This is a genomic window from Cupriavidus sp. GW821-FHT07C08 (assembly GCF_059419025.1).
The window spans coordinates 56,575-167,870 of sequence record NZ_JBWKQZ010000009.1; the positions used below are offsets into that span (position 1 = coordinate 56,575).

105 protein-coding genes, 1 tRNA gene and 1 pseudogene (2 of these 107 only partly in view) are annotated in these 111,296 nt (G+C 66.4%); 57 read left to right on the forward strand and 50 right to left on the reverse strand.

Features of this window, described 5'->3' with window-relative positions:
- From AC07UK_RS13870 to AC07UK_RS13880, 3 genes are all read left to right on the forward strand, one after another.
- Positions 1-118: the end of a xanthine dehydrogenase family protein molybdopterin-binding subunit gene (locus AC07UK_RS13870; protein ID WP_494685777.1), read on the forward strand. The gene continues 2,057 nt to the left of window position 1, outside the view; the window shows 118 of its 2,175 coding nt (coding positions 2,058-2,175); the start codon falls outside the window, past its left edge; it ends in the stop codon at positions 116-118.
- Between the two features lie 133 nt (positions 119-251).
- Positions 252-848: a helix-turn-helix transcriptional regulator gene (locus AC07UK_RS13875; RefSeq protein WP_436223380.1), complete on the forward strand. Its 597-nt coding sequence runs from the start codon at positions 252-254 to the stop codon at positions 846-848.
- A 149-nt stretch (positions 849-997) separates the two neighbouring features.
- Positions 998-1,900 carry a LysR family transcriptional regulator gene (locus AC07UK_RS13880; RefSeq protein WP_494685776.1) on the forward strand — a complete coding sequence of 301 codons (903 nt, stop codon included), beginning with the start codon at positions 998-1,000 and terminating at the stop codon, positions 1,898-1,900.
- A gap of 53 nt (positions 1,901-1,953) precedes the next feature.
- Here the strand turns inward: AC07UK_RS13880 and AC07UK_RS13885 are convergent, their stop codons facing one another.
- The 6 genes from AC07UK_RS13885 to AC07UK_RS13910 all read right to left on the reverse strand — a co-directional run bounded on the left by AC07UK_RS13885 (position 1,954) and on the right by AC07UK_RS13910 (position 9,888).
- Complete coding sequence (locus AC07UK_RS13885; RefSeq protein WP_494685775.1) at positions 1,954-3,486, reverse strand: class I adenylate-forming enzyme family protein; 1,533 nt, start codon at positions 3,484-3,486, stop codon at positions 1,954-1,956.
- A gap of 143 nt (positions 3,487-3,629) precedes the next feature.
- Positions 3,630-4,928: a CaiB/BaiF CoA transferase family protein gene (locus AC07UK_RS13890; RefSeq protein ID WP_494685774.1), complete on the reverse strand. Its 1,299-nt coding sequence runs from the start codon at positions 4,926-4,928 to the stop codon at positions 3,630-3,632.
- 90 nt (positions 4,929-5,018) lie between these two features.
- Positions 5,019-6,176 (reverse strand): acyl-CoA dehydrogenase family protein, encoded by a 1,158-nt coding sequence (locus AC07UK_RS13895; protein WP_035818104.1) that lies wholly within the window; start codon positions 6,174-6,176, stop codon positions 5,019-5,021.
- Between the two features lie 52 nt (positions 6,177-6,228).
- A complete protein-coding gene (locus AC07UK_RS13900) occupies positions 6,229-7,215 on the reverse strand; it encodes a Bug family tripartite tricarboxylate transporter substrate binding protein (RefSeq protein WP_494685773.1) in 987 nt (328 codons plus the stop codon).
- 118 nt (positions 7,216-7,333) lie between these two features.
- Positions 7,334-8,542 carry an acetyl-CoA C-acetyltransferase gene (locus AC07UK_RS13905; protein ID WP_479942433.1) on the reverse strand — a complete coding sequence of 403 codons (1,209 nt, stop codon included), beginning with the start codon at positions 8,540-8,542 and terminating at the stop codon, positions 7,334-7,336.
- 41 nt (positions 8,543-8,583) lie between these two features.
- Complete coding sequence (locus AC07UK_RS13910; RefSeq protein WP_494685772.1) at positions 8,584-9,888, reverse strand: acetyl-CoA hydrolase/transferase family protein; 1,305 nt, start codon at positions 9,886-9,888, stop codon at positions 8,584-8,586.
- A gap of 217 nt (positions 9,889-10,105) precedes the next feature.
- Here AC07UK_RS13910 and AC07UK_RS13915 point away from each other — a divergent pair, with 217 nt between their 5' ends.
- Positions 10,106-11,272, forward strand: a complete 1,167-nt coding sequence (locus AC07UK_RS13915) for an acyl-CoA dehydrogenase family protein (RefSeq protein WP_013952984.1) — start codon at positions 10,106-10,108, stop codon at positions 11,270-11,272.
- A 146-nt stretch (positions 11,273-11,418) separates the two neighbouring features.
- Here the strand turns inward: AC07UK_RS13915 and AC07UK_RS13920 are convergent, their stop codons facing one another.
- A complete protein-coding gene (locus tag AC07UK_RS13920; protein WP_013952983.1) occupies positions 11,419-11,934 on the reverse strand; it encodes an Lrp/AsnC family transcriptional regulator in 516 nt (171 codons plus the stop codon).
- 192 nt (positions 11,935-12,126) lie between these two features.
- On the opposite strand from AC07UK_RS13920, the gene AC07UK_RS13925 reads away from it, so the two are divergent.
- Positions 12,127-13,143, forward strand: a complete 1,017-nt coding sequence (locus AC07UK_RS13925) for a 1-aminocyclopropane-1-carboxylate deaminase (protein ID WP_494685771.1) — start codon at positions 12,127-12,129, stop codon at positions 13,141-13,143.
- A gap of 30 nt (positions 13,144-13,173) precedes the next feature.
- Here AC07UK_RS13925 and paaX read toward each other — a convergent pair whose 3' ends face one another.
- Positions 13,174-14,115, reverse strand: a complete 942-nt coding sequence (gene paaX / locus AC07UK_RS13930) for a phenylacetic acid degradation operon negative regulatory protein PaaX (protein WP_494685770.1) — start codon at positions 14,113-14,115, stop codon at positions 13,174-13,176.
- A gap of 131 nt (positions 14,116-14,246) precedes the next feature.
- Here paaX and paaA point away from each other — a divergent pair, with 131 nt between their 5' ends.
- From paaA to AC07UK_RS13975, 9 genes are all read left to right on the forward strand, one after another.
- Positions 14,247-15,233 carry a 1,2-phenylacetyl-CoA epoxidase subunit PaaA gene (gene paaA / locus AC07UK_RS13935; RefSeq protein ID WP_013952980.1) on the forward strand — a complete coding sequence of 329 codons (987 nt, stop codon included), beginning with the start codon at positions 14,247-14,249 and terminating at the stop codon, positions 15,231-15,233.
- A gap of 54 nt (positions 15,234-15,287) precedes the next feature.
- Positions 15,288-15,569 carry a 1,2-phenylacetyl-CoA epoxidase subunit PaaB gene (gene paaB / locus AC07UK_RS13940; RefSeq protein ID WP_010809321.1) on the forward strand — a complete coding sequence of 94 codons (282 nt, stop codon included), beginning with the start codon at positions 15,288-15,290 and terminating at the stop codon, positions 15,567-15,569.
- 10 nt (positions 15,570-15,579) lie between these two features.
- Positions 15,580-16,335 (forward strand): 1,2-phenylacetyl-CoA epoxidase subunit PaaC, encoded by a 756-nt coding sequence (paaC, locus tag AC07UK_RS13945; RefSeq protein ID WP_494685769.1) that lies wholly within the window; start codon positions 15,580-15,582, stop codon positions 16,333-16,335.
- 5 nt (positions 16,336-16,340) lie between these two features.
- Positions 16,341-16,856, forward strand: coding sequence for a 1,2-phenylacetyl-CoA epoxidase subunit PaaD (gene paaD / locus AC07UK_RS13950; protein WP_494685768.1), 516 nt, complete (start codon positions 16,341-16,343; stop codon positions 16,854-16,856).
- A gap of 19 nt (positions 16,857-16,875) precedes the next feature.
- Positions 16,876-17,952 (forward strand): 1,2-phenylacetyl-CoA epoxidase subunit PaaE, encoded by a 1,077-nt coding sequence (paaE, locus tag AC07UK_RS13955; protein ID WP_494685767.1) that lies wholly within the window; start codon positions 16,876-16,878, stop codon positions 17,950-17,952.
- A 58-nt stretch (positions 17,953-18,010) separates the two neighbouring features.
- On the forward strand, positions 18,011-19,675 hold the full coding sequence (gene paaN, locus AC07UK_RS13960) for a phenylacetic acid degradation protein PaaN (protein ID WP_494685766.1): 1,665 nt from the start codon (positions 18,011-18,013) through the stop codon (positions 19,673-19,675).
- Positions 19,676-19,756: 81 nt separating this feature from the next.
- On the forward strand, positions 19,757-21,106 hold the full coding sequence (gene paaK / locus AC07UK_RS13965) for a phenylacetate--CoA ligase PaaK (protein WP_494685765.1): 1,350 nt from the start codon (positions 19,757-19,759) through the stop codon (positions 21,104-21,106).
- A gap of 234 nt (positions 21,107-21,340) precedes the next feature.
- Positions 21,341-21,649: a DUF485 domain-containing protein gene (locus AC07UK_RS13970; protein WP_114135032.1), complete on the forward strand. Its 309-nt coding sequence runs from the start codon at positions 21,341-21,343 to the stop codon at positions 21,647-21,649.
- Positions 21,646-23,310, forward strand: a complete 1,665-nt coding sequence (locus AC07UK_RS13975) for a cation acetate symporter (RefSeq protein WP_494685764.1) — start codon at positions 21,646-21,648, stop codon at positions 23,308-23,310. The genes AC07UK_RS13970 and AC07UK_RS13975 overlap by 4 nt, the downstream gene beginning before the upstream one ends.
- Positions 23,311-23,357: 47 nt before the next feature.
- On the opposite strand, the gene AC07UK_RS13980 is transcribed toward AC07UK_RS13975, so the two are convergent.
- From AC07UK_RS13980 to AC07UK_RS14010, 7 genes are all read right to left on the reverse strand, one after another.
- A complete protein-coding gene (locus AC07UK_RS13980; RefSeq protein WP_436223396.1) occupies positions 23,358-24,026 on the reverse strand; it encodes a DUF2076 domain-containing protein in 669 nt (222 codons plus the stop codon).
- 51 nt (positions 24,027-24,077) lie between these two features.
- A complete protein-coding gene (locus tag AC07UK_RS13985; protein WP_494685763.1) occupies positions 24,078-24,353 on the reverse strand; it encodes a hypothetical protein in 276 nt (91 codons plus the stop codon).
- Positions 24,354-24,374: 21 nt separating this feature from the next.
- Positions 24,375-25,736, reverse strand: a complete 1,362-nt coding sequence (locus AC07UK_RS13990) for a sensor histidine kinase (protein ID WP_494685762.1) — start codon at positions 25,734-25,736, stop codon at positions 24,375-24,377.
- Positions 25,729-26,409: a winged helix-turn-helix domain-containing protein gene (locus AC07UK_RS13995; protein ID WP_114135028.1), complete on the reverse strand. Its 681-nt coding sequence runs from the start codon at positions 26,407-26,409 to the stop codon at positions 25,729-25,731. Before AC07UK_RS13995 ends, AC07UK_RS13990 begins: the two co-directional genes overlap by 8 nt.
- Positions 26,410-26,558: 149 nt before the next feature.
- Positions 26,559-28,016: an efflux transporter outer membrane subunit gene (locus AC07UK_RS14000; protein WP_494685761.1), complete on the reverse strand. Its 1,458-nt coding sequence runs from the start codon at positions 28,014-28,016 to the stop codon at positions 26,559-26,561.
- 1 nt (position 28,017) lies between these two features.
- Positions 28,018-31,179, reverse strand: a complete 3,162-nt coding sequence (locus AC07UK_RS14005) for an efflux RND transporter permease subunit (protein ID WP_494685760.1) — start codon at positions 31,177-31,179, stop codon at positions 28,018-28,020.
- Between the two features lie 14 nt (positions 31,180-31,193).
- Positions 31,194-32,423 (reverse strand): efflux RND transporter periplasmic adaptor subunit, encoded by a 1,230-nt coding sequence (locus AC07UK_RS14010; RefSeq protein WP_494685759.1) that lies wholly within the window; start codon positions 32,421-32,423, stop codon positions 31,194-31,196.
- Between the two features lie 365 nt (positions 32,424-32,788).
- Here AC07UK_RS14010 and AC07UK_RS14015 point away from each other — a divergent pair, with 365 nt between their 5' ends.
- From AC07UK_RS14015 to AC07UK_RS14030, 4 genes are all read left to right on the forward strand, one after another.
- Entirely contained in the window at positions 32,789-33,736 is a 948-nt protein-coding gene (locus AC07UK_RS14015) for a COG4280 domain-containing protein (RefSeq protein WP_494685758.1), read from the forward strand.
- Positions 33,737-33,964: 228 nt separating this feature from the next.
- Complete coding sequence (locus AC07UK_RS14020; RefSeq protein ID WP_436223404.1) at positions 33,965-34,474, forward strand: lecithin retinol acyltransferase family protein; 510 nt, start codon at positions 33,965-33,967, stop codon at positions 34,472-34,474.
- Between the two features lie 218 nt (positions 34,475-34,692).
- Complete coding sequence (locus AC07UK_RS14025; RefSeq protein WP_494685757.1) at positions 34,693-35,367, forward strand: heavy metal response regulator transcription factor; 675 nt, start codon at positions 34,693-34,695, stop codon at positions 35,365-35,367.
- On the forward strand, positions 35,364-36,770 hold the full coding sequence (locus AC07UK_RS14030; protein ID WP_494685756.1) for a heavy metal sensor histidine kinase: 1,407 nt from the start codon (positions 35,364-35,366) through the stop codon (positions 36,768-36,770). The genes AC07UK_RS14025 and AC07UK_RS14030 overlap by 4 nt, the downstream gene beginning before the upstream one ends.
- A gap of 1 nt (position 36,771) precedes the next feature.
- On the opposite strand, the gene AC07UK_RS14035 is transcribed toward AC07UK_RS14030, so the two are convergent.
- The 6 genes from AC07UK_RS14035 to AC07UK_RS14060 form a co-directional block, all read right to left on the reverse strand.
- The gene (locus AC07UK_RS14035; protein WP_436223407.1) at positions 36,772-36,987 is read right to left on the reverse strand and encodes a hypothetical protein; all 216 of its coding nucleotides are present in this window, start codon (positions 36,985-36,987) and stop codon (positions 36,772-36,774) included.
- Between the two features lie 114 nt (positions 36,988-37,101).
- On the reverse strand, positions 37,102-38,649 hold the full coding sequence (locus AC07UK_RS14040; protein ID WP_436223408.1) for a class I adenylate-forming enzyme family protein: 1,548 nt from the start codon (positions 38,647-38,649) through the stop codon (positions 37,102-37,104).
- Between the two features lie 68 nt (positions 38,650-38,717).
- Complete coding sequence (locus AC07UK_RS14045) at positions 38,718-39,227, reverse strand: acetone carboxylase subunit gamma (protein WP_013952967.1); 510 nt, start codon at positions 39,225-39,227, stop codon at positions 38,718-38,720.
- 23 nt (positions 39,228-39,250) lie between these two features.
- Positions 39,251-41,575, reverse strand: coding sequence for a hydantoinase B/oxoprolinase family protein (locus AC07UK_RS14050; protein WP_494685755.1), 2,325 nt, complete (start codon positions 41,573-41,575; stop codon positions 39,251-39,253).
- A gap of 11 nt (positions 41,576-41,586) precedes the next feature.
- A complete protein-coding gene (locus AC07UK_RS14055; RefSeq protein WP_494685754.1) occupies positions 41,587-43,731 on the reverse strand; it encodes a hydantoinase/oxoprolinase family protein in 2,145 nt (714 codons plus the stop codon).
- A gap of 247 nt (positions 43,732-43,978) precedes the next feature.
- The gene (locus tag AC07UK_RS14060) at positions 43,979-44,179 is read right to left on the reverse strand and encodes a hypothetical protein (protein ID WP_494685753.1); all 201 of its coding nucleotides are present in this window, start codon (positions 44,177-44,179) and stop codon (positions 43,979-43,981) included.
- Here AC07UK_RS14060 and AC07UK_RS14065 point away from each other — a divergent pair.
- From AC07UK_RS14065 to AC07UK_RS14075, 3 genes are all read left to right on the forward strand, one after another.
- Positions 44,178-44,681 (forward strand): lecithin retinol acyltransferase family protein, encoded by a 504-nt coding sequence (locus AC07UK_RS14065; protein WP_494685752.1) that lies wholly within the window; start codon positions 44,178-44,180, stop codon positions 44,679-44,681. The two genes, AC07UK_RS14060 and AC07UK_RS14065, sit on opposite strands and share 2 nt — an antisense overlap.
- Positions 44,682-44,897: 216 nt before the next feature.
- Positions 44,898-46,907 (forward strand): sigma-54-dependent Fis family transcriptional regulator, encoded by a 2,010-nt coding sequence (locus tag AC07UK_RS14070; protein ID WP_494685751.1) that lies wholly within the window; start codon positions 44,898-44,900, stop codon positions 46,905-46,907.
- A 297-nt stretch (positions 46,908-47,204) separates the two neighbouring features.
- Positions 47,205-47,280, forward strand: a tRNA-Met gene (locus AC07UK_RS14075).
- Between the two features lie 81 nt (positions 47,281-47,361).
- Here AC07UK_RS14075 and AC07UK_RS14080 read toward each other — a convergent pair.
- From AC07UK_RS14080 to AC07UK_RS14090, 3 genes are all read right to left on the reverse strand, one after another.
- Entirely contained in the window at positions 47,362-47,508 is a 147-nt protein-coding gene (locus AC07UK_RS14080) for a DUF3096 domain-containing protein (RefSeq protein ID WP_078196252.1), read from the reverse strand.
- Between the two features lie 291 nt (positions 47,509-47,799).
- Positions 47,800-48,051, reverse strand: a complete 252-nt coding sequence (locus tag AC07UK_RS14085) for a hypothetical protein (protein ID WP_494685750.1) — start codon at positions 48,049-48,051, stop codon at positions 47,800-47,802.
- 441 nt (positions 48,052-48,492) lie between these two features.
- A complete protein-coding gene (locus AC07UK_RS14090; RefSeq protein ID WP_436223416.1) occupies positions 48,493-48,750 on the reverse strand; it encodes a hypothetical protein in 258 nt (85 codons plus the stop codon).
- Positions 48,751-49,087: 337 nt separating this feature from the next.
- On the opposite strand from AC07UK_RS14090, the gene AC07UK_RS14095 reads away from it, so the two are divergent.
- From AC07UK_RS14095 to AC07UK_RS14105, 3 genes are all read left to right on the forward strand, one after another.
- Positions 49,088-52,360 (forward strand): AfsR/SARP family transcriptional regulator, encoded by a 3,273-nt coding sequence (locus AC07UK_RS14095; protein WP_494693875.1) that lies wholly within the window; start codon positions 49,088-49,090, stop codon positions 52,358-52,360.
- A gap of 121 nt (positions 52,361-52,481) precedes the next feature.
- Complete coding sequence (locus AC07UK_RS14100) at positions 52,482-53,867, forward strand: FAD-binding oxidoreductase (RefSeq protein WP_436223418.1); 1,386 nt, start codon at positions 52,482-52,484, stop codon at positions 53,865-53,867.
- Positions 53,868-54,076: 209 nt separating this feature from the next.
- Positions 54,077-54,430: a hypothetical protein gene (locus AC07UK_RS14105; protein ID WP_436223419.1), complete on the forward strand. Its 354-nt coding sequence runs from the start codon at positions 54,077-54,079 to the stop codon at positions 54,428-54,430.
- Here the strand turns inward: AC07UK_RS14105 and AC07UK_RS14110 are convergent.
- Positions 54,378-54,749 (reverse strand): hypothetical protein, encoded by a 372-nt coding sequence (locus AC07UK_RS14110; RefSeq protein WP_494685748.1) that lies wholly within the window; start codon positions 54,747-54,749, stop codon positions 54,378-54,380. The genes AC07UK_RS14105 and AC07UK_RS14110 overlap by 53 nt on opposite strands.
- Positions 54,750-55,068: 319 nt before the next feature.
- Between AC07UK_RS14110 and AC07UK_RS14115 the strand changes: the two genes are divergently transcribed.
- A complete protein-coding gene (locus AC07UK_RS14115; protein ID WP_494685747.1) occupies positions 55,069-56,595 on the forward strand; it encodes an ISNCY family transposase in 1,527 nt (508 codons plus the stop codon).
- 218 nt (positions 56,596-56,813) lie between these two features.
- Here the strand turns inward: AC07UK_RS14115 and AC07UK_RS14120 are convergent, their stop codons facing one another.
- Positions 56,814-57,836 carry an IS110 family RNA-guided transposase gene (locus tag AC07UK_RS14120; protein ID WP_494685746.1) on the reverse strand — a complete coding sequence of 341 codons (1,023 nt, stop codon included), beginning with the start codon at positions 57,834-57,836 and terminating at the stop codon, positions 56,814-56,816.
- A complete protein-coding gene (locus tag AC07UK_RS14125; RefSeq protein ID WP_494685745.1) occupies positions 57,829-58,011 on the reverse strand; it encodes a hypothetical protein in 183 nt (60 codons plus the stop codon). The genes AC07UK_RS14120 and AC07UK_RS14125 overlap by 8 nt, the downstream gene beginning before the upstream one ends.
- Positions 58,012-58,194: 183 nt before the next feature.
- Between AC07UK_RS14125 and AC07UK_RS14130 the strand changes: the two genes are divergently transcribed.
- Together AC07UK_RS14130 and AC07UK_RS14135 are read left to right on the forward strand one after the other, a co-directional pair.
- The gene (locus tag AC07UK_RS14130) at positions 58,195-59,424 is read left to right on the forward strand and encodes a molybdopterin-dependent oxidoreductase (protein ID WP_494685744.1); all 1,230 of its coding nucleotides are present in this window, start codon (positions 58,195-58,197) and stop codon (positions 59,422-59,424) included.
- A 10-nt stretch (positions 59,425-59,434) separates the two neighbouring features.
- Positions 59,435-59,713, forward strand: coding sequence for a c-type cytochrome (locus AC07UK_RS14135; protein WP_436223421.1), 279 nt, complete (start codon positions 59,435-59,437; stop codon positions 59,711-59,713).
- A gap of 96 nt (positions 59,714-59,809) precedes the next feature.
- Here AC07UK_RS14135 and AC07UK_RS14140 read toward each other — a convergent pair.
- Positions 59,810-59,968 (reverse strand): annotated as a pseudogene (locus tag AC07UK_RS14140) (Txe/YoeB family addiction module toxin); the annotation flags it as partial.
- A 106-nt stretch (positions 59,969-60,074) separates the two neighbouring features.
- Here AC07UK_RS14140 and chrA point away from each other — a divergent pair.
- Entirely contained in the window at positions 60,075-61,304 is a 1,230-nt protein-coding gene (chrA, locus tag AC07UK_RS14145; protein WP_494685743.1) for a chromate efflux transporter, read from the forward strand.
- Between the two features lie 35 nt (positions 61,305-61,339).
- Here the strand turns inward: chrA and AC07UK_RS14150 are convergent, their stop codons facing one another.
- The 7 genes from AC07UK_RS14150 to AC07UK_RS14180 form a co-directional block, all read right to left on the reverse strand.
- Positions 61,340-62,719 (reverse strand): YncE family protein, encoded by a 1,380-nt coding sequence (locus tag AC07UK_RS14150; protein WP_494685742.1) that lies wholly within the window; start codon positions 62,717-62,719, stop codon positions 61,340-61,342.
- A gap of 36 nt (positions 62,720-62,755) precedes the next feature.
- On the reverse strand, positions 62,756-63,202 hold the full coding sequence (gene copM, locus AC07UK_RS14155) for a CopM family metallochaperone (protein ID WP_494685741.1): 447 nt from the start codon (positions 63,200-63,202) through the stop codon (positions 62,756-62,758).
- A gap of 109 nt (positions 63,203-63,311) precedes the next feature.
- Positions 63,312-64,130 (reverse strand): hypothetical protein, encoded by an 819-nt coding sequence (locus AC07UK_RS14160; RefSeq protein ID WP_494685740.1) that lies wholly within the window; start codon positions 64,128-64,130, stop codon positions 63,312-63,314.
- A gap of 118 nt (positions 64,131-64,248) precedes the next feature.
- A complete protein-coding gene (gene ampC / locus AC07UK_RS14165; protein WP_494685739.1) occupies positions 64,249-65,439 on the reverse strand; it encodes a class C beta-lactamase in 1,191 nt (396 codons plus the stop codon).
- 163 nt (positions 65,440-65,602) lie between these two features.
- On the reverse strand, positions 65,603-68,299 hold the full coding sequence (mdeB, locus tag AC07UK_RS14170) for an alpha-ketoglutarate dehydrogenase (protein ID WP_494685738.1): 2,697 nt from the start codon (positions 68,297-68,299) through the stop codon (positions 65,603-65,605).
- A 180-nt stretch (positions 68,300-68,479) separates the two neighbouring features.
- Positions 68,480-68,959 (reverse strand): Lrp/AsnC family transcriptional regulator, encoded by a 480-nt coding sequence (locus AC07UK_RS14175; RefSeq protein ID WP_010809356.1) that lies wholly within the window; start codon positions 68,957-68,959, stop codon positions 68,480-68,482.
- A gap of 168 nt (positions 68,960-69,127) precedes the next feature.
- The gene (locus AC07UK_RS14180) at positions 69,128-70,060 is read right to left on the reverse strand and encodes a LysR family transcriptional regulator (protein WP_494685737.1); all 933 of its coding nucleotides are present in this window, start codon (positions 70,058-70,060) and stop codon (positions 69,128-69,130) included.
- Positions 70,061-70,226: 166 nt separating this feature from the next.
- Here AC07UK_RS14180 and AC07UK_RS14185 point away from each other — a divergent pair, with 166 nt between their 5' ends.
- The 6 genes from AC07UK_RS14185 to AC07UK_RS14210 all read left to right on the forward strand — a co-directional run bounded on the left by AC07UK_RS14185 (position 70,227) and on the right by AC07UK_RS14210 (position 74,911).
- Positions 70,227-70,991: an SDR family oxidoreductase gene (locus AC07UK_RS14185; protein WP_494685736.1), complete on the forward strand. Its 765-nt coding sequence runs from the start codon at positions 70,227-70,229 to the stop codon at positions 70,989-70,991.
- Positions 70,992-71,113: 122 nt separating this feature from the next.
- Positions 71,114-71,968, forward strand: coding sequence for a phosphonate ABC transporter ATP-binding protein (gene phnC, locus AC07UK_RS14190; RefSeq protein ID WP_436223429.1), 855 nt, complete (start codon positions 71,114-71,116; stop codon positions 71,966-71,968).
- 54 nt (positions 71,969-72,022) lie between these two features.
- Positions 72,023-73,015 (forward strand): phosphonate ABC transporter substrate-binding protein, encoded by a 993-nt coding sequence (gene phnD, locus AC07UK_RS14195; RefSeq protein ID WP_494685735.1) that lies wholly within the window; start codon positions 72,023-72,025, stop codon positions 73,013-73,015.
- A gap of 81 nt (positions 73,016-73,096) precedes the next feature.
- Positions 73,097-73,909, forward strand: coding sequence for a phosphonate ABC transporter, permease protein PhnE (phnE, locus tag AC07UK_RS14200; RefSeq protein WP_436223431.1), 813 nt, complete (start codon positions 73,097-73,099; stop codon positions 73,907-73,909).
- A 4-nt stretch (positions 73,910-73,913) separates the two neighbouring features.
- Complete coding sequence (locus AC07UK_RS14205) at positions 73,914-74,450, forward strand: phosphonate degradation HD-domain oxygenase (protein WP_436223432.1); 537 nt, start codon at positions 73,914-73,916, stop codon at positions 74,448-74,450.
- Positions 74,447-74,911: a GNAT family N-acetyltransferase gene (locus AC07UK_RS14210; RefSeq protein ID WP_226798008.1), complete on the forward strand. Its 465-nt coding sequence runs from the start codon at positions 74,447-74,449 to the stop codon at positions 74,909-74,911. Before AC07UK_RS14205 ends, AC07UK_RS14210 begins: the two co-directional genes overlap by 4 nt.
- A gap of 41 nt (positions 74,912-74,952) precedes the next feature.
- Here AC07UK_RS14210 and phnN read toward each other — a convergent pair whose 3' ends face one another.
- The 3 genes from phnN to phnF form a co-directional block, all read right to left on the reverse strand.
- Positions 74,953-75,543, reverse strand: coding sequence for a phosphonate metabolism protein/1,5-bisphosphokinase (PRPP-forming) PhnN (phnN, locus tag AC07UK_RS14215; protein WP_436223433.1), 591 nt, complete (start codon positions 75,541-75,543; stop codon positions 74,953-74,955).
- Positions 75,540-76,265, reverse strand: coding sequence for a DUF1045 domain-containing protein (locus AC07UK_RS14220; RefSeq protein WP_436223434.1), 726 nt, complete (start codon positions 76,263-76,265; stop codon positions 75,540-75,542). Before AC07UK_RS14220 ends, phnN begins: the two co-directional genes overlap by 4 nt.
- Positions 76,266-76,394: 129 nt before the next feature.
- Positions 76,395-77,129, reverse strand: coding sequence for a phosphonate metabolism transcriptional regulator PhnF (gene phnF, locus AC07UK_RS14225; protein ID WP_114136090.1), 735 nt, complete (start codon positions 77,127-77,129; stop codon positions 76,395-76,397).
- Positions 77,130-77,307: 178 nt separating this feature from the next.
- On the opposite strand from phnF, the gene phnG reads away from it, so the two are divergent.
- The 7 genes from phnG to AC07UK_RS14260 are packed head-to-tail and all read left to right on the forward strand — an operon-like array spanning position 77,308 to position 83,196.
- Entirely contained in the window at positions 77,308-77,793 is a 486-nt protein-coding gene (gene phnG / locus AC07UK_RS14230; RefSeq protein WP_494685734.1) for a phosphonate C-P lyase system protein PhnG, read from the forward strand.
- A 1-nt stretch (position 77,794) separates the two neighbouring features.
- Positions 77,795-78,412 (forward strand): phosphonate C-P lyase system protein PhnH, encoded by a 618-nt coding sequence (gene phnH, locus AC07UK_RS14235; protein WP_494685733.1) that lies wholly within the window; start codon positions 77,795-77,797, stop codon positions 78,410-78,412.
- 1 nt (position 78,413) lies between these two features.
- Complete coding sequence (locus AC07UK_RS14240) at positions 78,414-79,538, forward strand: carbon-phosphorus lyase complex subunit (RefSeq protein ID WP_436223437.1); 1,125 nt, start codon at positions 78,414-78,416, stop codon at positions 79,536-79,538.
- Positions 79,535-80,437, forward strand: a complete 903-nt coding sequence (locus AC07UK_RS14245; protein WP_436223438.1) for an alpha-D-ribose 1-methylphosphonate 5-phosphate C-P-lyase PhnJ — start codon at positions 79,535-79,537, stop codon at positions 80,435-80,437. The genes AC07UK_RS14240 and AC07UK_RS14245 overlap by 4 nt, the downstream gene beginning before the upstream one ends.
- The gene (gene phnK, locus AC07UK_RS14250) at positions 80,434-81,210 is read left to right on the forward strand and encodes a phosphonate C-P lyase system protein PhnK (RefSeq protein WP_436223439.1); all 777 of its coding nucleotides are present in this window, start codon (positions 80,434-80,436) and stop codon (positions 81,208-81,210) included. The genes AC07UK_RS14245 and phnK overlap by 4 nt, the downstream gene beginning before the upstream one ends.
- 5 nt (positions 81,211-81,215) lie before the next feature.
- Complete coding sequence (phnL, locus tag AC07UK_RS14255; protein ID WP_436223440.1) at positions 81,216-81,941, forward strand: phosphonate C-P lyase system protein PhnL; 726 nt, start codon at positions 81,216-81,218, stop codon at positions 81,939-81,941.
- 37 nt (positions 81,942-81,978) lie between these two features.
- The gene (locus AC07UK_RS14260; RefSeq protein ID WP_436223441.1) at positions 81,979-83,196 is read left to right on the forward strand and encodes an alpha-D-ribose 1-methylphosphonate 5-triphosphate diphosphatase; all 1,218 of its coding nucleotides are present in this window, start codon (positions 81,979-81,981) and stop codon (positions 83,194-83,196) included.
- 55 nt (positions 83,197-83,251) lie between these two features.
- On the opposite strand, the gene AC07UK_RS14265 is transcribed toward AC07UK_RS14260, so the two are convergent.
- The 3 genes from AC07UK_RS14265 to AC07UK_RS14275 form a co-directional block, all read right to left on the reverse strand.
- Positions 83,252-83,869: a 2-hydroxychromene-2-carboxylate isomerase gene (locus tag AC07UK_RS14265; protein WP_436223442.1), complete on the reverse strand. Its 618-nt coding sequence runs from the start codon at positions 83,867-83,869 to the stop codon at positions 83,252-83,254.
- A 74-nt stretch (positions 83,870-83,943) separates the two neighbouring features.
- Complete coding sequence (locus tag AC07UK_RS14270) at positions 83,944-84,930, reverse strand: tripartite tricarboxylate transporter substrate binding protein (protein ID WP_494685732.1); 987 nt, start codon at positions 84,928-84,930, stop codon at positions 83,944-83,946.
- Between the two features lie 183 nt (positions 84,931-85,113).
- Complete coding sequence (locus tag AC07UK_RS14275; RefSeq protein WP_436223443.1) at positions 85,114-85,842, reverse strand: SDR family oxidoreductase; 729 nt, start codon at positions 85,840-85,842, stop codon at positions 85,114-85,116.
- Between the two features lie 66 nt (positions 85,843-85,908).
- Between AC07UK_RS14275 and AC07UK_RS14280 the strand changes: the two genes are divergently transcribed.
- Both AC07UK_RS14280 and AC07UK_RS14285 read left to right on the forward strand, forming a co-directional pair.
- Positions 85,909-87,588 carry a class I adenylate-forming enzyme family protein gene (locus AC07UK_RS14280; protein WP_494685731.1) on the forward strand — a complete coding sequence of 560 codons (1,680 nt, stop codon included), beginning with the start codon at positions 85,909-85,911 and terminating at the stop codon, positions 87,586-87,588.
- Positions 87,589-87,748: 160 nt separating this feature from the next.
- A complete protein-coding gene (locus tag AC07UK_RS14285) occupies positions 87,749-88,636 on the forward strand; it encodes an IclR family transcriptional regulator (RefSeq protein ID WP_436223445.1) in 888 nt (295 codons plus the stop codon).
- 56 nt (positions 88,637-88,692) lie between these two features.
- On the opposite strand, the gene AC07UK_RS14290 is transcribed toward AC07UK_RS14285, so the two are convergent.
- On the reverse strand, positions 88,693-89,529 hold the full coding sequence (locus tag AC07UK_RS14290) for an IclR family transcriptional regulator (protein ID WP_494685730.1): 837 nt from the start codon (positions 89,527-89,529) through the stop codon (positions 88,693-88,695).
- A 181-nt stretch (positions 89,530-89,710) separates the two neighbouring features.
- Between AC07UK_RS14290 and AC07UK_RS14295 the strand changes: the two genes are divergently transcribed.
- Both AC07UK_RS14295 and AC07UK_RS14300 read left to right on the forward strand, forming a co-directional pair.
- Positions 89,711-90,697 carry a Bug family tripartite tricarboxylate transporter substrate binding protein gene (locus AC07UK_RS14295; protein WP_494685729.1) on the forward strand — a complete coding sequence of 329 codons (987 nt, stop codon included), beginning with the start codon at positions 89,711-89,713 and terminating at the stop codon, positions 90,695-90,697.
- A gap of 71 nt (positions 90,698-90,768) precedes the next feature.
- Positions 90,769-93,111 carry a cytochrome P450/oxidoreductase gene (locus AC07UK_RS14300; RefSeq protein ID WP_436223448.1) on the forward strand — a complete coding sequence of 781 codons (2,343 nt, stop codon included), beginning with the start codon at positions 90,769-90,771 and terminating at the stop codon, positions 93,109-93,111.
- An 11-nt stretch (positions 93,112-93,122) separates the two neighbouring features.
- Here AC07UK_RS14300 and AC07UK_RS14305 read toward each other — a convergent pair whose 3' ends face one another.
- On the reverse strand, positions 93,123-93,629 hold the full coding sequence (locus tag AC07UK_RS14305) for a GNAT family N-acetyltransferase (RefSeq protein ID WP_494685728.1): 507 nt from the start codon (positions 93,627-93,629) through the stop codon (positions 93,123-93,125).
- A 183-nt stretch (positions 93,630-93,812) separates the two neighbouring features.
- Here AC07UK_RS14305 and AC07UK_RS14310 point away from each other — a divergent pair, with 183 nt between their 5' ends.
- The gene (locus tag AC07UK_RS14310; protein WP_494685727.1) at positions 93,813-94,367 is read left to right on the forward strand and encodes a hypothetical protein; all 555 of its coding nucleotides are present in this window, start codon (positions 93,813-93,815) and stop codon (positions 94,365-94,367) included.
- A gap of 21 nt (positions 94,368-94,388) precedes the next feature.
- Here AC07UK_RS14310 and AC07UK_RS14315 read toward each other — a convergent pair whose 3' ends face one another.
- Positions 94,389-95,285 carry a LysR family transcriptional regulator gene (locus AC07UK_RS14315; RefSeq protein ID WP_436223451.1) on the reverse strand — a complete coding sequence of 299 codons (897 nt, stop codon included), beginning with the start codon at positions 95,283-95,285 and terminating at the stop codon, positions 94,389-94,391.
- 213 nt (positions 95,286-95,498) lie between these two features.
- Here AC07UK_RS14315 and AC07UK_RS14320 point away from each other — a divergent pair, with 213 nt between their 5' ends.
- The 7 genes from AC07UK_RS14320 (at position 95,499) to AC07UK_RS14350 (ending at position 101,384) form a co-directional block, all read left to right on the forward strand.
- Complete coding sequence (locus AC07UK_RS14320) at positions 95,499-97,499, forward strand: FUSC family protein (protein WP_494685726.1); 2,001 nt, start codon at positions 95,499-95,501, stop codon at positions 97,497-97,499.
- A 26-nt stretch (positions 97,500-97,525) separates the two neighbouring features.
- Positions 97,526-97,744: a DUF1656 domain-containing protein gene (locus tag AC07UK_RS14325; protein ID WP_494685725.1), complete on the forward strand. Its 219-nt coding sequence runs from the start codon at positions 97,526-97,528 to the stop codon at positions 97,742-97,744.
- A complete protein-coding gene (locus AC07UK_RS14330; RefSeq protein ID WP_494685724.1) occupies positions 97,741-98,649 on the forward strand; it encodes an efflux RND transporter periplasmic adaptor subunit in 909 nt (302 codons plus the stop codon). The genes AC07UK_RS14325 and AC07UK_RS14330 overlap by 4 nt, the downstream gene beginning before the upstream one ends.
- Positions 98,646-100,109 carry an efflux transporter outer membrane subunit gene (locus AC07UK_RS14335; RefSeq protein ID WP_494685723.1) on the forward strand — a complete coding sequence of 488 codons (1,464 nt, stop codon included), beginning with the start codon at positions 98,646-98,648 and terminating at the stop codon, positions 100,107-100,109. The genes AC07UK_RS14330 and AC07UK_RS14335 overlap by 4 nt, the downstream gene beginning before the upstream one ends.
- A gap of 181 nt (positions 100,110-100,290) precedes the next feature.
- A complete protein-coding gene (locus tag AC07UK_RS14340) occupies positions 100,291-100,644 on the forward strand; it encodes a hypothetical protein (RefSeq protein WP_436223456.1) in 354 nt (117 codons plus the stop codon).
- Positions 100,645-100,736: 92 nt separating this feature from the next.
- Positions 100,737-100,943 (forward strand): hypothetical protein, encoded by a 207-nt coding sequence (locus AC07UK_RS14345; RefSeq protein ID WP_436223457.1) that lies wholly within the window; start codon positions 100,737-100,739, stop codon positions 100,941-100,943.
- Between the two features lie 105 nt (positions 100,944-101,048).
- The gene (locus AC07UK_RS14350) at positions 101,049-101,384 is read left to right on the forward strand and encodes a cupin domain-containing protein (RefSeq protein WP_436223458.1); all 336 of its coding nucleotides are present in this window, start codon (positions 101,049-101,051) and stop codon (positions 101,382-101,384) included.
- A gap of 10 nt (positions 101,385-101,394) precedes the next feature.
- Here AC07UK_RS14350 and AC07UK_RS14355 read toward each other — a convergent pair whose 3' ends face one another.
- The gene (locus AC07UK_RS14355) at positions 101,395-102,279 is read right to left on the reverse strand and encodes a LysR family transcriptional regulator (protein WP_436223459.1); all 885 of its coding nucleotides are present in this window, start codon (positions 102,277-102,279) and stop codon (positions 101,395-101,397) included.
- A gap of 122 nt (positions 102,280-102,401) precedes the next feature.
- Here AC07UK_RS14355 and AC07UK_RS14360 point away from each other — a divergent pair, with 122 nt between their 5' ends.
- Complete coding sequence (locus AC07UK_RS14360) at positions 102,402-102,833, forward strand: VOC family protein (protein ID WP_026200683.1); 432 nt, start codon at positions 102,402-102,404, stop codon at positions 102,831-102,833.
- Between the two features lie 17 nt (positions 102,834-102,850).
- Here the strand turns inward: AC07UK_RS14360 and AC07UK_RS14365 are convergent, their stop codons facing one another.
- A complete protein-coding gene (locus AC07UK_RS14365; protein ID WP_013952898.1) occupies positions 102,851-103,174 on the reverse strand; it encodes a thioredoxin family protein in 324 nt (107 codons plus the stop codon).
- 124 nt (positions 103,175-103,298) lie between these two features.
- On the reverse strand, positions 103,299-105,608 hold the full coding sequence (locus AC07UK_RS14370; protein WP_494685722.1) for an ATP-dependent DNA helicase: 2,310 nt from the start codon (positions 105,606-105,608) through the stop codon (positions 103,299-103,301).
- Positions 105,609-105,804: 196 nt separating this feature from the next.
- On the opposite strand from AC07UK_RS14370, the gene AC07UK_RS14375 reads away from it, so the two are divergent.
- Positions 105,805-107,382, forward strand: coding sequence for a fatty acid--CoA ligase (locus AC07UK_RS14375; protein WP_494685721.1), 1,578 nt, complete (start codon positions 105,805-105,807; stop codon positions 107,380-107,382).
- Between the two features lie 3 nt (positions 107,383-107,385).
- On the opposite strand, the gene AC07UK_RS14380 is transcribed toward AC07UK_RS14375, so the two are convergent.
- From AC07UK_RS14380 to AC07UK_RS14390, 3 genes are all read right to left on the reverse strand, one after another.
- A complete protein-coding gene (locus AC07UK_RS14380) occupies positions 107,386-107,859 on the reverse strand; it encodes an RES family NAD+ phosphorylase (RefSeq protein WP_494685720.1) in 474 nt (157 codons plus the stop codon).
- A complete protein-coding gene (locus AC07UK_RS14385) occupies positions 107,856-108,371 on the reverse strand; it encodes an Xre family toxin-antitoxin system antitoxin (RefSeq protein WP_035823930.1) in 516 nt (171 codons plus the stop codon). The genes AC07UK_RS14380 and AC07UK_RS14385 overlap by 4 nt, the downstream gene beginning before the upstream one ends.
- Positions 108,372-108,468: 97 nt before the next feature.
- Positions 108,469-109,440, reverse strand: a complete 972-nt coding sequence (locus tag AC07UK_RS14390) for a DNA-binding protein (RefSeq protein ID WP_494685719.1) — start codon at positions 109,438-109,440, stop codon at positions 108,469-108,471.
- A gap of 113 nt (positions 109,441-109,553) precedes the next feature.
- Here AC07UK_RS14390 and AC07UK_RS14395 point away from each other — a divergent pair, with 113 nt between their 5' ends.
- Both AC07UK_RS14395 and AC07UK_RS14400 read left to right on the forward strand, forming a co-directional pair.
- On the forward strand, positions 109,554-110,681 hold the full coding sequence (locus tag AC07UK_RS14395; protein ID WP_436223465.1) for a site-specific integrase: 1,128 nt from the start codon (positions 109,554-109,556) through the stop codon (positions 110,679-110,681).
- 249 nt (positions 110,682-110,930) lie between these two features.
- Positions 110,931-111,296, forward strand: partial view of a hypothetical protein gene (locus AC07UK_RS14400; protein ID WP_035823937.1) — the 5' portion only. Its footprint extends 60 nt past the window's final position; only the first 366 of its 426 coding nucleotides appear in the window; it begins with the start codon at positions 110,931-110,933; the stop codon falls past the right edge of the window.

The following is a 111,296-nucleotide window of genomic DNA, read 5'->3' on the forward strand; positions in this document are numbered from 1 at the left end:
GGCTGACCCGCCGACCGGCATTGGCGAGACCGCGGTGCCGCCGATCGCGCCGGCACTGGCTAATGCCGTCGCGGCGCTCACCGGCAAGCGGCATCGCAGTCTGCCGTTCACCGCGTGAGCTTCGCTCGTCGGAGTTACGTGATGGAGCCCGCCATGGGGCGGCGGTGAACGGTGCATTCGGAAATGGCAGAGGCGGGCAATCCGATTAGCGGCGATCATGCAGTCTGATCCTGTCCGCATCCCGAGCCACCATGCACGTCCATCTGCAGTCCCACATGCACGTCAGCCTGCAGCAGCTGTTGCTGGCCTTCCCGCTGTCGGTCTCTGCGGCCCACGGCAGGCTGGTGCTCAGGCGCCGCGGCTATGAGCGTCTGCTGCTGCCGGGCCAGCAGCTCACCATCGAACCGTTTGAAACCTTTGCGCTGCACCTGGATGGCGGCAGCACTCAGCCGGCCGCGTGCACCCTCGAAATCCAGCGCATGATCCCCGCGGCGCAGCAGGAATGCCTGCACCACCGCATCTGCAAGCGGGTCTTCCTGCAACCGCATTACGCCTGGAATGCTGCGTTTATCGCGGAACGGCTGGGCATGTCCACGGCACAGCTGCGCCGCCTGCTGTTTTCGCAGGGCACGGCGCTGACCGAGCTGTGCCGCACGCAACGGCTGATGCGGTTGCTGTTCGAGGTCATGGCCGGTGATGCCGGCATTGGCGATGCCCGGCGGCGCGTCGGCTGGCCAGCCAGCAGTGATCTGGACTGCGCTTTCTACGACCGCTTCGGCTTATCGATGGAGGCTGCCAGCCGGTTGGCGGTGGCGCGCGCAGCGCAGCGGCAGCGCTCGGTCGCCTGACTCGTTCCCAAAAATCTACCTGACGTTCGTAAGCTCCCCGGATCAGGTCCCGGATGCGAGGGTGCCGGCCACTGCAAATTGCGCCCGCCAGAGTGTACTGCGCGCCGCGCTTTGCGAGATAATCCGGCCCTACGCTGCGGAATGATGTCATGCGCTTTGATCTGGTCGACCTGAAACTGTTCACGCATATTGCGGAGGCCCAGAGCCTGACCGGCGGTGCGCAACGCTCGCACCTGTCGCTGGCCGCGGCCAGCACGCGCATCAAGAACCTCGAGGAACACGTCGGCGTCAAGCTGCTGAGCCGCAGCAGCCAGGGCGTGAAGGTGACCGGGGCGGGGGAGACCCTGCTCGCCCATGCGCGCCGCGTGCTGCGCCAGCTGGAGCAGCTGAGCGGCGATCTGCAGGAATACGCGGCGGGCGTGAAAGGCCATGTGCGCGTGTTCGCCAACACCACCGCGATGAGCGAGTTCCTGCCGGCGGTGCTGCGCACTTATCTCGTCAGCCATCCGGACGTGACCATCGACATGCACGAGCGCCTGAGCCCGGATATCGTGCGCGCGGTGCAGGAGGGCATGGTGGATATCGGCATCATTGCCGGCAACGTGCGCACGGAAGGGCTGGAGGTGATGCCTTACCGGCGCGACCGCCTGGTGCTGGCCACCGCGCTGAGCCATCCGCTGGCCGAGCGCGGCAGCGTGGATTTCATCGATACGCTGGACTACGACTTCATCGGCCTGCCCGAGGCCAGCGCAATCCACAATTTCCTGATGCGGGCCGCGGCCGACCTGCAGCGCTCGCTGCGCTGGCGCGTGCAGGTCAGCAACTTCGAGACCGCCTGCCGGATGATCGAGGCCAATGTCGGTGTCGGCGTGTTGCCGGAGACTACCGCCAGCCGCCATGCGAAGACGATGGCGCTGCGCATCGTCCAGCTCAACGATGAATGGGCCGAGCGCAAGCTGCAGGTATGCGTGGCCGACCTCGGCGCCTTGCCGCTGTTTGCGCGCAAGCTGGTGGACCTGCTGGTCGAGGACGGCCTCGGGCGCCAGGACTAGTCCACTGAATCATTGACATGGCAGGCACCGACCAATTTCAGTGATTCAGTGGACTAGGGCTTGTCCGCAAGCATCTGCCGCAGCTGGTGTTTCAGCAGCTTGCCGCTGGCCGTGGTGGGGATCGAGGCCACGCGCAGGATCCGCTCCGGGCGCTTGTACGGCGACAGGCGGTCGACCAGGTAGTCGTGCAGCGCCGGCGCGTCGAATTTCTCGCCATCCCTGATCTCGACGAAGGCGATCACTTCCTCGTTGCCGTCCGCGGTGGGCTGCCCGATGACGGCTGACACGCGCACGGACGGATGCGTGTTGATGACCGATTCGACTTCGATCGGGAAGACATTGAAGCCCGAGCGGATGATCAGGTCCTTGGTGCGGCCGACGATGAACAGCGCGCCGTCAGGATCCAGCCGGCCGATGTCGCCGGTGTTGAGCCAGCCGTCGGGCCGCAGGGCCTCGGCGCTGAGGTCCGGTGCGTGGTAGTAGCCGCGCATCACGCCGGGCCCCCTGATCCATAGCTCGCCGGGTTCCCCCTGCGGCACCGGCTTGCCCTCCGGCCCGACTACCCGCAGTTCTGCGCCTTCGACGATCTCGCCCGCCGAGCAATCGGTGCGCGGCCGGTCCATGCGGGTCACGAACAGCGACCCCGCATATTCGGTCATGCCATAGCCATGGTGCAGCGGCTGGCCGAACATCGCCTCGACGTCGTGCTTGAGCGTCGGATCAAGCGGCCCGCCGCCGGTGTAGAGATAGCGCAGCCGCGGCGAAGGCTGCAGGGGCGTGCCCGTTGCCCGCACATGGGCGAGGATGCGGTTGAACATCGTCGGCACGCCCTGCAGCAGCGTGATCGCGCCCTGCCGGATCGCGGCGGTGACGTCAGCGGCATTGAAGCGGGCGCTCAGGTACAGGCTGGCGCCGGCCTGCAGGGTCGAGACCAGCAGCGTCCCCAGGCCGAAGATATGCGACATGGGCATGACCGCATAGGCGCAGTCGTCTGCCTGCATGCGGCGCGACGCCACCGTGACCCGCGCAAAGTGCAGCAAGCCCCGGTGGGTGACCATCACGCCCTTGGGCTGTCCGGTGGTGCCCGAGGTGTAGATCAACGCGGCGACGTCACGCGCCAGCGCTTCAGGCTCGCGCTCGCCGGCTTCGTCGACAGCGCCTGCCATCAGCGGGCCGAGGCCGGCCGGGGCAATCTCCCTGGCCCGGTAGCGCACGCCGTGCCGCAGGGCATCGGGCGACACCGCGTGGGTGAACAGCATCAGGCGCGGCTGGCAGTGGGCGCGGATCACCTCGATTTCGCGCTCCGACAGACGGGCGTTGACGACGACCGGCCACGCGCCCAGTTCTGACAAGGCGAACACCAGCGTGATCACCGCCAGGCAGTTCTCGGCCGTGATCAGCACCCGATCGCCGGTGCCGACGCCCTGCGCTTGCAGGTAGCGCTGCGCATCCTCGATGCCCGCCCACAGCTGCGCATAGGTGGTGGTCCGGCCTTCCTCGAAGACGGCCACATGGCCGGGGGTCTCGGCGGCCCAGTGGCGTGGGATGTCGCTGATCCGTGGTGGGGTGTCTCGGTCCGGTGGCATCTCGCGGGAATCCTTGTGCTGGAAGAACCGTTCGGCAAGGCGGCGTGCCAGCCGAACGGCGCCAGTGTATGTGTGCCCGTTGCACGGTGCAATCGCAAATCGGCAAAGGCGGATTTCTTGCCCGCCGAAAGCCGCCTGGCCGCTTACACCACGCGCCTGGCGCGCAATGCTTCAAGTTGCTCCGGGCCGAGCTTCAGGTACTCGCGCAGCACCTCGTCGGTGTGCTGGCCCAGCGCGGGCGGGGCATAGCGCAGCGTCGGGGGCGTCTCCGACAGGCGCAACGGGCTGGCCGCGGTGACCACCTGGTTCACGGACTCGCCGGCGGGCGGCTGGGCTCCCGGATAGCGCTCTTGCTCGACGCGCAGGCCACGGTGCAGCACATGGGGGTCGGCGTGGGCCTGGGCGATGTTGTTGATGGGGCCGCAAGGCACGGAATTGGCTTCCAGCAGCGTGACCCATTGCGCCGTGGAGCGGGTGCGCGTGAGCTCCATCATCATCGCGATCAGCGTCTTGCGGTTGTTGACGCGGCCGGTGTTGGTGGCATAGCGCTCGTCGCGCGCCCAGTCCACGCCCGCGGCGTCGCAGAAGCGTGCGAACTGCCCGTCGTTGCCGATGGCCAGCAGCATATTGCCGTCGGCGGTCGGGAAGTCCTGGTAGGGCACCACGCTGGGGTGGATATTCCCCTGGCGCCGGGGCACGTCGCCGGCGTTCAGGAAGCCCGCACCCTGGTTGGCCAGCACCGCCATCGCCACATCCAGCAGCGCGATGTCGATATGCTGGCCGCGGCCGGTGAAGTGGCGCGCTTCCAGCGCGCTCAGGATCGCGGTGGTGGCGTACATGCCGGTGAACAGGTCGATCACGGCCACGCCCACCTTCATCGGGCCGCCGCCGGGCTCGCCGTCGGCGTGGCCGGTGATGCTCATCAGGCCGCTCATGGCCTGGATCAGCAGGTCGTAGCCGGGCCGCGCCGCGTAGGGACCGGTGTGGCCAAACCCCGTGACCGAGCAGTAGATCAGGCGCGGGTTGAGCGCACTCAGGCTGTCATAGTCCAGCCCGTAGCGCTTGAGGCCGCCGGTCTTGAAATTCTCCACCACCACATCGCTCTGCCGGGCCAGTTCGCGGATCAGCTCCTGTCCCTCCGGCGTGGCCATGTCGACCGTGACCGAGCGCTTGTTGCGGTTGGCGGCGGTGAAATAGCAAGCCTGCCGGGTCGGGGCGCCGGCCTCGTCAGCGAGGAACGGGGGCCCCCAGTGGCGCGTATCGTCGCCTTCGCCGGGCTTTTCGATCTTGATCACGTCGGCGCCCATGTCCGCCAGGTTCTGGGTGGACCACGGCCCGGCCAGCACGCGCGAGAGGTCGAGCACGCGCAGGTGGCTCAGGGCGCCGGTGCGGGGGGAGGGGGGAGGAAGGCCAGTGGCCGGCGTAGCGGTGGAATCTGTCATGTCGGGTCAGGCGGTCTCATGGCAGGCTGCCCCTCCTGGGGACGGGCAGCGTTGCGCGTGGGCATGGGTCAGGCGTCCTGGAACGGGTTCCTAGGCGCCGCGGGCTTCACGGATCATGTTGCGCGCGATGATGACCTGCTGGATCTGCGTGGTGCCCTCATACAGGCGGAACAGGCGCACATCGCGGTAGAAGCGCTCGATGCCGAACTCGGAAATATAGCCGGAACCGCCGAGAATCTGCACCGCGCGGTCCGCCACGCGGCCCACCATCTCGGTGGCGAACATCTTGCAGCACGAGGCCTCGGTGGAGACGTTCCTGCCTTCGTCGCGGCGGCGCGCGGCGTCGATCACCATGCATTCGGCGGCATAGAGCTCGGCCTGGCTGTCGGCCAGCATGGCCTGGATCAGCTGGAACTCGCAGATCGGCTGGCCGAACTGCTGGCGCTCCAGCGCGTAGTTCAGCGCGTCGCGCAGCACGCGCCTGGCCACCCCGACGCTGACCGCCGCAATGTGCAGCCGGCCCTTGTCGAGCACCTTCATCGCCGTCTTGAAGCCCTGGCCTTCCTTCAGGCCGATCAGGTTCTCGGCCGGGACGCGCACGTTGTCGAAGATCACGTCACAGGTGTGCGCGCCTTTCTGTCCCATCTTCACGTCGCGCTTGCCGAAGCTGATGCCTGGTGTCCTGGCATCGACGATAAATGCCGAGACGCCGGCCGAGCCCTTGATTTCAGGATTGGTACGCGCCATCAGCGTGAACATGCCGGCCTGCGGCGCGTTGGTGATAAAGCGCTTGGTGCCGTTGACCACGTAGTGGTCGCCATCCCTGACCGCGGTGGTGCGCAGCGAACCGGCGTCCGAGCCGGCTTCCGGTTCGGTCAGGGCAAACGAGGCCAGGATCTCGCCGGTGGCCAGGCGGGGCAGCCACGCTGCCTGCTGCTCCGGCGTGCCATCCATCAGGATGCCCTGCGAGCCGATGCCCACGGTGGTGCCCAGCAGCGAGCGGAAGGCCGGCGAAGTCTGGCACAGCTCCATGACCACGCGCACTTCCTCTTCCATGGTCAGCTCCAGGCCGCCAAAGCGCTCGGGGATGGTCATGCCGAACAGGCCCATCTCGCGCATATCCTGCACGATGTCCTGCGGGATTTCGTCGGTCTCGGCGACCAGCGCCTCGGCGGGAACCAGGCGTTCGCGCACAAAGCGGCGCACGCTGTCGAGCAGGGCTTCGAGGATGTCGTTATCGCGGATCATGTCAGTTCTTCCTGGATGTCGGGTCGGTGTCGGTTCGAGGGTGGCGGGGCAGTCAGTCCAGCGTCACGCCCTTGAGCACGCTGGCCCACTGCGTGCGCTCGCGCGCGGCGGTGTTCACGACGTCCTGCGTGGTGCCGCTCCACTGTTCGTAGCCCAGCTCGGCATAGCGCTTCCTGAGCTCCGCGTCTTCCACGGCCTGCCGCACTGCCGCGGCCAGCTTCTGGGTGTGCTCGGGGGTTACGCCCTTGGGGGCGTAGACGGCGTACCAGCCGCCGGCTTCGTAGTCCCTGAGGCCGGCAATCCCGGATTCGCGGAAGGTGGGCACGCCGGGCAGCGATGCGCTGCGCTTGGGCGAGCCCACCGCGATGGGCTTGACCTTGCCGCTCTGCACATAGCCGCTGGCGGTGCTGATGATGTCGAACATCACGTCGATCTGGCCGCCGATGGTATCGGTCATGGCCGGGGCATTGCCCTTGTAGGGAATATGGTTCAGCTCGACCTGCGCCTGCCGGGCGAACAGGGCCATGGCGACGTGGTTGGAGCTGCCGACGCCCGAGGAGCCGTAGCTGAGCTTGCCGGGATGCGCCTTGGCGTAGGCAACCAGGTCCTGGGTGCCCTTGAACGGCTCCTTGACGTTGGCCACCAGCATGTTGTAGTAGCGCGCCACCGGTGCCACCGGGGCAAGGTCCTTCGCCGGGTCGTACGGCAGGCTCTTCATGATATTGGGCGCGACCGTCAGCGCCGCGCTGGCGGCGAACCACAGCGTGGCGCAGTCGGGCTTGGCGCGGACCACTTCATAGCCGGCCAGCGTGGCATTGGCGCCGGGCTTGTTGTCGACGATGACGTTGGCGTTGAGCGCCTTGCCCAACGCCACGGCGAACAGGCGCGCGGCCTGGTCGGCGGGGCCGCCGGCCGCGTAGCCGACCACGAGGCGCACCGGCTGGCCGTTGGGCTGCGCCGAGGCAGGGGGAGTGGCCAGGGTTGCGCCGCACAGGGCCAGGGCGGCCAGCATGGCGTGGCGGCGTGAGGTGGAAATCAAGATACTTCTCCTACGTAAAGCAAAGAGCCGAAGGCAAAAGCCGAAAAGCAAAAGGCAAAAGGCGGGCGAGCCCCCGCCGTCGCGCACGGGGGCTGTACGGTGAATGCAGTGGGTTTTCTCAGTAGCGTTCGAAGACCGCGGCAATTCCCTGGCCGCCGCCGATGCACATGGTTTCCAGGCCATAGCGGCCGCCGCGGCGCTGCAGTTCGTGCAGCAGCGTGGCCAGGATGCGCACGCCGGTGGCGCCGATCGGATGGCCCAGCGAGATGCCCGAGCCGTTCACGTTGAGCTTCTGCTCGATCGCGTCCTGGTCATGCCATTCCCAGCCCTTGAGCACGGCCAGCACCTGGCAGGCGAAGGCTTCGTTCAGCTCGACCAGGTCCATCTGGTCCAGCGTCAGGTTCAGGCGCGCCAGCAGCTTCTTCACCGCGGGCACCGGGCCGATGCCCATGTGCGAGGGCTCGCAGCCAGCCGCCGCCCAGCCCACCAGCGAGGCCATGGGGGTGAGGCCCAGTTCGGCCAGCTTGTCTTCGGCCACGATCAGGCACGCGGCCGAGGCGTCGTTCTGCTGGCTGGCGTTGCCGGCGGTGACGGTACCGTTCGGCATCAGGGTGCGCAGCTTGCCCAGGCTTTCACGGGTGGTTTCCGGGCGGAAACCTTCGTCGCGCGCGAACCGCACCGGATCGCCCTTGCGCTGGGGCACCTGCACGGGCACGACCTCGGCATCGAAGCGGCCGGCCTCCCAGGCTGCCGCGGCCCGTGCGTGGCTGCGGGCGGCGAAGACATCGGCCTGTTCGCGGCTGATGCCGTAGTCGCGCGCCAGGTTCTCGGCGGTCTCGATCATTCCGGAGATCTTGCCGAAGCGCTCGACCGGCTGGGAGCGTTCACGGCCGCGGTCGAGGCGGTCGAAGAAGCGCACATTGCCCGAGCGCGCGCCCCAGCGCATGTCGGTGGTGTAGTACTCGATATTGCTCATGCTCTCGACGCCGCCCGCGATCACCACGTCGGCGGCGCCGCTTTGCACCATCATCGAGGCCGTGACGATGGCCTGCAGGCCGCCGCCGCAGCGGCGGTCCAGTTGCATGCCCGGCACCTCGACCGGCAGGCCAGCCTGCAGCGCGGCCCAGCGGCCAACGCAGGGCACTTCGCTGTTGGCGTAGGACTGGGCAAAGACCACGTCGTCGATACGCGCGGGATCGATGCCGCTGCGTTCCACCACGGCGCGCACGGCGGTGGCGGCCAGTTCCTCCACGGGCACCGGGCGCAGGCTGCCGCCGAAGGTGCCGACGGGCGTGCGGAGGGGAGTGACGATTGCAGCTCTGCGCATGGAAGTCTCCTTGGAACTCTGTGTTGGGGTGAGCAAATAAGTCAGTTGGTCAGCGTGTGCCCGGGAAGGGCCACGAAGACCGCGCCGCACTGGCGCAGCAGGGCGTGGGCCTGGCGCTCCAGGTCCTCGCGGTGTTCGGGGGCGGCAATGTCCAGCATGCGGCGCACGCGCTGCGACAGCGTCTGGCCGCGCAGGTCGGCCACGCCGTGTTCGGTGACGATCAGGCCCGCGTCCGAGCGGGGCGTGCTGACCGGGCCGGACAACTGCGCCACGATGCGGCTCGCGCCCTTGGCGGTCGCCGGCAGCGCGACGATGGGCAGGCCGCCGCGGCTGCGCGCGGCGCCGCGCAGGAAGTCCACGGCACCGCCGACGGCGCCGACATAGACGCCGGCGGCGACTTCGGCGTTCACCTGGCCGGTGAGGTCGACCTCGATGGCGGAGTTGATGGCGGTCAGCTTGTCGACGCTGGCCAGGACCTCGGGGTGATGGGTATAGGCGGTCTCGCGCAGCTGCAGCTGCGGATTGCGGTGCGCCCAGCGCCGCAGCCGTTCGCTGCCCATCAGGATGCCGGCGATGCCCACGCCGGTATCGATGCTCTTGCGTGCGTTGGTCAGCACCCCGGCTTCGGCCAGCGCCGCAATGCCGTCGCCGATCGCACCACTGTGCAGGCCCAGGTCACGGTGGCCATGCAGCGCCGCGATCACGGCCTCGGGCAGGTTGCCGATGCCCATCTGCAGGGTGGCGCCATCCTCCACCCAGCCGGCGATGTGGCGTGCAATCGCCTGTTCGGCCGGGCCGGGCGCGCTGCGGTCAAGGCTGATCGGCGGGTGCAGCGCTTCGACCTGCAGGTCGATATCGTCCGCGCTCAGGTAGCGGCTGCCGTGGGTCCACGGCACCTCCGGGTTCACCTCGGCGATGATGACGCGGGCGCGGTCGAGCGCCGCGGGGAGGTATTCATGCACCAGCCCCAGGCTGTGGCGCCCCTGCTCGTCGGCGGGCGAGACCTGCACCAGCGCCACGTCCGCCCGCAGCGTGCCCTGGCGGATCAGCCCGGGCAGGTGCGAATAGTGGCTGGGCACGATGTCCAGCACGCCGGCCCTGGCCAGATGCCGGTGCGGGCCGCTGGCGGCGTAGCCGAAGAAGTCGAGCACGTCGGCCTGAGCCGGCTGCAGGGTGTCTGACTGCCCGATGCCGACAAAGACACTGAGCCGTCCGCCCTGGGCGATGGCGTGGCGGTGTTCTACCAGCGCGCGCGTCAGCGTCAGCGGCTCGGCGGTGGCCTGCCCCCACCAGATATGGTCTCCGGGGCGGATCAGGGCTTGCAGGCGGGAGGCGAGGTTGTGCATGGCCCGGAGCATGTCCCCAAAGCGTGGTTTGCGCTATTTGACAATGCCAATGGTGGACTTTGGCGAAAGCGAAAGGCCTTGACCGTCGCCGGGACTTAACCCCGATGGAAGGCGCGCTTTCGGAAAGGCTGATTGTCCAACTGGCCGAACGCCGCGACTATTGCGGCTATCAAAAGGAGGCGGCCGTCCGCCAGAGACCGAACGCAAGCCAAGCGCCATGATCGAACAGACCCAATCGAACAACTTCCAAGAAATCCGCGACGCCATCCGTGCGCTTTGCGCCGAGTTTCCCGATGAGTACTTCCGCAAGGTTGACGAGCAGCGCGCCTATCCCGAGGCCTTTGTCAATGCGCTGACCGCGGCGGGCTGGCTTGCGGCCCTGATCCCGCAGGAGTACGGCGGTTCCGGCCTGGGCCTGACCGAAGCCTCGGTCATCATGGAAGAGATCAACCGCTGTGGCGGCAACTCCGGCGCCTGCCACGGCCAGATGTACAACATGGGCACGCTGCTGCGGCACGGCTCCAAGGCACAGAAGGACAAGTACCTGCCGAAGATTGCCTCGGGCGAATGGCGCCTGCAGTCCATGGGCGTGACCGAGCCGACCACTGGCACGGACACCACCAAGATCAAGACGTCAGCGGTCAAGAAGGACGGCCGCTACGTCATCAACGGCCAGAAGGTCTGGATCAGCCGCGTCCAGCACAGCGACTTCATGATCCTGCTGGCGCGCACCACGCCGCTGGCCGAGGTGAAGAAGAAGAGCGAGGGGATGTCGATCTTCATGGTGGACCTGCACGAGGCGCAGAAGAAGGGCCTGACCGTGCGCCCCATCCCCAACATGGTCAACCACGAGACCAATGAACTGTTCTTCGAGGACCTGGAAATCCCCGAGGAAAACCTGATCGGTGAAGAGGGCAAGGGCTTCAAGTACATCCTCGACGGCCTGAACGCCGAGCGCACGCTGATCGCGGCCGAGTGCATCGGCGACGGTTATTGGTTCATTGACCGCGTGACCAAGTACGTCAAGGAACGCGAGGTCTTCGGCCGCCCCATCGGCCAGAACCAGGGCGTGCAGTTCCCGATTGCCGAGTCCTTCATCGAACTGGAAGCGGCGAACCTGATGCGCTGGAAAGCCTGTGAGCTGTTTGACAAGCACGAACCCATGGGGGCCCAGGCCAACATGGCCAAGTACCTGGCGGCCAAGGCCAGCTGGGAGGCCGGCAACGCCTGCCTGCAGTTCCACGGCGGCTTCGGCTTTGCCTGCGAATACGACGTGGAGCGCAAGTTCCGGGAAACGCGGCTGTACCAGGTGGCACCGATCTCCACCAACCTGATCTACTCCTTCGTCGCCGAACACGTACTGGGCCTGCCGCGCTCATTCTGAGCGATGGACGGCGCCAGCCCCAATGCTCAAGGGGCTGGCCGGATGGAGCCCAGGCAGCAACGGCCGCGGGGTTCCTGCGGCCCAGGCCCCTGAATTCCCCTCTCTGTCTCCTCTCTTCGTCCGCGCAGCCGGATCCAGTCCGATCCTCAAATCGGAAACTGCGTCGTCGACAGCACCTGCTTGAGCACCATGAACGAGCGAATCTGCCGCACGCCCGGCAGGTAGAGCAACTGCTCCGCGTGGAGGCGGTTGAAGCTCTCGCTGTCCTTCGTCCTGAGCATCATGATGTAGTCGAACTCCCCGGTGACTTCATGGCATTCCATGCAGCCTGATACCTTCTGCGCCGCTTTCTCAAAGGCGGCGAAGGACTCGGGCGTGGACCTGTCCAGCACGACCCCGATGATGACCAGCATCCCCGCGTCCAGGGGAGCCGGGTTCAGCAGCGCCACGACGCCGCGGATCAGGCCATCCGCTTTCAGGCGTTCCACGCGGCGCAGGCATGCGGGCGGGCTGAGGCTGACCTTGGCCGCCAGGGCCAGGTTGGAGATGGACGCATCGCGCTGCAATGCGCGGAGGATGGCCTTGTCCGTGCGATCCAGCACCGGCGCGGGCTGCGGGGAGGTCTCGGATTTCGTACGAAATTTTATTCTGGATGTGGCCATTTCTACGGAATAAAGAGAATTTCATGGTGCTTCGGGGCTTTTTATCGTGCAAGAAGTCGCAGATCTTTGCAAGCACCTTTCGTCTCAGCCTTCTTATGATGATTCCAGATGCGGCGTCGCGCAGCTTCCGTGCGAATGCCGGGCTTTGCGGCTGCCCCGCGCCCGCATGCCAACCACAACCTGGAGCTAGTCATGAACCTGAAGCAATTTCCGCGTCATTCCCTGACCTTCGGCCCGACGCCGATCCATCCGCTATCGCGGCTGAGCGAGAGCCTGGGTGGCAAGGTCGAGCTCTATGCCAAGCGCGAGGACTGCAACAGCGGGCTTGCCTTTGGCGGCAACAAGACGCGCAAGCTCGAATACGTCATTCCGGACGTACTGGCGCAGGGCGCCGATACGCTGGTCTCGATCGGCGGGATCCAGTCGAACCACACGCGCCAGGTTGCCGCCATCGCGGCCCACCTGGGGCTGAAGTGCGTGCTGGTGCAGGAGAACTGGGTCAACTACTCGGACGCGGTCTATGACCGCGTGGGCAACATCCAGATGTCGCGCATCATGGGGGCCGACGTGCGCCTGGTCAGCGAAGGGTTTGACATCGGCATTCGCCCAAGCTGGGAAGATGCCATGGAGAGCGTGCGCAAGGCGGGCGGAAAGCCTTACCCGATTCCGGCAGGCTGCTCGGAGCACCCGCTCGGCGGTCTCGGCTACGTAGGGTTCGCCGAGGAAGTCCGGGAGCAGGAAGCCGAGCTCGGCTTCAGGTTTGACTACATCGTCGTCTGCTCGGTCACCGGCAGCACCCAGGCGGGCATGGTGGTGGGATTCGCTGCCGACGGCCGCGCGGACCGGGTCATCGGCATTGATGCATCGGCGAAGCCGGAACCGACGCGCGCGCAGATCCTGCGCATCGCACGCCATACCGCGGAACTGGTCGGCCTCGGCCGCGACATCACTGAAGCGGACGTGGTGCTGGACACCCGCTATGGCGGCCCCGAATACGGCCTGCCGTCGGCGGGCACCCTGGAAGCCATCCGCCTCAGCGCCAGGCTGGAAGGCATGATGACCGACCCGGTCTATGAGGGCAAGTCCATGCAGGGCATGATCGACATGGTCCGTCGCGGCGAGTTTCCGCAAGGATCGAAAGTCCTCTTTGCTCACCTGGGCGGGGTGCCGGCACTGAACGCCTACAGCTTCCTCTTCAAGGACGGGTGAGTCCGTGCGCGGGATTCCCCCGATGCCCGGCTAATTGCCATCGGCAGCCTGCGCGCCGGCCCCAAAGCGCAGGCGCAGGCTCCGGTTGGCATCCTGCAGCGAACCGTCCGCCGCTTCCACCACGCGGTGCAGGTAGTCTTCGCTGGCGTCGAGCAACGCCCCATACAGGGTGTGGCACAAGCCGCGCGCGGTGCGGCCGGGCCAGTCTTGCGGCAGCATCGCTTCAGGCAGGTTGGGGTCGCGCAGCAGCACGCGCCGGTATTCGTGCACCAGCAGCGTCCGCACGAAGAAGGCATCGGCCGGAGCAAGCCCGGCGGCCTCTTCGGCCAGCGGCGTAAAGCGGCGCAGCAGTGCCTGCCAGGCAGCGGCCACGTCGCCGAGCTTGAAGGTCTGGTGCATCAGCGCCTGCAGCGGCCGGATGGAAAACGCCTCGAGGCTGCTTGCCTCCATCACCGCCACATCGTCCTGCGCGCGTGCAGCCTCGATGATTTCGCGCAGCGAGGCGAGGTCCGCATTGGGGTGGGCCATCACCCCTGGCGCAATGGCGCCGAAGCCCTCCCACAGCAATTCCCGCTTCAGCTTCTGCCGGACCGTGGCGCGCACGTCACCGCGCACCATCACCAGGGTCCAGCGGCCATCCCATTCGGATGCCTCACCGGCGTAGATGCGCTTGCCGGCGTGCAGTACACGCTGCAAACCGGCTTCTGACAGCCCGTAGTAGCTGCGCCGCCCGATCCGGGTCGCGGCCAGCCATTCGTCAGCGGTCAGGCGGAAGGTGGCGGTTCGCACCAGCCGGTCATTGATGCCGAACGGCGCCGCCAGCTGGATCAGGCTGCCCAGCCAGATTGCCTGGGGCCGCGGCGCCACCACATCGCCGAACAAGGTCACCAGCATGGAATTGGCGCCCAGCTTCAGCCCGCGTGCCAGCCGCGCCACGCGCGGGGAAACCGGATCGGTGCCTGACGTCGCCATTGGCCTGCCCCTTGAAGTGATACACAAACGCCGATTGATTGAATCAAATTGTATCACTACCATCCGTTGCAGCTAACGATGTTGATGCAGGTCAAGACCCCGATTCAGAGCAACCAAGAGCGGAGCAAAGGATGTACGCACAGCTGGTGGAGACAGGAGCGACGAGGCTTCGCGCCATGGAAGAAATGGAGCCGCAGGAACGCGAGTTCCAGGCGCGCGTGGATGCCGGGATCAAGATCGAGGCCAAGGACTGGATGCCCGAGGCCTATCGCAAGACCCTGGTCCGCCAGATCTCGCAGCATGCGCATTCGGAGATCGTGGGCCAGCTGCCGGAAGGCAACTGGGTCACCCGCGCGCCGACGCTGGAGCGCAAGGCAGTCTTGCTGGCGAAGATCCAGGATGAGGCCGGCCATGGCCTGTATCTCTACAGCGCGGCCGAGACGCTGGGCGTCTCGCGCGACCAGATGCTGGGCGACCTGCACACCGGCAAGGCCAAGTATTCCAGCATCTTCAACTACCCGACGCTGAGCTGGGCCGATATCGGCATGATCGGCTGGCTGGTAGACGGCTCGGCCATCATCAACCAGGTGCCGCTGTGCCGCTGCTCGTTCGGCCCGTATGCGCGCGCCATGGTGCGCGTGTGCAAGGAAGAGTCGTTTCACCAGCGTCAGGGCTACGACATCCTGCTGTCGTTGTGCAACGGCACGCCCGAGCAGAAACAGATGGCGCAGGACGCGCTCAACCGCTGGTGGTGGCCTGCGCTGATGATGTTCGGCCCGTCCGACGGCGATTCGCCCAACAGCGCGCAATCCATGCAATGGCGCATCAAGCTGTTCTCCAACGACGAACTGCGCCAGAAGATGGTCGACCAGACCGTGCCGCAGGCCGAGTACCTGGGTTTGGTCATTCCCGATCCCGAGCTGAAGTGGAACGAGGAGCGTGGCCACTATGACTTCGGCGAGATCGACTGGTCCGAGTTCTACAACGTCATCCAGGGCAACGGCCCCTGCAACCGCGACCGCCTGCGCACCCGCGTCAAGGCCTGGGAAGAGGGCGCGTGGTTCCGCGACGCCCTGGTGACCCATGCCGACAAGCAGGCGCAGCGGGCCGCCGCCTGACCCCGCGGCGCGCGGCGCCGCCATCCATCCAACGCAATGACACAGGAGGTTGCCATGAAAGAGTGGCCGCTTTGGGAGATCTTTATCCGCAGCCAGCACGGCCTGGCCCACAAGCACGTGGGCAGCCTGCACGCGCCCGACGGCGAAATGGCGATCAACAACGCGCGTGATGTCTATACGCGCCGCAACGAGGGCGTCAGCGTCTGGGTGGTGAAGGCCGGCGACGTGGTCGCCAGCAGCCCCGGCGACAAGGGCCCGCTGTTCGAGCCGGCCAACAGCAAGGTCTACCGCCACCCGACGTTCTTCCCGATGCCGGAAGCCGTCAAGCACATCTGATACGGCCCGCATGATGGACAACCACAAGCTTGAATACCTGCTGCGCCTCGGCGACTCCACGCTGGTCCTCGGCCAGCGCCTGTCGGAATGGTGCGGCCGCGGCCCGGCGCTGGAAGAGGACATCGCGCTGACCAATGTCGCGCTCGACATGATCGGCCAGACCCGGCTGTGGCTGGGCTACGCCGCGGAAGTGGAGGGCGCCGGCCGCACCGCCGACCAGCTGGCCTACCTGCGCGACGCGCACCAGTTCCGCAACCTGCTGCTCGCGGAGCAGCCCAACGGCAGCTATGCCGATACGCTGGCGCGGCAGTTCCTGTTCGACACCTGGCACTACTTCCTGCTCGACGGCCTGCAGCGCTCGACCGATGCCCGCATCGCCGAGATCGCCGCCAAGTCGCTCAAGGAAGTGACCTACCACGTGCGCCGCAGCGCCGACCTGGTGGTGCGCCTGGGCGACGGCAGCGAAGAGAGCCACCGCCGCATGCAGGATGCCTTCGACGACCTGTGGATGTTCAGCGGTGAGCTGTTCGAGTCCGACGCGGGCGACGCCGCGCTGGTGCAGGACGGCGTGGTGCCCGATCCCGCATCACTGGCCGCACCGTGGCAGCGCCATGTGGCCGCGGTGCTGGAAGAAGCCACGCTGCGGCTGCCTGCCGGAACGTGGTCGCAGAGCGGCGGCCGCCACGGCCGCCATACCGAACACCTCGGCTACCTGCTGGCCGAAATGCAATTCCTGCAGCGCGCCTATCCGGGCGCGAGCTGGTGAACGCCATGACTGCGCAAGCCATCGCACGCCCGGCGGTCGGGCAGGTCTGGACCTGGCTCGATACGGTGCCCGATCCCGAGATTCCGGTGATTTCCGTGGTGGATCTCGGCATCGTGCGCGAAGTGGCATGGGAGGACGACGCCTGCGTCATCACCATCACCCCGACGTACTCCGGCTGCCCGGCCATGGCGGTGATCCGGGAGGAGATCGAGCGCACGCTGGCCGCGCAGGGCATCGCCAGCGTGCGCGTGCGGACGCAGCTGGCGCCGGCCTGGACCACCGACTGGATGACGCCGCGCGGCAAGGCCAGCCTGGGCAGCTACGGCATTGCGCCGCCGGCCCAGCAGGTGATCGACATCAGCGGCATCAGCCGCAAGGCGGCGCCCGCGCTGGTGGTGGCCTGCCCGCACTGCGGCTCGCGGCACACGCGGCTGGTGAGCCAGTTCGGCTCGACCGCCTGCAAGGCCCTGTACCGCTGCGGCGACTGCAGGGAACCGTTCGATTACTTCAAGGCGCACTGAGCCTGACCGGGGTAGTGAGATGAGCAAATTCCATGAACTGACCGTGGCCTCGGTCACCCGCGAAACCCGCGATGCCGTGGCCGTGACCTTTGCCGTGCCGGATGAACTGGCCGACACCTACCGCTACATCCAGGGCCAGCACCTGACGCTGCGCACCGGCATCGGCGGCGAGGACGTGCGCCGCTCGTACTCGATCTGCTCGGCGGTGCAGGACGAGCAGCTGCGCGTGGCGATCAAGCGCGTCGACGGCGGCCTGTTCTCGAACTGGGCCAACGAACAGCTGCAGCCCGGCATGAAGCTGGAGGTGATGCCGCCGTCCGGCCACTTCCACGTGCCGCTGTCTGCCGCGCAAGCGAGGCACTACGTGGCATTCGCCGCCGGCAGCGGCATCACGCCGATGCTGTCGATCATCAAGACCACGATGCAAGCCGAGCCCGAGAGCCGCTTCACGCTGTTCTACGGCAACCGCGCCTCGTCGTCGGTGCTGTTCAAGGAAGAGCTGGAAGACCTGAAGGACACCTACCTGCAGCGCTTCAACCTGGTGTTCGTGCTCAGCCGCGAGCAGCTGGATATCGACCTCTTCAACGGCCGCATCGATGGCGAGAAGGTCCATGCCTTGCTGAAGCACTGGGTCAAGCCGCAGGACATCGACATCGCCTTTATCTGCGGCCCGCATTCGATGATGGAAGAGGTGTCGCAGGCGCTGCTCGACAACGGCGTGGACAAGGCGCGCATCAAGCGCGAGCTGTTTGCCACCAGCATCCCCTCGGCACGCCCGCCCGCGCATGCGCACAAGCAGGTGGGTCAGCAGCAGTGCGAGGTGACGGTGATCCAGGACGGCCGCACGCGTTCCTTCACGCTGGAGAAGAACAAGGAGACCGTGCTGGATGCCGCGCTGGCGCAAGGCATCGAGCTGCCTTACTCATGCAAGGGCGGCGTCTGCTCGACCTGCCGCTGCAAGCGCATCGAAGGCGAGGTCGACATGGACGTCAACTTTGCGCTGGAGGACTACGAAGTCGCGCGCGGCTTCATCCTCAGCTGCCAGAGCTACGTCGTCAGCGACAAGCTGGTGATCGACTTCGACCAGGAAACCTGAGGCGTCTCCTGCTGCCGTCCCGACCCATACACAAACCATTCTGCCCCCGGAGCAAGCCGTGTCCCATCTGTTTTTTGAACGCCACCAGGCGCTGCTGGAACAAGCCACCCAAGCCATTGCCGAGCGCGGCTACTGGAGCCCGTTCACCGAAATGCCGAGCCCCAGGGTCTACGGCGAAACCGCCAGCGCCGATGGCAAGGCCGCCTTTGAGGCCCGCCTGAACCGCCCGTTCGCGCTGTCGCAGCCGGGCACCGTCGGCCAGGCCGGCAAGGAAGTCTCGCCCTACGGCGCGGAACTGGGCATCACCTATCCGAAGCCCGACCTCGACCAGCTCTTTGCCGGCGTGGCCGAAGGCATGCCGGCCTGGCGCAAGGCCGGGCCGGAAACCTGGGTCGGCGTGTCGCTGGAAATCCTGCAGCGCCTGAACCGCCGCAGCTTCGAGATTGCCTACGCGGTGATGCACACCACCGGCCAGGCCTTCATGATGGCCTTCCAGGCCGGCGGCCCGCACGCGCAGGACCGCGGGCTGGAGGCAGTGGCCTACGCCTGGGACGAAATGCGCCGCATCCCGAAGCAGGCCATCTGGGAGAAGCCGCAGGGCAAGAATGAGCCGCTGCGCATGGAGAAGCGCTACAGCGTGGTGCCGCGCGGCGTGGGCCTGGTGATCGGCTGCTGCACCTTCCCGACCTGGAACGGCTATCCCGGCCTGTTCGCCAGCCTGGCGACCGGCAACGCGGTGGTGGTCAAGCCGCACCCCGGCGCGATCCTGCCGCTGGCGATCACCGTCGAGGTGGCGCGCGAGGTGCTGCAGGAAGCCGGCTTCGACCCCAACCTGGTCACGCTGGTGGCCAACGACCCGAGCGAGCGCATGGCGTCCACGCTGGCGCGGCGCCCGGAAGTGCGCCTGATCGACTTCACCGGCAGCAGCGCGAACGGCGACTGGCTGGAGCGCAATGCGCACCAGGCCCAGGTCTATACCGAGAAGGCCGGCGTCAACCAGATCGTGATCGACTCCACCGGCGACTTCAAGGGCATGGTGCGCAATATCGCGTTCTCGCTGGCGCTGTACTCGGGCCAGATGTGCACGGCACCGCAGAACATCTATGTGCCGAAGGACGGCATCGACACGCCGGAAGGGCACCTCAGCTTCGACCAGGTGGCCGCGGCGATCGGGGAGGGCGTGGTCAGGTTCACCAGCGATGCGGCCAAGGCGGTGGAGTTGCTGGGCGCGATCCAGAACGACGGGGTGGTGCAGCGCATCGAATCGTCGCGCGCACTGGGCGAGATCGTCGCCGACAGCCGCGTGCTGGAGCACCCGGAGTTCCCCGGCGCGCGCATCCGCACGCCGCTGGTGCTGAAGGTGGACGCCAGCGACGAGGGCAAGATCATGCAGGAGCTGTTCGGCCCGATCTCGTTCATCGTCGCGACCGACAACACCGCGCACAGCATCGCGCTGGCACACCGCGGCGCGAAGGAGCATGGCGCACTGACGTTGTCGGCCTACACCACCGATGCCGGCGTGACCGAGTCCATCCGCGATGCCGCCGAGGATGCGGGCGTGGCCCTGTCGCTGAACCTGACCGGTGGCGTGTTCGTCAACCAGTCGGCCGCGTTCAGCGACTTCCATGCCACCGGCGCCAACCCGGCAGCCAATGCCTCGCTGTCGGATGCGGCCTTCGTCGCCAACCGCTTCCGCGTGGTGCAGAGCCGTTCCCATATCTGATGTACTAGCTAGCAGTCGCAGTACCCGGCGCCGGCCCCCAAATACATATGCGGCGCAATCATAACGATGATGGAGTAGACAATGGTTCAACGCATCCCCAACCCCAACGAGCTGGAGCCGATCGAGCGCGCCAGCCGCGACGAACTGCAGGCGCTGCAGCTGGAACGGCTGAAATGGAGCGTGCGCCATGCCTACGACAACGTGCCGCATTACCGCAAGGCCTTCCATGCGGCCGGCGTGCATCCGGACCAGCTGCAGTCGCTGTCGGACCTGTCGAAGTTTCCGTTCCTGACCAAGCAGGACCTGCGCGACAACTATCCCTTCGGCATGTTCGCGGTGCCGCGCGAGAAGGTGGCGCGTGTGCATGCGTCGAGCGGCACCACGGGCAAGCCGACCGTGGTCGGCTATACCGCCAAGGATATCGATACCTGGGCCAGCGTGGTGGCGCGTTCCATCCGCGCCGCCGGCGGCCGCGCCGGCGACCTGGTCCATGTCAGCTATGGCTATGGCCTGTTCACGGGCGGCCTGGGCGCCCACTATGGCGCCGAGAAGGCCGGCTGCACGGTGATCCCCATGTCCGGCGGACAGACCGAGAAACAGGTACAGCTGATCCGCGAGTTCGAGCCCAATATCATCATGGTGACGCCGTCGTACATGCTGAACCTGATAGAGGAGATGGAGCGCCAGGGCATGGATCCGTCGGAAAGCTCGCTCAAGGTCGGCATCTTCGGCGCCGAGCCGTGGACGGATGCGATGCGCGCCGAGATCGAGGCCCGCGCCGGCATCGACGCAGTGGACATCTACGGCCTGTCTGAAGTCATGGGGCCGGGGGTCGCATGCGAATGCATCGAGAGCAAGGACGGCCCGGTGATCTGGGAAGACCACTTCTACGCCGAGATCATCGACCCGGTGACCGGCGAGGTGCTGCCGGATGGCGAAGAGGGCGAACTGGTGTTCACGTCGCTCACCAAGGAGGCGCTGCCGGTGATCCGCTACCGCACGCGCGACCTGACGCGCCTGCTGCCGCCCACGTCGCGTTCGATGCGCCGCATCGGCAAGATCACCGGCCGCTCGGACGACATGCTGATCATCCGCGGCGTCAATGTGTTCCCGTCGCAGATCGAGGAGCTGATCCTGAAGACGCCGGCCCTGGCGCCGCAGTACCAGCTGGTGGTGACGCGCGACGGCCACCTGGACAAGCTGGAAGTTCGGGTCGAAGCGCGGCCCGGACGTCCGGCACCCCTCTGCGCCGACGACCGCGCGACGCTGGAGCGCGAGCTGAAGGACCAGATCAAGACCTACGTGGGCGTGACCACGCGCGTGCAGGTGGTGGATGCGGACGGCATCGAGCGCACCACGGTCGGCAAGGCGCGGCGGGTGCTCGATATGCGGCCGAAGGTCACGCACGAGCAGCCGGTCGGGGCGATCTGACGCCCTGTAACGCACCCCTCTCCCGCCTGCGGGAGAGGGGTGGGGGAGAGGGCAGGAGTATCCACGGAGTGTGGCGGCAACGTGCTTGCCACACGCCTGCCCTCTCCCCCGGCCCCTCTCCCGCGTGCGGGAGAGGGGAGCAAACCGCCGACAGATTCAACTCCGCAGCAATTCATCCACCGATGGCGCCCACCCAGAGGCGCCACGCCCACCCCTGCGCCAAAGGAGACCACCATGGACGCGAGACAACTGGAAACCATCCAGAACCACCCCGATTTCATCCGGCTGACCAACGGGCGGACCCGCCTGGGCTGGTCGCTGACGCTGGTCATGCTGGCGATCTACTTCGGCTTTATCCTGCTGCTGGCGTTCTCGCCGGCCACGCTCGGCACACCGCTCGGCGCGGGTGTGATGACCGTGGGCATTCCCGTCGGCGTGGCGGTGATCGTCTCGGCCGTGCTGCTGACCGGGATCTACGTGTACCGGGCCAACCGCGACCTGGATCCGCTCAACGAACGCGTGCGCAAGGAGTGCCAGGCATGAAGCCCACCAACCGTTTCCTGTGCACGGCCCTGCTCGGGCTTGCCAGCATGGCCGCCGCGGCGGCACCCGCAATCCAGGGCGATGCCGCGCCGCGGCCGCTGAACTGGAGCGCCATCGTGATGTTCATGCTGTTCGTGCTGTTCACGCTCGGCATTACCCGCTGGGCGGCGCGCCGCACGCGCTCGGCATCCGACTTCTATGCCGCCGGGGGTGGGCTGAGCGGCTTCCAGAACGGCCTGGCAATTGCCGGCGACATGGTCTCCGCCGCCTCTTTCCTCGGCATCTCCGCGATGATGTTCGACAAGGGCTATGACGGGCTGATCTACGCGCTGGGCGTGGTGGCCGGCTGGCCGATCATCCTGTTCATCGTCGCCGAACGGCTGCGCAACCTTGGCCGCTATACCTTTGCCGACGTGGTGTCATACCGGCTGGCGCAGAAGCCTGTGCGGATCACCGCCGCCTGCGGCACGCTGACAGTGGTGATCATGTACCTGGTGGCGCAAATGGTTGGCGCCGGCAAGCTGATCGAACTGCTGTTCGGCACCAGCTATGAGTCCGCCGTGGTGATCGTCGGCCTGCTGATGGTGCTCTATGTGATGTTCGGCGGCATGCTGGCCACCACCTGGGTGCAGATCATCAAGGCCGCGCTGCTGCTGGGCGGCGTGACCTTCATGGCCGTGATGGTGCTGGCGTACTTCGGCTTCAGCCCGGAAGCGATGTTCGCCGGTGCGGCGAAGGTGCATGACAAGGGGCTGGCGATCCTGTCGCCGGGCGGGCTGGTGTCCAATCCCGTTGATGCGATCTCGCTGGGGGTGGGCATGATGTTCGGCACCGCGGGCCTGCCACACATCCTGATGCGCTTCTTCACCGTGGCCGACGCCCGCGAGGCGCGCAAGTCCGTGCTCTACGCCACCGGCTTCATCGGCTACTTCTACGTGCTGATCCTGGTGGTGGGCTTCGGTGCGATCGTGATGGTGGGCGCGGACCCGGCCTACCGCGACGCCGCCGGCAAGATCATCGGCGGCAGCAATATGGTGGCCGTGCACCTGTCGCATGCGATCGGCGGCGATCTTTTCCTCGGCTTTATCTCGGCGGTGGCGTTCGCGACCATCCTCGCGGTGGTGGCGGGCCTGGCCCTGTCGGGCGCTTCGGCGGTCTCGCATGACCTGTACGCCAACGTGTTCCGCCGCGGGCAGGCCAACGAGAAGGACGAGATCCGGGTGTCCAAGGCGGCCACCCTGGTGATCGGCGTGCTGGCCATGGTGCTCGGCGTGATGTTCGAGAAGCAGAACATCGCCTTCCTGTCCGGCCTGGTGCTGGCGATCGCGGCCTCCGTCAACTTCCCGGTGCTGTTCCTGTCGATGTTCTGGAAAGGCCTGACCACGCGCGGCGCCGTGGCCGGCAGCCTGGCCGGTCTGGTGTCGGCGGTGGCGCTGCTGGTGCTGGGCCCGACGGTCTGGGTGGGCATCCTGCATCATGACAAGGCGATCTTCCCGTATGCCAACCCGGCGCTGTTCTCGATGACGCTGGCCTTCGCCAGCGCCTGGCTCGCGTCGGTGCTGGACCGCTCCACCCAGGCCAGCACCGAGCGCCAGCGCTATGGTGCGCAGTTCGTGCGTGCGATGACCGGGATTGGCGCTGCCGGCGCGAGTCAGCATTGATCCTGGGGGGCAGGGCAGCCGCGTGCCACGCGGGCAGCGCGATGAGGCTAGATCACGGTCGAATCGTCGTCCAGGAAACCGTCGTCGCTCAGGCCTGCATCGAGATTGCCACTGTCCGAGCCCCCATCGCGCGCAGCGACCGATGCCCGGTCATCGTTCCCGTAGTAGTTGTTGACGACGTTCGTTTCCGTTCCTGGCGTGTTCATCCCGGACGGCTCCAGGAACGCGTTCTTGCTGCTGTGGCCGAACAGGTTCTCGATACCCTGGAACAGGAAGGCACCGCCGGCCACGCCGGCAGCCGTGGTTGCGATGCTGCCCAGCGTGCCGCCGAGCCCGCCGCTCAGGAAGCCCGGCCGGGGCGGCTGCGCCGGGGGGATCTGCAACGCGGGTGACACGGCCTGAGCGGGCGCAGGCACGGGCGTCGCGGCAGCAGGATTCGCACTGGCGCCCCACGCAATCTGCTGATCGATGAAGCTGCGGGAGCCGTTGGCCTGCGCAGCCTGCAACTGGTCCTGCAATGCAGCGATCTGCGCCTTTGCCGTCGACAAGGCATGATCGAGCAGCATGGCCCGCTGGACCAGCAAATAGGCGGCGTCCGGTTGTATCGCGACCGCCTGGGCGATGAGCGCCTGCGCCTGCGGATCCTTCGCGCCGGCGCGGGCCTGGGTCAATTGAGTCAGGAAGACTTCGAGTGCTTGCGAATCTTGGGGGGTCATGGCGTCTGTATCCGGTTGTTGGTGGTACAACCTCACTCTATGAGGAAAGACTTAAGGGAGACTTAAAGGGGAGGGGACATCGAAGGTGATGCTCGCTGCAAACGGCTTTGGGCCGCAGTCTGCGTGGATCTTGTCGAGCTGGTCAGCTATCACGTCGATGTCGACAAGCAGCTCCAGGTGTTCCGCGAAATCAAGGACCGCTACATCCGGGAAGACGTCTCCCGTCTGGACCATCCTTGGCGTGGCCGCATTGGCCCGGCCGTCGCTCTTCGTCGGAATCAGGGCAGTGGCCGCGACACGCGCTGCGTGATCGGCAGGGGAGATCACGACCCTCCCCAAGTACGATCTCTAAGAAAGGAGGACCAGCGTTGCCCGCAACCCCGGGTCATTGTCGGTCAGTTCAAGGGCGCCGCCATGCAGCTTTGCAACGGCGGCCACGAGGCTAAGCCCCAATCCCACACCCGGTGTACTGCGACTTGCGTCGCCGCGGTAGAAGCGTTCGAGGACTTTGTGCTTCTCGTCATCGGGGATGCCCGGCCCATCGTCTGATACAGAGATGACGACCGCCCCGTCAGCGCGGCGTGACGCCTCGACTGTGATTGTCCCGCGCTGCTGGGCATACTTGAGCGCGTTGTCGATAAGATTCCCGAGCGCCTGCGCCAGCAACAAGGGATCGCCAGCCAGCGGGAGCGGCCCGGACGACGCGAAAGACAGGGCCACCCCCTGGAGTTCCGCCACGGGTTGATAGAATTCGGCGGCTTCGCCTGCCACGGCGGCGGCATCGACTTCGATGAATCCGGAGCGGCGCGTGCCGGAATCAATCTCCGCCAGGCGCAGCAGTGCGTTGAAAATGCCCATGACGCGGTCTACGTCGGCGATGGCGCTGTCGATCTCGGCAAAGGTCTGTTCCGGGCGAGGCCGGGTGACCGACAACTCTTCCAGGCGGGAGCGCAGTTCCGCCAGCGGTGTGCGCAGGTCGTGCGCGATTGCATTGGACACGTTCCGGATGCCCTCGACCAGGTGCTCGATCTGGTCGAGCATGCGGTTCTGGGTCTCTACGAGCGTATTGAGCTCGCTTTCACCGCCGTAAGCCGGCAACCGGTGTGCGAGATTTCCCTGCATGATGGCAGCGGCTGCCTGGTTGATGTCGTGCACCTTCGCGAGCAGCGTGCGGCGGACCAGTAGCCCACCCGCTACGCCGAGCAGCAAGACCATGCAGGCTGCGCCCGCCAGCGCGGACATGAACAGCGCTTCGAGCTTTTCAAAGCGGCTGACGTCCCGCCCCAATATCAGGTGATAGCCCCCGGGAAGTACCTTGTGGATCAGCACGGCCCTTACCACCCGCTCGCGTACATCGATTGACGCGGCGTGCATGCCAGTCGATGCGGGAACCTCGCGGGGCCATGCCGGCAAATTGCCGGCAAGCTTCGCCAGTGCCGGATCAGTGAACAGGATGATGGTGGTTTCGACATCCTCAAGTTGCCCGCCGACCCGGGTTTCAATGGCCGTGACCAGGGCATCGGCTCCGTGCCTGGCAAAGAGATTTGCCATATTCCGCGCATCGGCCTGTAGCATTTCGGTGCGACTTTGCTCGATGGTGTTGTGCCAGGCGTACAAGAGCGGTGTGGCGAACAGGGTAAGCACGACCAGGCTCACGGCTACATAGCCGAGCCCGACGTTCAGCGCTGAAAAGCGCAAGCGCTTAATCATCTGCTGTCAGCATATAGCCGGCGTTGCGAATGGTCCGCAGCAATTGCCGCCCGCTGCCGTCATCGATCTTCTGCCGCAGCTTGCTGACATGGACGTCGATGACATTGGTCTGTGGGTCGAAATGATAGTCCCACACGTTTTCCAGCAGCATGGTTCGCGTCACGACCTGGTTGGCGTGGCGCATCAGGTATTCGAGCAGCTTGAATTCACGCGGTTGGAGCGCGACGGCCTTGCCCGCCCGCGTTACCTTATGCGCAAGCAGGTCCATGGAGAGGTCACCCAGCGTGAGCGTGGTCTCGGCCCGGCCCTCCTGCGAACGCCGCAGCAGTGCGTCGAGGCGTGCCAGCAGCTCGCCAAAGGCAAAGGGCTTGACGAGGTAGTCGTCACCGCCGCTCTTGAGACCCCGGATGCGATCGTCCACATCCGAAAGGGCGCTCAGGATCAGGATAGGGACCTTGCTTCCGGTCCTGCGCAACGCCTCGATGATCGCCAGGCCGTCAATGCCGCCGGGCAACATCCGATCCATGATGATCGCATCGTAAGGCTCGCTTGCGGCGAGGAACATGCCGTCGCGTCCGTTGTCGGCGTGATCCGCGGTGTGGCCCGCCTCGCTCAATCCCTTTTTGAGGAATTGGGCGACGCGCTCGTTGTCCTCGACGATCAGTAGTTTCATGATGAATCCGGTCTCGCCATTTTGATTGCGTCGGACCTCGCCCGCGCAATACCTGGTCTCCAGGCACGGCCTGATGAAATATTAGGCACAGCGTGTTCTGGTTGCCAGCCTCGCGGTGATCCGACCGCCCATCCTCACGATTCCGGGAATTATGAGGCACTTGCCGCCTGCCGCGGCGCATCGCCGGTGCGCTGGATCCAGCCGCCGCCGAGCGAGCGGTACAGGTCGACCAGACTGGTCAGGCGGTTCAGGCGGGTCGTGACCAGTGCCTGCTGGGCGTTGTACAAGTCGGTCTGTGCGGTCAGCACGCTCAGATAGCTGTCGGTGCCGCTCGTGTAGAGCATGTTGGCCAGCTCCAGCCGGCGCTGCTGGGTATCGGTGTAGCGCTGCTGTGCCGCAAGCTGGTTGTCATAGGTGCCGCGCGCCGCCAGCCCGTCGGCAACCTCCCGGAACGCGGTCTGGACGGCCTTTTCGTATTGCGCGATGCCGATGTCCTTCTGCACCGTCGCCACATCCAGGTTGGCCTGGTTTGCGCCAGCGGTAAAGATCGGCATGACCAGGGAGGGGATGAAAGACCATGCGCTGGATCCGCCTGCAAACAAGCCACCGAGTGCCGCGCTGGCCGTGCCGAGGGTGCCTGTCAGCGAAATGCGCGGAAAGAAGGCCGCGCGCGCGGCGCCGATGTTCGCATTCTCCGAGCGCAGGGCCGCTTCGGCCTGCAGGATGTCAGGACGACGCTGCAGCAGATCCGAGGGCAGGCCGGCCGGAAGGTCGGTCAGGATCGGCTGGTCGCCGAGCCTGACCGGGGGAGGCAGGTCGGGCGGCAGCGGCTGGCCGACCAGCAGTACCAGCGCATTCTCGGCCTGCGCGCGCAAGCGGACCTGGGCGGCGTAATTTGCCTGTGCCTGCTCGACCGTGGTCTCCGACAGGCGCAGGTCCAGTTCGGACGCGGTGCCTGTGTCGAACTGCAGCTTCACGATCTTGTAGGCTGCCTGCGCGGTCTCCAGGGTGCTCTGCGTCACCGCGAGTTGCTCGTCGTAAGCGAGCGTGGTGAGGTACTGGTCAGCGATCTCGGACACCAGCAGGATCTCGGCCGCCTGGCGCGCGTAGGCACTTGCCAGGTACTGCTCGAATGCCGCATCCGAGAGGCTTTGCAGGCGGCCAAAGAAGTCAATCTCCCAGGACGCCGAAAGGCCCGCCGAATAGCTGTGGGAGGCGCCCACGCCGGTGGTGGAACCGCCGGGCGACGTGCTCTTGGCCGAAGCGCTCGCGTCAGCGTTCACCTGCGGATACAGTGCCGCATTCTGGATGCGGTACTGCGCCTGGACTTTCCTGACATTCAGCGCAGCGACGCGCAAGTCGCGGTTGTTCTGCAATGCAAGTTCGACCAGCCGCTGTAGGCGAGGATCGGCAAGGAAATCGCGCCAGCCGATCCCGGCGGCCGGCAGCGTGGCGCTGCCTGTCCCGACAGAAGCGGTTTTGTAGGCCTCGCCCGCCGGAAACGCGGCCGACACCGGGGCTGCCGGTCGCTGGTACACGGGCTGCAGCGAGCAGCCGGCGGCAAGGGTCACGAGCAGTGCGCTGGCTGCGTATCGGTATCGCTTCATCTCAGTGTCCTCCGGCGCTTTGGTCAGCCGCGGCCATCGCGGATGCTGCCGGCTCGGCCGGCTTCTTCTTGCCAAGCTTGTTGCTGACCACGACATAGAACATCGGGATCAGGAACGTGGCAACAAAGGTGGCGGTCAACATCCCGCCTATCACCCCGGTGCCGATGGCGTTCTGGCTGGCGGAGCCCGCGCCATTTGCCAGCGCCAGCGGCAGCACCCCAAGCATGAAGGCCATGGAGGTCATCACGATCGGCCGCATGCGCATATGTGCCGCTTCAATGGCCGCCTGCAGCGCGGTGAGGCCCTGGGCGTGACGCTCGCGCGCAAATTCGACGACAAGGATGGCGTTCTTTGCCGACAGGCCGATGGTGGTGAGCAGCCCGACCTGGAAGTAAACATCGTTGGACAGGCCCATCAATGACGTGGCACCGAGCGCGCCCAGGATGCCGAGCGGCACCACCATGATGACGGAGACCGGGATCGACCAGCTCTCATACAAGGCGGCCAGGCTCAGGAATACCACCAGGATCGACAAGCCGTACAGCAGGGGGGCCTGCGAGCTCGATTGCTGCTGCTCCAGTGAAGTACCCGTCCACTCGAAGCCGATACCCGGGGGCAGCTTCTTGGCCAGCCGCTCCATCGCCAGCATTGCCTGTCCGGAGCTCTTGCCCGGTGCGGACTGGCCCAGGATTTCCATGGCTTCGACGCCGTTATAGCGCTGCAGGACGGGCGGACCGTAGGTCCATGCGGACGTCGCGAAAGCGGAGAAGGGCACCATGCTGCCGCCGCTGTTGCGCACATAGAGCAGATTGATGTCGTCGGGATTCATGCGATAAGGCGCATCGGCCTGCACGTATACCTTCTTGATGCGTCCGTCGGTATCGAGGAAATTATTGACATAGCGCGAGCCCCAGGCAGTCGAGAAGGTCTGGTCGACATCGCTCAGGCTGACGCCGAGCGCGGCGGCCTTCTCGCGATCGATATTGACCTTGAAGGTCGGATTGTCCTGTTGCCCGTTGAAGCGCACCTGCGCAAGCTCCGGATCCTGTCTGGCCAACGCGAGAAGCTGGTCGCGCGCCTTGGCCAGCGCCTCATGACCGAGCCCGCCGCGGTCCTCGAGCTCGAAGTCAAAGCCGGCGGCAACGCCCAGGCCGCGGATCGGCGGCGGGCTGACCGGGAAAATGACAGCATCCTTGTAGGCGGCATAGCGCTTGATGATGCGCTCGGACAGGGCCTTGGCGGTCAGGTCGGGACGGTTCCGCTGGCTCCAGTCCTTGAGGCGGACGAACAACTGGCCCTGGCTCTGGCCGCGGCCGGCATTGTTGAAGCCATTGACCATGAAGGTGGCGTCGACCATCGCCGCTTCATCCTTCAGCAGGTAATGGCTGACCTCGTCGAGTACCGCGCCGGTGCGCGCCTGCGTGGCACCCGCCGGTGTCTGGACCTGCACGAACATAAAGCCCTGGTCCTCGTTCGGCAGGAACGACGTCGGCAGCTTGACAAACATGATGCCCACGGCAGCCACGATCGCCGCGTAGATGATCAGCCAGCGTCCGGAGCGGGCCGCGACGTGCCGGACCCCATGCACATACCTGTCCCGGCCTTTGTCGAAGGTGCGGTTGAACCAGCCAAAGAATCCCTTCTTCTCGCCATGGCCCTCGCGCGGCGGCTTCAGCAGCATGGCGCACAAGGCCGGTGTGAGCGAGAGCGCGACGAACACCGACAGCAGCATCGACGAAACGATCGTGAGCGAGAACTGGCGGTAGATCCCGCCGACCGTGCCACTGGAGAACGCCACCGGCACGAATACAGCGCACAGCACCATCGCCACCCCGATCAGCGCACTGCTGATCTGTCCCATCGCCTTGCGGGTGGCCTCAAGCGGGGACAGTCCTTCCTCGTGCATCACGCGCTCGACGTTCTCGACCACCACGATGGCGTCGTCCACCAGCAGGCCGATGGCCAGCACCAGGCCGAACATCGACAGCGTGTTGATGGTGAAGCCAAGCGCCGACATCACGCCGAAGGTGCCGAGCAAGACCACCGGCACCGTGATCGAGGGGATCAGCGTGGCGCGGAAGTTTTGCAGGAACAGGTACATCACCAGGAACACCAGGACGATGCCTTCCATTAGGGTCTTGATCACTTCTTCGATCGAGATCTTGACGAAGGGCGTGACGTCGTTCGGGTAGACCACCTTCAGCCCATGCGGGAAATACGGTTCCAGCTCCTTGATGCGGGCGCGTATCGCGGCGGCGGTGACTAGCGCGTTGCCGCCCGGCGCGAGCTGGATGCCGATGCCGGAGGCGGGCTGGCCGCTGTACTTGTTGTCGACGTTGAAGCTCTCCGCACCGAGATTGATGCGCGCGACGTCACGCAACCTGACCTGCGAACCGTCGGGCAGCACCTTGAGCAATACCTTGCCGAAATCCTCGCTCGTGCGCAGCAGCGTCGCTTCAGTGATGGTTGCGCTCAGCTGCTGGCCCTGCACGGCCGGCGTTCCGCCGAGCTGGCCGCCGGAGATCTGCACGTTCTGGCTTTGCAGCGCCGCAGTGACGTCAGTCGGGGTGAGGGCGTAGCTGTTGAGCTTGTTCGGGTCAAGCCAGATCCGCATCGCGTACTGCGTACCGAACACGTTCATGTTGCCGACGCCATTGATCCGGCTGATCGGATCCTGGACATTGGAGACAACGTAGTTGGCGATGTCGAACTTGTTCATGCTGTTGTCAGCCGACACGAAGCCGATCACCATCAGGAACGCGTTGGTGGATTTGGTGACGCGCACGCCCGACTGCTGCACCTGTGCCGGCAGCAATGGCACGGCGAGCTGCAGCTTGTTCTGCACCTGCACCTGGGCGATGTTCGGGTCGGTGCCGCTGGCGAACGTGAGCGTCGTGGTCGACTGGCCGGTATCGTCGCTGGTCGAGGGCATATAGAGCAGGTTGTCGATCCCGCTCATCTGCTGTTCGATCACCTGGACCACGGTGTTTTGCACGGTGGTCGCCGAAGCCCCGGGATACGTGGTGCTGATCTGGACCGAGGGCGGCGCCACTGGCGGAAACTGCTCGATTGGCAGGGACTGGATCGCCAGTCCTCCAGCCAGCATGATGAGCAGGGAGAGGACGATCGCGAAGATGGGGCGGTCGATGAAGAATCGTGCCATGTCAGGGTCCGCCCTTATCTTGCCTGCGCAAGCACAGGAGCCTGGCGCGTTGCAGACGCGCCGCCGGTATTCGCTTTGGCCGCGGCCTGCGCGGTCCGGGCTTGCGCGTCGACAGCCTGCACCAGCATCCCGGGTTGCACTTTCTGGCCGCCGGCCACGATGACCCGGTCGCCATCGCTCAGGCCGCCGGTGACAATCCACTTGTCGCCGGACGTGCTTTGTGCCTGGATCGTGCGTTGGACGACCTTGTTGTCAGGGCCGACAACCAGCGCGGTTGCCTGTCCCTGCGGGTTATGACCGACGGCCGGGACCGGCACCAGGAATGCGTTGTCATTCACCCCTTGCTCGAGGCGGGCGCGCACGAACATGCCGGGAAGCAGGACATGCTCCGGATTCGGGAAGACGGCGCGCACTGTCACCGAGCCGGTGGCCGGATCGACCGTAATGCCGCTGAACTCGAGCTTGCCGGCCAGCGGATACTGCGTGCCGTCCTCCAGCATGAGCGTCACCCTGGCCTGGTCCAGGCCGTGCAGCTTTACCTGTCCGCTGGCGACATCGCGCCGAAGCTGCAAGCCGGCGACGCTTGCCTGGTTGAGGTCCACGTAGATCGGATCGATCTGCTGGATCGTGGTCAGCAGCGTTGCCGCGCTGCCTTGCACATAGGCGCCCTGGGTGACCTGCGAAATGCCGCTGCGGCCGGCAATCGGCGCCACGACGTCGGTATATCCCAGGTTGAGCCTTGCCATCTCGACGGCAGCCTTGGCGGCGGCAACATCGGCGGCGGCCTGCTTGCGGGCCGCGACCGCGTTGTCATAAGCCTGCTTGCTGATGGCGTTGCCGGCAACAAGGGTCTGGTAACGCTCGGCCTGCGCGGTCGTGGTGGCGAGATTTGCTTCAGCCTTCTGCAGTGCTGCCAACGCGCTGCTCAGGGCGGCGCGATACTGTGCCGGATCGATCTGGTACAGCGGCTGGTTGGCCTTGACGTCGGCGCCTTCCTGGAAGCTGCGCTTTTGCACGATGCCGTCGACACGGGCCCGGACCTGTGCAATGAGGTAGGCGGAAGTGCGGCCGGGGAGTTCCACAGAGACCGGAACGCTGGTGCGCCTGGCCGTGACTACCGTGACTTCCGGCGTCGCTGACTTTGGACTCGCAGGCTTTGCGGGACCGCAGCCCGCGAGCGCGAGGACTGGCAGCGTGAGAGCCGCCAGGCAGGCACTGCGCCGATGTGTGTTGTGTGAAGGCATCGAGGCTCCATCCCAGGAGTTTGTGAAGAGCGGGTGGTTGCACTCTGCGCGATCGCGAATGAAGGCTGGGTTGGCAATTCATTAACGATTGTTAATGTCCCGGGGGGAGCAAGAATGACAAATCCGTAATCGAATTGACAGCTTTGCACGCACCCGCACTGAATAGAATCCACGCCGTCGCACGCGCAGGACGCCGGCCGGAGCGCGCCCCGGCGCAGCACCGCCGCAAAAAGCGGCCTCCTTGTCTGGAATTGCTTCGCTGGAGCGCACCGCACGCGCCAGCGGGCGAACCCTGTCACCCTGAAGAACTGGAGCGGGACATGCCTGAGTGGACTTCGGCAGGACCTTCGATACTTGCAGCATTCATGGCCTCGCTGGTCGAGTTCGTGGAGGCACTCAGCATCGTGCTGGCAGCGGTTGGCGCCGTGCGCGGCTGGCGCTCGGCGCTGCTGGGGACGGCAGCCTCGCTGGCCGCCCTGATGCTATTGGTGGCAGTCGCCGGCCCCGCGCTCGCCAGGATTCCGCTGCCGGTGGCCCAAGTGGTCGTTGGCACGCTGTTGCTGCTGTTCGGCCTGCGCTGGTTGCGCAAGGCGGTGCTGCGGGCGGCGGGCATCTTGCCGCTGCACGATGAAGCTCAGGCGTTCACCGCGCAAACCGAAGCCTTGCGCCGGCAAGCCGCAACATCCGGCCGGGCGATCGATGCGGTGGCATTCGCGACCGCCTTCAAGATCGTGATGCTCGAAGGGATCGAGGTGGTGTTCATCGTCATTGCGATTGGCGCGGGCGGCCGGATGATCATCCCCGCGTCCATTGGTGCCGGCCTGGCTTTGCTTGCGGTGGTGGCGCTCGGCGTGTGGCTGCATCGGCCGCTGGCCAATGTTCCGGAGAATGCGCTCAAGTTCGGCGTCGGTGTCATGCTCGCGGCTTTCGGCACCTTCTGGGCAGGCGAGGGCATCGGCCTGTCATGGCCGGGTGAAGACTGGGCAATCCTGGCACTGATCGGCGTTTTCGCCGTGATTGCGCTGGCAATGGTTCATCTCTGCAAACGGCTGCGCAAGCCGGCCACGGCACTGTCAAGTGCAGCCGCCGGCGCGCGTCCGCCCGCTCGGGGCCGTTTGGCGATGGTGGCCGAGGAAGTGATGGGGCTTTTCGTGGATGACGGCTGGCTGGCCATCGGCGTGGTGGCCTGGGTGATGGCTTCGTGGGAGATGGGGACAGTGCATGCCGTTGCTGCGGCCAGGGCGGGGCCGCTGTTCGCGGTCGGACTGACGGTGTTGCTGGCGGCCAGCGCGGTCCGGCGTGCGCGCGCCTGAGGAGCCGTCCCCGGCATCGCAAGCGCCCGAACCGCACAGTGAAGTCGACTGACGATGGTCCGATTCAGCGCGCAACCAGGGCGCCGTTGATACTCCCTGGCCGATCCAGTAGCAAAACGCATGGCATAAACAAAGACTTATGGACTGTAGAAGAATGTTTAATTGTTATTAATGTGTTGCCGGACATAGGCTTTTCTCAAGTTCACCTGATCGCTTGGGCATTCGAACATGGGCCAGCCAACCTCCAACCAACGTCGCACCGCCAGCGCAGCCGTGGCACAGCGACCCCTCGATGCCGGCGCTGAACCGCCGCTCGGTGCCCATCTCGTCACGCCGCGGCGCGGCTACAGCCACCATGGCATCTATGTAGGCGACGGCAAAGTGGTGCATTACGCCGGACTTGCCGGGTCGCTGCGTCGCGGCCCCGTCGAAGAAATCAGCATCACGCATTTCGCTGGCGGATTCGAAGTCCTGATCGAACCAAGTGCTGATCCCGTGTACGTCAGGCATGAAGCCGTGCGGCGTGCGCGCTCGCGGTTAGGCGAGAATCGCTACAGGCTGCTGACCAACAACTGCGAGCATTTCTGCGCCTGGTGCCTGTATGGGGAAAGCCGTAGCGAACAGGTGCTCGCGTGCCTCATCGACCCGCGCGCAGCCCTTCGGACCGCGTTATGCCTGTTCGCGGCATGCCTTGCGGCGGCATGGCCGATGCGGCGCACCGGAGCCTACGTGACCTGACCGGCCCCGGTTCTTCCCCTGCCGTACAGCGCGGTCGCGGTAAACCCGATGAATGATGCTCTGTATTTGACGGCGTTGTCGGCGCGCCCCGGCGACGATGCCATCACTGGGCATCAGACGGGGTCCTAACGATTACAGCCTTGTCATTCCGCACACGGTGCGCCGGGAATATGATCGCGGCATGTAATACAGACGGCGGCGACAGGGAGCGCAAGACAATGAAGATCCTGGTGGTGGAAGACGAGCCCAAGACGGCGGCATACCTGCGCAAAGGCCTGACGGAATCGGCCTTCGTGGTGGATGTCGCGGTGACGGGTGCCGATGGGCTGCATCAGGCCATGGAGCATGCTTATGACCTGATCATCCTAGACGTCATGCTCCCCGGGATGAACGGCTGGGACCTGCTCAGGCAACTGCGCGAGCACAAGGACACGCCGGTGTTGTTTCTCACCGCCCGCGACGACCTGGAGGACCGGGTGCGCGGCCTGGAGCTGGGTGGCGACGACTACCTGGCCAAGCCGTTCGCGTTCGTGGAGCTGCTGGCGCGCGTGCGCACATTGCTGCGGCGCGGGCCCCTGCGCGAAGCCGACCGGATCGAGATCACGGACCTGGAGATCGACCTGATTCGCCACCGCGTTACCCGTGGCGGCCAGCGCATCGACCTGACGCCGCGTGAATTCGCGCTGCTGCACTTTCTTTCGCGGCGGCATGGCGAGGTACTGAGCCGCACCCAGATTGCGTCGCACGTGTGGGACATGAACTTCGACAGCGACACCAACGTGGTCGATGTTGCCGTGCGGCGGCTGCGCGCCAAGATGGATGACCATTTCGCGCCGAAGCTGATCCACAGCGTGCGCGGCATCGGCTACGTCCTTGAAGCGCGCCAGTCGTGAAGTCAGCCGGCTCGCTCACCGCGCGGCTCGCGCTGGCCTTTGCGCTGATTGCGGGGGGCGCCTTTGCCGGGGTCGGGCTATATCTCTATCACGCGCTGGCCATGCAGATCATCGAGCGGGACGACGCGGAGCTTCTGCGCAAGGCCGCCCGCGCCCGGGCCGAACTGGCCGAGACGGAAGGGAGCAACGCCGAGCGATGGCGCGAACTCGGCGGCGTGGTCGCTGGCAACGCCGAGTACGGCTTGCTCGCCAGCGCGTCCGACGGCACGCCGCTGGTGGCAGCGGGAGCGGAGCCGGGCGTGCCGCCTGAAGCCCCGGTGCTGCCGCCGGGCGCGCCGATCGGGCCGGCATCGATTCGCGCATGGAGCGGCGCCGACGGACTGCCTGTGCGCGGCATCTCGATGTTCGCGCACGCCGGCGCGCAGCCGCTGCCTGTGCAAGTCACGGTCTACCAGGTCGCTGTGTCGCGCATGGCACTGTTGCGTGCCTACCGTTGGAAGCTGGTTCTCGCGACGTGCCTCGGTGCCCTGGCGGCGGGCGGGCTTGGCTATGCCGCCCTGCGCACCGGCATGGCGCCATTGCGTCGCATCGCCGCCGGCACCCGGGCCGTGACGTTCACCAGCGGAGCGCTACCGGTCGATCCGTCGCTGTTGCCCGCGGAACTCAATGAGCTGGCGCTGGCGTTGCAGCACATGATCGAGCGGCTGCGCGAGCGCTACGAGCGCTTGTCGCAGTTCTCCGCGGACCTGGCGCACGACTTCCGCACGCCTATCAACAACCTGCTCGGACAGACGCAAGTGGCGCTTGCCAGCGACCGGTCGGTGGAGGAATACCAGGCGCTGCTGGTGTCAAACGTGGAAGAATACGAACGCCTTGGGCGGATGATCGAGAACATGCTGTTCCTGGCCCGGGCCGACAACGCGCGCGTGGCGGTGCACTACGCGGAGCTGGACCTCGCCACCGAGCTGGAGCGGCAGGCGGACTACTTCGAGCTGCTGGCGGACGCCCGGGGGATCACCATTCTCGTCGATGCGCTGGGCCAGGTTTATGCGGATCCCGTGCTGCTGCGGCGCGCGGTTGGCAACCTGATCTCCAATGCGGTCCGGTACGCGCCCACCGGCACACAGGTGCGCCTGTGGGCGCGCGAGATGGGCGCGCAGGTGCGGATCGAGGTGTCGAACCCGGGCCCGGGCATTGCAGCGGAGCATTTACCGAAGCTGTTCGACCGGTTTTTCCGTGCGGACCCGGCCCGGGCAAACTCCGGCGAGTCATCAGGCATCGGGCTCGCCATCGTCAAGACCATCATGGACCTGCACCATGGCACCGCGCAGGCGGAATCGACACCGGGGCAGGTGACCTGCTTCCGGCTGGTCTTTCCGGGCCGCGCGGAGCCGGGCCAATGACTCAGGCATGCGCAGGCAGATGGGCGCCATCGAGGTAGGGATCGCGCGCGCTGTTGTTGGCGCCGTCCGTGAAGGGGTCGCGCTGGCGGTGGACCTGGTCGGCGGTGGTCCCGTTGGCATCGTTGGCGGGATCGACAGCCGCTGAGGCAAAGGGCGCTGCGGAGCCCAGTACCGTGAGCAACACGGCGGCAATGAGGATTCGGCGGGTAGGCATCATGACACTCTCCTGTTGACTTGCGCGGCGCGCGGATCGTCGCGCCGTGCACAGCAGTCTATGTATCCGATGCCAACCGATGCATTGCTGCTTGATGACAGAGTTGTAAGTCTCGGCCTACGCAAGCTGCCAGCGCCACGTCCTGGCATTCGCCTGTTCGCCATCTTGGGCCAACAGCTCGCGTAGCGCGGTCTTGAGTACCTTGCCGTTGCTGTTCTTCGGCAACGCATTGACGAACAGATAGGCTTTCGGCCGCTTGAATCTGGCGATCCGGTGCAGGCACCACTGATCCAGTTCGGACTGGGTCATCCGCATCCCGGCCTTGAGTACGACGACGGCCACCACTTCCTCTCCCCAGACGGGATGCCTGCGGCCGAGCACGGAGACTTCAGCCACCGCGGCATGGGCGAGCAGGGCGTCCTCCACCTCGCGCGGGTAGATGTTGGAGCCACCGCTGATAATCGTGTCCTTGCTGCGGTCCTTCAGCGTGAGCTGCCCCTGCTCGTCCACGCACCCGACATCGCCGGTATGCAGCCAGCCATTGCGCAGCGTCGCCACACTGGCCTCCGGGTTGTTCCAATAGCCTTGCATCACGGTGGGCCCGCGCACCAGGACTTCACCGACTTCCCCCACCGGGAGCGCACGGTCCCCGGCATCGGCGATGCGAATCTCCACGCCGGGCAGGGCATGCCCGACCGAAGCCAGCGCCTTGAGGTCGCCGACGGCGTAGGCGCGGCCGATTTCGTCGGACGACTGGGCGGTGATGGTCATCGGACTTTCGCCCTGGCCGTAGATCTGCGCGATGCGGGGGCCCAGGCATTCGATTGCGGCGATCTCGTCCTCCACATAGAGGGGCGCACCGCCACAGACTACGACCTTGAGATTGGAGAGGTCGGCCCGGCTCCGGCGTGCGTATTCGACCAGGCGGTTGAGCATGGTGGGCGCAGCGAAGAAGCTCGGGCGCTGGTGTGCGGCGACGAGGCCCGCCAGTTCGGCGGCGTCGAAGCCGCCTGAAGGTGGAATCACCTGACTCGCACCTTCGGCCATGTGGGGGACCACGTAGAGTCCCGACCCATGGGACATTGGCGCCGCGTGAATCAGGCTGTCGCCTGGAAGAATGCGGGTGACCGCGCTGGCATAGGCGCTGGACATGGCGGTCAGATTGCGGTGCGAGAGCATGACCCCTTTGGGCTTGCCGGTCGTGCCGCTGGTGTAGAACAGCCAGGCGAGGGCGTCTTCGGACACATCGGTGACCGGAATGCCGTGTGCCGCAAACAGGGCATGGTAGTCGGTGGAACCGACCACAATGGTCCGGGCGCCAGACACTGCCTGGGCGTCGGCGGCGAAGCTGAGGCGGGCGCCGCTGTCCTGCAGGATGCCCTGGATTTCGCGCGGATGCAGCCTGGCGTTGATCGGCACGGCGCACAGGCCCGCGTGCCAGATGCCGTACAAAAGCTCGACGTACTGCGGGCAGTTCTTCATGACCAACGCGACCCGGTCCCCGGCCTGCAGGCCGAGCCAGTCACGCAGGCCGCAGGCGCAGCGTGCCACGCGGTCGGCGAGTTGCCCGAAGGTACATAGCGGCTCGGTGCCGAGATAGAGCGCTGCCTGATCGGGATAGGCGCGGGCCGTGCGGACGAGCATTTGCGCAAGGTTGGGGTTCATGCTGCCTCTCGTTTTAACCGGTGTCTGCAGGGGACAGGCACTGCCTGCCCCCGCTCTTCACGCTGCGATCAGTCCGGGGCGCGCTCTGGCACCGGCAGGTGCACCCATTCCTTATAGAAAGCCTCGATGTCCGGCTCGAAGTCATGGATCACCGGATACCACGGGGTGGGCGCCTCGACGTCGTGCATGGTGCCGCACGCGGGGCAGTAGTACTCGCGATATACCTGCCACTGGGTGTCGGGGGCCATGAGCCTCGGATAGACCTCGGTCATCGCCTCCTCCGTGTCGCGCACGTAGATCGAGGCATGCAGTTTCCAGTTCTCGCGGTAGTCGCAGAACTCGTGGCCGCAATCGCACTTGACCAGCCACTTCTTATTGCTGGCCGATTGCACGATGTGCATATGCGGGCCGAGCGGAAGCACGATGCGGTCCGGAAAGCTCACCTTGGCCTGCAGGGCCGCCAGGTACTGCTCGAACCGGCTGTCATCCTTGGGCATCGAGAGCATGCGGAAGGTGGTTTCCCAGTCCAGGGAGCCTTCGACGAGGTGGGCAACCTGTTCATTGGTGTAGGCAGACATTGTTCAACTCCTTGATTCGGTGATTACTCTTCGACCTGGACGACGGTGGTGACGTCGGGCAGCAGGGAGAGGTCCATGCGGTGCTTGGCGCCGTAAGAGGGCACGCCCAGTTCCTCCTCCAGAACCCGCCAGTCCGCGGGGAGGTTCCAGAATGCCTTGAACTCCCGCGTGAACTTCTCCGACAGGGCGAAGCTGGTGGCGAACATGTGTTGCACCTGGACGGACGCGTGCTTGTTGAGGATGCGTTCGCGCTCTTCCTTCATCCATTCGCGGGTTGGCAGGGACCGGGCCAGGCGTTCCTTGCGGATCTCGGCACGGCGGGCCTGGGTCTTGCCTGCATCTACCGTGAACACGCCCTTGGCGTCCTGGGTGAAGACGGCGCCATAGACCTTCTGCGCATATTCCGGCAGCAGGAACTTCTGGTTGAGGTCCGCTTCGATGGCCTTCGGATCCCGGTCGATCGGGTCACCAAAGCCCGGGCCCCCGCGCAGATAGTTGAGGTACAGGTCGTGGTTGGCGTAGCAGTCCTCGGTGGTGATGCACTGCTTGTCACGCTTGACCACGGCAGTGGCATCGATGTGGCGCTCGTAGTCCGGGTCGCCCGGATCGATGTCGCCGCCCAGAGGCAAGGAGTCGCCGATGGCGATACGCTTGTCCAGCCCAGTCTTGTGTGCCTCGAAGCGATAGCCGGTGGCTGAGGGATAGCCGCCCATCATGCCCCAATCGCTGTTCATGAACCCGTTGCCCATGAAGAACATGGTCCAGTCCTGGGCGTTCCACACCATGCGCAGTGTCTCGAAGCCGCAACCGCCACGGTACTTGCCATACCCGCCGGAGTTGGCCTTGACGTTCCGGCCGAGGTAGAGCAGCGGCTCGGCCATCTCCCAGATCTCGATGTCGCCCATGTCGCCTTCCGGGTTCCAGATCGCGGCGGCATGGTTGAGGCCATCCTTGACCGCGCAGGCACCAGTGCCGCAGGAGCTGGCCTCGAAGCTGTTGACCGCGTGAATCTCGCCATCCTGATTGATGCCGCCGCCCTGCAGCCAGTTCGAGGTGTTGGCGTTACCGGCGTTGACCTCTTCCAGATAGCCGCGGCTGAAATAGGACTGGGAAAGACCGCGCCACAGCGCCGCCCAGCCGGAGACCAGGAAGTGCCAGGCGTAGGCGTGGCCGGTGCGGCGGTCGTCCGGGTTGCACCACGTGCCCTTTGGCAGGCGGAACTCGGTGGCGAAGTAGGCGCCGTCGTTGATGCGCTGGGTGGGCACCAGGGTCTGGCACATCATCACCCAGATTCCGGAAGTAAATGCCACCTGGTGGGCATTGAAGGTATGCCAGCCCCAGCGGCTCGCGCCTTCGAAGTCGAGGCGCCACTTGCCGTCCGGCCTGATGGTCATTTCCACCGGCGAATGCATGATGGAGTCGAGCTTGGCGAAGGCGTTGGAGACCTGCACGTCGTCATGCTTGTAGGGCACATCGACAAAGGAGACCTTGCGGTACTTGCCCGGCAGGGTCATGGCCTTGATACGGCTCTGCAGTCCGCGGCGGCCTTCTTCGATGACCTCGTAGGTGAATTTCTCGTAAGCCTCGATGCCGTCGGCACGAATCACTTCCTCGACGAGGTCGCGAATCATGTGGCAGCCTGCGATGCGGGTTTTTTCGTCGAGGATCCAGTACTTGGGCGTGCGCACTGAGCGCTGGGACTCGTGCAGCCAGTCGCGCAGCGGCTCGTCGTTCACCCCGGTCTTGCGGCAGGTGATCATGTAGCCGTCGCCGAAGCGCTGGGTCTGGCCGGTGGACATCGAGCCCGGCGTCACCGAGCCGGTGTCGATCACGTGCGTGACGCCGCCCACCCAGCCGATCAGCCGCCCCTTCCAGAAGATCGGCACGATGGTGGCGATATCGCAGGGGTGGACGTTGCCGATGGCGCAGTCATTGGTCGTGAACATGTCGCCGGGGTTGATGCAGGGGTTGGCTTCCCAGTTGTTCTCGATCATGTACTTGATCGCCGCGCCCATGGTGCCGACGTGGATGATGATCCCGGTCGAAGTCAGGACGCAGTCCCCGGCGGCGTTGTAGAGCGTGAAGCAGAGTTCGCCTTCCTGCTCGACGATGGGGCTGGCGGCGATCTTCTTGGCAGTCTCGCGGGCATGCACCAGGCCGCCGCGCAGCTTGGAGAACAGCTTCTCGTAGCCGATCGGGTCGCTGTCACGGAATTCCAGCTTCTCGAGGCCGTTGTAGTGGCCGGTGGCCTTGGTGCGCTCGATGATGCCGTCGCGGTGCTGCTTGAGCGTCTGGCCGTTCTGCAGCAGGTCGGCGAAGCCGACTTCTTTATTGCTCATCATGTTCATGGCGGGTCTCCTTACTTCACTTCCTTGAGATGGAACAGGCGGTGCTTGTCGATCGTGGTTTCGAAGCCGTCGGGCACGACGAAGGTCGTGGCGTCGGATTCGATGATGGCTGGACCCACGATATGGTTGCCGGCCTTGAGGGCTTCCATCTTCCAGAGCGCGGCATCCACCCACTTCTTGTGGCGGTAGAAAGGACGGGTGCCAAGATAGGCTTTTTGGGGCGGCGTCGGGCCGGCATCCGCGTCTTCCGGCAGCACCGGCTTCTGGGTCACGACGGTGCCGCGCAGGATGGCGCCGGTGATCGAGAAGCCCAGTTCCGGCGAGCGGGCAGAGCTCGCGTAGACGCGGCCGTAGGTGTTCTCGAAGGCCTCGACGATCTGGTCCCAGTCGGCGGCGGTGGCCGCGCTGGTCACGGGCGAGACGATTTCGAGGTCATTCAGCTGGCCCATGTACTGCATCTTGTAGCCGGGGATCAGCAGCACGTCCTCGGGCTTGTAGCCGTTGAGGACGAATTCGTCGATAACCTTGACTGCGAGTTCAGACCAGGCTTCTTGCAGGCTCTTGCAGGCGGCTTCCTTGTCGGCGTCGGGGGCGTGCTGGGCGACACCAAGGTCCACCGACTTGTCGTAGCGGTACTCGAAGTCAGCGCAGGCGCAGCCGAAGGCCGAGAAGCCGGCCGCCCAGGCCGGCACGACGACGTCCTTGAAGCCGACGCCCCCGGTGTAGCCGTAGGTGTGCACCGGGCCAGCGCCGCCGTATGAGAAGCAGGTGAATTCCGCCGGGTTGTAGCCCTTGGCACTGATGTTGGCGCGCAGGTACTCGGAGAGCGTGAGATCGAGCAGCTCGATGACGCCGGCGGCGGCATCCTCGACCGACAGGCCGAGCGGGTCGGCGATCTGCGCCTTGATGTGGTCGCGGGCGCGCTGCACGTCAAGCTTGATGGCACCGCCCAGGAAGTTCTCCGGGTTCAGGTAGCCGAGCACGACGTGGCAGTCGGAGACCGACACCGTGTCGAGCCCGCTTTCCGGCCAGCAGGTGCCGACGCGGTAGCCGGCGCTGTCCGGGCCGAGCTTGATCGACTTGCTGTAGGGGTCCAGGCGCACGAAGCTGCCGGCGCCGGCACCGACCGAGTCCATCGCCACCAGGGGCAGCGATAGGACCAGGCGGGCCATGTCGGGATCGGACTTGATGGCGAAATTGCCCTTGGTGATCAAGGCCACGTCGAAGCTGGTGCCGCCGATGTCGGAGCAGGCAATGTTCTCGTCGCCCAGGTACTCACCCAACAGCTTGGAGCCGATGACGCCGCCAATGGGGCCGGAGACAATCGTGCGTGCGAGTTCCTTGGCCTTCCAGCTGATGGTGCCACCGTGCGTGGCCATCACCCGCAGGTCGAATTTGGCGCCGTGCTTCTTGAAGCGATCGCTGACCTTCTTCAGGGTCTGCCGCGAAGGCTCCGCGCCGTAAGCCTCGAGGATGGTGGTATTCATCCTGTGGCTCTCCTTGCGCGATGGGTAATAGTCCACCGAGGCGAAGACCGGGATATCCGCCTTCAGCTTTTTGAGCTCTTCGCGCACGATGTCACGGGCGCGTTGCTCGCTGGATTCGTTCTTGTGGGATTGCAGCAGGCAAATGACGATGGCTTGCGAGCCGGCCTCCACCAGATCCCGGGTTGCCTGGCGGACTTCGTCTTCACGCAGCGGGATGACCACCTTCCCCTGCACGTCGGTACGCTCGGTGACGCCGCGCGTGCGCGAGACGGGCACCAGCGGCTCGTCGTAGCGGTGGGTGTTCAGGTGAATGCGGTCCTCCAGGGCATAGCCCAGGTAGCTCTGCAGCGCACGGCCCATCGAATGGATCTGCTCGAAGCCGCGGTTGCAGATCAGGCCGACGGCAAGGCCTTTGCGCATGAGAATGCGGTTGAGCATTGCCGTCCCGGAGTAAACACAAGTCACCAGCTCCGGATAGACGTCATCCACGGTCCGCTCCCAGTGGGCGAGGGCGTCTTCGGAAGAGTTGTAGATGGCAAGGGATTCGTCGCCGGGATTGCTCTGCGCCTTGCCGACCACGAAGCGGCCATCGGAGCGCACGAAGAATGTGTCGGTCATCGTGCCGCCAGCATCGATGCCCATCACCTGTACGGTGGACTGCGGTTGCATGTTGCCTCCTGTCATTGGTGTAGTCATGGTGGGAGATCCCACGAACCATCCATGGCAAGGCGCGTGCCAAGCCTGACGGGAACCGGTGAGCAGCCTCGTACGCGATGGAAATCAACGGGTTGCCCGCATTTCCTGGCCACGCCGCTGGTAGCGGGGGGCTGCTGTCACTGTCCGGATTCCCGACACCCTGCACGGCAGGTGTCCGGGAATCGGACGCCCTCTGGCCAGTAATTCAATGCGGTTGTCCTCAGGCAAGCACCGGCTTCAGCCGTGGCCGCATTGACGATTGCCCGGCGCGGATCGCGCCGGGCCTGGGGAAGGGCGCTTGCCTGTCGCTGCTGCGATGCACTTTGGTTTTCCTGTTCTCCACCACGCAGGCCGCTTGCTGCGCTGGCACGCCTTGTGCGCTGGTTCCATGCGAATGGCAGCGAAACGTGGTGAAGCTCATGAAAGATTCAACGAAGACAAGTCGCCTGATTGTCGAAGGGATTGCCGACACGGACCCGGCGATCGGAGCCCATCTCGTCACCGATCGCCTTGGCTACACGCATCATGGCGTCTATGCGGGGAGCGGCAAGGTCGTGCACTACGCGGGTCTGTCGCGGTCACTGCGTCGCGGCCCGGTGCACGAGGTCACGCTTGCGGAATTCGCGCAAGGGCGTCCGGTCTGGGTCCGGCAAAGCCCCGGAGCCAGGTTCGCTGGGGTTGAGGCCGTCCAGCGCGCCTACTCCCGCCTCGGCGAAGATCGCTATCGCCTGATTTCCAATAACTGCGAGCACTTCTGTATGTGGTGCATATATGGCGAGAGCTGCAGCGATCAGATCGAGGTCTGGAAATCCTGGGCAAACGATGTGCTGGCTGCGTGCCGCAACGCTATCAGGCCGCTCGCGCTCAGAGCCTCGCGAAGCGTGCCGGTGGTGCGAGCGGCTTCCCGATTCGGATTCGAGTGAGGGACGTTCGGGAATTCACCGCAAGCCGCTGCCTGAACCCGTGCCCTGGCGCGCCGGAAAAGACCAATGTCGCTGTCCGGTTTCCGGACACCTGAAGCCACGATGACCGGAAACCGGACACCTTCTGGTTGCTTTGCTGCAGGGCACAAATCATTCTGAAAAGAGCTTGTTGACTTGGGGATAGCAAGGGCTTACGGTTACTGCAGTCAACGGATAGTGATCGCCCCGATGCCATCTTCACATTTCGGCGCCCTGATCCCCCGCATCGGCGACGAACTGGTTGTGGCGTCGGCTTGGGAGCGTTTTCTGCAGGACCAGCCCCTGGAAGCGAAGGGGGTGCGAAGCGTTGTCCTCGCATCCTGGCAGCGATGCCGGTCCGAGGCCGTTGATCCTGCCAAGCATTCCGCACCGGGCGCAGCCGCCGAACATGTCCGCCAGTTGCAGCGGCAGAGCCGGGACCTGTGCGATGCCGCGCGTCCGGCGCTCGAGGGCCTGCGCGAGATCCTGCGCGAATGCGGTACCCTCATCATGCTCTGCGACCCGGGTGGCACCATTCTGCAGCTCAATGGCGAGACCCGGGCGCGCAGCGTCGGTGAGAGGATCAACCTGGCCACTGGCGGCTGCTGGAATGAGGACGTCATCGGTACCAATGCCATCGGCACCGCGATCGCCACCGCCGCTCCGGTTCAGATCCATGCCAACGAGCATTTCTGCCTGGACGTCAAACGCTGGACCTGCGCCGCGGCCCCCATTTTTGACCCCTTTGGGCGCACCCTGCTGGGCGTGGTGGATATATCCGGCGTCAAGGAGACTTTCCATGGCCACACCCTGGGCCTGGTGGTGGCTGCCGCCAGCCAGATCGAATGCGAACTGGCCCGCCGCAACGTTGCCCTGCACGAGCGTCTGCTGACCAGATCGATCGATCATTTCATCCGTTACGCCAGCGACTACGTTGTGCTCGTCGACAGCCGCGGGCGCATTGTCCGTACCAACGGCAATGCGCCGGCGGCGCGGGAGAGCTATGACGTGCGGCTGCCCTGCGAACTTGGCGGGCAGGTGCCAGGACTCGACCTGACACTGCCCGATATCGACCGGTGCTGCCAACGCCCGCAATGGCTGCGACCGGAATGGCTGCACCCCATCAAGGACCATGACGGCATGCTGGGTACGATGCTGGTGATCCCGCTCGGGGCGCGCCAGCATCGACCCGCCGTATCGCTGCCCATGGCCACGGCACCGATGGCAGCCAACGATGCATTTGGCGAGATCATCGGGACCAGCGAGGTGCTGGAGGCAACCAAGGCGCGCGCGCGCCGTATCGCCCCTCTCGACCTGCCGGTACTGCTGCTGGGCGAGACCGGAGCCGGGAAGGAACTCTTTGCCCGGGCGCTGCATCGCGCGGGAAATCGCCCCGAGGGTCCGTTCATTGCCGTCAACTGCGGCGCTTTCACCCGTGAGCTACTGGCCAGCGAACTCTTCGGCTATACCGATGGCGCCTTTACAGGCGCCCGCCGTGGCGGCCTGGCGGGCAAGTTTGAGCAGGCCGACGGCGGTACGCTGTTTCTGGACGAAGTCGGCGAGATGCCGCTTGAAATGCAGCCCCACCTGCTGCGCGTGCTGCAGGATGGCGTTGTGGTCCGCCTGGGCGATACCCGCGAGCGGCGCGTTTCGGTGCGCATCGTCGCTGCCACTAACCGCGATCTGCAGAAGGAGATCGCCGCCGGGCGCTTCCGCGAAGACCTGTACCACCGCCTCTGCGTCGTCAGCCTGCTACTGCCGCCGCTGCGCGACCGGCCTGGCGATATCGAGGCAATCATTGCGCATCTCAACAGCAAACTGGCGCGCAAGTATGGCTGTGCGCCCAAGCAGCCTGAACCCGCCGTGTGGCAGGCGCTTCTGCGCTACCGCTGGCCGGGCAACATACGTGAGCTGCAGAATGTCTTCGAGGTGATGTTCGCGCTCAGCGAAGGCCACATCATCGATATGTCTCTATTACCCCCGAGCATCGCGCAGACGCCAAAGGACTCGGATTCCACCTCGCCTTCAATGGCTGCCCCGCCCGGTCGTCTTGAGGAAATGGAAAGACAAGCGATACTCGATGCGATCGCGAATTCCCACGGCAATATGTCCATGGCCGCCAGGACGCTGGGAATTTCGCGGAGCACCTTGTATGTCAAACTGGCCGCAATCCAGTCCGACCTTGGCAGCTCAGGCGCCGGCATGTAGCGGTTCGATTGAGCCGCGGCGTGACATCCTTGCGCTGCTTCGGCCAGTGGATTCTGCGGCACTGCATGCCACCAGGCCAGGTTACGCCGAACTTGCAACCTGGATCGAGGGCGTGGCAACGCGCCAGGACACGCCTTGGCAAAGGTGGATTTCCCTTGTAGCGAGATTCCAGCAAGAGCGAGCTTCCGGGGAACCTATGCCAAAAGCGGTCGGCCCGAAAAGACCTGCCCGGCAATCTGCACAGTTTTTTTGGAGGAAGGGGTATCCAGGTGCCGCCAATCAGCGTATATTTTGCCCCGCGGGGTGGAGCAGTTGGCAGCTCGTCGGGCTCATAACCCGAAGGTCGCAGGTTCAAGTCCTGCCCCCGCAACCAGATTCGCCCAAGCCCCGCCGGAGCCATCCGCGCGGGGCTTTTGCTTTCGTGCCGGAAGGTGGTGAGCGGCCCCGCCGCCGCTCAGCGCAGGTGCCCGCCAAACAGTCCGAGCAGGCCGATGACAATGAGGTAAATGGCGACGATATAGTTAAGCAGCCGCGGAATGACAAGAATAAGGATGCCGGCAATCAACGAGATTAGCGGGCCGGCGCTGGTAATGAAGTTCATGATGGGCCTGTGTGACTGGCGTTGATCTGGCGGCGGTTCTTTCGCTCCGGTGCTCGATGTACGAATTCAGCCTAGCTCAAAGCGGATGGGCTCGCGGTGCGACAGCGTACAGAGGCAGCGCAAGGCGAGCGTCGCGAATCGCTGAGCATCGTTGCGCGGCACCCATAGAGCCGCGCCTGTTGCCGCTACTTGCCGACCTGACGGCCTGTGCGGAAGCAATGTTGTCCCCATAGGCGCAAGAAGTCGGTGCGCTTGCGTACCGGGCGCAACGGTGGCGCAGAGACGCAAGGCTCAGCCGAACACGCGCGATCTCAGGTCGTCCTCGAAATCGACAGTCCATTGCGCACCCAGGTTTCCGTTGTATTGGCGGATTTCCCTCCCGAAGCCTACCGAGACGGTGCGCCCGCGTGCCGGCACAGTGCCTGCAGCGTCTTCAACCGCTGTTACGGTAAATCCGTCGGGTGCGACCCCGTTACGCAGACAGGTCTCGCGGAAAGCTTCCTGCTCCGGCGGAGGGAACTGATTCAGCGTCGTCTCCAGCATGGGTGTCTCCTGATTCCTGTTGCTCAGCCTCTTGATATCCGCCTTGACGTCGCCGTACGCCGCCTGGCCAAGGTCCTAAGAGTCCAATTGACATGATGCGCTCCTGGTTCTGAGAAAACATGCCTTCCGCTGATTCAGCCGGGCAGAGGATAGCCGTTCTAGCGAATCGCGTTTTCGATGGCCATGCCATGGAGAGAGTGATTCCGGGTATTGCTTCAGGTACATAGGTCACTGGGCTAGCGGGGGAGGGCGAAATCCGAGAGCGCGCATCCGAAGTGGGCGTGACTTGCGGAGTACTCTTGTCAGGTATTTGCCTCCTCCATTCACCGATCTATGTTCAGAAGGCTAAGTGATCCTTTACCGTCCCGTGGTCCAGGCGCCGAGCCCTGGGCAAAGATTCCTGATCCGAAGCGGGGTTTTGATCACTGCGCGAGGTAGCCGCTAAAACGTCGCAATGTCGTTACGTGCCTTTGCCTCGCCGTAATCCAGCGCACTTTCTATGGTTGGAAAGTGTTCCGTACCGTCTATCAGTTCATAGGACTGTACGCTCAGGAGGCCATTCCTGACCGGCCGCCCGTCGGTACGCGCAATCGAATAGCGCACCGTATACCCGATGGCAACCGCAGGCGCGTCAGGATCGTACTTTTGCTCCACTTCGATCGAAACCTGATGGTCACCGACAGTGACACGTCGTTGCATGACCGTCCCCTTTCCTGATGGGCTCTAGTTATTCGATCCTAGTACACGAAGAGAGTTACGCGCAGGAACGTGGCGGCCCAAGAGAAGTCTCCACCATGCTATTTCTCCTTACCCCAGCCGATCCGATGCCGCTGCTGCCTTCTCACCAAACTTGGCGCCATATCTCTCACGTGAGAGAACTGCCCGTCCCCGATGCTGGCCGGATGGGACGCGCCAACGCGAGTATAGTCACGAATGGCGCTCACACGGGCTTGGGTGTTGGAGAGTTCCTGCGCGAGCGCTACCGCAGTGGGCACCGCACGCTGCCTACAGGAGCTACCCACCGCTTTGTGCCGCATTGCGCTCCAGCATGACTTCCCAGGCCCGCTACTCTGTCCGTCTGTTTGGCGACTTCCAGCTCGACGGCACTGACGCGCCCCTGTTTAACGCAAACTCCCCCCGCTTGCAGGCGCTGCTCGCCTGCCTTGTCCTGCATCGCGATGCACCGCAGACGCGGCAGCAGCTCGCAGTACTATTCTGGCCTGATTCCTCCCAAACGCAGGCGCGCAATGCCCTGCGTCAACTGCTGTTTCAACTGCGCAAGACCTGGCCGGAGGCTGATCAGTTTGTCCATGCCGATGCGCAAACGGTGCGATGGCTGCCCGATTCGGCGCCCGACCTCGATGTTGCGCAGTTCCAGTCTGCGCTTGCGGCTGCGGCCAGGGCCTCGAGGCACGGCGACGCAGGCGCTGAAGAAGAGCAGCTGACGCATGCCGCGGATCTCTATCGCGGTGACCTGCTGGCCAACTGCCATGACGAGTGGATCCACCCCGAGCGCGAAAGATTGCGCGAACAGTGCATCGCGGCGCTCGCGCGCCTCGGTCAACTGAGCGAGGACCGGCGCGACTATGCAAAGGCGTTGAAGTACACGCAGCAGTTGCAGCGGCTCGACCCCTGCCGCGAACCCACCTGCATGGCGCTGATGCGCCTGCATGCGCTGAACCACGATCACGCATCGGCCATGCGCGCCTATCGTAGCTGTGTGGAAACGCTCGCTCGCGAATTGGGCGTCCTGCCCGGCGAACCCATGCGCGAGGCCTATGCGCGGCTGGCCGGGCAGGCCGCGTCAATGCAGCGCCAACGCCCGCGGGATGCGATGCTGCCAATGATTGGCCGGCATGGCGAATGGCGCCGGCTTGTTGAAGTCTGGCAGCGTACCCAGCTGGGCGACAAGCAGTTTGTCCTGATCCTGGGCGAAGCCGGCATCGGCAAATCGCGCCTGGCGGAGGAACTGCTCGTCCATCTGGCCGAGCAAGGCATCACCGTGGCGCATTCGCGCGCCTATGCGGCCGAGGGACAGCTCGCATTTGCGCCGGTGACCGGTTGGCTGCGCAGCCCTGGCCTGAGTGGCGCGATCGGCAAGCTCGACAGACTGTGGCTGACCGAGGTCACGCGCCTGTTGCCCGAACTCCTCACGCAGCAATCCGGACTGTCGCCGCCGTCGCCGCTTACCGAATACTGGCAACGCCAACGGTTCTTCGAGGCGCTTGCGCGAGCGGTGCTTGCACAAGGCGGGCCGCTCCTGTTGCTGCTCGACGACCTGCAATGGTGCGACGGCGAGACGCTCGAATGGCTGCGCTTCCTGATGCGTTTCGACGTGGCGGCAAGGCTGATGGTGGTCGCAACGGCGCGCCCCGAGGAAATCATGCCGCTACACGCGGCTAGCCGGCTGCTGGACGCACTGCGCCGCGACGACCAGTTCATCGAGATCTCGTTGGGGACACTCGATGCCGCCGAAACGGCAAAGATAGCGGCCCAGATCCTTGACCGGCCGCTGGCCGACGCGGAGGCAACCCGGCTGTTCGAGGAGAGCGAGGGTAACCCGCTGTTTGCGGTCGAAATGATGCGGGCCCGCTCCGACACCATGCCGGTCGGGGATGCACAGGGCGGCATGGCGTCGAAGTTGCCGCCCAAGGTGTACACCATCATCTCGAACCGGCTGGCGCAGCTTCCTCCGGGCGCCCGCGATATCGTCGGGGTTGCTGCAATCATCGGACGGGCGTTCACGACCGACATCCTCGCCCAGGCAAGCGACCTCGGCGAGGATGCCCTGGCAGGCGCGCTGGACGAGCTGTGGCAACGGCGCATCGTGCGCCAGACCGACGATAGCGGCCTGGCCTTTGACTTCAGCCATGACAAGATCCGCGACGTGGCATACGCCGACGTGAATCCGCTGCAGCGCCGCCGCCTGCATTTGCGCGTGGCGCGAGCGCTCGAGCAGGCGCCAGGCGATGCGCCCGACGCGGAAAGCGCGCAGATCGCCTCGCACTATGAGCGGGCGGGCCTGCCAGCCCAGGCGGCGGTATTCTATCGGCGCGCGGCCGGCGTGGCGCAACGTGTGTACGCCTATGACGATGCCATTGCATGGCTGACGCGCGGGCTGGTGCAAGCGGAGCGGATTGCCGATCCGCAGGAGTGCGCCAGTCAATCGCTGGCGCTGCAACTCGACCTGGCGCCACCGATTCGCATCGCCCGAGGCTGGGCCGCCCCCGAACTGGAGGCGCCGCTGCGACGCGCGCTGGAACTGAGCCGGCTGGCGGGTGACGCCAACCAGCAAGCACTCGCCCAGGTCAGCCTTTCATTCTTCCTGGTGGTGAGGGCGGAACTTGCACAGGCACGTAGCCTGAGCGAGGAACTGATTGCGGGATTGGGGCCGCTGGGCTCCGGTACTTACTCGGTGATGGCATGGACCAGCGTCATGGGCAGTCTGGTCCAGCAAGGCGACTGGATGGCTGCCGAGCCCGCGTACCAACGCGCCCACGGCGCTTATGACGAAGCCCAGCATGCCGAGCATGCGTCCCTGATGGGCGGTAACTTCGGCGTGCTGGCCGCCGCGTGGTCGGCGCATGCATTGTGGTTCAGGGGGCTTGCCGATCAGGCCCTTCAGCGTGGACGCGAAGCGCTAGAGGTGGCGAACCGGGTAGCACACCCGTTCTCCCAGGCGCTCGCGCTGTCATATCTAGCAACGCAGCACGCGCTACGACATGAGCACGGTCACACGCTGCACTATGCCCGCCAGGCACACGAGATCGCCGAGCAGTACCACGTAGGCTACTACCTCGCCTGGGCAGGCATCCTGCTCGCCTGGGCGAACGCCAAGCAGTCGCCCAGCGCCGACGCCGTGGTGGCGATGCAGGCGGCGATCGAGGGCTTTCACGCGACGGGCGCACGCCTGCGTCTGCCGCTCTATCTGGGCATGCTGGCTGAATGCCTGGGCGACGTAGGAGAGACCGAGGCTGCGTTGGCGGCTTTGGACCAGGCGTTCGAATGCGCCGGGCGCACTGGCGAGCACTGGGTGGACGCCGAGCTGTACCGTCTGCGCGGTGAATTGCTGCTGCGCAGCAGGGCAAACCTTGCCGAAGCCGAGTCATCGCTGATCAAGGCGATCGAGATCGCCACGGCCCAACGCGCGCTCCCGCTTGAACTGCGTGCCACTTTGTCATGGACAACGCTGCGAACGTCGCAGGGACGCGCCAATCCGCATGAGGTGGTCGAGGCGCCGCTTGCGCGATTCACCGAGGGCTTCGATCAGCCCGACATCGTCAAGGCGCGGGCGCTACTCGCGCGTTAGTTTCGGCTCGACCACCGTGCGCCGGTCGGGAGGCGGAATCCCCCATGTAACGGCTTGCCTAACGCTTTCGAAACGCCGAGGTTGCTAAAACTCCTGCATACCAACCGGACAGGAGACAACCATGGAAGCTTCGTTGAGCGAACCCGTTGCAACCGCACTCAAGGCGATTTTTCGGGGACAACTGATTCAGCCGGGCGACGCGGCTTACGACCAGGCGCGTGCCGTGTACAACGGCATGATCGACAAGCGTCCTGCGATCATCGCGCGCTGCGTCGATGTTGCGGACGTCATCGCGGCGGTGAACGCCGCGCGCGACGGCGGGATGCTGCTGGCCGTGCGTGGCGGTGCACACAATGGTGCCGGGCTCGGCACATGCGATGGCGGACTGGTGATCGACCTGTCGCCCATGAAGGGCGTGTTTGTCGATGCCGGACGCAAGACACTGCGGGTTGGCGGTGGCTGCACCTGGGGCGATGTGGATCACGCCGCCAGTGCCTACGGCCTGGCGACGCCGAGTGGCTTCATCTCGACCACTGGCGTGGGCGGACTGACGCTTGGCGGCGGCATCGGCTACCTCAGCCGCGCCTACGGCCTGACGATCGACAACCTGATCAGCGCCGAGGTCGTTCTGGCCGACGGGCGCGTCGTTACCGCAAGCGACGACGAAAACGCCGACCTGTTCTGGGCGTTGCGCGGCGGCGGTGGCAACTTCGGCGTGGTGACGTCGTTCGAGTTCAAGGCTCATCCCGTTGCCACGGTCTATGGCGGCCCGATGCTGTGGCCGATGGAGCAGGCACGCGAGCTGATGACATGGTGGCGCGACTTCATCCTGAGCGCGCCGCAGGACATCAATGGCTGGTTCGGTTTCGTCACTGTGCCGCCCGCGGCGCCGTTCCCGGAGGAAGTTCACCTGCAGAAGATGTGCGCCGTGGTGTGGTGCTACACCGGCCCGCTCGACCAGGCCGAAGCGCACTTCCGTCCGATTCGCGAGGCCATGCCGCCGGCGGTGGACTTTGCCGGGCCCATCCCCTGGCCTGTCCTGCAGAGCCTGTTCGACGGACTGTATCCGGCGGGCTTGCAGTGGTACTGGAAAGCCGACTTCGTCAGCGACCTGAGCGACAAGGCCATCGATCTGCATATCAAGTACGGGCAGCAGTTGCCGTCGATGCACTCGACCATGCACCTGTATCCGGTCAATGGTGCAGCGCATCGCGCCAGTTGCGACGACACCGCCTTCAGCTACCGCGATGCCAACTTTGCCAGCGTGATTGTCGGCGTGGATCCCGACCCGGCCAACAACGATCGCATCATGCAGTGGGCGAAGGACTACTGGCTGGCCCTGCATCCGCACTCGGCTGGCGGCGGCTACATCAACATGATGATGGACGAGGGCAATGACAACGTGAAGGCGTCGTACCGCGATAACTATGCGCGACTGGCGGAGATCAAGCGCAAATACGACGCGGCCAACCTGTTCCGCGTGAATCAGAACATCAGGCCCGGCTGACGCAACACGATCGCGACATGGGGCGCAGGTACCCCTTATCCCGGAGTCCGGCGCGAAGCCGCTGCCACGATCGGATGGCAGCCGGCCCGCGCCAGGCAACGGCTTGCACGGCAGAGGCGATCCCGTGCGGGCCGTACCGTTCCGTAGCTGATCGCCTGCACGAGGAGTGCCGTCGCGCAACGCCGCCGCCACCCCTGTTGGAGATAGCAATGCATAAGACTCTTGCCAAGACCCTGCTTGCCGCTGCCGCACTTGCCGCCGGGCTCAGCCAGACCGCCAACGCCGGTGCATATGCTGATGCGCTGATCGTTGCCGCGCCGGGACACAGCGGCCAGCGCGACGCCTTTACCGATGGCGCGCACCGTCCGGCCACCGAGGCAACCATGCTGCCCGTGGTCGCGCATCAGGGCAGGTCAGTGTGTGCGGTCCGTGGCTTTGATCCGTACCGGGACGGCATGCGCAAGCCTGACCCCTACACCGATGGCGCCCGCATCAGCTCGCGCGATGGCTTCACTGACGGCGCTCGCACCGAAGCGCGCGACAGCGGGGAATGCCTGTCCTGAGCAGGGCGGGGCAACGGGGCGGTTTGTCCGGGCCGGCTCCGTTGTCAGGGCGCGGGAATATGGGCCTTCGCTCGGCGGGGCCCGGTCGAGACGGCTCGCGCGCGACGGCGCGCCGGGTTCCGGCCAGTGCACCCTGATGGCTTCGCCGTCGATGCGGTGGGTGTGGCAGCTGTTGACCAGCGTCGGCATTGGCATCGGGCCTTGCTCGTCGGCCGACGGGCGGCTGCCGCGCTCGGTGCGCAGCAGGGCAAAGATGGCCTGCATGGCAGGTGGTTGCCAGCACGCCGATCAGTTCCGTCAGGTGCGTGCAGCCATGCACGCCGCCCAGCCGTGCCTTGACCTCGCTAGCGGTCGAAAAAAAAAAAGCCTGCAGGAAACAGGCGTTTCGAAGCGGGAGGTGTTGGATTTGCTGGCTTGCTGCCGGTCAGCTCGGTGCGGGTCCCGGGCTTGTCTGGACGGTTCGCAGCGCTTGCTGTAGCAGGCGCCAGAAACGTACTATGATTTGACATAACACTTATTATGCGATGTTTGTCAGGGCTAATTAGTAATGTCGTACTTGAGCCAAATAGAAATGTCGTACCCCCTTGCCAAGGCTGGCATGCTGGCGGCTTTCCGTCTGTCCAAGACCGGAGGCCGCGATGCGCATGCCCGAGACCATCACGATGACGATGCGCGAACTCGATCGGCTCAAGGTGATTCAGGCCGTAGTCGACCATGGCTTGGCGGTCTGGCGCGCGGCCGAGAAACTCGGCTTGTCGCGGCGTCAGGTGGAACGTCTGGTGCTGCGCTACCGCGAGGATGGTCCCAGTGGCTTGGGCTCGCGCAAGCGTGGCCGTGACAGCAACCGCCAGCTCCCGCCCGGCCTCGAATCCCGCGTGCGCGGGCTGATCCGCGATACCTACGCCGACTTCGGCCCGACCCTGGCCGCCGAGAAGCTGCGCGAGCGCCATGGCATCGATCTGGCCAAGGAAACGGTGCGCCGGATCATGATCGACGCCGGTTTCTGGATCCCCAGGAAGCAGCGCCCGCCCAAGGTACACCAGCCGCGCAATCGCCGCGCGTGCCTGGGCGAGCTGGTGCAGATCGATGGCAGCGACCATGCCTGGTTCGAGGAGCGGGCGCCGGCCTGCACCCTGCTGGTGTTTGTCGACGATGCCACCGGGCGGCTGATGCAGCTGCTGTTCGTGCCGAGCGAATCGACGCCGGCCTATTTCACCGCCACGCGCGCCTATGTCGAGCGCCACGGCAAGCCGATGGCGTTCTATTCGGACAAGGCTGGCATCTTCCGCGTCAACCGGCGAGACGCAGCCGAAGGCCGCGGCTACACACAGTTCGGGCGCGCGCTGTTCGAGCTCAACATCGACATCCTGTGCGCCAATTCGAGCCCGGCCAAGGGCCGGGTCGAGCGGATGAACGGCACGTTGCAGGACCGGCTGGTCAAGGAGCTGCGGCTGCGCGGGATCAGCGCCATGGCCGCCGCCAACGCCTTTGCCCCGCATTTCATGGCCGACTTCAACGCGCGCTTTGCCAAGGTGCCCAAGCGCGATTTCGACGCGCACCGGCCGCTGCGTGGCGACGAGGACCTGGCGCGCATCTTCTGCTGGCGCGAGTGGCGCAAGGTGTCGGCCAGCCTCACGCTGCAGTACGACAAGGTGATGTATCTGCTCGAGGACCGGCCCGAGCACCGGCGCCTGATCCACCGCTACCTCGAGGTGGCCGAGTATCCGGATGGCCGGATCGAGCTGTGGGCCGATGGCGCTGCCCTGCCCTACACCACCTATGACCGGCTGGGCGCGATCGACCAGGGCGCGATCGTCGAGAACAAGCGGCTCGGGCACGTGCTGGCGATCGCGGCCCAGGTGCAGGCGCGGCGCGACAGCCGCCAGCAGGCCGGGCCGTCGCGCACGCTGGCCGGCGCGCCGCCGCGCCCGCCGCATCCGTCGCTGAGCACCAAGCGGCAGCGGCTGATCAACCGGCTCGATCTGGAGCGCGCGATCACTGCGGCGCCGCTCCATCAGCAGGCGGACATTTTAACTTTGCCCACCGCGCTGTCACCGCCCCACCCTGAGCCAGACTCGGTCGTCTCAGGCCAGCACCACTGCCCCACCGCAACCCCGCAAAAGACGCCAACCCCGCACAAAAAGCACGCTCGCACCGACATTTGAATTTAGCTGGCCGCCCGACAAGTCAAAACCGGCTGGACACTTGTTTGTAGGGGCTAAACACCATGATGAAAATCGCGCCCGGTAGTCCTAAAAATGTCCGCAGCTTGTGACAGCTATCGAATTTACCAGGGTGTCCGCCGGGCCACTGGGCCGTTAGGTCATCAAAGTCAACGTCGCAAAACCAGAACTAACACACAAATCAGCGCGGTCGGTGACCTTCAGCTCACCGCCGCTACCGGGATTCGGTAATCACTGCGACGGTACAGCACCGCCCACGCTATTCTTGCAAGCTTATTGGCCAAGGCACACGCGACCACGTTTGAATGGCGCCGTACCAGCATCTTCCGAATCCAGTCTCCGAGCGCATCGGTGCGTCGGTGCAGGCGCGTCATCACGGCTCGGGCGCATTGAATCAGCAGACACCGCATGGTCTTGTCGCCCCGCTTGCTGATACCCAGCAAAACCGGGCGTCCACCGGTGCTGTACTGCCTGGGTACCAGTCCGATCGATGCGGAGAAATCTCGGCCGGAGCGAAAATGCTTGGCATCACCAAGTTCTGCGGCCAACAAGCTGGCGGTGACGGCTCCGATGCCCGGGATGGCTAGCAGACGCTGAGCGTTGTCGTCTTCCTTGAGTTGCTGCGAGAGTTCAGACTCCACTTGCTTGACCTGGTCGTCAAGGTACTTGAAATGGGAGTGCAAGCGGTCCAGTACCTGCACGAGCCTGGGAGGCAGCGTGTGCTCCGCCATCGTGGCGGGCAGCCGCTCAATGACACGCATGCCGACGCGTAAGCTGATGCCAAACTCGAGCAGAATGCCGTGAATGCGATTGACAGTTGCCGTGCGTTCCCGCACCAACCCTTCCCTGACGCGATGCAGCGCGGCCAGCGTTTGCTGGGCTTCTGTCTTGGGCGTAACGAAACGCATGGCGGGTCGGGCAGCCGCCTCGCAAATGGCCTCCGCGTCCACGAAATCGTTCTTGTTGCCCTTCACAAACGGCTTGACGTACTGTGGCGCGATTAGCTTGGCTTCGTGACCGAGTGCCTGCAGTTCTCGCGCAAGGCAATGTGCGCCTGCGCAGGCCTCCATGACCAGCTTGCAGCGCGGGAAGTTGCTCATCAGAAAGAGCAACTGCTTGCGCGTTACCTTTTTGCGCCAGACTTCATGCCCACCGCAATCCTGGGCATGCAAGTGAAAGACATGTTTGCCGAGATCAATGCCGATCAACGCGACTTCACTCATGGCAGTCTCCTCCGAGAAGTAACGCCTCCAGCCTAGGCGATGCATCGGGGGATCGGGCTGACCATTTCATTATGTCCGAGTCTGGCAGGCGCTTGAGATAGCCATCTGCCAGCGCTTGAACGACCTTGAGCCGGTCGATCTGCCGCACCGTCATGGTAATGGCTCCTGCTGACATGACGGGCTCCGGTCTCGGACGGACGGAAAGCCGTCAAGCTTCCCGACTTCGGCCCGACGCTGGCCTGCGAGTGAGCCGCTCTTCCGCGGCCCAGGATGAGCTTTGGTGCCAGACCGCCGCTTGCTGGGCCAATGGCGCGGCATGCACTAGAGTGATGTCATGTGGACCTCGGACGGGGGCGACATGACCACACGCAGAGCGTTTCTCAAGCGCGGAGCCGGACTGCTGGCCGCCGGCACTGGGCCAGTGCTGCCTGCACCGCTTTTCGCGGCGATCGCAGACATGACGCCCGAACTGCCTGAAGGCGCGCGGGAATCAGCGGTGCTGGACGCGCTGCCGGGCAAGCTGCCACTCATCAAGCGGACTTACCGGCCACCGAACTACGAAACGCCACTGGCATATTTCGGTGAGGCCTTCACCCCCAACAATGCATTCTTCGTGCGCTATCACCTCGCTTCCATTCCCGAGGTGAACGAGGCCGACTGGCGGCTGCGAATTGGCGGAGAGGCGGCCACAAGTCCGTTCGAGCTGACGCTTTCCCAACTGAAGAAGGACTTCGAGCCGTTCGAGGTGGCGGCGGTTTGCCAGTGCTCAGGCAACCGGCGGGGCCTGTTCCAGCCTCACGTGCCGGGCGTGGAATGGGGGCCAGGCGCGATGGGCAATGCAAAATGGCGCGGCGCAAGGCTCAGGGACGTACTAGCCAGGGCCGGGATCGGCAAGGACGCCGTGGAGATTGCCTTCGACGGCGCGGACAGACCCGTGATCGCGCAGACGCCGGACTTCGTCAAGAGCATACCGACATGGAAGGCGATGGAGGAAAGCGCCCTGATCGCCTGGGAAATGAATGGCGCCCCGCTGCCGCACTGGAACGGCTACCCTGCGCGCATCGTCGTGCCCGGGTGGACCGCGACGTACTGGGTCAAACATATCGTCTCGATCAGTGCGCTGGCCAAGCCGTTGTCCGGCTTCTGGATGAACCCCGCCTATCGCATCCCCAAGGGCAAGTTTCCGCAGGTCGACCGCTTTGTCAGCCAGGAAACCGACGTCAACATGCCGATCACCGAGATGGTGGTGAACTCGCTGCTGACGAATCCGCTGCCAGGCCAGCGCATACGGCGCGGCACGTTGCTGGAGGTGAAGGGGATCGCCTGGGACGGCGGTTACGGCATCTATCGCGTGGAAGTTTCGACCGACGGCGGGCGAAGCTGGCAAGCAAGCGAGCTTGGGCCGGACCACGGGCGCTACGCCTTCCGGCTCTTCAGCCTGCGGTTCACGCCCGGCAAGAGCGGCAAGCTTGCCGTCATGGCCAGGGCCATCAACCGCGCGGGCGCCACCCAGACGTTCGAGCTGATCCACAATCCCGCGGGCTATCACCACAATGTGGTCCAGCGGGTCGAAGTCGAAATCGTGTGAGGGAGATGCCATGAAAGCCATGCTGCTCAGCCTCATCCTGTTGACGGGCAGTGCGCTGGCCGATGAGGCGAGCATCAGGATCAAGGACGGTGCCGGCAAGGACAAGGTCATGGCCAACTGCATCAGCTGCCATAGCATCGACTACATCCCGATGAACTCGGTCTTCCTCGATCGCAACGGCTGGACCGCCACGGTGAACAAGATGGTCAAGGCGTTCGGCGCCCCCATCAAGGACGAAGACATCCCTCAGATCGTGGACTACCTCAGCCGGTACTATGGCAAGGGATGAGGCGGGCGAAAGCGGTCAGGAGGCGAGACGCGGCCCCCATTGCTGTGGTGGCACTCAGGGCCTTCTGGCTTCCCGCCTGACACCCAAGTGGTCAGCTTACTTGTCGCCGTCGTGGTAGCGGCAGCTGACAATGCGCAGCGCTTCATCATCCGCCGCATAGACCAGGCGGTTCGTGTCGTCGATGCGGCGCGACCAGAAGCCCGACAGGTTGCCCTTCAAGCCTTCCGGCTTGCCGATGCCACCCCGAGGTAGTCTCGATACAATATCGAAGTTCGTTATACAAGGGCCGGCAGGCACTGGGGGGCGTTGCGCCCACGGCTCGCGGAACTGGTCGATGAAACCTTAACCGAGAACACCGCCGATGCCCCCCAGCCCCGCTCAGGACACAAACCGCGCCGCTGACGCAGCAACACGTGGCACGGTTCCAGAGGTTCTTCGGGCGTTCCTGAAACTTGGCCTGACTTCGTTCGGCGGCCCGATCGCGCACCTCGGTTACTTCCGCGCCGAATTCGTGGAGCGCCGCCGCTGGCTGGACGACAAGAGCTACTCGGACCTGGTCGCGCTATGTCAATTCCTGCCGGGGCCTGCCAGCAGCCAGGTTGGCATGGCGCTGGGGCTGCAGCGGGCGGGCTGGCTTGGCGCACTGGCCGCCTGGGCGGGCTTTACCCTGCCCTCTGCGATGGCACTTGTCCTGTTTGCCTTTGGCGTTGCGCGCTGGTCCGGCGTTGCGGATTCCGGGGCAGTCCACGGCCTGAAGGTGGCCGCCGTGGCGGTTGTCGCACAGGCGGTATGGGGCATGGCCAGGTCGCTGTGCCCGGACCGGCTGCGCGCGGGCATCGCGGTCGTGGCCGCGCTTCTGGTCCTCGCGGTGCCAGGTGCGGTGGGCCAGGTTGCTGCCATTGTGCTGGGTGGCCTGGTTGCGCGCTGGACCTTGCAGCTGAACCATCTGCCTCCTGCCCAGCATCTCAACTACGGTGTGAGTCGCCGGGTCGGCGTTCTGCTTCTCGCGCTGTTCGGCGTGCTGCTGGTGCTGCTCCCTGCCCTTGCCGCTGTGACCGGTTCCATGGCGGTGTCGGCCGTTTCTGTCTTCTATCAGGCCGGAGCGCTGGTTTTCGGGGGTGGGCATGTCGTGCTGCCGCTGCTGCAGGCTGGCGTGGTGCCCCCGGGCTGGGTCGGCAATGATGCATTCCTGGCGGGCTACGGCGCAGCACAAGCCGTTCCGGGCCCCCTGTTCACCTTTGCCGCGTACCTCGGGGCGCTCTCCCCCGCGCCATTGGGTGGATGGGTGGGCGCGCTGGTACTGCTTCTCGCGATCTTTGCGCCGGCGTTTCTGCTGGTGGCCGGCGCATTGCCATTCTGGGAAAGCCTGCGCCAGCGCGATGGGGTACAGAGCGCGATGGGTGGCATCAATGCCTCCGTGGTTGGCGTATTGGCCGCCGCGCTGTACGACCCCGTATGGACCAGCGCGATTCACTCGAAGGCGGATTTCGGCCTGGCGCTGGCGGCCTTCGGCCTGCTTGTCTACGGCCGCGTGTCCCCCGTGCTGGCGGTGGCCGGCGCGGCGCTGGGCGGATGGATCCTGGCGCTTTAGCCGGGGATCCGCCAACCCAGGTCACCAGGCTCAGCTCACGGCACGCTCACCAACACCGCCGTAGCCGGATCCGCCGCCGCGTCGCCCTCCATGACGATCAGTTTCGCCGGGGTGGCGCTCTTTGGCGAAAGCGTCGTCACGACTTCGCGCAGCGGACCAATGGCGGTGCCGTTGGCCATGCCGGCGGCATTGGTGCGGAAGCTTGCCACGGGCGTGGCCTGTCCTGCGACATAGACGCTGTAGGTGGTTTGCGGCTTCAGCTTGAACAGGGATACCTCCAACGCGTCGACAACACCGAGATTGCGCGCAACCACAAAGCCCTTGGCATCGCCATTGACCGGCCTGAGGGCGATGTTGACCGGATCGCTGTTTGCTCTCTGCACAAGGTTCGCGGTCCCGTCGCCGCCTGGCACGGCGTTGGAGACATAGACCAGTGCCTGCGGCGCCTGGCCCACCGGCACGCGGGTCATGACCTGGTTCGTTGCGGTGTCGATCACGTCGACGGCGTCGCCGTTTTCCAGGCCGACATAGATGCGTGAACTGTCGTCGGCAGCCCAGATTCCGTGCGGCAGCGCGCCGACCGGAATGGTCGCGGCCAGCCGCGGTTCGGCCTCGGTGGTGAATACCTTGACCACGTTTTCCCCGCCCACCGTCACATAGGCGAACGTGCCGCGCGCAGTCCTGGCAAAGGCAAGGTGATTGGTGATGAAGCCGGTGTCGAAGACGCCCTTCACTTCCAGTTTCTCGGTGTCGATGCGGGTGACCTTGCCCACGTCCTTGTGCGTCATCCACACCTCGCGGAAGTCCGGCGTGAATTGCAGGAACGGTGAAAACGGGCTGGTGACATTGAGCCGCTTGACCACCTTGTGTGTCCTGACATCGATGACATCCACCACGGGATTGAAGCTGGATACCACGAAGGCGAGCTTGCCGGCAGGATGGAACAGCACCATGCCCGGCCCTGCAGTGGTCGGGATGCGGCGGGTTTCCCGGAACGTCACCGGGTTGATGACGGAGATATAGTCTTCGCCGCGCACGACGACCCACACCTCTTTTCCATCCGCGGTAAAGAAGCCCTCATGCGGTGAGCGGCCGATATAGGCAATGCCCTTGACCTTGTTGGTCGCGGTATCGATGAACGCGACGGAATTCGAGCCGTTCGAGATCGCGATCAGGGTCCGATGGTCTGGCGAGAAGCCAAGGCCGTGGACATTGAGCTCGCCCTTGTATAGCGGCGACAGCACGTCCGGCCGCGCGTTGCCAAGGCGGATCTGCCCAAGCAAGGTGTTGCTCACCGGATTGATCACTGAAACGGTGTTGCTGTTCTGGTCAGCGGTATAAACGCGATCCTGTGGCTGCGGCGCGGCGACTGCGAGAGGCGCGGCCACGGCAAGGATAAGGGCATGTCTTTTCATGACTCGGTCCCGATGCGGGCGGTGGATGTCCACCGGTTAGCGAGGATTGGCGGCGCCAGGTGCCCTGGCCTGGCTGCGCTCGAGCCAGGCTTGCATGAGGCGGATCTCGTTTTGCTGCTCGGTGATGATGGCCTGGGCAAGATTGCGCAGCTCCGGGTCCTTACCATACAGCAACAGCGCCTTGGCCATGTCGATCGCGCCCTGGTGGTGCGGAATCATCATGGTGACAAAGTCATGGTCGGGGATGCCGTTCATGGCCGCCTGCGCCATGCCATGATCCATCACGGCCATGGCGTCACCCATCAGGCCGGAAAACGGTTTTGCGGTGCTGGCGACAAAGGGCGGCGGTGCCTGCCCCGGGATGGTTTGGTGATGCCGGTGGGCATCCTGGGCTGGCGCGGCAAAGCTTGCTGCCCATAGGAACAGCGCCGGCACGATGCGTGCCGCAGTGCCGACGCCATTGAGTGGGGTTCTCCGTTGCATTGCAGGGTCTCCTTTCTTCCGAGCCTGGCGTTCGCCGGCGGCCGGGGGTACCTGCGTATACACATGGGGGCCGTGGACTATTCCATGGAGAACCGGATATTTTTGTGCGCTAGCCGTTGGGGTACGCCGCCGCGATAGCCATGGCGCGCAGCCTCTGCACCTGGGCGGACATATCGTGCAGCAGGTAGAGGTCGCGCCGACGCGTCCAGGACTGGCCCGATTGTGCGTCGTATTCGCCAGGCATTTCCACACCTTCCGGGGCAAAGGCATTCATGCCGCGGTCGCGCGAGGTCAGCACGCAGCGCTTGACGTGGTCACGGAAGCCAATGACCCCCACTACCCCCATGGCGGCGGCATTGTTCTGTTCGAGTTCCACCACCTTTGCGGCAACGCCATCGGTGCTCAGGTAGGTGATGCTGCCATCCGGATTGGTCACCGGCTCGATCGATACCATATCGGTCAGGCCGTACTTGGACTTCAGGAAGCGCGCAATCTCCCACTGCGCGTAGACCTTTACCGGGTGCTGCTGATAGATGGCATGGACGGTGTCGGCGAGCTTTTCATTGACGGGGCCCGGGTCCGGCAGTGCGGCCTGGTTGCCGCCATTGGTCGGCGTGTTGCCGCTTTGCGCGTTCGGCCGGTTGCCGAACCCATACGCCACGATGCGGTTCAGCCTGGATACCGCGATGGTCGGAGGCTGCCAGGTGAGCGCAAAGTCCAGCACCTGGGGCGAGATCTGCTCAGCAGCTGCGGTGTCTTTAAGCTGAACCGCCAGGCGCGCGTTCATCTGGTGCTGCAGTTCCGCATCGGAGATCGCGGCAGGTGCGTCGGCGGCATTGCCGTCCCCGCAGGCACTCAGGATGGTGGTGGCGATCGGGGCCGCAATGGCCGCGGAGGTTGATGCAAGGAAACGGCGGCGTTCAAGCATGAGTGGACTTCATCGGATAGGAATCAGGGCGACGATGCCTTGCCGGATCAACCGGCAAGCGCGGACCAGGCAGCTTGCCTGGGTATCGTGTCGCCTTGATGAAAGGCATGCCCTCCCCTTACCGGCTGCCGGCCCCTGCCGGCACACCATCCAGTACCGCCAGTATCCGAAACGCTGCCTTTACCCGCTCCGGCACCGGGAAGTTCTTGTTCGCCAGCATCACGATGCCAATCCGCTTCGCCGGCACAAAAACCACGTAGGCGCCAAAGCCATTGGTCGAGCCGGTCTTGTTGACCAGCACATCGGCGGGCGATGCCAGCGGCGGCTCCAGCCGGCTCACCGGGTTCGCCTCGAGCACGACCTGCGGTGAACTGCCGGCCAGCACGCTGTCGACCCGGGTGGGCCAGGCGTACATTTCCCAGCCCAGCCCCTGCACCATGTCTCCGACCTTGAAGTATCCGGTGTGCGTCCCGGCAATGGCACGCCGCAGCTTGTCGTCCAGGCCGGCGCTGTCGATGTTGGCTTCGACGAAGCGGATCATGTCGGCCGCCGTGGTCTTCACGCCGTAGGCTTCGGCATCCAGCACGCCGGGCGCCACGCGGACCGGCTTGCCGTCTTTCGAATAGCCATAGGCGTAGTCGCCCATGCGCGCTTTCGGCACCCTGATGTAGGTGTGGGCCAGGCCAAGCGCCGGGAACAGCGTCTTCTCCATCAGCTCATCGAAGGGCTGGCCCATGCTGCTGGCAGCCAGGTAGCCGAACAAGCCGATGCTGGGATTCGAATACTGGCGATGGGTGCCGGCCGCATATCTGGGGCGCCAGCCCCGGAAATAGTCGACCATCGTCCTGGTATCGGTGACCGCATCCGGAAACTGCAGCGGCAGGCCGCCGGCGGCATAGGTGCCAAGGTCGAGCAGGCTGGTCGCGCCCAGGCTGCTTCCCGCAAGCGCCGGCAGGTATTTCCCGGCAGGGTCGGCCAGAGACAGGGCGCCGCGGGCCTGTCCATAGGACGCGAGCGTCGCGGTAAAGGTCTTGCTGACCGAGCCGATCTCGAAGAGCGTGTCGCCGTCGACCTTGCGCCCGCCCTCCTTCGCCGCGACGCCGTAGTTGAAGACATAGCGCTTGCCGCCGGCCGTGACGGCAACGGCCATGCCGGGGACGCCGTGCGCCGCCATCAGGGGGCGGATGGCATCGTTCACAGCGCGTTCGACCTGGCGCTGGCTGACACTGTCAACGGCACTGGCATTGGCCGCGAAGAGGCTGCAAGCCATGACGATGGTGGCGATGCGGGCAACAGGAATCCGTTTCATATCTGACGCTTTGCGATCATGCTGGGGCGCGGCGCCGGTCCATGGCGGCACGGGCGCGCACCTGGAACGGCTGCAGAGGGATGAAGCTTAACAGCCGCAGCCGGAGCATGTGGAGTCCCGCAGCGGTTCGCCCCGCCAGGCCGGCAGGGCGAACCGGGCGTTATCAGAGCGAGGACGGCGCAGGCTTGTCCGTGTCGATGCCGTAGCGCGCGATCGCCTCGGCCACCACCGACGCCGGCACCGTGCCCTGCGCCGCAAGCGCGCGCAGCGCCGCCACGCAGACATAGGCGCGATCGACCTCGAAGAAGCGGCGCAGCGACGGCCGGTTGTCGCTGCGGCCATAGCCGTCGGTGCCCAGCACCGTGAAGGGAGCCGGCACATAGGGCGCAATCAGCTGCGGATAGGCGCGCACATAGTCGGTGGCCGCCACCACTGGGGTGTCACCGGCCAGCAGGGCTTCCACATGGCTGGGGGCGATGTGGTCCTGCGGGTGGTGCAGGCGCTGGCGCGCGGTCTCGCGTGCGTCGCGCTCCAGCTCGGAGAAGCTGGTGACGCTGAACACCTCGCTGTCGACCTGCCAGTCCTCGGCCAGCATCCGCGCCGCGGCCTCCACCTCGCGCAGGATGGTGCCGCTGCCGAGCAGCCGCACCCTGGCGCGCCCGCCCCCTGCCACCTGCGCAAGCCGGTACATGCCGCGCACAATGTCGCGCTCCACGCCGGCCGGCATCGACGGCTGGGCGTAGTTCTCGTTCATCACGGTCAGGTAATAAAACACGTCCTCCTGGCGCTCCATCATCGCGCGCATGCCCTCGTCGACGATGACTGCCAGCTCATAGGCGTAGGCCGGGTCATAGGCGCGGCAGTTCGGGATGGTGGCGGCGATGATGTGGCTGGTGCCGTCCTGGTGCTGCAGCCCTTCGCCGGAGAGCGTGGTGCGGCCGGCCGTGGCGCCCACCAGGAAGCCGCGCGCACGCTGGTCGCCGGCGGCCCAGATCAGGTCGCCGATGCGCTGGAAGCCGAACATCGAGTAGTAGATATAGAGCGGCAGCATGGCCGTGCCATGGGTGCTGTAGGCAGTGCCCGCGGCAATCCACGACGACATCGCACCGGCCTCAGTGATGCCCTCTTCCAGGATCTGGCCGCGGATGTCCTCGCGGTAGTACAGCATCGAGCCGGCGTCCTCGGGCTCGTACAACTGGCCCTGCGACGAATAGATGCCGACCTGGCGGAACAGGCTGGCCATGCCAAAGGTGCGCGCCTCGTCGGCGACGATGGGCACCACGCGCGGGCCGAGTGTCTTGTCCTTGAGCAGGCCGGTCAGCATGCGTACCATCGCCATGGTGGTCGACATTTCCTTCTGGCCGGCGTCCACGGCGAACTGGCCGTATTGCGCCAGCGGCGGCACCGGCACGGCGTCGGCCTGGCGCCGGCGCGCCGGCAGGTAGCCGCCCAGGGCCTGGCGGCGCTCGCGCAGGTAGCGCAGCTCAGCGCTGTCCTCCGCAGGGCGATAGAAACGCATCGATTCCAGGTCCTCGTCGGACAGCTCCAGGCCGAAGCGGCTGCGGAACGCCTTCAGCGCCTCGATGTCCAGCTTCTTCTGCTGGTGCGTGGTGTTCTGTGCCTGGCCGGCATTGCCCATGCCATAGCCCTTGATGGTCTTGGCCAGGATCACGGTGGGCTGGCCCTTGTGCGCGCGTGCCGCGGCAAAGGCCGCATGGAGCTTGCGCAGGTCGTGGCCGCCGCGGTTCAGCGCGGCCACCTCATCCGGCGTCATATGGGCGACCAGCGCCTTCAGCGCTTCGTTCTGGCCGAAGAAATGCTCGCGCCCGTAGTGGCCGTCCTTGGCCTTGTAGGTCTGGAACTGGCCGTCCATGGTCGAGGCGAAGGCGCGCAGCAGCGCGCCGGAGTGATCGCGCGCGAAGATCGGGTCCCAGGCGCTGCCCCACAGCACCTTGATCACGTTCCAGCCTGCGCCGCGGAACAGCGCCTCCAGCTCCTGCACGATCTGGCCGTTGCCGCGCACCGGCCCGTCCAGGCGCTGCAGGTTGCAGTTGATGACAAAGGTCAGGTTGTCGAGCTTCTCGCGCGCCGCCAGCGGCAGCGCGGCGATCGATTCGGGCTCGTCCATCTCGCCGTCGCCGAACACGCCCCACACGTGCCGGCCCGAAGTGGCCTGCAGCCCCCGGTGTTCCAGGTAGCGCATGAAGCGCGCCTGGTAGACCGACTGGATCGGGCCCAGCCCCATAGAACCGGTAGGGAATTGCCAGAAGTCCGGCATCAGCCAGGGGTGCGGATACGAGCACAGGCCCTGCCCGCCCGCCTCGCGGCGGAAGTTGTCGAGCTGGGCTTCGGACAGGCGCCCTTCCAGGTAGGCGCGCGCGTACACGCCCGGGGCCGAGTGCGGCTGGAAGTAGACCAGGTCGCCGCCGTTGCCGGCATCGGCGCCCTGGAAGAAGTGGTTGAAGCCGACCTCGAAGAGGTCCGCCGCCGAGGCATAGCTGGAGATATGCCCGCCCAGCTCACCGTAGGCCTGGTTGGCGCGCACCACCATGGCAAGGGCATTCCAGCGCACGATGCCGGTGATACGCTCTTCCATCGCCAGATCGCCGGGATAAGGCGGCTGGCGCTCGACCGGGATGGTGTTCAGGTAAGGCGTATTGCTCTGCGCCGTGGTCGACACGCCCAGCGCGGGCGCGGCATCGAGCAGCCGGCTGAGCAGGAAGCGCGCGCGCTCCTGCCCGCATTGCGCCACCACCGCCTCCAGCGCGTCCAGCCATTCGCGCGTCTCTTGCGGATCGTCGTCGCTCTCGGGCATGGCCTGGGCGAGCAGCCGGGCGTGTGGGGAGGCAAGGTCGGTCATGGGGAAGTCTCCAATGGGTCTTGCCCCATTCTATGGAGAGCCCTCCCGCATGAGGTGCTGAAGTCGACTGCTCATCCGGCAGATAGCAGCATAATCCACTGCTATTCGCCGCTAAAACTACGCAAGAATGCTGAGCCTGCGGCATATCCCACGCCAAGCGCCGGGCGGCGCCTTGCCCGGCTAGCGCGGATTGCGCAGCGGCAACGCTGTGTCGTACATCACTTGCTTGAGCGCGAAGCTGCTGCGGATGTTGGCGACGCCGGGGATGCGCGTGATCTCGTCGACGATCAGCCGCTCCACGGCCTGGACGTCGGCCACCACGGCGCGGATCAGGTAGTCGGCGTCGCCCGTCATCAGGTAACACTCCATCACGTTCGGCAGCGCGCGCACGGCGCGTTCGAAGGCATCCAGCCCCTCGCGCGCCTGCCGCTCCAGCGACACGTGGATAAAGACGTTGACGTTGAGGCCAAGCTTTTGCGGATCGAGCAGCGTCACGCGCTGCCGGATGATCCCGCGCTGCTCCAGCGCGCGCACGCGCGCCAGGCAGGGCGACGGCGAGAGGTTGACACGCGCGGCCAGCTCGACGTTGGTCAGGCTGGCGTCGCGCTGCAACGCCTCGAGGATCCGGATATTGATTTCATCCAGTTCGGGTTCCTGCATGGGGTTCCTGTATGGCCGGCTCGATGTAAAGCGCATGGCGCCCTGCCTCCTTGCGGAAACGGGGCGCCGGGCAGAGCACTAGAATACAGGCCGCGCGACGCGGGCGGCAATCTTCCGGGCTTGCGGGGTCGCTACATGGCGCTCATGGAACCCGGCCAGCAGCCGGCATCAGGTTCCCGCGCCCTGCCCGCGTGCCTGCACCCATGCGTCCCAGTACGGCGGACTCCCGATGGCCGCGCGCACGCACTCCGCAAACGCGCGCAGCCGCGCCGACACCCGCCGGCCTTCCGGGTGGGCGATATAGATGGATTCCGGCTCGGCCCGCAGGCCGACCTCGATCACGGCCAGCGCACCCTGCCGGATGGCATCGCCGGCAATAAAGGTCGGCAACAACGCGATGCCGACTCCCGCGATGGCGGCATCGCGCATCATGTCGCCGTTGTTGACGCGCAGCGCAACGGCGGCACGGGCGATCTCGGTGCCGTCCGGGCCTTGCAGGCGCCAGTCAGCCGCGCCGCGGTTGGCGTAGAAGATGCCACGGTGCTGCTGCAGCTCCGCCAGCGTTGCCGGCGTGCCCATCTGCGTGAGGTAATCCGGGGATGCGACCAGGAGGCGGTGGCTGGGGGCAAGCTGCCATGCCACCAGGCGCGAGCTCTCCAGCGGGCCGTGCCGCACCACGGCGTCATAACTGTCCGTGGCCGCGTCCACGCGCCGGTCGTCCAGGTCCAGGCTCAGCTCCAGTTCCGGATGCCGGGCCAGGAACGGATAGATGGCAGGACCCAGGTGCATCCGGCCAAATGTGACCGGCGCGGAAATCCGCAACGACCCGGCCAGGGTGCCGCGCCGCTCGGCAACATCGGTTGCCGCCGCCTCCACTTCATGCAGGATGCGCGCGGCCCGCTCCAGGAAGGCGGCGCCGTCCTCGGTCAGCGACAGCCGCCGCGTGGTCCGGCGCAGCAGGTTGGCACCCATCGCCTTTTCAAGCTCGGCCAGGCGTTCGCTGACCACGGACTTGGACAAGTTGAGCCGCCTCGCGGCCTCGCTGATGGAGCCCGCCTCCACCACGGCGACAAAGCTGGCGACACCTTCTAGCTTGAACATTGTTCGGCATATCCGGAAAGTTGTTCCGCGATCTTCAGTCTAGTGCGAACTGCGCGCGGTGCCCATACTGGTTTCACGAGGCAACGGGACGGTTCCTGCTGCCCTACCCGAAAAACCGGCGCCGTGGACCGGCAAATTGCCCCGCGCGCCAGACCGGAGATCGATCGTGGGACGTTTGTCTGGAAAAGTTGCCATCATTACCGGCGCCAGTGCCGGCATTGGCCGCGCCACTGCCTTGCTGTTTGCCGCCGAAGGCGCCAGGGTGGTAGTCGGTGCCCGCCGCCAGTCCGAACTGGACAGCCTGGTGGCGCAGATCCGTGAGGCCGGCGGCGACGCGGTGGCGCTCGCCGGCGATGTGCGGCGCGAGGAATACGCCAGCGCGCTGGTGGCGCTGGCGGTCGAGCGCTATGGCCGCCTGGATATCGCCTTCAACAACGCCGGCACGCTCGGCGAGGGCGGGCCCAGCATCGGGGTTTCGGCGGAGGGCTGGAACGACACCCTTGCCATCAATCTCACCGGCGCCTTCCTCGGCGCCAAGCACCAGCTTGCACAGATGCTGAAGGATGGCGGCGGTTCGGTGATCTTCACATCGACCTTCGTTGGCTACACCGTCGCCTTTCCCGGCGTGGCCGCGTATGCGGCAAGCAAGTCCGGCCTGATCGGCCTGACGCAGGCGCTGGCGGCCGAGTATGGGCCGCAGGGCATCCGCGTCAATGCGATCCTGCCGGGCGCCGTGGACACGGACATGTATCGCACCATGAACGACACCGCGGAATCGCAGGCGTTCATCACCAACCTGCATGCGCTCAAGCGCGTGGCAACGCCGGAAGAACTGGCGCGCTCGGTGTTGTATCTGGCATCGGACGATTCGGCTTTCGTCACCGGCACGGCGTCGCTGGTGGATGGCGGCGTCTCGATCACGCGCACCTGACCCACCGGCGGCCAGCACGGCTGCCGGCGCTGCCGACTGGTTTCAGCCCCCTTCCGCTCAAGTCATCGTTCTGTCATCCGCCCCGGCCAGAATGCGCAGGTCATTCAAGTCAGGGAGTGGACATGACGCACGCAATTGAAGTCCGCGGGCTTTCCAAATCGTTCCGCGCGGACCGCAAGGCGCTTGACGATGTCACGCTGCACATCGCGCCAGGCGAGATGGTCGCCCTGCTGGGTGCATCGGGATCGGGCAAGTCCACGCTGTTGCGCCACGTTGCCGGATTCATCACGGGCGATGCCGGCGCCGGCGAAATCCTCGTCAACGGCCGCCATGTGCAGCGCAACGGCCGCCTGGCCCGCAACGTGCGCAAGGTGCGTGGCGAGATCGGGTTTGTGTTCCAGCAGTTCAACCTGGTGGGCCGTCTTCCGGTCATCACCAACGTGCTGGTCGGCATGCTGGCCCGCGTGCCCAAGTGGCGCAGCCTGCTGCGCATCTTCACGGCCGATGAAGTCCAGGGCGGGCTCAATGCGCTTGCACAGGTTGGTATAGACGACTATGCGTTTCAACGGGCCTCGACGCTGTCGGGCGGCCAGCAGCAGCGCGCCGCCATCGCCCGCACGCTGGTGCAGAACGCCAGCGTGATCCTGGCCGACGAGCCGATCGCCTCGCTCGACCCGGAATCGTCGCGCCGGGTGATGTCGCTGCTCAGGCAGATCAACCGCACGCGCAAGGTCGCGGTGCTGGTGTCGCTGCACCAGGTGGATGTGGCGATGCGCTACTGCCCCCGCGTGGTGGCGCTGCGCCACGGCAAGGTGGTCTATGACGGCCCCTCTGCCGCGCTCACGCCGGGCATGCTGCGCGATCTCTACGGTACCGAAGCCGACGAGCTGCTGCACGATTCCGTGCCCGACGAAGACGTATCCACTGCGGCCATGCCGGCACCGGCGATGGTCACGATGAACCTGGCTGCCGCCTGAACGGCCGCCTGTCCAATCCGCTTTCCCCCAAACCGCTTCCCACCGGAGTTGTCCATGCTTCGCAGAACCTTTCTCGCCGTCGTGGCCTCGGGCGTGGTCGCCCTGCCCGCGTTTGCGCAGGATGCCAAGAGCCTGAACATCGGCTTTATCTCGACTGAATCGTCATCGAATCTGAAGTCTGCCTGGCAGCCGCTGATCGACGATCTCAGCAAGACGCTGGGTGTACCCGTCAAGCCCTTCTTTGCGTCCGACTATGCCGGCATTATCGAAGGCATGCGCTTCAACAAGGTGCAGATCGCCTGGTTCGGCAACAAGTCGGCCATGGAGGCCGTGGACCGTGCCAGCGGCGAAGTCTTTGCCTCGGTGATCGACAAGGACGGCAATCCGGGCTACTGGTCGGTGCTGATCGTCAACAAGGACAGCGACCTGAAGAGCGTCGAAGACGTGATCAAGCGTGGCAAGGATCTCAGCTACGGCGCCGGCGACCCGAATTCCACCTCGGGCACGGCCGTGCCGGGCTTCTACCTGTGGACCGCCAACAAGGTCGATCCGAAGACGCTGTTCAAGGCCGTGCGCATCGGCAACCACGAGACCAACCTGCTGTCGGTGCTGAATAAGCAGGTGGATGTGGCGGTGAACAACACCGAGAACATGGAGCGCTATCGCATCAACACCGGCAAGAACGCTTATGAACAGGTGCGGGTGTTGTGGAAGTCGCCGCTGATCCCGGCCGATCCGATGGTCTATCGCAAGGACCTGCCGCCGGAGGTGAAGAAGAAGATCCAGGCCTTCTTCGTCAACTACGGCAAGGGCACCGACGCCGCGCGTGAAAAGCAGGTGCTGGCCACCCTGACCTACCAGGGCTTCCGTACCGCCAGCGATGCGCAGCTGGTGCCGATCCGTCAGATCGAGCTGGCCCGCGAGAAGGCGAAGATTGAATCGGACACCACCCTGGCCGCTGCCGACAAGGAAAAGCGGCTGGCCGAGGTGAGCCGCCGTCTGGCAGAGCTGGATAAGGCCGCCGGCAACGCCACCAGCACGCAATAAGCCCCACCCCGAGAGGCCGGCGGCACGCCGCCGCCGGCCCCGCATCGCTTTCGTTTTTTCCGCTTGATTCCGGATTGCCCCATGACTGTCACCGCCAGGCCCGGCCTGCCTCCCACGCCCCGAAGCAACGTGCGCCCGCCGCGCGCTTCCCTTGCCGTGATGCTGACCTGGGCAGTCCTGCTGGCCATGCTCGCCCTGTCCTGGCAAGGCGCCGACATGCGCCCGTTGGACCTGCTGCGCGACTCGGACAATATGGCAACATTTGCCGCCGATTTCTTCCCGCCCGACTTCCGCGACTGGCGGCACTACCTGGACGAGATGCTCGTCACCGTGCAGATCGCGCTGTGGGGCACCGCCCTGGCCGTGGTGATGGCCGTGCCGCTGGGCCTGCTGTGCTCGGCCAATATCGTCCCGGCGTGGGCCTACCAGCCCGCACGCCGCATCATGGACGCCTGCCGCGCCATCAATGAGATGGTGTTCGCCATGCTGTTCATCGTGGCCGTAGGCCTGGGACCATTTGCCGGCGTGCTGGCGATCTGGATCCACACCACCGGCGTGCTGGCCAAGCTGTTCGCCGAAGCCGTCGAGGCCATCGACCCGCGCCCGGTGGAAGGCGTGCGCGCCACCGGCGCCGGCCCGATCGAGGAGATCGTCTACGGCGTGATTCCGCAGGTGCTGCCGCTGTGGCTGTCGTTCGCGCTGTACCGCTTCGAGTCCAACGTGCGCTCGGCCTCGGTGGTGGGCATCGTCGGCGCCGGCGGCATCGGCACCGTGCTGTGGGAGATCATCCGCAGCTTCCAGTACGGGCAGACCTGCGCCGTGATGATCATCATCATCCTGTTCGTCTCGGCCATCGACATCATCTCCGCACAAATCCGCAAGGTACTGGTCTGACATCATGCTGAACCTGTCCCGCATCGAAACGCTGTTTGCCGACCATGGCAATGCCTGGTACGGCGGCGAAGCCATCAGCCAGACCGCGCACGCGCTGCAGTGCGCGCAACTGGCCGAGCAGGCCGGCGAGCCCGAGTCGCTGATCGTCGCGGCCCTGCTCCATGACGTTGGTCACCTGCTGCTGGCTGAAAGCACCACCACCGACATGCGCCACCAGGAGGCCGCCGCCGATGCCCTGGCCGGGCTGTTCGGCGACGAAGTGACCGAGCCAGTGCGCCTGCACGTGGCGGCCAAGCGCTACCTGTGCGCCGTCGATCCCGCGTATTCCGGCACGCTGTCGCCCGCTTCCGTGCAAAGCCTGGCGCTGCAAGGCGGCCCGTACAGCGCCGCACAGGCCGATGCGTTCGCCGCGAGCCGCCACGCCGCCGCCGCGGTGCGCCTGCGCCGCTACGACGACCTGGCCAAGGTGGTCGACCTGGCCACGCCGCCGCTGGCGCACTATCTGGACATGGCCGCGCGTTGCGCGCGGACTGGCGCATGAACACCATGGCTGAAGCTGTGCTTACCCTGCGTGAAGTGCGCGGTTCCGACGCGGAACTGCGGCACCTGTCCGCGCTGCTGGCCGCGATGGACGACGAAGCGCCGCTGCCGCTGGCCACCATGCGCGAGCGCTACGCAACCATGCGCCGCTATCCGGACTACCGCTGCTACATGATGGTGGACGAGGACGAGGTGCCGCTGGGCACCTTCAGCCTGCTGGTATTCCCCGTGATGGTCCACGACGGGCGTCCCGAGGCAATTGTCGAGGCAGTGGTGGTGGCGCCGTCCGCGCGCGGCATGGGCGTCGGCAAGGCGATGATGCGCGAAGCGATGCGCCTGGCCCGTGAGGCCGGTGCGGCCAAGCTGGCGCTGTCGTCCAACGCGCGGCGCCTGCAGGCCCACCAGTTCTATCGCCGGCTCGGGTTCACCGAGCACGGCATCAGTTTCAGCATCGAACTCTGATGGCAAGGCCGTGCCGGAGGTTTCGCTTCGGCACGGGTGTATCAGCTTAATGTTGCGCTATCGGAAGTAGCCCCAACCAGCCGCGCGAACGCTTCCGCCGCGGTTTCCAGGGCGCCGCTATTGTCGAACTCGACCAGGCGGCACCCTGCCGGCACGGTGAATGGCTGCGCCGCGCGCGCCAGGCGCCGGGCAATCGCTTCTTCCGACTCGCGGCCACGCTGGCGCAGCCGGGTTACCAGCACCTCCGGCCGCACGCGCACGTGCACGGCGCACAGCTTCGGGTAGCGCGCCACGGCTTGCGGCAGGTACTCGCGCGAGCCATTGACGATCACGGTCAGGCCCCTGGCCAGCCACTGCTCGATCTCGATGCCGATGCCGTAATGCAGCCCGTGGCTGTGCCAGTCCAGCGCCAGGCAGCCGAGCGCCTGGCGGCGCCGGAATTCTTCGGGGGTCAGCGCAACGGAGGCCTCGTTGGCATCAGCGTCGCGGGTGATATAGCGATGCGCGATGACGATGCGGTCGTCCGGCCCTAGGCGCTCGCGCAGCGCGCGCAGCAGCGAGTCCTTGCCGCTGCCGGACGGCCCCATCAGGTAGAACAGGCCGTGTCCATCGGCCGCGCCATGTGCGTTCATGCGTCCAGGTACGCCGCGCCGGCGCCATCGATGGTGTTGCCGTTGAAACCGTAGTGGCGCGCAACGATAAAGTCGTCGCCCGGCGCCGGCTGCACGAATACGCTGATTCCGTCCACATGAAGCGGCGCCTGCAGCAACTTGCCGCTCGCGGCCCCCAGGTGCTCGATGGCGGCGCGCTGGGCGGCAGTATCAAGCATGCCAGTCAGCGTGATATGGAAGACGAAGGTACCAAACACGTACGGGTAGCCCCATGCGTCGAGCATGCGGCGCTCTTCATCGCTCAACTGGTCCGGTTTGCGCCGGCCGAGTTCTTCGGCCGTGGGCGGAGCGCGGAAGCGCTCGAATGCCAGTACGCACGCATCGGCCAGCGCCTGCATCGGGGAGGATCCGCCATCGGCCAGGCACCACGCCACAAAACCCCGCAGCGCACGCAGCGCCAGCGGCGCGTCGAATGCCTCGCAGCCACGCACGAAGTCCCGTGCAGCGGCGTCGAGCATCGGGCCGTTGGTGCCCTGCGCAAGCCGGAATGGCGGCTTCAGCGTGGCATGCAGGCCGTAGTGAGCCGGGATCTGGACCCATTCCGCGGGCGGCGGCGCCATGCCCGCCGGGGCGGGCAGCGCGGTGCCGGTATCGGCGTCGCGGCCCAGCCACTGGCTGCCAAATGTGCGGAAGGGATCGGAGGGCGCCAGGTAGATGGCGTAACGGTGCGCTGGCAAGGTCATGCGGCAAGGTTACCAGCGGCGCCAAACGCCCGGCGGCGGCGACTGCCCTGGTTTGTGGTCTGGACCGCAGACACGTTAGCACAGGCAGATGACAGCCGGATGTCTAGACCAATGCCACGGCGCTCCGCCTCAATCACTGTCGGAAACCGTCAGCTGCACCCAGTCCCCGGCAAAGCGCACCACGCTGTACTGCACCGGCGCCCCGTCGATATCGACGTTCAGCGCCTCCACCTGCAGCACCGGCCGCGTCTTCGGCTGGTTCAGCAGCCGCGCCACCGGGGCGCTGGGCATGGCCGCCGTGATGCGAGACCACTTGCGCGTGTAGTCGGCAATGCCGAAATGCGCCAGCGCGCGCGACACCGATTGCCTGGCGCGCAGCACCTCGTCGATACCCGGGAAGCGCTTGAGGTCGAAGTAATGCTCGGCAACGTCGATGGTGCGCTCTTCGGCCTTGCCGATCATCTGCACGTGCAGGATCTCTGCCGTGCGCGCCAGGCCCAGTTGCTTTGCCACTTCCGGCGCGCGCACCACCTGGCTGTCGATGATCTCGGTATGCCCGCGCATGCCCTGCGCGGCCAGGTTTTGCGAGAAGCGCGTGCGGCGCCCGATCGCGTAGTCGATCGCGTGCTCCTGCACGAAGGTGCCGCGGCCCTGCTCGATCCGCACCAGCCCGCTCAGCTCCAGCTCGCCCATGGCGCGGCGGATGGTGTGGCGGTTGACCGCGAAGCGCGTGGCCAGTTCAGGCTCAGGGGGCAGCTGTTCGCCGGGCAGGTACAGCTTCTTGCGGATGTCGTCCGCCAGCGCCTCGCCAATCTGGCGCCATACCGCCACGCCGGAACCCCGTTCCACTTCTCGATCAGACATCTCGCGCTGCCCTCTTGTCATCAAGCGTTCACCATTGCCATGCGATTGTGCCTCAACCGCGCCGCGATGACGGGGTGCCCGAGCAATGCCCCGCCCCGTCATGAAACGTTCATCTGCCTGTGGTCTAGTAGCTGCGTGCTCAAGCAGCGACATCTAAACGTATAGACGTATAGGGGTGATGATGAAAACCGAAACCGCGCAGGCCCATGCCGCCCGCGCCGCCTGGCTCCGGATCCTGGCGACGGCGCCCACCGACGCGCTCGACGGCGCCTACCAGCGGCTTGGCCAGGCGCAGGCCCTGCCGGCCTACAGGCTGCTGCGCAAGCCGGAGTCCGGCATGGCCATGGTCCGGGCCCGTGCGGGCGGCACCGGCGCCCAGTTCAACCTGGGGGAAATCACAGTCACGCGCTGCGCGGTCGTGCTGGAAGACGGCGCTGCAGGGGCCGCTGCAGGCGTGGCCTATATCCAGGGCCGCAGCGCCCGCCACGCCGAACAGGCCGCGGTGCTGGACGCGCTGCTGCAGCGCCCGGCCTGGCACCAGCGCGTGCAGGACCTCGTGCTGGCGCCGTTGGCAAGCACGCAGGCGGAGCGCGCCGCACACGCAGCGGCCACTGCCGCCCAGACCCGCGTCGAGTTCTTCACCATGGTCCGGGGAGAGGACTGAGATGACTGTCACCCAACCGATCCTGTCCACCCCGGCCGCCGCGCTGCTGCCGGGTTTCAACAACCCGGTCGACGACGCCCAGCAGGTCTTCCGCGCCGCGCTGCAGGCGTTTGCCCATCCGGGCCGGCTGCAAACGCTGCCCGTGGCCAGCGGCCTGCCCGACGGCCTGTCGGCCGCGCTGGCCGCGCTGCTGCTGACGCTGGCCGATCCCGATACCCCGGTCTGGCTGCCTGCCGGCGTGCCGGCCGCGGCGCGCGCGTTCCTGCGCTTCCATTGCGGCTGCCCGCTGACCGACGATGCCGGCGCCGCCGCCTTCGTGTGCGTGCCCGCCGGATATGCCATGCCGGCACTGGCGGACTGCGCGCAAGGCGACCCGGCCTTCCCCGACCGCTCGGCGACGCTGCTGGTGGAGGTTGGCTCGCTTGCCGATGGCGACACCCTGACGCTGCGCGGCCCCGGCATCGAAACCACGCAGGTGCTGCGCGTGGCCGGCCTGCCCGCGGACTTCCGCGCCGGCTGGCGCGCCAACAACGCCGGCTTCCCGCTCGGCGTGGACCTGCTGCTGGCCTGCGGCGACCGATTCTGCGCCCTGACGCGCACCACGCTGGTGGAGGACTGACATGTACGTAGCCGTCAAAGGTGGTGAACGCGCCATCCTCAATTCCTACCGCATGCTCGATGCCTATCGCCGCGGCGATACCGCGGTGCCGGAACTTACGCTGGCGCAGATCCGCGAACAGATGCCGCTGGCGGTGTCGCGCGTGATGGCCGAGGGCTCGCTGTACGACCCGCACCTGGCCGCGCTGGCCCTGAAACAGGCCGCCGGCGACCAGATCGAGGCGATCTTCCTGCTGCGCGCCTATCGCACCACGCTGGCGCGCTTTGGCTATACCCAGCCGCTGGATACGGGCGCGATGCGCCTGCAGCGCCGGATCTCGTCCACGTTCAAGGACGTGCCGGGCGGCCAGGTGCTGGGGCCGACCTACGACTACACCCAGCGCCTGCTGGATTTCACGCTCGAAGCCGGCCGCGACCCCGAGCCGCTGCCGTCCTCGCCCGAACCCCTCGCCGCCAGCATGCCGCGCGTGACCGGCCTGCTGGAAGCGGATGAACTGGTCGAAGCCGACCAGATCCCCGCGGGCGACCCCCCGCCGCCCGACCTGACGCGCGAGCCGCTGGCCTTCCCCGCCAACCGCGCCGCGCGCCTGCAGAACCTGGCGCGCGCCGATGAAGGTTTCCTGCTGTCGATGGGCTATTCCACCCAGCGCGGCTACGGCAACTCGCACCCGTTCGCAGCCGAGATCCGCTACGGCACGGCCGAGGTCGAACTGTTCGTGGAAGAACTGGGCTTCGCCGTCACCATCGGCGAGATCGAACTGACCGAATGCCAGATGGTGAGCCAGTTCGCCGGCAATGCCGACGAAGCCCCGCGCTTCACGCGCGGCTACGGGCTGGTGTTCGGCTACAACGAGCGCAAGGCCATGTCGATGGCGCTGGCCGACCGCGCCATGCGCGCCGAAGAGCTGGGCGAGGCCGCCGACGCCCCGGCCAACGATATCGAATTCATGCTGTACCACAGCGACAACGTCGAGGCCTCCGGCTTCGTGCAGCACCTGAAGCTGCCCCACTACGTGGATTTCCAGGCCAACCTGGAACTGCTGCGCCGGCTGCGCGCGGAACAGGATGGCGCCGTGACCGCTACCGTCCAGGCGCAACCGCAGCCGCAAGAGGAGACGCTGGCATGACCACCGCCGACACCACCATGGCCACGGGCATGGCCCGCGACGACCACTACAACTTCGGCTACCTGGACGAGTCGACCAAGCGCATGCTGCGCCGCGCGCTGCTCAAGGCCGTGGCGATTCCCGGCTACCAGGTGCCCTTCGGCAGCCGCGAGATGCCGCTGCCCTACGGCTGGGGCACGGGCGGCATCCAGGTGACGGCCGCCATCATCGGCAAGGATGACGTGCTCAAGGTGATCGACCAGGGCTCGGACGACACCACCAACGCTATCAACATCCGCCGCTTCTTCGGCCGCGTCACCGGCGTGCAGACCACCGAGCGCACCGCCGAGGCCAGCATCATCCAGACCCGTCACCGCATTCCGGAAACGCCGCTGCGCGCGGGCCAGACCATGGTGTTCCAGGTGCCCATCCCCGAGCCGCTGCGCTGGCTGGAACCAAGCGAGGGCGAGACCCGCACCATGCACGCACTGGCCGAATACGGTGCGATGCACGTCAAGCTGTATGAGGACATCGCCCATCACGGCCATATCGCCACCACCTACGACTACCCCGTGATCGTCAATCAGCGCTACATGATGCGGCCGTCGCCGATCCCCAAGTTCGACAATCCCAAGCTCGACCGCAGCCCCGCGCTGATGCTGTTCGGCGCCGGGCGCGAGAAGCGCGTCTATGCCGTGCCGCCGTACACCGCGGTCAAGAGCCTGGATTTCGCCGACCATCCCTTCACGGTGGAAAAGTGGTCCAGTAGCTGCGCCCAGTGCGGCGCCACCGACAGCTACCTGGACGAGATCATCACCGACGACGCCGGCACGCGCCTGTTCGTGTGTTCGGACACCGAGTACTGCGCCGACCGCCAGGCGGCCCAGGCCGTCAAGACCGCTGCCGGAGGTGCCCGATGAGCTCCACCCCGCTGCTATCGGTGCGCAGCCTGACGCGCACCTGGGACGGCGTGCATGGTTGCCATGACGTCAGCTTCGACCTGTACCCGGGCGAGGTGCTGTGCGTGGTGGGCGAATCGGGCTCCGGCAAGAGCACGCTGCTGCAGGCCTTGTCGATGCAGGCACCGGCGCAGCGCGGCAGCGTCAGCTACGACATGCGCGAGTCCGGCCTGACCGACCTCGCCACGCTGTCCAGCGCGCGCCTGCGGCTGCTGGCCCGCACCGACTGGGGCTTTGTGCGCCAGCACGCGCGCGACGGCCTGCGCATGCAGGTCAGCGCCGGCGCCAATATCGCCGAGCGCCTGATGGCCGTGGGCGAGCGCCACTACGGCAACCTGCGCGAGGTCGCCGGCAACTGGCTGGAAAAGATGGAGATCGACCTGGCCCGGCTGGACGACGTGCCCGGCACCTTCTCCGGCGGCATGCAGCAGCGTTTGCAGATCGCCCGCAACCTGGTCACGCACCCGCGCCTGGTGTTCATGGACGAGCCCACCGCGTCGCTGGACGTGTCGGTGCAGGCCCGCCTGCTAGACCTGCTGCGCCGCCTGGTGGCGGACCTGGGCCTCGCCGCCGTGCTGGTCACGCACGACCTGGCCGTGGCGCGCCTGCTCGCGCACCGCACGCTGGTCATGCAAGGCGGCCGCGTGGTGGAGCAAGGCCTGACCGACCAGATCCTCGACGACCCGCAGCACCCGTACACGCAGTTGCTGGTCTCTTCCATCCTGCAGGGCTGACGACGATGCACGCAGAACACCCCCAGAAGCTGGTCGAGGTTCGCGGCCTCGGCAAGATGTTTACGCTGCACAACCAGGGCGGTATCCGCCTGCCGGTGCTGCGCGCGATGGATTTCGATGCCGCCCGCGGCGAATGCCTGGTGCTGTCCGGGCCCTCCGGCACCGGCAAGAGCACCCTCCTGCGCTGCCTGTACGGCAACTACCTGGCCACCGAAGGCAGCATCCGCCTGCGCGATACCAGCGCCGAGGGCGAGCCGTGGGTCGAGCTGACCCATGCCCCCGAGCAACGCGTGCTGAAGCTGCGCCGCGACGTGATCGGCTATGTCAGCCAGTTCCTGCGCGCGATTCCCCGCGTCGGCGCGCTCGATGTGGTGGCCGATCCGCTGCAGCAGCGCGGCGCCAGCCATGAAGAAGCCCGCACCCGCGCGGCAGAGCTGCTGGCACGGCTGAACCTGCCGCGCCGGCTGTGGGACCTGCCGCCGGCCACTTTCTCCGGTGGCGAGCAGCAGCGCGTGAACATCGCGCGCGGCCTGATCGGCGGCCACCCGATCCTGCTGCTGGACGAGCCCACCGCCTCGCTGGACGCCGACAACCGCGCCGTGGTGGTCGAGCTGATCCGCGAGGCGCTGGCCGAAGGCCGCGCGCTGATCGGCATCTTCCATGACGAAGCCGTGCGCGATGCCGTGGCCACGCGCCTGCTGCCGCTGCAACCCGCTACCGCCCTTGCCTGATTTGATCCCAGAACGGATTCCCAGAACGGAGCCGGACATGTCTGCTACCTACCTGACCCACGCCACCCTGGTGCTGCCGGACCGCGTGCTGCACGACAGCGCGCTGCTGATCGAAGACGGCCGCATCGCCGCCATCGAACCGGCACCCGCCGCGGTGCCCGCCCACGCCGCCGTGATCGACCTGCATGGCCACACGGTGATGCCGGGCCTGGTCGACGTGCATTGCGACGCCATCGAGAAGGAAGTCGAACCGCGCGCCAGCGTCCTGTTCCCGCTGGACTTTGCCGTGGCCCAGGTCGACCGCCGCAATGCCGCGGCCGGCATCACCACGCCGTACCACGCGCTGTCGTTCGCCGGCAACCAGTTCGGCGTGCGCAATGTCGATACCGCTGCCACGCTGGTGCGCACCCTGGCCGAGTATCGCCGCCACAGCCTGGTCGACAACCGTATCCATTGCCGCTACGAAGTCACCGATTCCAGCGCCGTGCCGGTGCTCGAAGCGCTGATGGCCGAGGGCGTGGTCGACCTGTTGTCCGTGATGGACCACTCGCCGGGCCAGGGCCAGTTCAAGACCATGGATGCCTACCTGGCCTACATGATGGGCAACCACGGCATGAGCCGCGAGGAAGCCGCCGACGCGGCCCACAAGAAGGCCGCCGCGCTGGAAGGCGCGCATGAGCGTGTCAACCGGCTGGTGGCCAGGGCGCATGCGCTGGGCATCCCTACCGCCAGCCATGACGACGATTCGCCGCAGCGCATCGCCGCTATGCAGGCGCTGGGCGTGCGCATGAGCGAGTTCCCGATCAACCTGGAAACCGCGCAAGCCGCGTGCGCCCAGGCGCTGCCGACCATCCTGGGCGCGCCCAACGTGCTGCGCGGCAAGAGCCAGAGCGGCTCGATGCGCGCCATCGACGCCATCCACGCCGGCGTGGGCACCATCCTGTGCTCGGACTACCAGCCGTCCACGCTGATCGCCGCCGCGTATGCCGCCGCGCGCCTGGCCGACCTGCCGCTGAACCAGGCGCTGGCGCTGATCACCGCCAATCCGGCCGACGCCTGCCTGCTGGACGACCGCGGGCGCCTGGTGCCGGGGCTGCGCGCGGACGTCATCGCCGTGTCCGGCGTGGCAGGCCAGCCGATGGTTACGCATACCTGGTCTGGCGGGCGGCTGGTGTTTGCGGCGGGGTATCCGTCGGTGCGGCACGTCGGCGATGCCGCCATGCCGCGCGAAACCGCACTGCGCGAGGTGGCATAAGGAGGCCCGCTATGCGGCTGAACAGGAAGTCGATCGCTTGTATTGTGGCGGCCGGTCAGGAGGCCTTGACGCGCTCGATCTCTTCCTCGACCTCGCGCAGGCGGTCCTTCCCAAAGTAGATTTCGTCATTGACGAAGAAGGTCGGCGAGCCGAAGGCGCCACGCTCGAATGATTCCTGGGTGTTCTTCAACAGCGTTTCCTTGACCACGGGGTCATTCATTCGCGAAAGGAGGCGCTCGGCGTCCAGTCCCGCCTCACGCAGCACAAGCCCGATCGTTGCCGCATCGTCCATCTTCTTTTCCTGTTCCCACATCGCGGCGAACACCACATCAACGTAACGCGGGAAGCAGCCTTCGAAACCTGCCGCAACCGCGCCGCGCATGATCTGCAGAGTGTTGACCGGAAAATGCGGGTTGTACCGGTAAGCGGTCAACCCGTGCTTTTCGACAAAACGCCTGATCTCCAGCCGGCCGTACTCCTGCTTGTTCTTGATGCCGGCAAAGGCTTCAGCCGGTGACCGGTTCCCCGTGAAACGGAATAGCCCTCCCAGCAGGACCGGCACATACTCGAATCTCACCCCGGTGCGGTGCTCGATGGACGGGATGACCTTGTGCGCGAGGTATGAATTAGGGCTACCGAAATCGAAGTGAAATTGCACGACAGGCGTGTTCATTGGGCGTCTCTCCAAGGTAGGTCAGCGTAGACGGCTGGTTGTGGATCAAGGTACGGGCCGGCAGCGGGAACCGTTCAACCGTTCTTCTTGTAGTGAATCTGTTCGAGTACCGCCTTCTCCCGAGCCATCGTGGTGTTTGCGAAGCGTCGGTACTGGTCCGGGCTCATGTACATGGGTTCCATGTCATAGTGAGCCAGTGCCTCCCGGAAATTGCCTTGCTCCATCGCCTGCTTGAAGGCCGCATGCAGTTTGGCCACGATGGCCGCCGGTGTTCCGGCTGGTGCCGCGAGGCCCCAGGGCGAAGACTGCGCCAGGTTGATGCCCGATTCCCTGAGGGTCGGCACATTGGGAAAGCGCGGCATACGCTTTTCTCCCCAGACCGCCAGCAGCCGCATCTTGCCGCTCTCGACGTAAGGCACCCAGCGCGAGGTTTCGGCCGCGGACTGGACGTGACCGGCAAGCAAGGCCTGCAGGGATTCACTGGTGCCTTCGTAAGGAACGTGATTGAGCTGAATGTCCGCCATGCGGGAGATCTGCTCCATCGTCAGATGGTTGGTCGTCAGGGCGCCGGGCGTGCTGTAGGTCAGCTCACCCGGGTGCTTCCTGGCGTAGGCGATGTAGTCTGCAAGGGAGTGGATCGGCGACGATGCAGGCACGACGATGCCGAACACATATCCGGTCAGGCCCAGGATGTAGGCAAGGTCCGCCGGATTCCAGTTGATGTCGGTCGTGTACGGCAGGCGGAAGACGCCCTGGGGAATCACAGCCAGCGTATAGCCGTCAGGCCTGGTCGACTGCAGCATCTGTGCCGGCAGCACGCCTGCCGCCCCTGGCTTGTTCTCGATGACGATCGATTGCCCAAGCATCTTCGAGGCATTGGCTGCCAGGGTTCGCATTGGAATGTCGGTGGACCCTCCAGGCGGAAAACCCAGCAGGATCCGGATCGGGCGATTGGGGAATTTGCTGGCATCCGCCTTCGCGAAAGCAGGCCTTGCCGCTAGCGGCAAACCGCTTCCCGCGATCCCCAGTGCCGTGAGATGGAAGAACTGTCGCCTATGCATCGCTGTCTCCTGAACATTTGAGATGTCACCTGGGTTGCTTGCGCGGGGGCGGCAATCAGCAGCGCGCAGACGCCGACACGCCAATGGCAAGGCGCCGTCATTGCGTGGCGCAGTTGCCAGGCGTTTGTTCGATCGCAGTCAGTCGCTGGAGGGGCGCAGGCGGCTGCAATCAGCCGCAATGCATTACCAGGCCTCGATCCAGGGGCGCAGGTCGAGTTCGTGCGTCCACGCGTCGCGCGGTTGCTGATGCAGCATCCAGTACGTGTCGGCAATGTGCTCGGGATTGAGAATGCCGTCGCGATCCTTCAGGGCGTAGCGCTCGGGGAAGTTTTCGCGAATGAACGCTGTGTCGATGGCGCCATCGACGATAGGGTGCGCCACATGAATGCCCTTCGGGCCAAGTTCCTTTGCCATGGATTGCGCCAGCGCGCGCAGGCCATGCTTGGCCCCTGCAAAGGCGGAAAAGCCGGCCCTGCCCCGCAGGCTGGCGGTTGCGCCAGTGAAGAATATCGAGCCGCGGGCGCGGGGAACCATCACCCTGGCAGTCTCCCGTCCCATCAGGAAGCCGGCAAAGCAAGCCATCTCCCATACCTTGTAGTAGACGCGCGCGGTCGTATCCAGCAGGTCATAGCGGACGTTTGCGCCAATGTTGAAGACTGCGACCTCGATTGGCGCGATGTTCGACTCGATGTCTTGGATCAGTGCTGTGACGTCCTCCTCCTTGCGGGCGTCCGAACCGAAAGCATGGGCGACGCCGCCTTCTGCTTCGATCTGGGCAACCAGGGGAGCGAGCTTGTCCGCGTTACGCCGTGTGACACACGCGATATAGCCCTCGCGTGCAAAGCGGCGGGCAATGGCACCGCCGGTCGCGTCGCCGGCGCCCAAGACGAGTATGGCTTTCTTGTCACTCATTTTGTCTCCTTCGTATTTCTATTTGCAGAACATTGGACTGCATTGCGGTTTAGTATGAGCACTGCCATGTGGAGCGTCAATGCGAATTGGCTTATTTTTCGACAGAAATCACCACCTTGTAGACCGCAATGCGGCACTATAGACTGCAATGCAGTTCAACCAGGTGATTTGGAGACAACGATGAGTGAGCTGCATTCCGTTCCGCCGACCGGGTTTCGTCGCATTCATGAGGTGATCGATCCCTGGGTCGACAGTCAGCCGCAGGGAACGGCGCTGGTGGACAAGCGCTTCCGCCTTGGCTATGCGGAGCTCGCCACGGCGGTCCGCAGGGCTGCGCTGCAGTTGCGGGAACTCGGCGTGCGCCCCGGCGACCGCGTCATGCTGGTGGCCGAGAACTGCGCCGCGCTGGCGGTGCTTGTGCTGGCCGCCAGCCGGTGCGACGCATGGGCGGTGGTGGTCAATGCGCGCCTCTCGCCGCGAGAGATTGACAGTTTCATCGAGCATTCGGACGCGCGCCGCGTCCTTTACGCATCAGATGTCTCCAAGGAGGCCGCCAGCCATGCCGACCGTGCGGGCGCAGTCCCCTATGCCTGGCCGTTGGTGGGTGAGCTGGCCGTTGGCCCGCTAAATGAAACTGCGAGCCCGGAACCCGTCAAGGCTGAGCCAGCGGACCAGGTTGCCGTGATGCTCTACACCTCGGGCACCTCTGGCGAGCCCAAGGGGGTGATGCTTACGCATGCAAACCTGCTTTATGTGGCCACACTGTCGCGGCAACTGCGGCAGTTGAGTCCCGCCGATAGTGTTTACGGTGTACTGCCGATGGCACACGTGGTCGGACTGTCGTCACAGCTGATCGGATCTCTCTCATGTGGCTGCGTCCTGCACCTGGAGGAGCGCTTCTCGCCGCAAGCCCTGGTGAACGCGTTGCGCGAGGCTGGCATCACCGTTCTGATCGGCGTTCCGGCGATGTATGCAAGGTTGCTTGAATGGTGTGGGCGAACCGGTACGGTGCTGGACGGCCACGGCTTGCGCATTATCGGCACCGCCGGCGCGCCGCTGACGCGTGAGCTGAAGTCGGCCGTGGAGCTGGCCTTCGGCATGCCGCTGCAGAACGGATACGGTCTCACTGAGATGTCTCCCACGATTGCACAGACGCTGCTTGAGTATCCGCGCCAGGATTGCTCCGTGGGGCCGCCCGTGCCCGGCGTGGAAGTCCGGATCATCGACGCATCAGGCAACGACGTGGCGCCAGGCGATGCGGGCGAGCTGTGGGTGCGTGGCCCCAACCTGATGAAGGGCTACTACAAGGATGCGGTGCAGACCCGTGCCGCGGTCAATGCCGACGGCTGGCTCAATACCGGCGACATGGCCACGCAGGGCGAAGATGGGGCGCTTTTCATCGTCGGGCGAACCAGGGAGTTGATCATTCGTTCCGGATTCAACGTCTACCCGGTCGAGGTTGAGCAGGTGTTGAACAGCCATCCCGCCATCGTGCAGTCGGCTGTGGTCGGGCGCCAGGTCGAGGGGAACGAGGAGGTGGTCGCCTTCGTCGAGCTTGCCGAGGGGGTGCCCGTGGCGCGCGACGAACTGGAGGCCTTCCTGCGCGAACGCCTCTCACCTTACAAGGTGCCGGCCGAGATCCGGTCAATGATGCAGCTGCCGGCAGCGCCGACGGGGAAACTGCTCAAGCACGAGATAAAGAAGCTGGCGGCAAGCGAGGCCGACGCGAGCCAGACCGTGCTGTAGCCGCCCTCCCGCGCGCGAAGTCATGCGGTGACGAGGCCAGGAATTGTGCTAACTTGTGCGGCTCTGAAAGGCATCGCCAGGCCGCGGCACAAGGCATGGACACGGCCCCGGATCTGCCGGCGCGAGGGGCATGCGCTGCAATCGCGCAAGGAAAATCAAGATGGCAACAGGATCGAAGCAAGAAGCGCTGCATAACACGTTGGCCACGGACGGCAGCGAGGCTGACGAGGAGCCCCGGGGCGACGAAAGCCAGGATCGCCATTTCGTCACCGCGCTGGCGCGGGGGCTGGAGGTACTGAGTTGTTTTCGCAGTGGTGACAGCTTCCTTGCCAACCACGAGATTGCCGTGCGCTGTGGACTGCCGAAGTCGACCGTTACCCGGCTGACTTACACGCTGACCAAGCTGGGCTACCTGCATCTGGTTCCGGACAGCGGCAAGTACCGGCTTGGCACGGCAACGGCGGCGCTCGGCAGCTCCATGCTGGTGAACCTCGACGTGCGCCAGGTGGCACGGCCGTTCTTGCAGCGGTTGGCCGCCGAAACCGGGGCGGTGGTCGCGCTGACAACGCGGGACCGGCTTTCCATGCTGTATCTCGAATGCTGCCGCAGCACCTCGATCGTCACGCTCAGCCTGGATGTCGGCTCTCGTATCCCGCTTGGAACCAGTGCGGCGGGGTTCGCCTTGCTCGCAGCCCTGCCAGCCAGCGAGCGGGCCGATTTGATGGAGCGGATCCGCGCCTTGGACGAAGGCACTTGGCCGAAGGTCGAGCGGGGCATCCTGCAAGCGGTCGATGAATACCAGGCTACCGGCTGCGCGACTTCGGCTGGCAACTGGATCAAGGAGGTCCATGGCATCGCCACGCCGCTGTGGCCGGGGCGCGGGCTGCCTTTGATGGCGGTGAGCGTAGCCGGGGCAGCCGGCTATTTTCCCGTCGCACGACTGCACGAGGAAATCCGGCCGAAGCTGCTGGACACCGTGAGGGAAATCGAGCGCAACCTCGGTCAGCGCCTGGACGAGCCGGCGCCGGTCAGGCCGGCAACACTGTAGCGCTGGCTACGGCGCTCCCTGTTGGCCGGCGCGGCTTCACCGGCTGAGGGATCGGATCAGGCCCCGGGGTTGAACCCCAGCGCCGTGCTGACCGCGCGCGCCTCGCGCCGCACGGCGCTGCCAATGGGCCCGTCGATGGCGGGATCAAAGCCGCCGGTGGCGCCCAGCGCCGTCAGCACCGCGCAGACGCGCCCGGTGTAGTCGCGCACCGGCGCCGCCACGGCGCTGATGCCGGTCAGGTTGGTGTCGCGCACCCAGGCGCAGTCGTCGGCCTGCACCGCGCGCCGCAGCGCGCCGATGGGATCCCTGGCATCGAGCAACGCCAGCCGCGCCGGGCTGGCCGTGGCCAGTTCTTCTTCGGCCTGGGCATGCACGCGCTTTTCATCGAGCAGGCCCAGGAACACGCGCCCGGTGGCCGACCACAGCAGCGGCATCACCGAGCCCGCGCGCACGTTCACCGTCACCGGCAAACCCGGTTCTTCAAAGCGCATGATGGTCGGCCCCTTGTTGCCCATCACCGCGACAAAGCAGGTCACCTCCAGCGCTTCACGCAGGCGCACCAGCGAGGCTTCGGCCAGCCGGATCGGGTCGGCCTGGCGCATCGCCGCCATGCCGATCTGCAGCGCCTCGAAGCCCAGGTGGTATTGCTGCGTGCCCGCCTCCTGTGCCACCAGCCCCTCTTCCACCAGGCTGACCAGGTAGCGGTGCACCTTGGCCGGGCTTTCGTCGATATGCGCGGCCAGCGCGGTCAGGCTGGCGCGCCCGCCCAGCCTGGCCAGTCCCTTTAGCACCGCCATGCCGGTGACCGCCGATTGCACGCGCTGGCGGCGCTCGCGCGTGCGGGGCGCGTCGGCGGGTTCGATGGGAGGTTGGGCAGCTTTCGTTCGGGGCATGGCGGGAAGATCCGGCAAACGGTGAGCGGTCATCACATGGAAGGCGGATCAAGCCATGCGGCCGCTGCAGGCCAGTTCAAGGTTAACCCGCATTCAATCATTACGCAATGCGTATATGATTTACGCAAAATAGAAACACCGGTGCCATACACCGGGCTGACCAACAAGGAGACACGCCCCCATGCCCCGCCCCCACTTCAAGCGCCTGGCCATTGGCGCCCTGGCCCTGCCGATGCTGGCCGCCGTCCCCGCGCACGCCGCCGACGCCTACCCTGCCAAGCCGATCCGCTGGATCGTCCCCTACGCCGCCGGCGGCGGCTCGGACTTCCTGGCGCGCACCATCAGCCAGGGGCTGTCGGCCAAGGTCGGCCAGCCGGTGGTGGTGGAAAACAAGCCGGGCGGCAATACGGCGATCGGCGCGGCCGAGACGGCGCGCTCGGCCGCCGACGGCTATACCGTGCTGTCGGCCGATAACGGCACGCTGGTGTTCAACCCGGTGCTGTACAAATCGCTCTCCTACAACCCTGGCAAGGACCTGGCTCCGGTGACGCTGCTGGGCCGCTTCCCGATGATCCTGGTGGTGGGCGCGACCAGCCCGGTCAAGAGCGCCAAGGAATTCATCGCCCAGACCAAGGCCACTCAGGGCGGCATCAACTACGGCTCGGCCGGCGCGGGCAGCCCGCACCACCTGGCGATGGAGCTGCTGAAGGTGGAAGCCGGCCTGTCGATGACGCATGCCCCGTACCGCGGCGCCGCGCCGGCGCTGTCGGACGTGGCCGCCGGGCAGGTGGTGGCGATGATGGTGGACTACGCCGCCGGCGCCGGCTTTATCAAGGGCGGCAAGGTCCGGCCGCTGGCGGTGGCCAATGCCACCCGGCTGCCACAGCTGCCTGACGTGCCGACCTTTGCCGAGCTGGGCTACCCGCGCGTGGAAGCTGCCGCGCTGGTGGGCATGGTGGTGCCGGCCGGCACGCCGCCGGAGGTGGTCAACACGCTGAACAAGGACGTGGTCGCGGCAATCCGTGAGCCCGCTGTCAACAAGCGGCTGGTGGACTTCGGCGTGGAGCCGGTCGGCAACTCGCCGGCGCAGTTCAGCGAGCTGCTGCGCAGCGAGTCCACGCGCTGGACCAAACTGATCCGCGACCTGAAGATCACGCTGGACAACTGAGTCCGGCGGCAACACCGAATGGCCGTCCGGCCCTGACCGGACGGCCCTGTTTTTCGCCAGGAGTACGCAGTATGGCCAACCCCTCCTCCAGCGCCGCGCGCAGCGGCTGCCCGATCGACCACAGCGCCCTGACCGCGCCCAACGGCTGCCCGGTCAGCCACAACGCGGCGCAATTCGATCCCTTCGGCGACGGCTACCAGCAGGACCCGCCTGAATACGTGCGCTGGTCGCGCGAGCAGGAGCCGGTGTTCTACAGCCCCAGGCTGGGCTACTGGGTGGTCACGCGCTATGAAGACATCAAGGCGATCTTCCGCGACAACCTGACCTTCAGCCCGTCGATCGCGCTGGAGAAGATCACGCCCACTGGCGACGAGGCCAATGCCGTGCTGGCCTCCTATGGCTACGCCATGAACCGCACGCTGGTCAACGAGGACGAGCCCGCCCACATGCCGCGCCGGCGCGCGCTGATGGCACCGTTCACGCCCGCGGAACTGGCGCACCATGAGCCGCTGGTGCGCCGCCTGGCGCGCGAGTATGTCGACCGCTTTATCGACGATGGCCGCGCCGACCTGGTCGACCAGATGCTGTGGGAGGTGCCGCTGACCGTGGCCCTGCATTTCCTGGGCGTGCCCGAAGAGGACATGGACCTGCTGCGCCAGTACTCCATCGCCCATACCGTCAACACCTGGGGCCGGCCAAAGCCGGAGGAACAGGTGGCGGTGGCGCATGCCGTGGGCAACTTCTGGCAGCTGGCGGGCCGCATCCTCGACAAGATGCGCGAGGACCCGTCCGGCCCGGGCTGGATGCAGTACGGCCTGCGCAAGCAGAAAGACCTGCCCGAGGTGGTCACCGATTCCTACCTGCATTCGATGATGATGGCCGGCATCGTCGCCGCGCACGAGACCACCGCCAATGCCTCGGCCAATGCCATCAAGCTGCTGCTGCAGCATCCGGATGCGTGGCGCGAGATCTGCGACGATCCATCGCTGATCCCCAATGCGGTGGAAGAATGCCTGCGCCACAACGGCTCCGTCGCCGCATGGCGGCGGCTGGTGACGCGCGACGCCGAGATCGGCGGCATCCGCCTGCCGGCGGGCAGCAAGCTGCTGATCGTCACGTCTTCGGCCAACCATGACGAGCGCCATTTTGCCGATGCCGACCTGTTCGACATCCGCCGCGACAACGCCAGCGAGCAGCTGACCTTTGGCTACGGCTCGCACCAGTGCATGGGCAAGAACCTGGCGCGCATGGAGATGCAAGTCTTCCTGGAGGAACTGACACGCCGGCTGCCGCATATGCGCCTGGCCGAGCAGACCTTCACCTACGTGCCCAACACCTCGTTCCGCGGCCCTGAGCACCTGCTGGTGGAATGGGACCCCGCGCAGAACCCCGAGCGCCGCGACCCGGCCCTGCTCGAGGTGCACCAGCCGGTGCGCATCGGCGAGCCGTCCGCGCACACCATCGCCCGCACGGTGGTGGTCGAGCGCGTCACGCCCGCCGCCGACGGCGTGGTCCGGCTGCGGCTGGCGGCACCTGACGGCAAGCCGCTGCCGCGCTGGGCGCCGGGCTCGCATATCGACGTGGAATGCGGCGATACCGGGCTGTCGCGCCAGTATTCGCTGTGCGGCGACCCGGACGACGCCGCGGCGCTGGAGATTGCTGTGCTGCGCGACCCCGACAGCCGAGGCGGCTCGGCCTGGGTGCATGGCAGTGTCCAGGCCGGCGACCGCCTGCGCATCCGCGGGCCGCGCAATCACTTCCGCTTCGATGAAAGCTGCAAGCGTGCCGTCTTTATCGCCGGCGGCATCGGCATCACGCCGGTCAGCGCGATGGCGCGGCGCGCCCATGCGCTTGGCATCGATTACGAATTCCACTACTGCGGCCGTTCGCGCCCGGCGATGGCGATGCTGGATGAACTGCAGGCCCTGCACGGTGCGCGGCTGCACGTCCACGCCAGCGATGAGGGCCAGCGCGCCGACTTCGCCAAGCTGCTGGCGCAGCCGGACCCGCGCACCCAGATCTACGCCTGCGGCCCGCAGCGCATGCTGGATGCGCTGGCCGAGTGCTGCGCGGCATGGCCGGAAGATGCGCTGCGCGTGGAGCACTTCGTATCGAAGCTGGGCACGCTGGATGCGTCGAAGGAACAGCCCTTTACCGTCGAGCTGAAGGACTCCGGCCTGGTCATGGAAGTCCCGGCCGGCCAGACCCTGCTGAGCGCGCTGCGCGGCGCCAATATCGACGTGCAGAGCGACTGCGAGGAAGGCCTGTGCGGGTCGTGCGAGGTGCGCGTGCTGGCCGGCCAGGTCGACCATCGCGACGTGGTGCTCACCCGCAGCGAGCGCGAGGCCAACCAGCGCATGATGGCGTGCTGCTCGCGCGCCTGTGGCGGCGGCCGGCTGGTGCTGGAGCTCTGAACGCCCGCCCGTCAGGCGGTGGCGCTGAAGGCGTCGTGGTATTGCACGCTGCCCGCCGGATAGCCGCCGTCGAACGCCAGTGCCTGGAAGTACTCGGGCGGCACGCCGTCCAGCACCAGCCCGGGCCGCGCGGCAAAGCCGAAGCGGCCGTAGTAGGCGGGATCGCCCAGCAGCACGCAGCCGGCGGCGCCAAGACGGCGCAGGTCAGCCAGCGCCGCGTGCATCAGCTGTGAGCCGATGCCCTGCCCCTGCAGGTCCGGCGCCACCGAGATCGGGCCCAGTCCGTACCAGCCGGTCGCGCCGGATGACACCGTCACCGGCGATATCGCCACGTGTCCCACCAGCCTGTCGCCGGCCTGTGCGACCAGCGACACCGTCAGCTGGCCGGCGCGGCGCAGCGCATTGATGACGAACGCCTCGGTGTGGCTGGTGTGCGGCGCCGTCAGGAAGGCGGCGGTGGTCAGCTGCGCGATGGCGTCGGCGTCGGACGGCGACTCTGGGCGGATCTGCACGGACATGGCGGGACTCGGGACTTCGATCAGGTCCTAGGAACCCGGATTCTACGCTCCCCGTGCGCACGCATGCCGCGGCCGCCAGGGCAAGCCACCGTTGCGCCGTAGGACAACGCCTGACAACGGCGGCAACGCGCCAAGGCTAAAGTAGCAGCGCGAGCCCCAAGGCAATCCTGTCCCCGTTGCGTCATGCGCCCTGCCCCTGCTGCCCCCGCCGTCCCCGATCGCCATTCTTTGCGCCATGCCGCTGTGTGCCTGGGCCTGTCCCTGCTGGCCGCGCCACTTGCCGTTTCCGCCACCGTTGCGGCCCCGCCTGCGCCGTCCCCGCAACTGTCAGGGCTGGCCACGCTGCTGCTGGGCACGGTGCGCGGCAAGCCCACAGGCATGAACGGCGTGACCCGCCTGACAGCGGGCGATGTCGACCGTGAGCTGCGCATGGCCTGCCAGGAGCTGATGCGCGCTGGCCCGCTCGAACTGGACGACACCACCCGCTTCGACGGCTGCGTGACGCGGCCAGGCAAGATCGTCGAGTTCCAGCTGAAGGTTTCGGGGGTGGATGCCGCGCGTGACGATACCCGCGCGTTCATGGCGACGGCCAAGCCGATCCTGGAGCGCGGCATCTGCCGCAACCCGGATGTGCCGGTGCTCGGCAAGCTGGGGGTCAGGTTACGCTACCACTACGTGGCCGGGCAGAAATCGCTGGTCTTGCTGGATATCCCGCCGGACCAGTGCCTGAAGAAGTGAGGCCGCCGCACGCGCGCCGGTTCAAGAGCCCCCCAGCACCTCATCGCAGACCGCCAGCCACGCCCGCGCCGCATGCGACAGGTAGCGTCCCGGCGACCAGATATGCGCCATGGTCCAGTCCATTGCCGGCTCGGTCAGCCGCGCCATGGCCAGCGTGCCCTGGCCCTGCAGGCGCTCTGCCAGCGGCTGCGGCAGGAAGGTAGTGCCGAGCCCCGCCGCCGCCATCGACGCCAGGAAATCCCAGTGCCCGCTGCGCGCCACCACGCGCGGCTCGATGCGTGCTTCCAGAAATGCCTGCCGCAGCTTGCGCGTCAGCGAGAAGTCATCGGTCAGCATCACCAGCGGCTCATCGCGCAGCGCCGCCAGCGTGACGGTGCGCCCGCGCGCCCAGGCGGCCTTGCGCGGCCCTACGGCCCAGATCGGGTAGCGGCCGAACTGGCGCGTTTCCAGCGCCAGGCCGCTGTCGCCCGGCAGCACCGTGGCGCCGACTTCGAGCTCGCCACTGGCCACCAGTTGCTCCACCACCTGCCCGCCGTGTTCGTCCAGGGTCAGCAACAGGTTGGGATAGCGCTGCCGGAAGGCGCTGACCGCCGGTGAAAAGAACAGGTTGACCATCGGCGGGATCCCCACCGTCAGCTGCCCCCGGCCCAGCGAGGACAGGTCGGACACCTCCAGCGTCAGCCGGTGCACCACGCCCAGCGCCTCCTGCCCGCGCTCGTAGACCACGCGGCCCACGTCGGTCAGCCGCACGCTCTTGCCTTCACGGATCAGCAGGGGCTGGCCGACCTCGTCCTCCAGCTGCTTGACCATCTTGCTGATGGTCGACTGGGTGACGAACAGCGAGGTCGCGGCCTGGGTAAAGCTGCGCAGCCGGGCAGTCTCGACGAAATAGCGCAGCGCGCGGATATCGATGGGCATGGTGCTGAGGGACGGCGGGCGGGCTGCCTGCAGGCCGCTTGCGCCATCCATGAACAAAGGGAATGGAAAGACCAATATTAAATCATGAATGGAATGCGAAAGGTTTGGCTACACTTCGCTTCCACACATCGCCCCCGCCCAACTGCGCCGCCAAATGAAGCGTGGAGCGGCAGGCCGCGGTGTGCCCTCAACTCCTCCTGAAGACCCCGCTCCATGGCTAGCTGGCCGAATGCACGACAGTGGCTGTTCTCGCTGAAGGCATTCGCCGCCGCGATGCTGGCGCTATATATCGCGCTGGCGCTGGGCCTGCCGCGGCCGTACTGGGCCATGGCGACGGTGTACTTTGTTTCCCATCCCCTGACCGGCGCCACCCGTTCCAAGGCGGCCTACCGCGTGGCCGGCACGATGCTGGGTGCCACCGCCGCGGTGGCCACGGTGCCGCAGCTGGTCAACATGCCGATCGTGCTGATGGGTGCGATCGCGCTGTGGATCACCGTGCTGGTGTACCTGTCGCTGCTGCAGCGCACGCCGCGCAGCTATGTGTACCTGCTGGCGGCCTACACCCTGCCGATCGTCGCGCTGCCGGCCGTCAGCGCACCGGCGCAGATCTTCGATATCGCCGTGGCCCGGATCGAGGAAATCGTGATCGGCATCGTCTGCGCGGGGCTGGTGGGCTCGGTCGTCTTCCCGGCCAAGGTGGCGCCCGCGCTGCGGTCCCGCGCCGCCACCTGGCTCGCCGACGCGGCGGCCTGGGCATCGGACATCCTCGCCGGCAGCCCGCGCGCCGACGACAGCCGCCACCGGCTCGCCGCCGACATCCTGGCGCTGGACCAGCTGGTCAGCCAGCTGGCCTATGACACCGAGGGCAGCCACACGCTGCGCCATGCCCGCGCGCTGCGCCAGCGCATGACCATGCTGATGCCGCTGCTGTCGTCGCTGGAAAGCGTGCTGCAGGCGCTGCGCAGCCATCCGGACGGCATGCCGCTGCCACTGCGCGAGGCCCTGGCTGCGACGACCGCCTGGCTGGCGACCGATGCTGCCACGCCGCCTCCGGTCGCCACGGGCGGCTGGCTTGCCAATGGCTGCACGGGCGAGGTCGACTGGCAAGCCCGCCTCGCTGCCACGGCGGCGGACCAGCTGCAGCGCCTGGGCACCTTGTACGCAGAATGCCGGGCGCTGCAGCAAGGCATCGGCGACCGCAGCGCCGGCGCGCCGCTGCGACGCGACGACCCGGCCCCGGAGGCCGCCGGCCATCACCACGACCACGGCATGCTGCTGTTCGGCGCCGTGTCCAGCGGCCTGGCGGTTTTCTGCGCGGGGCTGTTGTGGATCTTCTCGGGCTGGGAGGACGGCGCCGGCGCGGTCGCGGTGGCATCGATCGCCTGCTGCTTCTTTGCGGCCATCGACGAGCCGCGCCGCATGGCCGGTGCCTTCCTGCGCTGGAGCACGATCTGCCTGCTGGTGTCGTCCGGCTACCTGTTCCTGGTGGTGCCGCACGCGCACACCTTTGAAGCGCTGGCCGCGATGCTGGCGCTGCCCTACCTCGGTATCGGCCTGCTGATCGCGCGCCCGGGCTTCCAGCTGATTGCGATGTTGCTGTCGGTGAACACGGCGTCGTTCGCCAACGTGCAGGCCGTATTCGATGCGGATTTCCTCGGCACCTTCAATACCTGCCTGGCCAGCGCCGCGGCAATGCTGTTCGCGCCGCTATGGTCAATGGCGGTACGCCCGTTCGGCGCGCGCGCGGCGGCGCACCGGCTGGTGCGCGCCAGCTGGCAGGACCTGGCCCAGGCCGCCACGCCGCGCGCGGCCGATGGTGATGCGCGGCTGGGCGCGCGCATGCTGGACCGGCTCGGCCAGCTGGTGCCGCGGCTGGGGGCTGCCGGCGATCCCTTGTCGTCCGATGGCTTCCATGCGCTGCAGGTCGGCTACTGCGCGCTGGCGCTGCAGAAGGCGCTGCCGGCCTTGCCGCCCGCGGCGCGCAAGCCGGTGCGCCGCGTGCTGGCCGCGGTGGCCCGGCATTTCCGGGCACGGCTGCGCGCGGGCCATGCCGTGCCGGCGCCGGCGGGGCTGGCCGCCTGGGTGGCCGATGCCATCGCCGGCGTGGCCGCGCTGCCCGCAGGTGACCGCCCGGACCATCGCGGCACGCTCGGCGCGCTGGTGGTGCTGCAGGTCACGCTGCTGCCTGGCGCGGCGGCTGCCCTGTCCCGCTGATCTCCCCAACTTTCCGCTGCCGCCGAATGCTCAGTGAAATCGATCTCTATGGCGTCTTCGTGCCAGGCGTGCTGGTGCTGATGGTGCTGGCCTTCGCCGTCACTACCGCGATCCGCATGGCGCTGGCCGCGCTGGGCTGCTACCGGCATATCTGGCACCGCTCGCTGTTCAATCTTTCCCTCTTTGTGATCGTCCTTGGCGTTGTGGCCGCAGTGTTTGTCGCGGTGCCGGGACTGCCTTCATGACCTTCCGACTCCGCCCCCTGCTTCCCTTGCTGCCAACGCTGCTGGCCGCCATCGCCGCCCTGCTGGTGCTGCGCCACCTGTGGGACTACTACACGGCCGCGCCGTGGACCCGCGACGGACACGTACGTGCCGACATCATCCAGGTGGCGCCCGATGTGTCCGGGCTGGTCACGCGCGTGCTGGCGCGCGACAACCAGCGCGTGCAGCAAGGCGAAGTCCTGTTCGAGATCGACCGCGACCGCTACGCGCTGGCCCTGCAGCAGGCGCTGGCCACGGTAGCGACCCAGCGCGCCGCGCTGGCGCAGGCGCGGCGCGAAGCCGCGCGCAACCGCAATCTCGACGGCCTGGTTGCCGCCGAAGTCGCGGAACAGGGGCGTGCGCGCGTGGAGCAAGGCGAAGCCGCGCTGGCGCAGGCCGAAGCCGCGCTGCGGCTGGCCCGGCTGAACCTGGAGCGCACCAGTGTGCGCAGCCCGGTGGCGGGCTACCTCAACGACCGGCTGCCGCGCTTGGGCGACTATGTCTCGACCGGCCGCCCGGTGTTGTCGATGGTCGATGCCGGGTCCTTCCACGTGGAAGGCTATTTCGAGGAAACCAAGCTGCACCGGATCCGCATCGGCAGCCCGGTCGACGTGCATATCATGGGCGAGCCCCGGCACCTGCGCGGGCACGTGCAGAGCATCGCCGCCGGCATCGAGGACCGCGACCGCAGCGCGGGCTCGAACCTGCTGCCCAACGTCAACCCGACCTTCAACTGGGTGCGGCTGGCACAGCGCGTGCCGGTGCGCATCGTGCTGGAGGACGTGCCCACGGATGTGCGCCTGGTCTCCGGCCGCACCGCGACTGTGGCCGTTCGCGAAGCCCCGCGCGACGATGACGCCAGCCGCCGCGCGGGGCCCCGGTCGTGAGGCCGCGCCATCCCTGGCTGGCGTGCGCCGCGGCCTGCCTGTGCGCCTGCACCACCGTGGGACCGGACTATCGCGTGCCCGATCATGCGGCGGTGCGCACGCCCGCGGCCAACGGCCCGTTGCAGGGCGCCGAAGCGCACGGCGTGGCCATCGCGCCCGTGCCCGGCGACTGGTGGCGGCTCTATGACGACGCCCGGCTCGACCGGCTGGTCGAACAGGCGCTGGCCGCCAACACCGACATCCGCGCCGCCAGTGCCAACCTGCGCCGCGCGGTGGCGCTGCTGCACGAGGTGGAGTCCGAGAACCTGCCCCAGGGCGGCGCCAGCGCCAGCGTATCGCGCGCGCAGCTGTCGGCCGAGAGCTTCCTGCAGACCACCAAGCCACCGGTGTTCAACCTGGGGGACTTCGGTTTCGGCGTGTCCTACCTGATCGACTTCTTCGGCAAGCTCGCCCGCGCCGACGAGGCCGCGCTGGCCGGCGCCGAAGCCAGCGAGGCCACGCTCGACGTGGTGCGCATCACCGTGGCAGCACAGACCGTGCGCGCCTACGTGCAGGGCTGCGCCGCCACGCATGAACTGGCCGCCGCCACCCAGCAGCTCGCGGTACAGCAACGCACGCTGGACGCCACCGGCCGCCTGGTCGCAGCCGGCCGCGGCGAACCCGCCGACGTAGCGCGCGAGCGCGCCCGCACCGAAGCGCTGCGCGCTGCCTTGCCAACGCTGGAAGCCGCGCGTAGCGCCGCACGCCACCGGCTCGCGCTGCTGCTGGGCAAGCCGCCTGCGGCACTGCCACAGGCCGAGGTGGACTGCCATGCGGAACCCACGCTGCGTGCGCCGCTGCCCGTGGGTGACGGCGCCGCGCTGCTCAGGCGCCGGCCCGATATCCGCCAGGCGGAACGCGAACTGGCCGCGGCCACCGCTCGCATCGGCGTGGCCACGGCGGACCTGTATCCGTCGATCCGCATCGGCGCCAGCGCCGGGCTGACCGGCGTGCTGAGCCACCTTGGCAGCGGTCCGACGGCGCGCTGGAGCGTGGGGCCGCTGCTGAGCTGGTCGCTGCCGACCAACGGCGTGCGCCATCGCATCCACGGGCATGAAGCGGCGGCCGACGCCGCCCTGGCGCGCTTTGACGGCGCGGTGCTGCGCGCGCTGCAGGAAACGGAAACGGCTCTGTCGGCCTACACGCGTGAACTGGAACGGCACGAAGCCCTGCACGCGGCCCGCGAACAGGCCGCCGAAGCCGCTCGGCTGCAGCGCCGCCTGCAGCAGGCGGGGCGCATCCCGTACCTGGCACGCCTGGACGCCGAGCGCACGCTGGCCGATGCAGAGGCCGCACTGGCTGCGTCCGAAGGCCTTGTCGCCGCGCGCCAGGTCGACCTGTTCCTCGCGCTCGGCGGGGGTTGGCAGGCCGCGCGCAAGGTGGCTGACGCCAATGCGACTGGTGATGAAAAAAACGACTGATCTTTCGACATTTAAATCATCACAGGAATGAATCAGCCTGACTAAACTTCGTCCTGTGCCGCGCGCTTCCCACGCGACGGCACCGCCCAAAGGGCGAACCCGGACGGCGCGGGAGGCAGATCCGCCATCCCCGCGCAGCCCCTCGCGGGCCATGCCGTCCACCTACCCAAAAACAGCAGACATGCATAAAAACGCTCTCAAAGCCCTCCTTGCCACGACCCTCTCGATCGCAGCACTCGGTGCCGCCGCACTGGCCAGCCCTGCCATGGCGCAAGGCCTGAACGACCGCGGCGTCGCCGCCGACCGCTACGGCTACAACCTGCACAACGGCAAGCGCGACCCGTTTACCGAAGGCGCGCACATCCATGGCAAGCGCGACCCCTTCACCGATGGCGCCCGCGTCAACGACCGGCGCGACCCGTTCACCGACGGCGCCAACCGCGCTGCCGCCGCCATGGAAGTGGCGGGCATGGACCGCAGCGGCGTGTCGGCACCGCCGGCCCATAGCGGCTCGCGCGTTTCGGCTGCCGCCTGACCAGCGCCTGCTCGCGCCACGGCAGCCGCCGTGGCGTGTCGACGGGGCGCAAGGCCCCGTCTCTTCTCCCGTTCCTCCTGAAGACCTCCCTCATGAAAACCATCCTGTTCGCGCTGCTCGGCCTTGGCGCCCTGGCCGCGTCTTTCCCCGCTGCCGCCGGTCCTGACTGGGCTGTGATCGAGCGCGGCCGCGCCGCTGCCAGGATCGCAGTCGAGCGCACCGCACAAGCCCGCAATGCCACGCCTTGCGCACAAGCGGACGTTGCCGCGTCGGCGCCTTCGCCGGTTACATCACGCTGAGTACTACTGAGGTGCGCGCTCCGGTGCTAGATTGAGAAGGCGTGCCGCCGCCAGGCGCCGGCCGTGCCTGACAAGCCACCCCACCAGAAGAGCGAGGAGCCGCGCATGTCCCTTCCCCATCTTGCATCCGGACAGATCACCAGCGTGCTGCCACTGGGCACACGGCTGGACCAGACCGCCACCCAGGCCCTATTCAAGGAAGGCCCGCTGGAAGTGATGCGGCTGGTGCTGAAGGCGGGCAAGCATGTGCCGCCCCATGCGGTGGATGGCCCGATGACCGTGCAATGCCTGGAAGGCGAGGTGCGCGTGCGGGTGGACGGCGCCGAGCGCCAGCTGCACCAGGGCGACCTGCTCTACCTGGGGCCGAGCGTGCGCTACGACGTCACCGCCATCTCCGATGCCTCGGTGCTGGTCACGTTGGTCCTGCCCGGCAGCCGCTGAGTATCCCGCCTTACACCACGGCAGGCTGCCAGCGCGCGCTGGCGGCCACAAAGGCATCGATCAGCGCCGCCACCGGCGCGCGGCGCAGTGCCGATTCGCGCACCAGAACGCCTACGTCGCGATAGAGCGGCCCGCCCGGCAAGGGCGCCTGCACCACGCCCGCGGACTGCTGCAATGGCACCAGTTCGGACGGGATGATGGCGCAACCCAGGCCAGCTGCCACCATCTGCAGGATCACGGCCGGCTCATCCAGCTCCATCCCTTCCCTGACCCATAGCCGCTGCCGCTTCAGGTAGCCGTCCACCAGCTGCCCGCCGGTGCTGTGGCGGTTGTAGCGGATGAACGGAAGCGTCTCCAGCAGCGCGCGCAGGTCTGCAGGCGCACCGGCGGGACCAATGCCGACATAGCCCTCGCGCACCAGCGGCACCCACTTGAGGTCCGGCGGAAAGCCCAGCCGCGGCCGGATCAGCACGGCGATGTCCAGCTCGCGCGCATCCACCTGCGTCAGCAGCTGGGTGGACATGCCCGGCACCACGTTGACGTGCGAGTCCGGAAAGCGCCCCCGGAAATGCCGCATCGCATCCGCCAGCAAGGTGGCCTGGACCGTGGACACCGCGCCCAGCTCCACCGGCGCGGCGTCGGCGTGCGGGCCGGCGCGGTCCTTCATCGCGGCATAGAGCTCGACAAAGCGCCGCGCCTCCGGCACCAGCCGGCGCCCGGCTTCGCTGAGCGCGACCGACTTGCCGGTGCGATCGAAGAGTACGCAGTCCAGGTCCTCTTCCAGCCGCCGGATCTGCGTGCTGACGGCCGACTGCGTCAGCGCCAGCCGCGCCGCGGCGGCGGAAAACGAGCCAGTCTCGGCGGCCACCAGGAAGGTCTGGAAGTAGCGGATCATCTATCGAAAAGTCTGATGCTCAGAGCAAAAATGATTCGCTTCATATTACGGGTTGTGCTGGCTACAATCAACGCGCAGGCCAACGCCTGCCCGCATACCGACCCCCGACAAAGGCCCCCCGCATGAGCGCGACTTCCTCTATTCCCCTGTTCCACCTGGCTTTCCCCGTGCGCGACCTGGCCGAGGCAAGGCGCTTCTATGGCGACTTGCTTGGCTGCCCCGAAGGGCGCAGTTCCGAGGCCTGGGTGGACTTCAATTTCTATGGCCATCAGGTGGTGGCGCACCTGTCGCCAGAGGAATGCGGGCACCGCGCCACCAGCGCCGTCGATGGCGATGACGTGCCGGTGCGGCACTTCGGCGCAATCCTGCCGATGGGCGAATGGGAGGCGCTGGCCGAGCGGCTGCGCGCGGCGGGCACGCAGTTCGTGATCGAGCCGCATGTGCGCTTCAAGGGCCAGGTTGGCGAGCAGGCCACCATGTTCTTCCTGGACCCGTCGGGCAATGCGCTGGAGTTCAAGGCCTTTGGCGACCTGAGCCAGGTGTTTGCCAAGTAAGGCAGCGCGCGGCCGGGCTACGCAATGCGGCGCATGGCCTCGCGGATCGGGTCTGACTCGGTCGGGCGCACCAGCCGCGCCACTTCCTGCCCGTCGCGCAGGAACACCAGCGTCGGCCACAGCTTGATGTGAAACGACCGGCCAAGCCGGCGCCCGCTGCCGTCCTCGATCTTGAGATGGCGCAACGCCGGATGCACGGCAAAGGCCTCGGCCAGCGCCGGCTGGGCGCGCTGGCAGTAGCCGCACCACGGCGCGCCGAATTCCAGCACGGTGGCGCCCGGCAGCGCATCCACTTCCGTGCGGGTCGGCTCGGTGGCCGCGTATTGTTGGGTCATGGGCATGGATCTGGTCCTTTCGCGACAGCTGGCTGATAGCATCCGCATGCCTGCCAGATTCGTTCCAGCGGCAACACCGGGCAGGCACCGCGCAAAGAGGATGCCCCAGACTGGCCCGGCTGTGTAATTTCTACGCCGCCGTGGCGATTTCCCACCATGCCGGCAGCAGCTCGCGCACCTCGGCCGCGGCAAAGCGGTCGTCGATCAGGTAGACCACGCCCTGGTCCTGCTGCGTGCGGATGACCCGGCCCGCCGCCTGCACCACCTTGCGCAGCCCGGGATACAGGTAGGCATAGGCATATCCCTGCCCGAACACCTGCTGCATGCGCGCGCGGAACTGCTCGTTGACCGCGTTGAACTGTGGCAGTCCCAGGGTGGCAACGAAGGCGCCGATCAGGCGCTCGCCGGGCAGATCCACGCCTTCGGCAAAGGCGCCTCCCAGCACCGCAAAGCCGATGCCCTCGCCGCCTTCCGCAAACGTGCCCAGGAACGCCGCCTGCGCGGCTTCGTCCATGCCGCGCGACTGCACCCAATGCGGAATGTCGGGGTGAGACTGGGCAAAGCGGGCCACGGCTTGCTGCAGGTACTCGTGGCTGCTGAAGAAAGCCAGGTAGTTGCCGCGCCGCGCGCGGAACTGGCCGGCCATCAGCGCGACGATGGCCGGCAGCGATTGTTCGCGCCGCGCATAGCGGGTGGAGATGCGCGCTGCAATCCGCACCGACAGTTGCTCGGCGCGGAACGGCGATGGCACTTGCACCCGCGCGCAATCGGCAGGCAAACCCAGCGTATCGAGGTAATAGGCGGCAGGATCGAGCGTCGCGGAGAACAGCGTGACCGAATGCGCGGCGGCAAAGCGCGGGCGCAGGAACGGGGCCGGGATGACATTGCGCAGGCACAGCCGCGCATGGTGGCCGCGGCCGCTGCGCGGCACGCGCTGGATATCGAACAGCGAATGCGCGTCGAGCTGCTCGGCCAGGCGGCCAAAATGCAGCGCATCGAAATTGAAGCGCTGCAGCGCCGGATCCTGCGCGCCTGGATGCTCGGTCATATGCGTCAGTGCCGCCACGCAGCATTCGTCCAGCGCGCGGCGCAAGGCCGCGGGCACTTCGGGCAGGACTTCATAGGCGTCGTCACTCTGGCGCGCCAGCGTGCTCCATTGCCGGGCCAGCCGCGTCAATGGCTTGCGCACGACGGCCGGCGCGCTGCGGCGCACCTCGCGCAGCGATTGGGGGTCGAGTTCCGCGGTGTACATGGCGCGGCCGCGCTCGACCAGGTTGTGGGCCTCGTCCACCAGCACGCTGGCGCGCCAGCCATTGGCCGCGGTCAGCGCGTACAGTAACGCGCTGCGGTCGAAGTAGTAGTTGTAGTCGGCCACCACCACGTCGCTCCAGCGGACCAGCTCCTGCGACAGATAGTAAGGGCAGATCCCGTGTGCCAGCGCCAGCGTGCGCACCGCGGCGCGGTCGCGCACCGGCACGCCGCGCGCGGCTTCGCGTGCTGCCGGCAGGCGGTCATAGAAGCCGCGCGCCAGCGGGCAGGACTCGCCGTGGCAGGCCAGCTCCGGGTGCTCGCAAGCCTTGTCGCGGGCCACCAGCTCCAGCACATGCAGCGGCTGCGCGCCGTGGCCGCGCAGCGCATTGGCGGCGTGCAGCGCCACGCCGCGCCCGGTGGAGCGGGCCGACAGGAAGTACACCTTGTCGATGCCCTGTCCCGGCATGGCCTTGAGTACCGGGAACAGCGTGCCGACCGACTTGCCGATGCCCGTGGGCGCCTGCGCCAGCAGGTGGCGGCCCGCGCGGTTGGCGTTGTAGACCGCCTGCGCCAGTTCGCGCTGGCCCGGACGGAAGCCCTGGTGCGGAAAGGCCAGCTGCGCCAGCGCGCCATCGCGCGCCTGCCGGTGAGCCAGTTCTGCCTGCGCCCAGTGCAGGAACTGCTCGCAGGTCTGCACGAAGAAGGCTTCCAGCGCCTGCGCAGTGAAGTGCTCCGCGACCGGGTGCTCGCGCTGGCTGATGATGTCGAAATAGACTACCGCGATCTCCAGCCCGGGCAGCCCCAGCTTGCGGCATAACAGGCAGCCGTAGACCTTGGCCTGCGCCCAGTGCAGGTGGCGGTGGTTGTCCGGCACGGCGGCATCGCCGCGCACGGTCTTGATTTCTTCCAGCCGGTTGGCGGCGGGATCGTAGCCATCGGCGCGGCCGCGCACATGCAAGGGGCCGAAATCGGCGGCAAGCGCCACCTCGGCCTGGTAGCCCTCCGCGCGCCGGCTGGTCACTACGGCATGCCCGGCCATGCCCTCCTGCGCCGATGGCGTCGGCACGAAGCGCAGGTCCAGGTCACCCGCCTTGGCGGTGAACTCGCACAGCGCGCGCACGGCCACCACGTAGGCCGGAGCGGCTGACGTGGCAGGCGGGGCTGGAATGGGTGGCGGGACGGCGGACACAGGAACGGGGCGCGTGCGATAACTGTATGAATATACAGTATCCCGCAAGGGCGTTATCGCGTGACGGCCGCTCCGGCATAAGGAAAGAGCAAAACGTTATTTCCATGTGCCCCACCCGCCGCTCTATATTGTCCGGCTTACAAGACAACAACCACCTGCCGGCTCGCCGGCGGCGGACCACGACCGGAGCACAACCTTGACCCGCGGCACCACCCTTGGCGACACCCTCTCCTGGCCCGCGCGCTACCTGCCGCGCAAGACCGCGCTGGTCAGCGGCATCGGTGCCGGTCGACGCGCGTGGACGTATGCGGAGCTCGATGCCGAGGTCAACCGCCACGCGCACGCGCTGCAGTCGCTGGGGATCGGCAAGGGCGACGTGGTCGCGGCCTTCCTCTACAACACCCCGGCCTTCGTCTTCACGCTGCTGGCCACTGCGCGCATCGGCGCGGTCTACAACCCGGTCAACTACCGCCTGGCTGCGCAGGAACTGGCCTACATCCTGAACGATGGCGGCGCCAAGGCAGTGCTGTTCGAAGAGGAAGGCGCGGGCGTGGTGGAGAAGGCGGCCGAACTGGCCCCCGGCACCGCGCTGCGCATCTATGCCGACCCCGATGCCGCGCCCGCCTTTGCCACACATCGGCTCCACACGCTGGCTGCGGGCCAGCCGGCCACGCCGCCCGCGGTGACGGTCCATGAAGACGACCCCTGCATCCTGATGTACACCAGCGGCACCACCGGCCGCCCCAAGGGCGTGGTGCACACCCATCGCAGCAAGCTGCAGCACAACGCGATGATGCACCAGGCCATGACGCTGTCGCGCGAGGACGTGGGCCTGTCGGTCGCGCCGCTGAACCATACTGCCGAGCTGCACACCAGCTTCCTGCCCCGCCTGCAGGTCGGCGCGACGCAGGTGCTGCAGCGCCGCTTCGACGCGGGCGAGGCCTGGCAACTGGTGGAAAGCGAGCGCGTCACGCATTTCTTTGCCGCGCCGACCATGGTGGGCATGCTGCTGAACCATCCGGATGCCGACGCGCGCGACGTGTCTTCGCTGCGGCTGGTGGAATACGGCGGCGCGTCGATGGCGCCGCACCTGATCCGCGAATGGGACCGCAAGATCGGCGCCGGGCTGGTGCAGGTGTACGGCACCACGGAAATGGGCCCGTGCATGTCGGTGCTTTACCCGCATGAGCAACTGAGCCACGCCGGCTCGGCAGGCCTGCCCGCGCTCGGCCATGAACTGGTGGTGGCCAGGCTGCGCGACGACGGCGAGCCGACCGACCCCTTGCAGCCGTGCGCGCCGGGCGAAGTCGGCGAAGTGCTGGTGCGTGGCCCCTGCATGATGCAGGGCTACCTGAACCGCCCGGATGCCAATGCGCGCGCGCAGGCGCACGGCTGGTACCACACCGGCGACCTCGGCAGCCTGGATGCGGACGGCTACCTGTGGATCCGCGACCGCATCGACTACATGATCAATTCCGGCGCGGAGAACGTCTATCCGCGCGAGGTGGAAGACGCGCTGATCGAGCATCCGGCCGTGCTGGAGGTCGCCGTGCTGGGCGAACCCGATCCGACCTGGGGCCAGGTGGTCGGCGCCTATGTGGTGACGCGCGGCGACGCACCGGTCAGCGCGGCGCAGCTTGACGCCTTCCTGCTGCAGGGCGACCGGCTGGCAGCCTACAAGCGCCCGCGCCGCTATCACTTCCTGGACGCATTGCCCAAGACCACCAGCGGCAAGATCCAGAAGCATATGCTGCGCGCCGGCGCCACGGCCTGAGCCTCAGACCAGGCGCGCGTCGTACTGCCAGCGGCGCAGCTTGACGTAGGCCAGCCGCGCGGCGTCGGGGTGTGTCGGGTTGACCAGCACGTTGTGTTCTTCGGGAATGACAATGGAAGGCACCAGCAGCAAGGCACTGGTGCCCGCGGCGGTCCAGGCTTCGCCGGTGTCGAGGCTGGTCTTGCCGGCGGGAATGGCATCCCAGCCAACGGGGGCGGTGTCCGCGCTCAGTTGCTGCGCGGCCGCCCATAGCTCGTCGGGGATGTCGATCCGGACCAGGTAGCGGTTCAGCGGCAGCCCGCCCGCGCCCAGGTGGACCAGCGTTTCCAGGCAAGCCAGCGCAATGCTGGACGCCGCATAGATCAAGGACGTGCCCTGCCGGTTCCAGCGCCCGCCGGTGGCCTTGGCGCCGGCGCCGCTGGCATCGTCCGCGGTGTAGTCTGGGGTGTCGGTCGCGATCCGCCAGGCTGGCCTCACGCGTACGCCCCGCTCTGCATCCTGGCCACCAGGTCGGAAACGATGCGCTGGCCGGCGAGCGTATCCATCAGCTCAGCGGGGCGGCGCCCGCCCAGCGCCGGCGACGGCTGCTCCAGCCACTGCGCCACCCACTGTGCCGCGCTGAACCCACGCGGATCGCCCGAGCTTTCCACCAGCGCCTGGACCTGCCCGACCAGCCGCGCCATGCCCAGCACACGCTCGCTCTGCTCGCTCGACAGGTTCTGGTGCGCCCGTGCCTTGCGGTCCACGGTGGCGCGCGGCAAATCCAGTGTCTTGATCAGCTGCTCCTTGGTCGTGCCCATGGATTCGGCCAGGCGGGTCAGGTCTGAAGCCGGCACGCCTTCACGAATCGCGCGGATCACCGACATGGCACCTTGCGTCGACAGGCTGGCCTCATAGACGGCGACATAGTTGTTGACGCTCAGCTCGGGCGGTGCCGGGCGTTCATGAGCCAGCGGATAGCGGCCTTCGGGAGTGAGCGTGAGCGGCATGGCAGACCTCATCAAATGAGCATTCAGTATAGCTCAATTGACAAAAGCCGCCTGCACACCCGCCATGCATCCGTTGGTGGTTGCCCTGCCTGGCGCACTATAAGCCCCGCGTGTACCGCCGACTGCCCTTGCCGGCGGCCAGTGCAGCGCGGGCCGGCCGTGTGCGGCGGACTGCCGGACTGGCGGGGCCGGCGGCGGCCGTGGTTGCGGCATCCGCCTGGTCGCGATACTCGGCCAGCAGGCTTTCCCGCTGCCGCACCCGTTCTTCCAGCACGGCGAGCGCCTGGCCAAGGCGGGTCATCTCGCTGCCCTGGCGCGACGCGGCCTCGGCGGCACGCGTCAGCCGCTCAACGGCCGCCTTGCGCTCGGCTTCCAGCAGCTTCTGGGCTTCCCTGGACGCCACGCGCGCGGCGTCCAGCTCCAGCGCCATGCGGCGTTCATTGGCGGCGGCGCGCTGGGTCACGGTTTCCCGCTCCTGGTCCTGGTCCCACGCCGCCCGCTGCGCGGCGAAATCCTGCTGCATGGCGTTGTGTGCCGACAGCGCTGCGGCCGATTCTGCGCGCATGGTCTCCACCTGTTGCTGCAAGGCGGAGACCGCTGTTTCAGCGCGCATGGCGCGCTCCGTGGCGTCGTCTCGGGCCCGTGTCAGTTCCGCCATGGCCGTCTCGGCCCCTTCCAGTCGGGCCTGCATGATCTGGCGTTCCTGCGCCAGCGCCTCGCGCTCCTGCTCCAGTGCCGCCCGGGCCTCGGCCAGCGCCGCCTCACGCTGCACCAGCGCGGCCTCGGCCGAAGCCTTGGCTACCTGAAGTGCCGCTTCCCACAGGTAGCGCGCTGCCTCCGTGACTGGCTCCGGGCACCCGGGTGCGGGCGCAAAGCCCTGTGGATCCTGGATACGTCCACCCAGCGCCGCAAACCAGGCATCCAGGTGCGGGCTGACCGTATTGGGCGAGCCCCGCCCCAGGTGCAGGCGGATGCGTTCGATGGTGGGCCGCTGGCCGGCTTTGAGCAGGCTGTCGGCGGCCTGCCAGACGTCGTCTCGGGTAATGCCACGGCTGCGGAGGGTTTCCATGATGGGATCCTGCAAAAGTCTGTGAGGTAGAGAAATAAGGTTCGATAATGGAGACTTATCGGCTGTTATTTGTCTTTTCCGTATGATATATTACAGCATACATCATATTTATTATGATAAAAATCCGAGAAGCCCACGAGGCCTACTTTCCACCGATCGCATCCGATGTCGAACTACCGGCGCCGCTTCGCCCGTCCGAACTGGATCCTCTTGCCGAGCAAGCGGCCAATGCCCTGCGCCGCGAAGGCGAATCCCAAAACACGGTGGCGAGCTACCGGTCCGCATTGCGCTACTGGTCTGCCTGGTATGCCCTGCGCTACCGGCAACCTGTGCGGCTCCCGCTCGCGCCTGCCGTCGTCATCCAGTTCATCGTCGACCACGCCACGCGCCAGACGCCGCAAGGCCTCGTCTGCGAGATGCCTACGGCCATCGACCAGGCGCTGGTCGCTGACGGATACAAGGCACGACCCGGCCCGCCCGCGCTGTCCACGCTGACCCACCGGCTGGCAGTACTGGCCAAGGCCCACCGCCTGCAGGCCCTGCCCAACCCCTGTGCCGAAGCTGCGGTGCGCGAACTGATGGCCGGCATCCGGCGTGCCTATGCACGCCGCGGGCAGCGGCAGGCGCGCAAGGCGGCGCTGACCCGCGATCCGCTGTTGCGCCTGCTCGATACCTGCGATGACTCGCTGCGCGGCCTGCGCGACCGTGCGCTGCTGCTGTTTGCGTGGGCCAGTGGCGGGCGCCGCCGCTCTGAAGTCGCGCGCGCGACCCTTGAGCACCTCACCCGGCTTGGCCCTGGTGATTTCGTCTATGCACTGGGCTGGTCCAAGACCAACCAGTCAGGCAACGAGCGCGCCGATACCGCCAAGCCCGTCACCGGTGCCGCCGGCCAGGCGCTGGAGGCATGGCTTGCGGCCGCCGGCATCAGCAGCGGGCCGCTGTTTCGCCGCATCCGCCGCGGCGGGCATGTGGCAGAAGCCTTGTCCGATGCGGCGGTCAGCCGCATCGTCAAGATGCGCTGCGCCCTGGCGGGACTGGAGGGCGACTACTCGGCGCATTCACTGCGCTCGGGCTTTGTCACGGAGGCTGCTGCGCAACAGGTGCCGCTGGCCGAGACCATGGCCATGACCGGCCACGCGAGCGTGTCGACGGTAGTGCGGTATTTCCGCGCAGCGGACGCGCGGCGCTCACGTGCGGCCGACCTGCTGGCGCAAGCGCCGCAATCCGCCGAAGGCGACTGACGGCGGCTTGCAACTGGCGCCAATCATGCCGCGCAGCCGGCGCAAATACGGGTATTTCGCTAGCTGGCAGCGCTGGCTCGGGCTGCGGGGGGTGCCTATACTGGCAGCGCGCCGCACAGTGCCAGGCATGGCCGGCCGCGCCCGGAGAATCCGGCAGGCAATCGCCACTGGCACGATGTGCAGCGGCGGCCCATGGGATGCCATTACGCACCACCTGCCTGGACCGGAACAAGCAGAAACGCGGAGAAGATGGGGATGCCCAACGAACAATTCCTCGCCACCCAGGAAACCCGGCGCTCGGGGCTGAAAGCCCTGCGGGCTGCCTTGCTGCAGGTTCACAAGGAAGTCATCGGCTATGACAGGACCCAGTATGAGCGCCTGAACGGCCCGATTCCGGCTGGCCTGTTTGTGCAACTGGTGACTGAAGACAACTACTTCCGCTGGCTCGACCCGCTGTCGCGCCTGATCATCGAGATCGACGAAGAGCTGGAGGCCAAGGAACACCACGACGAAACCTGCCGAGCAGTCGGACGCGCCGCGGAAAGGCTGTTCAGCGACGGTTCTGACCCGGCCTTCCGCAAGCGTTACCAGGAAGCCCTGCAGGACGAGTCCGGC

Excerpts from the sequence above, each read along its gene's own strand:
- AC07UK_RS14220 (WP_436223434.1), bottom strand. The coding sequence starts at position 76,265 with ATGACCTTGCCAGCGCACCGTTACGCCATCTACCTGGCGCCCTCCGAT.
- AC07UK_RS14035 (WP_436223407.1), bottom strand. The coding sequence starts at position 36,987 with ATGATGCCTACCCGCCGAATCCTCATTGCCGCCGTGTTGCTCACGGTA.
- AC07UK_RS14310 (WP_494685727.1), top strand. The coding sequence starts at position 93,813 with ATGCGCCCTGCCCCTGCTGCCCCCGCCGTCCCCGATCGCCATTCTTTG.
- phnF (WP_114136090.1), bottom strand. The coding sequence starts at position 77,129 with ATGTCTGATCGAGAAGTGGAACGGGGTTCCGGCGTGGCGGTATGGCGC.
- AC07UK_RS14295 (WP_494685729.1), top strand. The coding sequence starts at position 89,711 with ATGCCCCGCCCCCACTTCAAGCGCCTGGCCATTGGCGCCCTGGCCCTG.
- phnK (WP_436223439.1), top strand. The coding sequence starts at position 80,434 with ATGAGCTCCACCCCGCTGCTATCGGTGCGCAGCCTGACGCGCACCTGG.
- AC07UK_RS14315 (WP_436223451.1), bottom strand. The coding sequence starts at position 95,285 with ATGCCCATCGATATCCGCGCGCTGCGCTATTTCGTCGAGACTGCCCGG.
- AC07UK_RS14105 (WP_436223419.1), top strand. The coding sequence starts at position 54,077 with ATGCATAAGACTCTTGCCAAGACCCTGCTTGCCGCTGCCGCACTTGCC.
- AC07UK_RS13980 (WP_436223396.1), bottom strand. The coding sequence starts at position 24,026 with ATGACCCCCCAAGATTCGCAAGCACTCGAAGTCTTCCTGACTCAATTG.
- AC07UK_RS14340 (WP_436223456.1), top strand. The coding sequence starts at position 100,291 with ATGCATAAAAACGCTCTCAAAGCCCTCCTTGCCACGACCCTCTCGATC.
- phnG (WP_494685734.1), top strand. The coding sequence starts at position 77,308 with ATGATGAAAACCGAAACCGCGCAGGCCCATGCCGCCCGCGCCGCCTGG.
- AC07UK_RS14180 (WP_494685737.1), bottom strand. The coding sequence starts at position 70,060 with ATGTTCAAGCTAGAAGGTGTCGCCAGCTTTGTCGCCGTGGTGGAGGCG.
- phnN (WP_436223433.1), bottom strand. The coding sequence starts at position 75,543 with ATGAACGCACATGGCGCGGCCGATGGACACGGCCTGTTCTACCTGATG.
- AC07UK_RS14160 (WP_494685740.1), bottom strand. The coding sequence starts at position 64,130 with ATGCTTGAACGCCGCCGTTTCCTTGCATCAACCTCCGCGGCCATTGCG.
- AC07UK_RS14120 (WP_494685746.1), bottom strand. The coding sequence starts at position 57,836 with ATGAGTGAAGTCGCGTTGATCGGCATTGATCTCGGCAAACATGTCTTT.
- AC07UK_RS14285 (WP_436223445.1), top strand. The coding sequence starts at position 87,749 with ATGGCAACAGGATCGAAGCAAGAAGCGCTGCATAACACGTTGGCCACG.
- AC07UK_RS14395 (WP_436223465.1), top strand. The coding sequence starts at position 109,554 with ATGATAAAAATCCGAGAAGCCCACGAGGCCTACTTTCCACCGATCGCA.
- AC07UK_RS14055 (WP_494685754.1), bottom strand. The coding sequence starts at position 43,731 with ATGCAACCGCAGTCCACCGTACAGGTGATGGGCATCGATGCTGGCGGC.
- AC07UK_RS14005 (WP_494685760.1), bottom strand. The coding sequence starts at position 31,179 with ATGGCACGATTCTTCATCGACCGCCCCATCTTCGCGATCGTCCTCTCC.
- AC07UK_RS14345 (WP_436223457.1), top strand. The coding sequence starts at position 100,737 with ATGAAAACCATCCTGTTCGCGCTGCTCGGCCTTGGCGCCCTGGCCGCG.
- AC07UK_RS14045 (WP_013952967.1), bottom strand. The coding sequence starts at position 39,227 with ATGTCTGCCTACACCAATGAACAGGTTGCCCACCTCGTCGAAGGCTCC.
- AC07UK_RS13875 (WP_436223380.1), top strand. The coding sequence starts at position 252 with ATGCACGTCCATCTGCAGTCCCACATGCACGTCAGCCTGCAGCAGCTG.
- AC07UK_RS14240 (WP_436223437.1), top strand. The coding sequence starts at position 78,414 with ATGTACGTAGCCGTCAAAGGTGGTGAACGCGCCATCCTCAATTCCTAC.
- chrA (WP_494685743.1), top strand. The coding sequence starts at position 60,075 with ATGCCCCCCAGCCCCGCTCAGGACACAAACCGCGCCGCTGACGCAGCA.
- AC07UK_RS14385 (WP_035823930.1), bottom strand. The coding sequence starts at position 108,371 with ATGCCGCTCACGCTCACTCCCGAAGGCCGCTATCCGCTGGCTCATGAA.
- AC07UK_RS14305 (WP_494685728.1), bottom strand. The coding sequence starts at position 93,629 with ATGTCCGTGCAGATCCGCCCAGAGTCGCCGTCCGACGCCGACGCCATC.
- AC07UK_RS14330 (WP_494685724.1), top strand. The coding sequence starts at position 97,741 with ATGACCTTCCGACTCCGCCCCCTGCTTCCCTTGCTGCCAACGCTGCTG.
- AC07UK_RS14025 (WP_494685757.1), top strand. The coding sequence starts at position 34,693 with ATGAAGATCCTGGTGGTGGAAGACGAGCCCAAGACGGCGGCATACCTG.
- AC07UK_RS14100 (WP_436223418.1), top strand. The coding sequence starts at position 52,482 with ATGGAAGCTTCGTTGAGCGAACCCGTTGCAACCGCACTCAAGGCGATT.
- AC07UK_RS13905 (WP_479942433.1), bottom strand. The coding sequence starts at position 8,542 with ATGCGCAGAGCTGCAATCGTCACTCCCCTCCGCACGCCCGTCGGCACC.
- AC07UK_RS14275 (WP_436223443.1), bottom strand. The coding sequence starts at position 85,842 with ATGAGTGACAAGAAAGCCATACTCGTCTTGGGCGCCGGCGACGCGACC.
- AC07UK_RS14150 (WP_494685742.1), bottom strand. The coding sequence starts at position 62,719 with ATGAAAAGACATGCCCTTATCCTTGCCGTGGCCGCGCCTCTCGCAGTC.
- AC07UK_RS13975 (WP_494685764.1), top strand. The coding sequence starts at position 21,646 with ATGAAGCCCACCAACCGTTTCCTGTGCACGGCCCTGCTCGGGCTTGCC.
- AC07UK_RS14280 (WP_494685731.1), top strand. The coding sequence starts at position 85,909 with ATGTGGAGCGTCAATGCGAATTGGCTTATTTTTCGACAGAAATCACCA.
- AC07UK_RS14270 (WP_494685732.1), bottom strand. The coding sequence starts at position 84,930 with ATGCATAGGCGACAGTTCTTCCATCTCACGGCACTGGGGATCGCGGGA.
- AC07UK_RS14355 (WP_436223459.1), bottom strand. The coding sequence starts at position 102,279 with ATGATCCGCTACTTCCAGACCTTCCTGGTGGCCGCCGAGACTGGCTCG.
- ampC (WP_494685739.1), bottom strand. The coding sequence starts at position 65,439 with ATGAAACGGATTCCTGTTGCCCGCATCGCCACCATCGTCATGGCTTGC.
- paaC (WP_494685769.1), top strand. The coding sequence starts at position 15,580 with ATGATGGACAACCACAAGCTTGAATACCTGCTGCGCCTCGGCGACTCC.
- AC07UK_RS14085 (WP_494685750.1), bottom strand. The coding sequence starts at position 48,051 with ATGCTGGAGACGACGCTGAATCAGTTCCCTCCGCCGGAGCAGGAAGCT.
- paaA (WP_013952980.1), top strand. The coding sequence starts at position 14,247 with ATGTACGCACAGCTGGTGGAGACAGGAGCGACGAGGCTTCGCGCCATG.
- AC07UK_RS13915 (WP_013952984.1), top strand. The coding sequence starts at position 10,106 with ATGATCGAACAGACCCAATCGAACAACTTCCAAGAAATCCGCGACGCC.
- AC07UK_RS14090 (WP_436223416.1), bottom strand. The coding sequence starts at position 48,750 with ATGCAACGACGTGTCACTGTCGGTGACCATCAGGTTTCGATCGAAGTG.
- AC07UK_RS14365 (WP_013952898.1), bottom strand. The coding sequence starts at position 103,174 with ATGCCCATGACCCAACAATACGCGGCCACCGAGCCGACCCGCACGGAA.
- AC07UK_RS13910 (WP_494685772.1), bottom strand. The coding sequence starts at position 9,888 with ATGCACAACCTCGCCTCCCGCCTGCAAGCCCTGATCCGCCCCGGAGAC.
- AC07UK_RS14300 (WP_436223448.1), top strand. The coding sequence starts at position 90,769 with ATGGCCAACCCCTCCTCCAGCGCCGCGCGCAGCGGCTGCCCGATCGAC.
- AC07UK_RS13925 (WP_494685771.1), top strand. The coding sequence starts at position 12,127 with ATGAACCTGAAGCAATTTCCGCGTCATTCCCTGACCTTCGGCCCGACG.
- paaB (WP_010809321.1), top strand. The coding sequence starts at position 15,288 with ATGAAAGAGTGGCCGCTTTGGGAGATCTTTATCCGCAGCCAGCACGGC.
- AC07UK_RS14065 (WP_494685752.1), top strand. The coding sequence starts at position 44,178 with ATGAAAGATTCAACGAAGACAAGTCGCCTGATTGTCGAAGGGATTGCC.
- AC07UK_RS14135 (WP_436223421.1), top strand. The coding sequence starts at position 59,435 with ATGAAAGCCATGCTGCTCAGCCTCATCCTGTTGACGGGCAGTGCGCTG.
- AC07UK_RS14115 (WP_494685747.1), top strand. The coding sequence starts at position 55,069 with ATGCGCATGCCCGAGACCATCACGATGACGATGCGCGAACTCGATCGG.
- phnL (WP_436223440.1), top strand. The coding sequence starts at position 81,216 with ATGCACGCAGAACACCCCCAGAAGCTGGTCGAGGTTCGCGGCCTCGGC.
- AC07UK_RS13885 (WP_494685775.1), bottom strand. The coding sequence starts at position 3,486 with ATGCCACCGGACCGAGACACCCCACCACGGATCAGCGACATCCCACGC.
- AC07UK_RS14210 (WP_226798008.1), top strand. The coding sequence starts at position 74,447 with ATGAACACCATGGCTGAAGCTGTGCTTACCCTGCGTGAAGTGCGCGGT.
- phnH (WP_494685733.1), top strand. The coding sequence starts at position 77,795 with ATGACTGTCACCCAACCGATCCTGTCCACCCCGGCCGCCGCGCTGCTG.
- AC07UK_RS13990 (WP_494685762.1), bottom strand. The coding sequence starts at position 25,736 with ATGATTAAGCGCTTGCGCTTTTCAGCGCTGAACGTCGGGCTCGGCTAT.
- AC07UK_RS13895 (WP_035818104.1), bottom strand. The coding sequence starts at position 6,176 with ATGATCCGCGATAACGACATCCTCGAAGCCCTGCTCGACAGCGTGCGC.
- copM (WP_494685741.1), bottom strand. The coding sequence starts at position 63,202 with ATGCAACGGAGAACCCCACTCAATGGCGTCGGCACTGCGGCACGCATC.
- phnD (WP_494685735.1), top strand. The coding sequence starts at position 72,023 with ATGCTTCGCAGAACCTTTCTCGCCGTCGTGGCCTCGGGCGTGGTCGCC.
- AC07UK_RS13890 (WP_494685774.1), bottom strand. The coding sequence starts at position 4,928 with ATGACAGATTCCACCGCTACGCCGGCCACTGGCCTTCCTCCCCCCTCC.
- AC07UK_RS14350 (WP_436223458.1), top strand. The coding sequence starts at position 101,049 with ATGTCCCTTCCCCATCTTGCATCCGGACAGATCACCAGCGTGCTGCCA.
- AC07UK_RS13970 (WP_114135032.1), top strand. The coding sequence starts at position 21,341 with ATGGACGCGAGACAACTGGAAACCATCCAGAACCACCCCGATTTCATC.
- AC07UK_RS14130 (WP_494685744.1), top strand. The coding sequence starts at position 58,195 with ATGACCACACGCAGAGCGTTTCTCAAGCGCGGAGCCGGACTGCTGGCC.
- phnC (WP_436223429.1), top strand. The coding sequence starts at position 71,114 with ATGACGCACGCAATTGAAGTCCGCGGGCTTTCCAAATCGTTCCGCGCG.
- AC07UK_RS14175 (WP_010809356.1), bottom strand. The coding sequence starts at position 68,959 with ATGCAGGAACCCGAACTGGATGAAATCAATATCCGGATCCTCGAGGCG.
- AC07UK_RS14245 (WP_436223438.1), top strand. The coding sequence starts at position 79,535 with ATGACCACCGCCGACACCACCATGGCCACGGGCATGGCCCGCGACGAC.
- AC07UK_RS13920 (WP_013952983.1), bottom strand. The coding sequence starts at position 11,934 with ATGGCCACATCCAGAATAAAATTTCGTACGAAATCCGAGACCTCCCCG.
- AC07UK_RS14320 (WP_494685726.1), top strand. The coding sequence starts at position 95,499 with ATGGCTAGCTGGCCGAATGCACGACAGTGGCTGTTCTCGCTGAAGGCA.
- AC07UK_RS13995 (WP_114135028.1), bottom strand. The coding sequence starts at position 26,409 with ATGAAACTACTGATCGTCGAGGACAACGAGCGCGTCGCCCAATTCCTC.
- AC07UK_RS14260 (WP_436223441.1), top strand. The coding sequence starts at position 81,979 with ATGTCTGCTACCTACCTGACCCACGCCACCCTGGTGCTGCCGGACCGC.
- mdeB (WP_494685738.1), bottom strand. The coding sequence starts at position 68,299 with ATGACCGACCTTGCCTCCCCACACGCCCGGCTGCTCGCCCAGGCCATG.
- AC07UK_RS14015 (WP_494685758.1), top strand. The coding sequence starts at position 32,789 with ATGGCCTCGCTGGTCGAGTTCGTGGAGGCACTCAGCATCGTGCTGGCA.
- paaD (WP_494685768.1), top strand. The coding sequence starts at position 16,341 with ATGACTGCGCAAGCCATCGCACGCCCGGCGGTCGGGCAGGTCTGGACC.
- paaE (WP_494685767.1), top strand. The coding sequence starts at position 16,876 with ATGAGCAAATTCCATGAACTGACCGTGGCCTCGGTCACCCGCGAAACC.
- AC07UK_RS14360 (WP_026200683.1), top strand. The coding sequence starts at position 102,402 with ATGAGCGCGACTTCCTCTATTCCCCTGTTCCACCTGGCTTTCCCCGTG.
- paaX (WP_494685770.1), bottom strand. The coding sequence starts at position 14,115 with ATGGCGACGTCAGGCACCGATCCGGTTTCCCCGCGCGTGGCGCGGCTG.
- AC07UK_RS14000 (WP_494685761.1), bottom strand. The coding sequence starts at position 28,016 with ATGAAGCGATACCGATACGCAGCCAGCGCACTGCTCGTGACCCTTGCC.
- AC07UK_RS14060 (WP_494685753.1), bottom strand. The coding sequence starts at position 44,179 with ATGAGCTTCACCACGTTTCGCTGCCATTCGCATGGAACCAGCGCACAA.
- AC07UK_RS14020 (WP_436223404.1), top strand. The coding sequence starts at position 33,965 with ATGGGCCAGCCAACCTCCAACCAACGTCGCACCGCCAGCGCAGCCGTG.
- AC07UK_RS14205 (WP_436223432.1), top strand. The coding sequence starts at position 73,914 with ATGCTGAACCTGTCCCGCATCGAAACGCTGTTTGCCGACCATGGCAAT.
- AC07UK_RS14290 (WP_494685730.1), bottom strand. The coding sequence starts at position 89,529 with ATGCCCCGAACGAAAGCTGCCCAACCTCCCATCGAACCCGCCGACGCG.
- AC07UK_RS14080 (WP_078196252.1), bottom strand. The coding sequence starts at position 47,508 with ATGAACTTCATTACCAGCGCCGGCCCGCTAATCTCGTTGATTGCCGGC.
- AC07UK_RS14125 (WP_494685745.1), bottom strand. The coding sequence starts at position 58,011 with ATGTCAGCAGGAGCCATTACCATGACGGTGCGGCAGATCGACCGGCTC.
- AC07UK_RS14265 (WP_436223442.1), bottom strand. The coding sequence starts at position 83,869 with ATGAACACGCCTGTCGTGCAATTTCACTTCGATTTCGGTAGCCCTAAT.
- AC07UK_RS14050 (WP_494685755.1), bottom strand. The coding sequence starts at position 41,575 with ATGAACATGATGAGCAATAAAGAAGTCGGCTTCGCCGACCTGCTGCAG.
- AC07UK_RS13880 (WP_494685776.1), top strand. The coding sequence starts at position 998 with ATGCGCTTTGATCTGGTCGACCTGAAACTGTTCACGCATATTGCGGAG.
- paaK (WP_494685765.1), top strand. The coding sequence starts at position 19,757 with ATGGTTCAACGCATCCCCAACCCCAACGAGCTGGAGCCGATCGAGCGC.
- AC07UK_RS14325 (WP_494685725.1), top strand. The coding sequence starts at position 97,526 with ATGCTCAGTGAAATCGATCTCTATGGCGTCTTCGTGCCAGGCGTGCTG.
- phnE (WP_436223431.1), top strand. The coding sequence starts at position 73,097 with ATGACTGTCACCGCCAGGCCCGGCCTGCCTCCCACGCCCCGAAGCAAC.
- AC07UK_RS14040 (WP_436223408.1), bottom strand. The coding sequence starts at position 38,649 with ATGAACCCCAACCTTGCGCAAATGCTCGTCCGCACGGCCCGCGCCTAT.
- AC07UK_RS14390 (WP_494685719.1), bottom strand. The coding sequence starts at position 109,440 with ATGGAAACCCTCCGCAGCCGTGGCATTACCCGAGACGACGTCTGGCAG.
- AC07UK_RS14010 (WP_494685759.1), bottom strand. The coding sequence starts at position 32,423 with ATGCCTTCACACAACACACATCGGCGCAGTGCCTGCCTGGCGGCTCTC.